95 protein-coding genes and 2 pseudogenes are annotated in these 109962 nt (G+C 70.6%); 47 read left to right on the top strand and 50 right to left on the bottom strand.

Annotated features, from left to right (window positions below):
* From GUY59_RS03650 to GUY59_RS49780, 17 genes are all read right to left on the bottom strand, one after another.
* On the bottom strand, positions 1 to 884 hold an 884-nt coding region (locus GUY59_RS03650; protein ID WP_161714373.1), incomplete at its 3' end, for a serine/threonine-protein kinase.
* A gap of 68 nt (positions 885 to 952) precedes the next feature.
* On the bottom strand, positions 953 to 2116 hold the full coding sequence (locus GUY59_RS03645) for an MFS transporter (RefSeq protein ID WP_132331157.1): 1164 nt from the start codon (positions 2114 to 2116) through the stop codon (positions 953 to 955).
* On the bottom strand, positions 2113 to 3165 hold the full coding sequence (locus GUY59_RS03640) for a 4-oxalomesaconate tautomerase (protein WP_138200286.1): 1053 nt from the start codon (positions 3163 to 3165) through the stop codon (positions 2113 to 2115). The genes GUY59_RS03645 and GUY59_RS03640 overlap by 4 nt, the downstream gene beginning before the upstream one ends.
* Positions 3159 to 3800 (bottom strand): GntR family transcriptional regulator, encoded by a 642-nt coding sequence (locus GUY59_RS03635; protein WP_171055349.1) that lies wholly within the window; start codon positions 3798 to 3800, stop codon positions 3159 to 3161. The genes GUY59_RS03640 and GUY59_RS03635 overlap by 7 nt, the downstream gene beginning before the upstream one ends.
* Before the next feature lie 88 nt (positions 3801 to 3888).
* Complete coding sequence (locus GUY59_RS03630) at positions 3889 to 4986, bottom strand: ABC transporter substrate-binding protein (protein ID WP_138200288.1); 1098 nt, start codon at positions 4984 to 4986, stop codon at positions 3889 to 3891.
* Between the two features lie 23 nt (positions 4987 to 5009).
* A complete protein-coding gene (locus tag GUY59_RS03625) occupies positions 5010 to 6764 on the bottom strand; it encodes an ABC transporter permease (RefSeq protein WP_138200289.1) in 1755 nt (584 codons plus the stop codon).
* Positions 6764 to 7843 carry an ABC transporter ATP-binding protein gene (locus GUY59_RS03620; RefSeq protein ID WP_132331167.1) on the bottom strand — a complete coding sequence of 360 codons (1080 nt, stop codon included), beginning with the start codon at positions 7841 to 7843 and terminating at the stop codon, positions 6764 to 6766. Before GUY59_RS03620 ends, GUY59_RS03625 begins: the two co-directional genes overlap by 1 nt.
* Positions 7840 to 8478: a dimethylmenaquinone methyltransferase gene (locus GUY59_RS03615; RefSeq protein ID WP_138200290.1), complete on the bottom strand. Its 639-nt coding sequence runs from the start codon at positions 8476 to 8478 to the stop codon at positions 7840 to 7842. Before GUY59_RS03615 ends, GUY59_RS03620 begins: the two co-directional genes overlap by 4 nt.
* Positions 8475 to 9191 (bottom strand): PIG-L deacetylase family protein, encoded by a 717-nt coding sequence (locus tag GUY59_RS03610; protein ID WP_138200291.1) that lies wholly within the window; start codon positions 9189 to 9191, stop codon positions 8475 to 8477. The genes GUY59_RS03615 and GUY59_RS03610 overlap by 4 nt, the downstream gene beginning before the upstream one ends.
* A 39-nt stretch (positions 9192 to 9230) precedes the next feature.
* Positions 9231 to 9989, bottom strand: a complete 759-nt coding sequence (locus tag GUY59_RS03605) for an NAD(P)-dependent oxidoreductase (RefSeq protein ID WP_138200292.1) — start codon at positions 9987 to 9989, stop codon at positions 9231 to 9233.
* Between the two features lie 182 nt (positions 9990 to 10171).
* Positions 10172 to 11227, bottom strand: a complete 1056-nt coding sequence (locus GUY59_RS03600; RefSeq protein ID WP_138200293.1) for an ABC transporter substrate-binding protein — start codon at positions 11225 to 11227, stop codon at positions 10172 to 10174.
* Positions 11224 to 12069, bottom strand: a complete 846-nt coding sequence (locus GUY59_RS03595) for an ABC transporter permease (RefSeq protein ID WP_138200294.1) — start codon at positions 12067 to 12069, stop codon at positions 11224 to 11226. Before GUY59_RS03595 ends, GUY59_RS03600 begins: the two co-directional genes overlap by 4 nt.
* The gene (locus GUY59_RS03590) at positions 12066 to 12833 is read right to left on the bottom strand and encodes an ABC transporter ATP-binding protein (protein ID WP_132331179.1); all 768 of its coding nucleotides are present in this window, start codon (positions 12831 to 12833) and stop codon (positions 12066 to 12068) included. Before GUY59_RS03590 ends, GUY59_RS03595 begins: the two co-directional genes overlap by 4 nt.
* Complete coding sequence (locus GUY59_RS03585; protein ID WP_138200295.1) at positions 12830 to 13753, bottom strand: DUF6282 family protein; 924 nt, start codon at positions 13751 to 13753, stop codon at positions 12830 to 12832. The genes GUY59_RS03590 and GUY59_RS03585 overlap by 4 nt, the downstream gene beginning before the upstream one ends.
* An 80-nt stretch (positions 13754 to 13833) precedes the next feature.
* The gene (locus GUY59_RS03580) at positions 13834 to 14580 is read right to left on the bottom strand and encodes a GntR family transcriptional regulator (RefSeq protein WP_236666793.1); all 747 of its coding nucleotides are present in this window, start codon (positions 14578 to 14580) and stop codon (positions 13834 to 13836) included.
* Between the two features lie 143 nt (positions 14581 to 14723).
* A complete protein-coding gene (locus GUY59_RS03575) occupies positions 14724 to 14843 on the bottom strand; it encodes a hypothetical protein (RefSeq protein WP_236666792.1) in 120 nt (39 codons plus the stop codon).
* Between the two features lie 8 nt (positions 14844 to 14851).
* Complete coding sequence (locus tag GUY59_RS49780) at positions 14852 to 15052, bottom strand: response regulator (RefSeq protein ID WP_161714372.1); 201 nt, start codon at positions 15050 to 15052, stop codon at positions 14852 to 14854.
* Positions 15053 to 15422: 370 nt separating this feature from the next.
* Here GUY59_RS49780 and GUY59_RS03565 point away from each other — a divergent pair, with 370 nt between their 5' ends.
* From GUY59_RS03565 to GUY59_RS03545, 5 genes are all read left to right on the top strand, one after another.
* A complete protein-coding gene (locus GUY59_RS03565) occupies positions 15423 to 17546 on the top strand; it encodes a PQQ-dependent sugar dehydrogenase (RefSeq protein ID WP_138200297.1) in 2124 nt (707 codons plus the stop codon).
* A gap of 9 nt (positions 17547 to 17555) precedes the next feature.
* The gene (locus GUY59_RS03560; protein WP_138200298.1) at positions 17556 to 18455 is read left to right on the top strand and encodes a sugar phosphate isomerase/epimerase family protein; all 900 of its coding nucleotides are present in this window, start codon (positions 17556 to 17558) and stop codon (positions 18453 to 18455) included.
* A 171-nt stretch (positions 18456 to 18626) separates the two neighbouring features.
* Positions 18627 to 20123 (top strand): alpha/beta fold hydrolase, encoded by a 1497-nt coding sequence (locus GUY59_RS03555; protein WP_138200299.1) that lies wholly within the window; start codon positions 18627 to 18629, stop codon positions 20121 to 20123.
* A gap of 92 nt (positions 20124 to 20215) precedes the next feature.
* Positions 20216 to 20446 (top strand): hypothetical protein, encoded by a 231-nt coding sequence (locus tag GUY59_RS03550; protein WP_132331190.1) that lies wholly within the window; start codon positions 20216 to 20218, stop codon positions 20444 to 20446.
* Between the two features lie 98 nt (positions 20447 to 20544).
* Complete coding sequence (locus GUY59_RS03545) at positions 20545 to 21228, top strand: C39 family peptidase (protein ID WP_138200300.1); 684 nt, start codon at positions 20545 to 20547, stop codon at positions 21226 to 21228.
* 25 nt (positions 21229 to 21253) lie between these two features.
* On the opposite strand, the gene GUY59_RS03540 is transcribed toward GUY59_RS03545, so the two are convergent.
* From GUY59_RS03540 to GUY59_RS03510, 7 genes are all read right to left on the bottom strand, one after another.
* The gene (locus GUY59_RS03540; RefSeq protein WP_236666791.1) at positions 21254 to 22111 is read right to left on the bottom strand and encodes an SPFH domain-containing protein; all 858 of its coding nucleotides are present in this window, start codon (positions 22109 to 22111) and stop codon (positions 21254 to 21256) included.
* Between the two features lie 102 nt (positions 22112 to 22213).
* Positions 22214 to 23146: a succinylglutamate desuccinylase/aspartoacylase family protein gene (locus tag GUY59_RS03535; RefSeq protein ID WP_138200302.1), complete on the bottom strand. Its 933-nt coding sequence runs from the start codon at positions 23144 to 23146 to the stop codon at positions 22214 to 22216.
* Positions 23143 to 24849 (bottom strand): ABC transporter permease subunit, encoded by a 1707-nt coding sequence (locus GUY59_RS03530; protein WP_138200303.1) that lies wholly within the window; start codon positions 24847 to 24849, stop codon positions 23143 to 23145. Before GUY59_RS03530 ends, GUY59_RS03535 begins: the two co-directional genes overlap by 4 nt.
* A gap of 13 nt (positions 24850 to 24862) precedes the next feature.
* The gene (locus tag GUY59_RS03525) at positions 24863 to 25969 is read right to left on the bottom strand and encodes an ABC transporter substrate-binding protein (protein ID WP_161714371.1); all 1107 of its coding nucleotides are present in this window, start codon (positions 25967 to 25969) and stop codon (positions 24863 to 24865) included.
* 13 nt (positions 25970 to 25982) lie between these two features.
* Positions 25983 to 27038 (bottom strand): ABC transporter ATP-binding protein, encoded by a 1056-nt coding sequence (locus tag GUY59_RS03520; RefSeq protein WP_138200305.1) that lies wholly within the window; start codon positions 27036 to 27038, stop codon positions 25983 to 25985.
* Positions 27035 to 28339, bottom strand: a complete 1305-nt coding sequence (locus GUY59_RS03515) for an aspartate aminotransferase family protein (protein WP_138200306.1) — start codon at positions 28337 to 28339, stop codon at positions 27035 to 27037. Before GUY59_RS03515 ends, GUY59_RS03520 begins: the two co-directional genes overlap by 4 nt.
* On the bottom strand, positions 28336 to 29115 hold the full coding sequence (locus GUY59_RS03510; protein ID WP_138200307.1) for an IclR family transcriptional regulator: 780 nt from the start codon (positions 29113 to 29115) through the stop codon (positions 28336 to 28338). Before GUY59_RS03510 ends, GUY59_RS03515 begins: the two co-directional genes overlap by 4 nt.
* A gap of 454 nt (positions 29116 to 29569) precedes the next feature.
* Between GUY59_RS03510 and GUY59_RS03505 the strand changes: the two genes are divergently transcribed.
* From GUY59_RS03505 to GUY59_RS03490, 4 genes are read left to right on the top strand one after another with little or no spacing between them, the layout of a single operon-like run.
* Positions 29570 to 31993 (top strand): sensor histidine kinase, encoded by a 2424-nt coding sequence (locus tag GUY59_RS03505; protein ID WP_161714370.1) that lies wholly within the window; start codon positions 29570 to 29572, stop codon positions 31991 to 31993.
* Complete coding sequence (locus tag GUY59_RS03500) at positions 31974 to 32399, top strand: roadblock/LC7 domain-containing protein (RefSeq protein ID WP_132633267.1); 426 nt, start codon at positions 31974 to 31976, stop codon at positions 32397 to 32399. Before GUY59_RS03505 ends, GUY59_RS03500 begins: the two co-directional genes overlap by 20 nt.
* Positions 32396 to 32746: a DUF742 domain-containing protein gene (locus tag GUY59_RS03495; RefSeq protein ID WP_201760457.1), complete on the top strand. Its 351-nt coding sequence runs from the start codon at positions 32396 to 32398 to the stop codon at positions 32744 to 32746. Before GUY59_RS03500 ends, GUY59_RS03495 begins: the two co-directional genes overlap by 4 nt.
* Positions 32727 to 33323, top strand: a complete 597-nt coding sequence (locus tag GUY59_RS03490) for a GTP-binding protein (RefSeq protein WP_138200309.1) — start codon at positions 32727 to 32729, stop codon at positions 33321 to 33323. Before GUY59_RS03495 ends, GUY59_RS03490 begins: the two co-directional genes overlap by 20 nt.
* A gap of 16 nt (positions 33324 to 33339) precedes the next feature.
* Here the strand turns inward: GUY59_RS03490 and GUY59_RS03485 are convergent, their stop codons facing one another.
* On the bottom strand, positions 33340 to 34098 hold the full coding sequence (locus GUY59_RS03485) for a DeoR/GlpR family DNA-binding transcription regulator (protein ID WP_138200310.1): 759 nt from the start codon (positions 34096 to 34098) through the stop codon (positions 33340 to 33342).
* Positions 34099 to 34513: 415 nt separating this feature from the next.
* Here GUY59_RS03485 and GUY59_RS03480 point away from each other — a divergent pair, with 415 nt between their 5' ends.
* The 7 genes from GUY59_RS03480 to GUY59_RS03450 are packed head-to-tail and all read left to right on the top strand — an operon-like array spanning position 34514 to position 42433.
* Positions 34514 to 36061 carry a sugar ABC transporter ATP-binding protein gene (locus GUY59_RS03480; protein ID WP_138200311.1) on the top strand — a complete coding sequence of 516 codons (1548 nt, stop codon included), beginning with the start codon at positions 34514 to 34516 and terminating at the stop codon, positions 36059 to 36061.
* Entirely contained in the window at positions 36058 to 37077 is a 1020-nt protein-coding gene (locus GUY59_RS03475) for an ABC transporter permease (protein WP_138200312.1), read from the top strand. Before GUY59_RS03480 ends, GUY59_RS03475 begins: the two co-directional genes overlap by 4 nt.
* A 55-nt stretch (positions 37078 to 37132) precedes the next feature.
* Positions 37133 to 38173, top strand: a complete 1041-nt coding sequence (locus GUY59_RS03470) for a substrate-binding domain-containing protein (protein ID WP_442938951.1) — start codon at positions 37133 to 37135, stop codon at positions 38171 to 38173.
* 28 nt (positions 38174 to 38201) lie between these two features.
* Positions 38202 to 39224 (top strand): NAD(P)-dependent alcohol dehydrogenase, encoded by a 1023-nt coding sequence (locus tag GUY59_RS03465; protein WP_201760456.1) that lies wholly within the window; start codon positions 38202 to 38204, stop codon positions 39222 to 39224.
* Positions 39225 to 39267: 43 nt separating this feature from the next.
* Positions 39268 to 41052 carry a dihydroxyacetone kinase family protein gene (locus GUY59_RS03460; RefSeq protein WP_138200314.1) on the top strand — a complete coding sequence of 595 codons (1785 nt, stop codon included), beginning with the start codon at positions 39268 to 39270 and terminating at the stop codon, positions 41050 to 41052.
* A 29-nt stretch (positions 41053 to 41081) separates the two neighbouring features.
* Positions 41082 to 41666: a ribose-5-phosphate isomerase gene (locus GUY59_RS03455; RefSeq protein WP_138200315.1), complete on the top strand. Its 585-nt coding sequence runs from the start codon at positions 41082 to 41084 to the stop codon at positions 41664 to 41666.
* Positions 41663 to 42433 (top strand): GolD/DthD family dehydrogenase, encoded by a 771-nt coding sequence (locus tag GUY59_RS03450; protein WP_138200316.1) that lies wholly within the window; start codon positions 41663 to 41665, stop codon positions 42431 to 42433. Before GUY59_RS03455 ends, GUY59_RS03450 begins: the two co-directional genes overlap by 4 nt.
* 142 nt (positions 42434 to 42575) lie before the next feature.
* Here the strand turns inward: GUY59_RS03450 and GUY59_RS03445 are convergent, their stop codons facing one another.
* Positions 42576 to 43013, bottom strand: a complete 438-nt coding sequence (locus GUY59_RS03445) for a glutaredoxin domain-containing protein (RefSeq protein ID WP_138200317.1) — start codon at positions 43011 to 43013, stop codon at positions 42576 to 42578.
* 87 nt (positions 43014 to 43100) lie between these two features.
* Here GUY59_RS03445 and GUY59_RS03440 point away from each other — a divergent pair, with 87 nt between their 5' ends.
* Positions 43101 to 43709 carry a TetR/AcrR family transcriptional regulator gene (locus GUY59_RS03440; protein ID WP_161714369.1) on the top strand — a complete coding sequence of 203 codons (609 nt, stop codon included), beginning with the start codon at positions 43101 to 43103 and terminating at the stop codon, positions 43707 to 43709.
* A gap of 390 nt (positions 43710 to 44099) precedes the next feature.
* Here the strand turns inward: GUY59_RS03440 and GUY59_RS03435 are convergent, their stop codons facing one another.
* The 6 genes from GUY59_RS03435 to GUY59_RS03410 form a co-directional block, all read right to left on the bottom strand.
* Positions 44100 to 44369: a GlsB/YeaQ/YmgE family stress response membrane protein gene (locus tag GUY59_RS03435; protein ID WP_138200319.1), complete on the bottom strand. Its 270-nt coding sequence runs from the start codon at positions 44367 to 44369 to the stop codon at positions 44100 to 44102.
* A gap of 36 nt (positions 44370 to 44405) precedes the next feature.
* Complete coding sequence (locus GUY59_RS03430) at positions 44406 to 45101, bottom strand: TetR/AcrR family transcriptional regulator (RefSeq protein WP_201760455.1); 696 nt, start codon at positions 45099 to 45101, stop codon at positions 44406 to 44408.
* A 207-nt stretch (positions 45102 to 45308) separates the two neighbouring features.
* Positions 45309 to 46619 (bottom strand): NAD(P)/FAD-dependent oxidoreductase, encoded by a 1311-nt coding sequence (locus GUY59_RS03425; protein WP_138200320.1) that lies wholly within the window; start codon positions 46617 to 46619, stop codon positions 45309 to 45311.
* Between the two features lie 97 nt (positions 46620 to 46716).
* Positions 46717 to 47358 carry a pyridoxamine 5'-phosphate oxidase family protein gene (locus GUY59_RS03420; protein ID WP_330849129.1) on the bottom strand — a complete coding sequence of 214 codons (642 nt, stop codon included), beginning with the start codon at positions 47356 to 47358 and terminating at the stop codon, positions 46717 to 46719.
* A gap of 166 nt (positions 47359 to 47524) precedes the next feature.
* Positions 47525 to 48193, bottom strand: a complete 669-nt coding sequence (locus tag GUY59_RS03415) for a GntR family transcriptional regulator (protein ID WP_161714368.1) — start codon at positions 48191 to 48193, stop codon at positions 47525 to 47527.
* A gap of 45 nt (positions 48194 to 48238) precedes the next feature.
* Positions 48239 to 49465 carry an MFS transporter gene (locus GUY59_RS03410; protein ID WP_161714367.1) on the bottom strand — a complete coding sequence of 409 codons (1227 nt, stop codon included), beginning with the start codon at positions 49463 to 49465 and terminating at the stop codon, positions 48239 to 48241.
* A 184-nt stretch (positions 49466 to 49649) separates the two neighbouring features.
* Between GUY59_RS03410 and dapB the strand changes: the two genes are divergently transcribed.
* Positions 49650 to 50456, top strand: coding sequence for a 4-hydroxy-tetrahydrodipicolinate reductase (gene dapB, locus GUY59_RS03405; protein ID WP_138200324.1), 807 nt, complete (start codon positions 49650 to 49652; stop codon positions 50454 to 50456).
* A 93-nt stretch (positions 50457 to 50549) separates the two neighbouring features.
* On the opposite strand, the gene GUY59_RS03400 is transcribed toward dapB, so the two are convergent.
* The 5 genes from GUY59_RS03400 to GUY59_RS03380 are packed head-to-tail and all read right to left on the bottom strand — an operon-like array spanning position 50550 to position 56637.
* Positions 50550 to 51386, bottom strand: a complete 837-nt coding sequence (locus tag GUY59_RS03400; RefSeq protein WP_138200325.1) for an MOSC domain-containing protein — start codon at positions 51384 to 51386, stop codon at positions 50550 to 50552.
* Positions 51387 to 51402: 16 nt separating this feature from the next.
* Entirely contained in the window at positions 51403 to 53232 is a 1830-nt protein-coding gene (locus GUY59_RS03395) for a dipeptide ABC transporter ATP-binding protein (RefSeq protein ID WP_161714366.1), read from the bottom strand.
* 14 nt (positions 53233 to 53246) lie between these two features.
* Complete coding sequence (locus tag GUY59_RS03390) at positions 53247 to 54104, bottom strand: ABC transporter permease (RefSeq protein ID WP_138200327.1); 858 nt, start codon at positions 54102 to 54104, stop codon at positions 53247 to 53249.
* Positions 54101 to 55069: an ABC transporter permease gene (locus GUY59_RS03385; RefSeq protein WP_161714365.1), complete on the bottom strand. Its 969-nt coding sequence runs from the start codon at positions 55067 to 55069 to the stop codon at positions 54101 to 54103. Before GUY59_RS03385 ends, GUY59_RS03390 begins: the two co-directional genes overlap by 4 nt.
* Before the next feature lie 5 nt (positions 55070 to 55074).
* On the bottom strand, positions 55075 to 56637 hold the full coding sequence (locus GUY59_RS03380) for an ABC transporter substrate-binding protein (RefSeq protein ID WP_138200329.1): 1563 nt from the start codon (positions 56635 to 56637) through the stop codon (positions 55075 to 55077).
* Positions 56638 to 56825: 188 nt separating this feature from the next.
* Here GUY59_RS03380 and GUY59_RS03375 point away from each other — a divergent pair, with 188 nt between their 5' ends.
* The 10 genes from GUY59_RS03375 (at position 56826) to GUY59_RS03335 (ending at position 71783) form a co-directional block, all read left to right on the top strand.
* The gene (locus GUY59_RS03375; RefSeq protein WP_161714364.1) at positions 56826 to 58793 is read left to right on the top strand and encodes a CocE/NonD family hydrolase; all 1968 of its coding nucleotides are present in this window, start codon (positions 56826 to 56828) and stop codon (positions 58791 to 58793) included.
* A 7-nt stretch (positions 58794 to 58800) separates the two neighbouring features.
* Positions 58801 to 59874 carry a dipeptidase gene (locus GUY59_RS03370; protein ID WP_138200331.1) on the top strand — a complete coding sequence of 358 codons (1074 nt, stop codon included), beginning with the start codon at positions 58801 to 58803 and terminating at the stop codon, positions 59872 to 59874.
* On the top strand, positions 59874 to 61274 hold the full coding sequence (locus GUY59_RS03365) for a serine hydrolase domain-containing protein (protein ID WP_236666802.1): 1401 nt from the start codon (positions 59874 to 59876) through the stop codon (positions 61272 to 61274). The genes GUY59_RS03370 and GUY59_RS03365 overlap by 1 nt, the downstream gene beginning before the upstream one ends.
* Positions 61267 to 62994, top strand: coding sequence for a CocE/NonD family hydrolase (locus GUY59_RS03360; RefSeq protein WP_161714363.1), 1728 nt, complete (start codon positions 61267 to 61269; stop codon positions 62992 to 62994). Before GUY59_RS03365 ends, GUY59_RS03360 begins: the two co-directional genes overlap by 8 nt.
* Before the next feature lie 21 nt (positions 62995 to 63015).
* Positions 63016 to 64977, top strand: coding sequence for a S9 family peptidase (locus GUY59_RS03355; RefSeq protein ID WP_236666801.1), 1962 nt, complete (start codon positions 63016 to 63018; stop codon positions 64975 to 64977).
* 291 nt (positions 64978 to 65268) lie between these two features.
* Entirely contained in the window at positions 65269 to 66762 is a 1494-nt protein-coding gene (locus GUY59_RS03350; RefSeq protein ID WP_161714362.1) for an alpha/beta fold hydrolase, read from the top strand.
* A gap of 151 nt (positions 66763 to 66913) precedes the next feature.
* On the top strand, positions 66914 to 67039 hold the full coding sequence (locus tag GUY59_RS49775) for a hypothetical protein (protein ID WP_269128690.1): 126 nt from the start codon (positions 66914 to 66916) through the stop codon (positions 67037 to 67039).
* Positions 67040 to 67197: 158 nt separating this feature from the next.
* The gene (locus GUY59_RS03345; protein ID WP_161714361.1) at positions 67198 to 68340 is read left to right on the top strand and encodes a HesA/MoeB/ThiF family protein; all 1143 of its coding nucleotides are present in this window, start codon (positions 67198 to 67200) and stop codon (positions 68338 to 68340) included.
* A 1199-nt stretch (positions 68341 to 69539) separates the two neighbouring features.
* Positions 69540 to 70334: an alpha/beta fold hydrolase gene (locus GUY59_RS03340; protein ID WP_252375272.1), complete on the top strand. Its 795-nt coding sequence runs from the start codon at positions 69540 to 69542 to the stop codon at positions 70332 to 70334.
* A 177-nt stretch (positions 70335 to 70511) separates the two neighbouring features.
* On the top strand, positions 70512 to 71783 hold the full coding sequence (locus GUY59_RS03335; RefSeq protein ID WP_161714360.1) for a sensor histidine kinase: 1272 nt from the start codon (positions 70512 to 70514) through the stop codon (positions 71781 to 71783).
* A 12-nt stretch (positions 71784 to 71795) separates the two neighbouring features.
* On the opposite strand, the gene GUY59_RS03330 is transcribed toward GUY59_RS03335, so the two are convergent.
* The 4 genes from GUY59_RS03330 to GUY59_RS03315 all read right to left on the bottom strand — a co-directional run bounded on the left by GUY59_RS03330 (position 71796) and on the right by GUY59_RS03315 (position 75237).
* Complete coding sequence (locus GUY59_RS03330; protein WP_138202285.1) at positions 71796 to 73466, bottom strand: glycosyltransferase family 2 protein; 1671 nt, start codon at positions 73464 to 73466, stop codon at positions 71796 to 71798.
* Positions 73467 to 73633: 167 nt separating this feature from the next.
* Positions 73634 to 74011, bottom strand: coding sequence for an arsenate reductase family protein (locus tag GUY59_RS03325; RefSeq protein ID WP_138202284.1), 378 nt, complete (start codon positions 74009 to 74011; stop codon positions 73634 to 73636).
* Positions 74012 to 74043: 32 nt separating this feature from the next.
* Positions 74044 to 74772, bottom strand: a complete 729-nt coding sequence (locus GUY59_RS03320) for an FHA domain-containing protein (RefSeq protein ID WP_201760454.1) — start codon at positions 74770 to 74772, stop codon at positions 74044 to 74046.
* 39 nt (positions 74773 to 74811) lie between these two features.
* Positions 74812 to 75237: a hypothetical protein gene (locus tag GUY59_RS03315; RefSeq protein WP_138202283.1), complete on the bottom strand. Its 426-nt coding sequence runs from the start codon at positions 75235 to 75237 to the stop codon at positions 74812 to 74814.
* A gap of 122 nt (positions 75238 to 75359) precedes the next feature.
* On the opposite strand from GUY59_RS03315, the gene GUY59_RS03310 reads away from it, so the two are divergent.
* Together GUY59_RS03310 and GUY59_RS03305 are read left to right on the top strand one after the other, a co-directional pair.
* The gene (locus GUY59_RS03310; RefSeq protein WP_161714359.1) at positions 75360 to 76862 is read left to right on the top strand and encodes a serine/threonine-protein kinase; all 1503 of its coding nucleotides are present in this window, start codon (positions 75360 to 75362) and stop codon (positions 76860 to 76862) included.
* Between the two features lie 84 nt (positions 76863 to 76946).
* Positions 76947 to 77213 (top strand): hypothetical protein, encoded by a 267-nt coding sequence (locus GUY59_RS03305; RefSeq protein WP_138202281.1) that lies wholly within the window; start codon positions 76947 to 76949, stop codon positions 77211 to 77213.
* Positions 77214 to 77227: 14 nt separating this feature from the next.
* On the opposite strand, the gene GUY59_RS03300 is transcribed toward GUY59_RS03305, so the two are convergent.
* A complete protein-coding gene (locus tag GUY59_RS03300; protein ID WP_161714358.1) occupies positions 77228 to 77629 on the bottom strand; it encodes a DUF3040 domain-containing protein in 402 nt (133 codons plus the stop codon).
* Between the two features lie 273 nt (positions 77630 to 77902).
* Here GUY59_RS03300 and GUY59_RS03295 point away from each other — a divergent pair, with 273 nt between their 5' ends.
* The 3 genes from GUY59_RS03295 (at position 77903) to GUY59_RS03285 (ending at position 80270) form a co-directional block, all read left to right on the top strand.
* Positions 77903 to 78163 (top strand): hypothetical protein, encoded by a 261-nt coding sequence (locus GUY59_RS03295; protein ID WP_138202279.1) that lies wholly within the window; start codon positions 77903 to 77905, stop codon positions 78161 to 78163.
* A gap of 148 nt (positions 78164 to 78311) precedes the next feature.
* Positions 78312 to 79391, top strand: coding sequence for a trypsin-like serine peptidase (locus GUY59_RS03290; RefSeq protein ID WP_138202278.1), 1080 nt, complete (start codon positions 78312 to 78314; stop codon positions 79389 to 79391).
* Positions 79392 to 79538: 147 nt separating this feature from the next.
* Positions 79539 to 80270: a S1 family peptidase gene (locus tag GUY59_RS03285; protein WP_161714357.1), complete on the top strand. Its 732-nt coding sequence runs from the start codon at positions 79539 to 79541 to the stop codon at positions 80268 to 80270.
* 28 nt (positions 80271 to 80298) lie between these two features.
* Here GUY59_RS03285 and GUY59_RS03280 read toward each other — a convergent pair whose 3' ends face one another.
* Genes GUY59_RS03280 through fxsA form a run of 3 tightly spaced genes read right to left on the bottom strand, consistent with a single transcriptional unit; the run spans position 80299 to position 83420 of the window.
* Positions 80299 to 82287, bottom strand: coding sequence for an nSTAND1 domain-containing NTPase (locus tag GUY59_RS03280; RefSeq protein ID WP_138202276.1), 1989 nt, complete (start codon positions 82285 to 82287; stop codon positions 80299 to 80301).
* Positions 82284 to 83177, bottom strand: coding sequence for an SIR2 family NAD-dependent protein deacylase (locus tag GUY59_RS03275; RefSeq protein WP_138202275.1), 894 nt, complete (start codon positions 83175 to 83177; stop codon positions 82284 to 82286). The genes GUY59_RS03280 and GUY59_RS03275 overlap by 4 nt, the downstream gene beginning before the upstream one ends.
* Before the next feature lie 57 nt (positions 83178 to 83234).
* Complete coding sequence (gene fxsA, locus GUY59_RS03270; RefSeq protein WP_132334917.1) at positions 83235 to 83420, bottom strand: FxSxx-COOH cyclophane-containing RiPP peptide; 186 nt, start codon at positions 83418 to 83420, stop codon at positions 83235 to 83237.
* A 160-nt stretch (positions 83421 to 83580) separates the two neighbouring features.
* Between fxsA and fxsT (GUY59_RS03265) the strand changes: the two genes are divergently transcribed.
* The gene (gene fxsT / locus GUY59_RS03265; protein WP_138202274.1) at positions 83581 to 86106 is read left to right on the top strand and encodes an FxSxx-COOH system tetratricopeptide repeat protein; all 2526 of its coding nucleotides are present in this window, start codon (positions 83581 to 83583) and stop codon (positions 86104 to 86106) included.
* A 363-nt stretch (positions 86107 to 86469) separates the two neighbouring features.
* Positions 86470 to 88962, top strand: a complete 2493-nt coding sequence (gene fxsT / locus GUY59_RS03260; protein ID WP_138202273.1) for an FxSxx-COOH system tetratricopeptide repeat protein — start codon at positions 86470 to 86472, stop codon at positions 88960 to 88962.
* On the opposite strand, the gene GUY59_RS03255 is transcribed toward fxsT (GUY59_RS03260), so the two are convergent.
* On the bottom strand, positions 88922 to 90262 hold the full coding sequence (locus tag GUY59_RS03255) for an HEXXH motif domain-containing protein (protein ID WP_138202272.1): 1341 nt from the start codon (positions 90260 to 90262) through the stop codon (positions 88922 to 88924). The two genes, fxsT (GUY59_RS03260) and GUY59_RS03255, sit on opposite strands and share 41 nt — an antisense overlap.
* The gene (locus GUY59_RS03250; RefSeq protein WP_330849128.1) at positions 90259 to 91470 is read right to left on the bottom strand and encodes an FxsB family cyclophane-forming radical SAM/SPASM peptide maturase; all 1212 of its coding nucleotides are present in this window, start codon (positions 91468 to 91470) and stop codon (positions 90259 to 90261) included. The genes GUY59_RS03255 and GUY59_RS03250 overlap by 4 nt, the downstream gene beginning before the upstream one ends.
* Before the next feature lie 235 nt (positions 91471 to 91705).
* On the opposite strand from GUY59_RS03250, the gene GUY59_RS03245 reads away from it, so the two are divergent.
* The 7 genes and pseudogenes from GUY59_RS03245 to GUY59_RS03220 all read left to right on the top strand — a co-directional run bounded on the left by GUY59_RS03245 (position 91706) and on the right by GUY59_RS03220 (position 100159).
* Positions 91706 to 92509: an SAM-dependent methyltransferase gene (locus GUY59_RS03245; RefSeq protein WP_138202271.1), complete on the top strand. Its 804-nt coding sequence runs from the start codon at positions 91706 to 91708 to the stop codon at positions 92507 to 92509.
* 68 nt (positions 92510 to 92577) lie between these two features.
* Positions 92578 to 92679 (top strand): annotated as a pseudogene (locus GUY59_RS47270) (transcriptional regulator); the annotation flags it as partial.
* Positions 92662 to 92787 carry a hypothetical protein gene (locus tag GUY59_RS49770; RefSeq protein WP_269128694.1) on the top strand — a complete coding sequence of 42 codons (126 nt, stop codon included), beginning with the start codon at positions 92662 to 92664 and terminating at the stop codon, positions 92785 to 92787. The pseudogene GUY59_RS47270 and the gene GUY59_RS49770, both read left to right, overlap by 18 nt.
* 43 nt (positions 92788 to 92830) lie before the next feature.
* Positions 92831 to 94030: a DUF1266 domain-containing protein gene (locus GUY59_RS03235; protein WP_161714356.1), complete on the top strand. Its 1200-nt coding sequence runs from the start codon at positions 92831 to 92833 to the stop codon at positions 94028 to 94030.
* Between the two features lie 100 nt (positions 94031 to 94130).
* Positions 94131 to 94313: pseudogene (locus tag GUY59_RS51210) on the top strand (helix-turn-helix domain-containing protein); the annotation flags it as partial.
* 27 nt (positions 94314 to 94340) lie between these two features.
* Positions 94341 to 97589, top strand: a complete 3249-nt coding sequence (locus GUY59_RS03225; protein WP_138202269.1) for an AfsR/SARP family transcriptional regulator — start codon at positions 94341 to 94343, stop codon at positions 97587 to 97589.
* 239 nt (positions 97590 to 97828) lie between these two features.
* On the top strand, positions 97829 to 100159 hold the full coding sequence (locus tag GUY59_RS03220; RefSeq protein WP_138202268.1) for an XRE family transcriptional regulator: 2331 nt from the start codon (positions 97829 to 97831) through the stop codon (positions 100157 to 100159).
* 34 nt (positions 100160 to 100193) lie between these two features.
* Here GUY59_RS03220 and GUY59_RS03215 read toward each other — a convergent pair whose 3' ends face one another.
* On the bottom strand, positions 100194 to 100565 hold the full coding sequence (locus GUY59_RS03215) for a cupin domain-containing protein (RefSeq protein WP_132631583.1): 372 nt from the start codon (positions 100563 to 100565) through the stop codon (positions 100194 to 100196).
* A 235-nt stretch (positions 100566 to 100800) separates the two neighbouring features.
* Between GUY59_RS03215 and GUY59_RS03210 the strand changes: the two genes are divergently transcribed.
* Positions 100801 to 103884 carry an AfsR/SARP family transcriptional regulator gene (locus tag GUY59_RS03210; RefSeq protein ID WP_138202267.1) on the top strand — a complete coding sequence of 1028 codons (3084 nt, stop codon included), beginning with the start codon at positions 100801 to 100803 and terminating at the stop codon, positions 103882 to 103884.
* 39 nt (positions 103885 to 103923) lie between these two features.
* On the opposite strand, the gene GUY59_RS03205 is transcribed toward GUY59_RS03210, so the two are convergent.
* The gene (locus GUY59_RS03205) at positions 103924 to 104916 is read right to left on the bottom strand and encodes a helix-turn-helix transcriptional regulator (RefSeq protein ID WP_252375027.1); all 993 of its coding nucleotides are present in this window, start codon (positions 104914 to 104916) and stop codon (positions 103924 to 103926) included.
* A 133-nt stretch (positions 104917 to 105049) separates the two neighbouring features.
* Between GUY59_RS03205 and GUY59_RS03200 the strand changes: the two genes are divergently transcribed.
* Complete coding sequence (locus GUY59_RS03200) at positions 105050 to 106153, top strand: WD40/YVTN/BNR-like repeat-containing protein (protein ID WP_138202265.1); 1104 nt, start codon at positions 105050 to 105052, stop codon at positions 106151 to 106153.
* A 21-nt stretch (positions 106154 to 106174) separates the two neighbouring features.
* On the opposite strand, the gene aztA is transcribed toward GUY59_RS03200, so the two are convergent.
* Positions 106175 to 106888, bottom strand: coding sequence for a zinc ABC transporter ATP-binding protein AztA (gene aztA / locus GUY59_RS03195; protein WP_201760459.1), 714 nt, complete (start codon positions 106886 to 106888; stop codon positions 106175 to 106177).
* A gap of 54 nt (positions 106889 to 106942) precedes the next feature.
* Here aztA and aztB point away from each other — a divergent pair, with 54 nt between their 5' ends.
* Genes aztB through aztC form a run of 3 tightly spaced genes read left to right on the top strand, consistent with a single transcriptional unit; the run spans position 106943 to position 109841 of the window.
* Positions 106943 to 107785, top strand: a complete 843-nt coding sequence (gene aztB, locus GUY59_RS03190) for a zinc ABC transporter permease AztB (protein WP_138202263.1) — start codon at positions 106943 to 106945, stop codon at positions 107783 to 107785.
* Positions 107782 to 108939 (top strand): PQQ-binding-like beta-propeller repeat protein, encoded by a 1158-nt coding sequence (locus GUY59_RS03185; RefSeq protein ID WP_138202262.1) that lies wholly within the window; start codon positions 107782 to 107784, stop codon positions 108937 to 108939. Before aztB ends, GUY59_RS03185 begins: the two co-directional genes overlap by 4 nt.
* Positions 108936 to 109841, top strand: coding sequence for a zinc ABC transporter substrate-binding protein AztC (gene aztC, locus GUY59_RS03180; RefSeq protein WP_201760453.1), 906 nt, complete (start codon positions 108936 to 108938; stop codon positions 109839 to 109841). The genes GUY59_RS03185 and aztC overlap by 4 nt, the downstream gene beginning before the upstream one ends.
* Positions 109842 to 109962: the final 121 nt, after the last annotated feature.

Below are 109962 nucleotides of genomic sequence, written 5' to 3'. Positions count from 1 at the left end.
GTGGGCGGGGTGGCGGTCGACGCCACCTGCCCGCCGCCCTCATCGCCGCCCGTTTCTCCGGGCCCGGCGTCCGACCCCGACCTGCGCAGCAGCCGCATCATGACGGTCTTGGCCGTCGGCCGCCGCTGCGGGTCCTTGGCCAGGCACTGCTGGACCACCTCGCGCAGCGGCCCGTCGAGCGCGCCGAGGTCGGGCTGCTCGTGCAGCACGCGCTGCATCACGGTGTGCGTGCCGTCGGCGCCGAACGGCGCCCGCCCGCAGGAGGCGAAGACCATCGTGGCCGCCCAGGAGAACATGTCGGCCGCGGGCCCCACCGGCCGGCCCAGGACCTGCTCCGGACTCATGTACGCCGGCGTGCCGATCTGCGTGCTGCTCGTCATCTGCACCGGGTCCAGCGTGCGCGCGATGCCGAAATCGATCACGCGCGGCCCGTCGCCGGCCATGATGACGTTGCCCGGCTTGAAGTCACGGTGCACGACCTGGCCCTCGTGGATGGCGGCCAGCGCCGTGGCCGTGCTGATGGCCAGGCGGTCGAGCGCCGGGCCGCCCCGCGGGCCCTCGTCGCGGACGACCCGGTCCAGTGAGAGCCCCTCGACGTATTCACTCATGATGTACGGCCGCCCGTGCTCGACGCCGGTGCTCAGCACGTCGGCGGTGCAGAACGACGCCACCCGCTGGGCGACCTGCGCCTCGCGCAGGAACCGTTCGGCGTTCTCCTCGTCGCCCGACTGGTCGGGCCGGAGCCATTTGATGGCCACGTATGCGTTCATGGGCGTCCTGGCGAGGTAGACGATGCCTTGTCCGCCTTCGCCCAACCTGCCGAGCAGCGGAAGGCCGCTCAGACGCTCGGGATCGCCGGGCACCAGGGGCGTGAAGGATGGCATGCGGTCATTGTGTCCCTACGCAGGGGATCAACAGAACCTTACTCACCAGTATGGTTGGGCTGGACTTCTCAGTCGTCGGGAACCGCGGTGGCCGACCACGCCGCGACAGCCAGCGTCGCCCCCGTCAGCAGCAGCACCCCCGAGACCCCGCTCACCGCGGCCGCGGCCCCGGACACCGCCGGGATCAGCGTCTGGGCCAGCCGGTTGCCCGCGATCCGCAGGGACAACACCGTCCCCTGGGTGCCGGACGGTGTCAGCCGGGTGACCCACACCATCGTCATGGGCTGGCCGAGACCGGCGGCGAAGCCGTACACGGCGGTGAGCCCGATGAGGACGGCGACGGGCACGGGAAGGGGCAGGCCGCACAACGCCAGCGCCGACACCGCGCACGCCGCCACCGTGAGCTTCCTGCGGCCGAGCAGCCGCACCAGCGAACCCAGGTTGATGCGCGACGCCATCGTCATGATCGACCGTGCGGCCAGCATCGCGGTCACCCAGCCGGGGGCGATGCCCCTGCTGTGCGCGAGAGCCGGCAAGTACGCGAGCGTCACGTCGATCGACGCCAGGATCAGCCCGCTGACCAGCAACGCCCGGTACATGCCCGGGATGGCGAGCAGCCGCCGCGCCGGCCAGCGGGTCTCGGACGCGGGCGCCCGCGCGGCGCGGTGATGGCTGCCGAACCCGAACGAGGCCGCCAGCGTCACCAGGCTCGCCACCCCGCACGCGGCGGCGATCGGCTCCAGCGGCGGCGAGAGGGTGCCGGGCGCCGGCGGCATCAGCAGCAGCAGCGGTCCCACGCCCTGCCCCAGGGAGGTGATGAACGTGTAGACGCCGAAGACGGTGTCCATGCCCCGCCGCCGCGCCTGACCCGTCACCGCCGACTGCTCGGCCACCATCGAGAAGATGATGCCGATGCCGAGCAGCGCGGTGGCGGCGATGAGCAGCGCGAGGTGCTCGGAGGCGACGAGGGCGACCGCCGAGGCGCCGGTCAGCGCGGCTCCCCCGATGACCATGCTGGGCCGCTCCCCCACCCGGTCGACGAGCCGGCCCGTGGCCACCGCGAGGATCAGCGGGGGAAGCGCGAACATGGCCGCGAGCACAGCCAGCCACACCGACCCGTACCCGAGCTCGATCACCGCGTACGACAACGACGGCCGCAGCCCGTAGCTGATGACCTGGACCAGGATCGCGTGGACCACGAGCAGGGGCCAGAAGACCCGGCCCGCGGTCATCGCGGATAGGCGGTGCCGTCGATGAGCTTGCGCGCGGTGCGTACGACACCGGTCCTGGTGACGTCGTGCCCGTCGAGCTCGACCTCGACGTCGAGGTAGCCCGTCGGGTGCTCCACCCGTACCCGCGGGCCGTCGGAGAGCTCCGCGATGCCGCCGACCGCGCTGCCCGGCAGCCGCAGCGCCGCCGCCACGCTCGCCGCGCCCAGCACGCCGATCGAGGTGTGGCACCGGTGCGGGATGAAGGTCCTGGTGCCACACGCGCCGCCGGACCGCGGCGGGGACACCATGGTCAGCTTCGGCACCGTGGTGTCGCTGACGTCGCCCAGCCCCATGCGGCGGCCCGCCTCCAGGCGCAGCGCCTCCAGGCGGCGGCGCAGCGGCGCGTCGTTCTCCAGCTCCTCGGGACTCTCCGCGCCCGTGACGCCGAGCTGGGCCGCGGGCATCACCACGACCGGCATGCCGTTGTCCACGCAGGTGACGGTGACGCCGTCGATGACCTCGCTGACGTGTCCCGTCGGCAGCAGCGCGCCGCAGGTCGAGCCGGCCGTGCCCTGGAAGTCGAGAACGACGGGCGCGGCCGTGCCCGGCACCCCCGCGATCGCGACGTCGCCGTCATAGCGGACCTCGCCGCCGGGCGTGCGGACCGTCGCGGCCACGACGCCGCCGGTGTTCGCCATGGTGATGCGTACGGACGTGGTGTCCCGACCCGCCGCGACCAGGCCACGCTCGATGGCGAACGGCCCGACTCCCGCGAGGATGTTGCCGCAGTTCTGCTGGTCCGAAACCAGCGCCTGGTCGACGAAGACCTGGAGGAACAGGTAGTCGACCGAGCCGTCGTCCCCCGGCGACACCACGGCCACCTTGCTGGTGAGCGGATGGGCGCCGCCCAGGCCGTCGATCTGCCGGTCGTCCGGCGAGCCCATGATCCGCAGCAGCAGTTCGTCGCGCTCCTCCCGGTCGCCCGGCAGGTCGTCCGCGAGGAAGTACAACCCTTTCGACGTGCCCCCGCGCATGATCATGCAGGGGATGCCGGTACGCCCGGTCACCATGGGTCTCCGTTCGACGTCGCGGGCCGGGTGTTCTCCAGTGCCTCGATGACGCTGCGCAGGTGGGCGCGCATGGCCTTCTCCGCCCTGCCCTCGTCACGGGCGCAGATGGCCTCGATGATCTCCAGGTGCTGCGGCAGCGACACGGCCGCCCGGCCGGACTGGAGGGCCAGCCGCACCTGATAGCGCGTCAGGTTGCCGCGGATGCGCTCGATGATGTCGCCGGCCGCCGACTGGCCGCTGATCGTCCTGATGAACGCGTGCAGTTCCTTGTTGCAGTTGGAGTATTCGATGAGGTCGCCGGAGGCCTCGTACTGCCGCATCCGCTGCCCGATGGAGCGCAGCTGGGCCGCCTGGCCGTCGGTGACCCTGGCGGCCGCCTTGGCCGCGCAGAGCCCCTCGACGACCATGCGGATCTCGGTGAACTCGATGGCCTCCGCGAGGGTGATCGCCCGGACCCGCGCGCCCCGGTTCGGGATTCGCTCCACCAGACCCTCACTCACCAGGTCGGCGAGCGCGTTGCGCACGTGCGACCTGGAGGCGCCGAGTTGGGCGCAGAGATCCGCCTCGATGAGGCGCTGATTCGGTGCCAGATCCCCCGCGAAGATGGCTTCACGAATCCGGTCCACTACTTTCATTGGTCGGACGTCCCCGATCCTGACTCACGTGATCGCTTCGCCCGGCGGGACGGCCCGCCGGGACTGCCAGAGCATGGCCACCGGTTCGTCAGCCGGTGTAGCCGAAGATCTGCCGCCACCGCTTCGCGTCCTCCTCGACGTACTTGAGCGAGGTCTCGGCGTCCGTCCGGTAGAGCCAGCCGGAGTCGGCGGCCGGGAAGGCCTGGTCACCGACCTGCGGGGCGCCGACGTCCGCGCGCACCGGATAGTCGCCCTGCTGTACGGCGATCCTCTGGGCGTCCTTGGACAGCAGCCAGGCGGCGAACACCTTGGCGGCGTTCGGCGACGGAGCCTGCGAGCCCACGCCCGCGTAGAAGGGGTAGCCGGCCGCGCCCTCCTCGGGCACGGCGATCGTCAGCGGCGCCCCGTCGGCGATGGCACCGACCCCGGTCGCCACCGGCATCGTCGCCACGGACACCTCGCCGCGCGTCAGCGCGTCGGTCTGCCCCGCGGACGAGTCGAAGATGCGCGGCTTGTTGGCGGCGTACTTCTTCAGGTAGTTGTCGCCGATCTTGTCGAACTGGAACCTGGTGAGCGCGGCGGTGCTGCCGCCGGCGCCGACCTGGACGATCCCGAGCTTGCCCCGCCACTTCGGGTCCAGCAGGTCCGCCCAGTTCTTCGGCTCCTGCCCCTTGGGCACGACGGCGTTGTTGAACGCGAACGAGTAGACCCGGTCGAAGCTGGAGAAGTAGAGCCCGTCGTCCTGGATCGCGTCGCCCGCAGCGGTCTTCACCGCGTTCTGCAGCGGGGTCTTCTGGAACGTTCCGGCCTTGGCGAGGGAGACGATGATGTCCTCCCCCGAGATGCGGATCACGTCGGCGCCGAGCTTCTTCGCGCCGACCTCCGAGAGCACGCGCTCGGCGAGCTTGTTCGGGGCCAGCCGGATCGTCTCCACCTCGATGCCGGTCGCCTCCGTGAAGGCGTCGGTGACGGCCTTCTCCGAGTGCTCGCTGCCGCCGGTGTAGAAGACCAGGGAGCCTTCCTCCTTGGCGGCCGAGAACAGCTGCTCGTCGGCGATCAGCTCGCCGCCGACCTCCAGCTTCGCGGCCTCGCCGGTGCCGCCGCCGGACCCACCGCATCCGGCCAGCGCCAGGATCGCGGCGACGGCTGTCGCAAGGGCTCTGCGACCCGTACGGCCAGCATTCATGATGTCTCCCTACGAGAGTTGGGCTATCTCTGCTCGCTGGCGCCGAAACGCCTGGACAAGATGGACAGGGCGAGGATCACCAGGCAGTAGAGCAGGCTCGTGGCGGCCGCCCGCTGCAGGATCCCGTTGTCGAAGTCGTCGAAGATCACGATGGACAACAACCGCGTGTCCGACGTGAAGAGGAACAGCGGCACCGTCAGCTCGCGCATCGACAACATCAGCAGCAGCAGGAAGGTCGAGGTGAGACCCACCCGCAGCAGCGGCGCCGTGATGGTGGCGATCGCACGGGTGCGGGAGGCGCCGTGCATCACGGCGGAGTCCTCCAGGTCGCGGTCGACCTGGCCGATCGACGAGGCGACGCCGCGGAACCCCTGCGGCATCTGCGCCGCGACGAACGCGATCACCATGACGGCGAGCGTCCCGTACACCGGGATCGGCATGATCAGCCACGTCCACAGCAGGCCCAGGCCGAGCACGATCGCCGGGATCGCCAGCGGCAGCATGGACACGTACTCCAGCGACTGGCGGCCCGGCAGCTTGGTGCGCTGCACCACGTACGCCACCGCGAACGCCAGCAGGGTGCCGAGCAGCGCCGCCGCGAGCGACACCACCACGCTGTTGACCGTGGCCCGCTGCGCGATGCTCGAGTCCAGCACGTCGGCGAACGCCTCGACGGTGAACGCGTCCGGCTTGCCGAACGCCCCGAGCACCGTGCCGATGTACGGCGAGTCGTGCAGCGCGACGAACAGCAGCGCGAGCACGGGAAGTACGGTCGACAGGACGAAGTAGCCGAGCCCGGCCAGCAGCGCGGGCAGCCGCCAACCGCCGAGGTCGATCCGGCGCGGCTTCATGCCCTTGCCGGAGACGGTGGTGAAGGCGCGCCTGGCCAGCATGCGCCGCTGCAGCGCGGTGACGACCAGCACGACCACCACCAGGGCGATCGCCACCGCGGCCGCCTCGTTGCCGCGCGAAGGCGTCGAGTTCATCAGCCGGTAGATGTAGGTGGGCAGCGTCTCCACACCGGCGGCCCCGCCGATGATCTGCGACACGGGGAAGTTCTCGATGGTCAGCACGAAGATCAACACGGCCGCGCCGAGGAACGCCGGGGTGACCAGCGGCAGGGTGACCCGGCGCAGCACCTGGCCGAAGGGCGCCCCGTGCACGTTGGCGGCCTCCTCCAGGTCGGGGTTCATCAGGCTGAGCGCGCCGTGGACGAGCAGGAACGCGTAGGGCGCGTAGTAGAGCGCGAGCACCACGATCAGGCCGGCGATGTTGTTGATGTCGACGAACGGCGGCAGCCCGAGGTCGCGCAGCGTGATGTTGGCCAGCCCGGCGTTCTCGCTGCCCAGCACCGACCACGCCAGCGCGCCCACGTACGACGGCAGCAACATCGGCAGCAGGCCCACCAGGTAGAGGAACCCGCGCCAGTACACGTTGGTGCGGGCGGTGACGAAGGCCAGGAAACCGCCGATGAGCAGCGCCAGCACGGAAGCGCCCGCGCCCACGGCGAGCGAGTTGAGCGCCGCCTTCACCGAGCCCGCGCTCGTCACGTTGACGAAGTTGTCGAAGGTGAGCCCGGTGAGGCCGAAGTTGCCGGGCCGCGGGGTGTCCGACGCGAACGCCGACAGCACCACCAGGGCAACCGGCGCGAGGATCAGCAGGGCGAGCACGGCGAACAGCACCCCGGGCAGCGTGATCTCACGCAGCAGGCGCCGGGCGCGTCCGCGCAGCGCGGGCGGCCGGTTCCGTACGGGCTTCTCGGCGGTCTGCGACGTCATCACGCGGCAACTTCCGCGGGCAGCACCCGCATCGCGCCGGCCGGCAGAGACACGGTGACCGCGTCGTTCATGCCGAACGGCCGTCCGGCGGACTTGAGCTGTACGGCGTCCAGTTCCAGCCCGTCGCCGACCCGGACGCGGTAGGCGACGGTAGAGCCCTGGAACGCGAAGCTGACGATCGTCCCCGGCAGCGTGTTGACGCCGCCCTGGCCGCCCGCGCCGAGCAGCACGTCCTCGGCCCGGACGCACAGCCGCAGCGTCTCGGCCGGCTCGTACGGCTCGACCTTGAGCTTCTGCCCGGTGGCGGCCAGCTCGACGCAGGTGGCGTCCCGCGGCGTGACGGGGATGACGTTGTCGACGCCGAGGAACTCCGCGATGGCGGCGCTCTTCGGGTTGGCGTAGATCTCGTGCGGCTCGCCGATCTGCACGATGCGGCCCGCCTGCATGAGGGCGATCCGGTCGGCCAGGGCCAACGCCTCGTCCTGGTCGTGGGTGACGTACAGAGAGGTCAGCCGCAGCCGCAACTGCAGCTCGCGCAGCTCCATCCTGAGCCGGTGGCGCAGCCGGGCGTCAAGATTGGACAGCGGCTCGTCGAGCAGCAGCACCGACGGCTGCATGGCGAGGCTGCGGGCCAGGGCGACCCGCTGCATCTGGCCGCCGGACAGCAGGCTGGCCCCGCGGTCGGCGAGGTGGTCGAGGCCGACGAGTTCGAGCGTCTCGTGCACGGCCTGGTTGATCTCCGCCTTCTTCCTGCCTTTCATCCTGAGTGGGAAGGCCACGTTCTCGAAGACGGTCATGTGCGGCCAGATGGCGTACGACTGGAACACCATGCCGACGTTGCGCTTGTTCGGCGCGCGGTTGATGCCCCTGCCGCTGTCGAAGACCGTCTGGTCGCCGATGGTGATGACGGCCGACGCCGGCGTCTCCAGGCCCGCGATGCAGCGCATGGTGCTGGTCTTCCCGCAGCCCGACTGGCCGAGGAGGACCAGAGATTCCCCCTCGTTCACCGTCAGGTCGAGGTCGGACACCGCGACCGCGTCGCCGTATTTCAGGGTGAGCCCGTGGACGTCGACCTTCATGGTGAGCCCTTCTCGTCGGCCGCCCGGAAGCCGTGCAGGTCGTACGAGAGCCCGCCCGCGAGGTACTGCTCGCGCGCCTTGGCCTCCTTCGCCTCACGGGCCCGGCCGGCCGCCACCACCTCGTCGATCCGCTCGGCGGGTACGACGGCCGCGCCGTCCCCGTCCATGAGCACGGCGTCTCCCGGGCGGATCAGCGTGCCCCCGACGACAGCGGGCCGGTCGATCGTGCCCCGGTGCGCCTTGGCCGCGCCGCGCACCCGGATCCACCGGGCCCAGATCGGCAGGCCGAGCTCGCGCAGCGTGTCCGCGTCGCGCACCGAGGCGTTGATCAGCAGGCCCGCCGCGCCCTGGGCCTTGAACTGGGTGGCGAGCAGGTCGCCGACCACTGCCACGGGCACCGGGTTGTCCATCGTCAGCACGACGACGTCGCCGGGGCGGGTGCGGGCGGCGGCCTCGTGCACGGCGCGGTTGTCGGCCGGGCCGCACACAGCGATCCGCGCGGGTCCCGCGACGGCGGTGCCCGGGATCAGCTGGACGAAGTCCTCGTCGATCAGGCCCTGACGGCCGGACGCCTCGTACACGGTGGCCACGCCGAGGCGGGCCAGCTCGTCGAACCTGCCCTCGCGCCCGCTCACAGCGACCCCACCACGTTCGGGACGATCCGCTGGAACGCCTCGGCGTGCCGGATCGCCTTGTCGCCGGTGACCTTGCGGGCGTGGTTGGCCCGGTGCCCGGCGCGTTCGGTGTAGTACTGCTTCAGGTACGATTGCGCGCTCATCGCGTCCATGGCCTTGGCCTTCGCCTCGAACACCTCGGTGATGTCGACGAACACCGTCGGGACGAACCCGCACAGGTCCGGCTGGTGCGGCTCGAAGACCAGGAACTCCGACGGCGGCGCGGTGCGGAACCCGGCCTCGACGACCGCGCCGGAGGTGAGCAGCCGGGCCTGCGAGACGACCTGGTAGGCCACGGGGTGGTCGGGGTTGAACGGGTCCTTCTCCGGGTGGGTGAGGACGACGTGGGGGGCGTGGTCGCGCATCAGCTCGGCGAGCCTGTCGATGGCCTCGTCGCCCGCGCGCAGTGGGTAGTCGCCCAGGTCGAAGCACTCGTAGCTCGCGCCCACGGCCTGCGCGGCCTCGGTGGCCTCGGCGTGCCGGATCCGCTTGACGTTCTCGACCGTCTGGCCGGGTTCCTTCCACAACTCGCCGGACTCGCCGCGCTCCCCGTACGAGAGCGTCACCACGCGGGCTTCGCCGCCGGCCAGGGTGTGCTTGGCGATGGCGCCCGCCGCGCGCCAGACGAAGTCCGCGCTGTGCGCTCCGACGACCAGCATTCTTCGTACGGTCATGTCTTGGGTTGCCCTTTCGTCGTGGTGGGAGGGGGCCGGTCATTCGTCCAGCAGGGAGGCGAGCCAGGCGCGGGAGGCGTCCATGACCCAGGAGGGCGTGCCGAGCTCCGCAAGGTAGCCTGCGGCGTCCTCAACCTCGTGGACCCGCCGGGCGGCGTGCGCCTTGCTGCCCTGGACCAGCCGGTCGATGAGCTGGTCGACGTCGCCGGACAGCTCGGCCACGATCTGGGCCCGCAGCCACTCCCGCTCGCCCGCGGCGCCGGCGCCGGTCTCGCACTCCAGCATCAGCGCGGCCATGCCCTTCATGAAGACGCTGCGCAGCAGTTTCCTGGCGGCGGCGGCGCCCGCTCCGCCGGGGATGCTCTCGACGGGCACCGCGGCGGGCCGCACGAGGGCGGCGAACGTGTCGGCGCCGGTGCCGCTGGCCATCAGCGGGGTGCGGGCGCCCTGGCGGGGCACAGGCGCCAGCACCGCGACGTCGGCGAACCGCACGTCCTGGGCGGCGGCCAGCTCGGCCAGCGTCCGTTTCAGTGCGGGAGACCCGGTGTTGAAGTCCGCATACACTGCATGTTTCGGACAAGAAGGAAGCGCCTCCTGAGCGAGCGATTCGGCGGCCCTGGCGCCCACGAGGCTGATGACGAGATCGGCGCCGTCGACCGCCTGCTCGGCCGAGGGCACCTGCTCCACGTCGTCGCCGGCCTGCACGTACGGGTCGAAGCCCCGTACACGGAGGCCGGCCGCACGCAGGTCACGTGCGTAGATCCGGCCGGCCTCGCCCAGCCCCAAGATCGCGGTCATTGTCACGCCGGCTCCCAACCATCCTGTTGATGAAACAGTAGCCAGAATTGTTGACAATATAATAGCCAATGTCAACCCTATTTCGGTCTCATGACCGGTTGATTTCCGGACCGCCGCGCGGGCATGCCGCCGGCCAGGGCCCTGCTCGGACGGGGCCCTGGCGTCGCGTCGTGGAGCGGCCGTCAGGGCCCGGCGATCCTGAGGTCCTGCGGGACGATCTCCTCGTACGACGGGAACCGGTCGATCAGGCCGGTCTCGCGGTGGAAGGCGACGGCGGTGTCGTAGGAGGTCCGGGCGAAACCGATCTCCTTCGGGATCTCCTCCCTGATGATCTCGGAGAGCGCGGCGAGCGCCTCCGCATCGGTGCCCTTGAGATATTCGGCCAGCAGCGGCTCCACCTGCGCCGGCTGCTCGTGGATCAGGCGCTGCGCCCGTCCGACGGCCCGCTGGAAGGCCGCGACCTCCTCCGCCTTCTCCTCCATGGTCGCCTGGGTGGTGAACACGACGCCGTGGGCCACGCTCGACAACTGCGGCACGTCGCCGCGGGCCGGCGAGATGTAGTTCCTGCCGATCCCCGCCGCCTCCGCCTGCTGGGCGATGGGCTGGAAGAAGGCGAGCGCGTCCACCCGGCCCGACTTCAGCGCGCCGAGCGCGGCCGAGGTGACGCCGCCCAGGTTGACGAGCTCCGCGTCGGTGTCGGTACGCAGGCCGACGCGGGCGAACAGGTACGTGACCAGCGCCTCCGTGCCGCTGCCCGGCCCGGTGATGCCGATCTTCTTGCCGCGCAGCGCGCGGATCCGGTCGTCCAGCGGCTCCGACTCCCCCGGCCAGCCCGGTTTCCCGCTCACCACGATGTCGACGTAGTACTTGTCGACCAGGTTGGCCGCCAGGCGGGTGCTCTGGTCGACGCCCGACAGGTTGAGCGCGTCGGTCATCACGCCCGCGCCCAGGTCGATGCTGCCCGACTTGAGCGCGGCGGCGACCTTCGCGCCCGTGCCCAGCCGCGGCCGCTCGCCGAGGGTGACGCCCTGCTCCTTGAAGTAACCGTTCTTCTCCGCGACGAACAGCGGGAAGAACGCGACGGAGTTGCTGATCTGGCCGACGTTCAGCACGTCCGCCGGGGCGGTGGAACCGCGCTCGGCGCAGCCGGTCACCGCCACCACGAGGGCGACCAGGGCCGCCGCCAGCGATCGCGGCCGGCGCGCCCCGAAAGGGTGTCCTGTCACGAACGGGGTCATGTGCGCGCCTCCAACGGCTTCCATCTGCCGACCCACCGGTCGAACAGCCCCACGACGAGGTTGAGCAGCGCCGCGATCACGCTCAGCACCACCAGGGTGGCGAACACCCCGGCGGTGTCGAACTGCGCGGCCGCGTCGTTGATGAGGTAGCCCAGCCCTCGGTTCGAGGCCACCAGTTCCCCGATCACCGCGCCGATCAGCGCGTACGGCACCGCGACCTTGAGGCCGGTGAGCATGCCGGTCATCGACGACGGCAGGATCACCTTCAGCGCGATGTCGCGCGTGGTGCCGCCCATCAGGCGCACGGCGTCGACCAGCCCGCGATCGACCTCGCGCACGCCCGCCGCCGTGTTGAGGAACACCAGGAAGAACACCGTGGCCGCGGCCAGCAGCACCTTCATGTTCGTGCCGATGCCGAACCAGACGATGAACAACGGGGCCAGCGCCACCTTCGGGATGGAGTACAGCGCCATGACGAAGGGGTCGAGCACCCGGTACACCCGGGGCGCCGAGGCGAGCAGGAACCCGGCGAGCGCTCCGGCGGCCGAGCCCAGCACGTAGCCGAGCACGATCTCCTCCAGGGTCACCCAGGTGTTGGACCACAGGACGCCGTCCTGGTGCCATTCGATGAGCCGGGTCCAGATCGCGCTCGGCTTGCTGGTGAACGTGATGTCGAACCACCGCTCGGCCGACCACTCCCAGACGGCCAGCAGCACCACGACCAGGGCGAAGCGGCTGAGCGCCACGGTGACCGTGCCGCCGCGCCGCTCCCACCAGGTACGTTCGATCGGGACGGTCTCCGCCGCGGGCGCCGCCGCGGTGTCCGGCGGTGCGCTGCTCATGAGCGGGCTCCCTCTGCCAGTGCGGCCGTCATCTCCCTGTGCAGGGCGACGAAGCCGGGATCGACGCGCATCTCGTCGGCGGCGCGCGGCCGGGGGATGTCGATCTTCCGGTCGAGCACCACGCGGCCGAGCCGCCCGAGCACCACGACCCGGTCGCCCAGCAGCAGGGCCTCCTCGATGTCGTGGGTGACGAAGACGACGGTCTGCCCGCTGCCCTCCCACAACCGCAGCAGCTCCGCCTGCAGGTCGGTGCGCAACTGCGCGTCGAGCGCGCCGAACGGCTCGTCGAGCAGCAGCGTCTCCGGATCCCCGACCAGCATCCTGGCCAGGCTGACCCGGCGCCGCATGCCGCCGGACAACTCGCGCGGATAGTGCCGCTCGAAGCCCCACAGCCCGACCCGTTCGATCAGCTCGGCGGCGCGCTCGCGGCGGCGCGGCGCGGGCACCCCCTTGATCTCCATGGGCATCTCGATGTTGCGCCGCACGTCGCGCCACGGCATGAGCGTGTCGCTCTGGGTGAGGTAGCCGATCTCGGGACGTGGACGCACGATCGGCTCGCCCCGGTAGGTGACCGTTCCCGAGGAGGGCGGGATGAGCCCGGCGAGGAGGTTGAGCATCGTCGACTTGCCGCATCCGCTGCGGCCGAGGACGGTGACGAAGCCCGCCTCCTCGATCTCCAGCGTGAAGTCGCGCAGCGCCACGATGCCCAGGTCGTCCTTGACGAACTGCTTGGACAGCGACTCCAGCCGCAGGATGGCGCTCATGTGCCGGCCTTGGCCAGCCATCGGGAGTTGCGTACCGCCATGGTGTGCACGTCCCCTTCGGTGAAGCCCTCGGCGAGCAGCCGGTCGGCCAGCAGCGCCAGACCGTCCTCCACCGGGGGGTTGAACGGCTGGCCGAGGTCACTGGAGAGCACGGAATGGCAGGGGCCCGCCTCGGCGACGGCGCCCAGCCACGCCTCCCAGGTGACCTTGCCGGTGTAGGGGGTGGTGAAGCAGCGTTCGAGCAGCGCGCCCTTGGCGGCCAGCCGGCGCTGCGTGTCGAGGGCCACCCGCTGCGAGGTGAACTCCGGGTGCGTGACCACGATCCTGCGCACGCCCTCCGCGACGGCCGCGTCCACCACCATCTCGATCTCCGCCGCGCTGAGATGGCCGGTCGCCAGGGTGAGGTCGTGCTTGGCGATCACCCGTAACACCTGACGGGCGCGGTCGAGCACGGCGCCGTCCGCGGCCACGACGTCGACCGGGTCGGCCGCCATGCCCTCGGCTCGGAGGTCCTCCTGCAGCCGCGCCCACATCGGGGGCCTGGCGCCCTCGGGGTCGGCAGCGGTGCAGGCCCGCTGGTTGGCGCTGTCCACGGTGGGCAACCAGACGACCTGGGCGCCGCCGCGCGCGGCCACCTCGACCGCGATGGGGTTCAGGCCGCCGACCGATCCGTTCATGGTGATCGCCCCGACCGCGCCGAAGCCGGGCACGGCCGCGCGCACCACCGCGGCGCGCTCTGTCGTGGGGACGTAGTGGGATTTCAGTACGTAACCGGCCAGCCCCACCTCGGCGAACCGTGGGGCGAGGGTCAGGTCGTCGATACGCCGCGGCATGACGTCGGGGGCCACATGGATGTGGATGTCGTACGCGCCGGCGACGATCTCGCGGGCGCGGCGGGATGGTGTCGGGTGGTCGGCCACAACCGCCTCTTACTGTCGACCCGATGCTGCCGTGATTGTTAACAATCTGTACGACAAACGTCAAGGGGTCGGCACGGCCACTACTGCGGCGGCTGGTGACTCGCCGCCTTCAACGCCTCGATCACGCTGCCCAGATGGCGGCGGACCGCCCGTTCGGCCGCTCGGGCGTCACCGGAGCAGATCGCCTCGATGATGGCCAGGTGCTCCGGCAGCGAGACCGCCGGGCGGCCCGGCTGGAGCGCCAGCCGGAACTGGTGGCGTACGCTCTGGGCGCGCAGCCGCTCCAGCACCCGCTCCGCGGTGCCCTGGCCGCTGAGGGCGCGGATGCGCTGGTGCAGCCGTTGGTTCGCCTCGGAGTAGCCGAGCACGTCGCCCATCGCGACGGCCGCCTCCATCCGGGCGCCGATCCCGCGCAGCTCCGCCGCGTCGTCGGCCTTCGCCCGCTCGGCCGCCTTGGCCGCGCACAGGCCCTCGACCGCCATCCGCACCTCGGAGATCTCGATCGCCTCCTCCAGGGAGACGGTCCGCACCCGCGCGCCGCGGTTCTGCACGCGCTCCACGAGCCCCTCGTTGGCGAGCTGGAGCAGCGCCGCGCGCACGGCGCTGCGGCCGGCGCCGAAGCGCGCGCTCAGGTCGGCCTCCACCAGGCGCTGGTCGGGCACGTATTCGCCCCTGACGATGGCGTCGCGGATCTCTCCGAGCACGGCGTCCGCGTCGCTCTCCCCCCGCCGGGCGGGCACGAAGTCCGCGCTCGCCTCCCGCCGGGCGGGTGCGGGCCCCGCCGGGGCATCGGCGCCGGCCCCGGACGCACCCAGGTCAGCCGACAAGTCAGCACCCCTCCGTACATCGCTCATCTGCTGAGATGTCAGCGATATTGTCACCAATCTTGCCAAAGAAGCGTAGCGACCGGTCAGGCAAGGGAAATATCACCTTTCCAGTGGACGAAAGAGGCACCCTGCCGTCGCGGTGATCAGTGCGGGCGGTGGCCCATGTCCCACGCCCACACCGCGATCCCCACCCGGCTGCGTACGCCCGGCTTGCGCTGGATGTTGGCGACGTGTGTCTCGACCTTTCCCGGCGAACCGAACAACTCGGCCGCTATGTCCGCGTTCGTCTTGCCTTCCGAGACCTGCCCGGCGATCTCGCGCTCCGGAAGGCCCGAGCCGGGTGCGGGGTGGTGAGCAGGTGGGTGAGGTCGAGCCCGTCCATGCGCGGCATCCGGATGTCGACCAGCGCCACGTCCGGTCCGAACCGCCGGGCCAGTTCGAGCGCGCTCACGCCGTCCGCGGCCTCGCCCATCTCGCCCCCCGGTCCTGGTCGCGTCGCGGCGTCGGGCGTCCCGGACGGGCAACCGCCTCGATCGCGGGGCCGGGCACGCGCACGGCGGCCTGTACGCCGACGACCCCGGCGGCGCGGACGGCATCGGTGTCGCGCCGCAGATCCGCGACGTCTGTGCGTCACCAAGCATCAGGGGCACACGGCCGAGCCCTCGTCTCTGCCGTCCGGCAGATTCCGGGGAGGAATCCGAGGTCGTGGGGGCACTTAGTGCGATCACGGGCGAAAGGCAGCCGATGATCCGCGATTAGGCCCTCCTTCATCGAAGAAACTCGGGTTACATTCACGGTGCTTTGCCCTCTCTTACCCCCCTGAGCAGACCGAAGGGAGAGGCATGAGACCGAGAACCGTGATCGCGGCCATCGCCGCTGCGGCGATCCTCCTGCCGTCCGCCACCACGAACGCCGCCGCGACCGTCACCGTGCCGGCCTCTGGGACGTCCGGAGGCGCGGCCCCGCCGCCCGACGACCAGTTCCAGAAGGTGACACTGAACGACCATCCGGGCGAACCCATGGACCTGGCCGTGTTACCCGACTCGAGGGTGCTGCACACCACCAGGAAGGGCGAGGTCTGGCTGCACGACCCGAAGACCGGCCTCAACACCCTGGCCGCGCGGCTCGACGTCTACCAGCACGATGAGGAAGGGCTGCAGAGCATCGCCCTCAGCCCCGGCTTCGGCCAGGGTTCGAAGAAGGACGACTGGGTCTACCTCTACTACTCCCCGCCGCTCGGCACCCCGACCGACGACCCGGCCACGCCGGACGTCAACGAGGGCGACGCCCCTCTCACCGGCACGCCGGACGACTTCGCGCCCTTCAAGGGGCTGATCCGGTTGTCGCGCTTCCGCCTCACCGGCGACACGATCGACCTGCGCACCGAGCAGCGCGTCCTCGACGTGCCGGTGGACCGCGGCATCTGCTGCCACGTGGGCGGCGACATCGTGTTCGACGCCCAGGGCAACCTCTACCTGTCGACCGGCGACGACACCAACCCGTTCGCCTCCGACGGCTTCACCCCGATCGACGAACGGCCCGACCGCAACCCTGCCTTCGACGCCCAGCGCAGCTCCGGCAACACCAACGACCTGCGGGGCAAGATCCTGCGCATCAAGGTACGCGCGGACGGGTCCTACTCGATCCCGCGCGGCAACCTCTTCAGGCCCGGCACGCCACGCGCCCGGCCGGAGATCTACGCGATGGGCCTGCGCAACCCCTTCAGGATCGAGCTCGACCGCTCCACCGGCGACCTGTACGTGGGCGACTACTCCCCCGACGAGCAGGAGGCCGACCCCCGGCGCGGCCCGGCCGGCACGGGCAAGTGGACGACGATCCGCAGAGCCGCCAACTACGGCTGGCCGTACTGCGCGACAGCGCGGCTCCCGTACGTCGACTACGACTTCGCGACCGGCGCGTCCGGCGCGGCGTTCGACTGCGCCGCGCCCGTCAACGAGTCGCCGCACAACACCGGCAGGCGCGAGCTGCCACCGGTCACGCAGCCGCAGGTGTGGTACTCGTACGGGCCCTCGGCGGAGTTCCCGCAGCTCGGCACGGGCGGCATCGGCCCGATGGCGGGCCCGGCCTACGACTACGACCCGCGTGACACGCGCGGCCGCACGGCGGTGGGCTGGCCGGAGTACTACGACGGCGTCCCGCTGTTCTACGAGTGGACCCGCGACTACGTGAAGGCGTTCCACCGTGACGGGCGGATCGAGGACGTGCTGTCCTCGCTCGTCTTCGACAACCCGATGGACATGGAGTTCGGCCCCGACGGCGCCCTCTACGTGCTCGAATACGGCGACGGCTACTTCCAGGAGAACGAGGACGCCCAACTGGCGCGCTACGACCACATCGGCAACACCGGCAACCACACGCCCGTCCCCGCGGCCACGGCGTCGGTGACGGCCGGTCACGCGCCGCTCGCGGTCTCCTTCACCGCCGACGGAACCACCGACGCCGACGGCGACCGGCTCAGCTACGCGTGGGACTTCGACGCCGACGGGCGGGTCGATTCCCGCCGCCCCGAAGGGTCGTTCACGTACGAGGAGAACGGCCTGTACCAGGCCACGCTGAAGGTCACCGACCGGCACGGCAGGTCGGCGGCGACGTCGGTGCGGATCGTGGTCGGCAACGCCACGCCGGTCGTGGAGCTGGTCAGGCCGGTGGACGGGGACCCGTTCACGTTCGGCGACGTCGTGGAGTTCGAGGTGCGGGTCACCGACGACCAGGAGGTCGACTGCGCCGACGTGACCGTGGACTACATCCTCGGCCACGACGACCACGGCCATCCGCAGACGACGGCCCGCGGCTGCACCGGCTCCATCCAGACGACCGAGCCGAGCGGGCACGACCCGGAGACCGACGAGCTGACCGGCGTCTTCGTCGCCACCTACACCGACCCCGGCGGCGACCTGCCCCCGCTGACCGGCACCGACAGGGTCGTGCTCCAGCCCACGCGATAGGAGATCCCCATGTGTTACGGCTACGGCCCCAGCAGGCGCTCGCTGCTCGCGGCGGGACTCGGCCTCGGGACGGCGGCCATCGCCGGCGCCGTCTCGCCCGCCGCCGCCACGCCGCCCCACCATCACCACCGCAAGCACCGCATCCCGCCGGGCCAGATCAGCATGCAGCTCTGGACGGTACGCGACGACCTCGCCCAGGACTACGACGCCACCCTCGCCTACCTGGCCGAGATCGGTTATCCCAAGGTCGAGCTGGCGCTCGGCTATTTCGGGCGTACGGCCGCGCAACTGCGCGCGTTCCTCGACGGGCTCGGCATCCGCTCCACCTCCAGCCACGACGACATCAGCCCCGACGACGCCGCGCTCGACACCAAGATCGAGAACGCCCTGACGCTCGGCCAGTCGTTCATGGTCGTGCCCTACCTGAACTCCGACAGCGAGGACCAGTGGAAGGCCTGGGCCGAGCGCATGAACGTGGAGGCGGCCGCCGCGCGCAAGGCGGGACTGCGCTACGGCTACCACAACCACGCCCACGAGTTCACCATCGACCTCGGGGGCGGCAGGACGCCCTGGGACGTGCTCACCTCCGAGCTCGACCCGCGCCTGGTCCATCTGGAGATCGACCTCTACTGGGCGGTCACCGGCGGCGTCGGGCGCGGCGAGCGTGATCCGGTGCGGTTCACGCTCGACGTGATCCGCCGGGCGCCCCAGCGGGTGCTGCAGTTCCACGTCAAGGACCGGCATCTCGACGGCGACATGGCCGACCTCGGCACCGGGACGATCGACTTCCGGCGCATCTTCGACAAGCACCGGGTGATCGAGTACATCGTGGAGAACGACACGCCGGACGTGACGCCCCGGCGTACGGCGGAGGTCGGGTACCGCTACCTGAGGAAACTGCGGTTCTAGGGACGCCTGGCCCTCACCCGGCGCCGGGTGGGGGCCAGGGCGGAAACGCACCGGAAACAGCCGCTGGTGCACAACTGAGGAGCCCGGAAAGTCCGGCACGCCGCGGGCCGTCCCCACGGTGCGTTCCCTTCCGAAGGATTTCGAGTTGTGAATCGTACGACAGCGACCTGTATGACCTTGGGAGTCCTGCTGACGGGCTTCGTCGCCCTCGCCCCACCGACCACGGCGGCGAGCACCTGGACCAAGCCCTCTGCCGTCAACTGGGCGACCTGCCCTGAGATCTCGGACGACGAGCTGGGCAGAAAGTTGTCCGAGGAACAGCTCGCCAAGGCCAGGCAACTGCTCGACCGCATGGAGTGCGGCACCATCAGCGTTCCCCGCGACTACGACGAGCCGCGCGGCGAGCAGATCACCGTTGCCCTGACCAGGCTGAAGGCCACCGACCAGAAGCGCCGGCTCGGCACCATGGTGCTCAACCCCGGGGGACCGGGCGGCAGCGGGTATCTGATGCCCGTGGAGCTCGTCGCCACGGGCGTCCAGATGGACGACCGCTACGACCTGATCGGGTTCGATCCTCGGGGTGTGGGCCGCAGCACCAAGGCCGACTGCTCCGGCGACGGTCAGGGCGGACGGCCGCAGCCGGGCCCGATCACCGAAGAGCAGGCCAGGAAGATCTACGACCGGACGGTCAAGAAGAACAAGGCGTGCGCCCAGTCGAACCCCGAGCTCATCGGGCAGCTCACCACCGGGAACACGGCCCACGACGTCGACAGGATCCGCGCCGCGCTGGGCGAGAAGAAGATCAGCTTCTACGGCGTCTCCTGGGGCGGATGGCTCGGGACGGTCCTGCGCAGCCTCCACGGCGACAAGATCGACCGGATGTGGCTCGATAGCCCGGCACCGCCCTACTCAAGGACCGACATCGCCACGGAGTTGCGCGCCAAGGCCACCGACCGCAACTTCCAGCGCATGGCCGCCTGGATCGCCGAGCGGAACGACGAGTACGGACTCGGCACGACCCGCCGGCAGGTGGCGTCGGCGGTGGAGAAGATGCGGAGGTCGTATGACGAGGAGCCTCTTACCTTCACCGATATCGACCTCACCGTGGACGGTGCCCTGATCTCCCAGGCCGCGGGCAGCCCGAGCTTCAACTGGTCCCAGATGGCCCAGGTGCTGAGCGAACTGCGGGACGCCGAGGGGCCGAGCGCCCCGCCGACGGTCAAGAAGGTGTTCGGCAGCCCGCCGGCCGGCGCGCCCTCCGGCACCGACAAGACGGCGAATCTCGCCTACCACTGCAACGAGGACCTGGGCTCGCGCTCATTCGAGGCGGCCTGGGCCGCCTACCAGAAGCGCCTGAAGCGCTACCCGGTGACCGGCAGGGCCACCCCCGCCACACCGGCGTGCGCGGGATGGCCGCTGCCGGTCGACAAGACCTCGCTCAAGCGCCACGGCGGCTCCTTGGTGCTGTCGGGTCACCGGTACGAGAACCTGTCGCCGTGGGAGGGCGTGCTCGCCACGCACAAGACCATCGGTGGCACCCTGGTCCGGATGAACGACGACGTGCACGGCTCCGCCCTCCGGGTGCCCGGTTGCGTCGCGAAGGTGCTCGCGTACTTCGAGACCGGCCGGACCACCGACTCGTGCCCCACGCGCCCGGAACCTGCCTGACCGGCGGGTTCTCCCGGGTCGCCGACCTGCAAAAACTTCGAGAACGACCCAAAGATTGAGATATATCTGTCGAAACAGCGCATAATGCATTAATGACGTCCCACCGATCCGCACCTCGGCGACGCCTTCCCGGGAGCCCGTTCAACGTCCCCGAAGTCGCCCTCCCTCCGCTCGAGAGCTTCGTCCTCCAGGACAAGGTCAGCCATGACACCTACGGCCTCGGGTCGGTCATCGGGGTCGAGGAAGGCGTCGCCGTCCTGGTCGACTTCGGCGCCGTGACCCGTCGCATCGTCGCGCCGTACCCCAAGCTCTTCAAGCTCTGAGGCCCGGGCCGCGCGCGGCCCGGCTCCATGGTCACGGGCGACCGTCGGACTCGGTATTTTGTCACTCCCGTAACCCCTCTTGCACGGAGAGACACAACGTGGCCCCTGCCAAGCTCGCCCTCGGCACCGTTCTGACCGCCGCGGTCATGTCCACCGGCCTGTCCCCCCACGCCTCCCCCGTTGCCGCGCAGGCCGCGGCCCAGCCGCCGGTCAGCGCCCGGCTCACCGGGCTGTCGCTGTTCGAGGGCTCGGTGAAGATCAAGGGACAGGCGCAGAAGACCGGCTACTACTGCGCGCCCGCGTCCAGCTCGATCGTCCTCCAGGCGTTCGGCGTCAAGCGCAGCCAGGACCGACTCGCCAAGGAGATGAAGACCGACCCGGAGGCGGGCGCCACCAAACGCCGGAACACCCTGTCCGTGCTCAACAAGCACCTCGAACCGAAGGGCTACACGTTCCGCCTGACGTACGCCAAGAACAAGCCCAGCGCGCTGATGCTCAGCGTGTCGCACGCGGTGGGCGTGCTCAAGAAGCCCACGATCCTCGCGGTGCTCGGCAACAAGCTGCCGTGGAGCAAGGCGAGCAGAAACTACGGCCACGCGATCGTGGCCTACGGCTACGACAAGGCGAAGGGCACGATCACCGTCTGGGACCCGAACGCGGCCAAGGGCGCGCTCGGGTCCCACGTGATCTCGGCCAAGGCCCTCGCCGCCGTCGTCAACGATCTGCCCGAGGGCGACCTGGGCGGCGTCTACACCCTGTCCAAGCCGCTCCTCCCCCTGTAGGCGGAGCGTGCGCGGCGGCGGCAGGTCAGTCGCCCTGCCGCCGCTGGTTCGGCGTGACGTTGATCTGGCCGCTGTCGGAGACGATGATCTGGATGCGCCCGTCCTTGACGGCCTGCCACATGACCGCGCCCTGCGGGCCGAGCACGTCCTTCAGGTCCTTGATGGCCTCCAGCTCCGTACGCGCCTTCTCGTTCTTCGCCTTCTGCGCCGTGTTCTCCTCCTGCGCCTGCTGGACGGCGGCCATCGCCTCGCGCACCTTCAGCGGCGGCTGCGGCTGCTGCAGCGTGACCGAGAACTTCTCGAAGAACGCCGTGCCGCCCTGCTCGCGCAGGAACTGCACCATGTACTCGGCGACCTTCGCCTCCCACTGCTGCTTGGCCTGCGGATCGCGGTACGTCAGCTCGCGCCAGGCGAACTCCTTGCTGGCAGCGTCGAGGGCCCGGTCGAGCGGCTGGCCGATGTAGACGCTGAGCAGCTTGTCCCAGCCCTCGTCGGTGTCGGCCTCGTACTTCAGCCCGATCTGCTCGTGGAACTGACGCAACGTCTTGCAGTCGCTGGTGAGCGAGAACGTGACGACGCCGGACACCCGCATCTCCAGCGGGTCCTTCGTCCACATCGTCAGCGGCCCGGCCTCGGCCCCCGGCTTCGTGTTCGCCCCTTCCGGATCGTTGGGGTCGGCGGCGAACTCGAACGTACGCTGGCCGGCCGGATAGACGTAACCCTGGTCACCCGGTCCTGACACGTCGCGCACGCCCGGGTTGACGCAGTTCTGGAACGTGGTGTCGGAGAAGGCGCCGGCGTCGTAGACGATGCCCTTCTGGTCGGGCTCGGGGGTGGTGATCGAGCAGCCGGTGACCAGAAAGGCGGCGATTAAGGCTGTCATGACGGTCGTGTGTCTCATGCACGATCACGGTAGTACGCACCACGACGACACTGTGTGACGCTTCGGCAACCGTCCACGCATCGGCGCCCTCCCCGACGCCGGTCAGCCGGCGTCGGCCGGCTTGGCGGTGGCCCCGTCGGCGACCATGAAGCCGTAGTCACCGGGGGCGACATTGGTGAGGTGCTCACGGCCGAGCACCAGGATGCTCGGCTCGTACGGTGCCCTGATCACTTCGAGCTCCTCCGACGTGTACGGGCTGACGATCGTGGCCAGCGCCGTGCCCTTGGGCACCCGCTCTCCCAGCCGCGCGGCGCCGAAGTCCGACAGCACGGTGCCGCCGACGGTGGGCCTGAGCGTCGTCAGCGTGTCGACGACCACCTGGCCCTCCGGCGGCGCCACCGCGTCGCCCGGCAGCATGCCGATGGCGCGCAGGACGTTCAGCGTGCCGTCGACGCCCCGCTTCAGATAGTGCTCGATGCGCTGGCCGCCGCCCCCGAGCTCGCTGACCATGCAGCGCACGCCCTTCTCCAGCGCCCAGCCGGTGGCCGAGCCGATGTAGGGGTGGCCGCGGTAGAGCACGGTCGTGCCGTACGCCCGCGACATCTCGGCGCCGGCGTCGTGGAGGTAGGCGTACTCGACGGTGGCGAAGTTGCCGCCCGAGTGGAAGTCGATGAAGTAGTCGGCGCCCTCCAGGATCTCCGAGAGCGCGGCGGCCAGTTGCTCGGTGACGCTGCCGCCCCGGTCGCCGGGGAAGATGCGGTTGAGGTTGACGCCGTCGAGCGGCGTGTTGCGGGTCAGCGCCTGGTGCGCGTACGGGTTGGCCACGGGCACCGCGACGACGGTGCCGCTGAGCTGGGCGGGGTCGATGGCGTCCAGGAGGCGGCGGACCGTCTCCGATCCCATCGGCTCGTCGCCGTGGATGCCGCCGAACATCACCATGCGGGGGCCGTCGGAGGCGCCTCGCAGGGTGTGCACGGTCAGCTCCAGGCGGTGGCCACTGGCCAGGGTGGTCACCGGGATCCGTTCGACGGTCATGCGGAGGTTCCTTCCTTCACTTTCTCAACGGGTTCTTCTGGGGAGGGGGTCAGGGAGGAGAAGACGCCGGAGCGGGCCAGCAGCACGGCGACGGTCGCGGCGATGGCGAGGGCGGCGACGATGAGCAGGGTGGAGAGCGCGGCCAGCGTGGGGTCCTGAAATTTCTGCATGTAGATGAACATCCAGACCGGCAGCGTGTTCTGGTCGGGCGAGAGCAGGAAGACCGTCATGTCGACCTCGTCGAAACTCACCACGAACGCGAACAGCGCGGCCGCGATCAGCGCGGGCCTGATCTGCGGCAGCGTGGCCAGCCGGAAGGCCCGCAGCGGCGCCGCGCCCAGGTCCTTGGCCGCCGCGTCGAGGGTGGCGTCGGCCCGCATCAGCGCCGCCGTCACCACGATGACGACGAACGGCAGCACGATCACGGTGTGTGTCACCACCAGGCCGGCGACCCCGCCGAACAGGCCCAGCCGGTGCAGGTAGATGAACCCGGCGAAGCCGAAGGCCACCTTGGGCACCACGGTGGGCGAGAGTACGAACGACTGCAGCGGTCCGCGCCCCGGCATGCGGTGCCGGACCAGCGCCACCGCGACGGCCGTGCCGATGACCATGGCGAGGACGGTGGCCGCGATCGCCACCTCCAGGCTCAGCAGCGTCGCCGCGCCCAGGCCTTCCTGCTCGAAGAGGTTGGCGTACCACTTGGCCGAGAATCCCGGCGGCGGCCACGTGCCGTACGAGACGGACGAGAACGAGTTGATCACGATGATGACCAGCGGCAACAGCACGTACACGTAGACCGCCACCAGCCACCCGCTCCAGCCGCGCGCGCCGGTGGAGGCCGCGCCCGCCGCCGTCACCCCGCCCTGCTCGGCCCGCCCGGTACGCCGTTGCAGCCAGCCGAAGACGCCCAGCGCGACGACGGCCAGCGCCAGCAGCGCGTACGACGAGACCGCCGCGAGCGGCCAGTCGACGTTGTTGACGTTGTCGTAGATCTCGGTGGCCAGCACGTTCACCCGTCCGCCTCCGAGCAGGCTGGGCGTGGCGAACGAGCTGATCGACAACGCGAACACCAGTTGCGCCCCGCCGATCAGGCCGGGCATGGTCAGCGGCAGCGTGACCTTGACGAAGCGCAGGAACGCGCCCGCGCCGAGGTCGCCGGCCGCCTCCCCGAACGCCGGGTCGAGCTGCCCGAGCGACTGGATGATCGGGAACACCATGAACGGCAGCAGGATGTGCACCAGCGCGATCACCACGGAGGAGCGCTCGTAGAGCAGCTCGACCGGCCCGAGCCCGGCCGGTTCGAGCAGGCTGTTGAGCACCCCGCTGTCGCCCAGGATCAGCTCCCAGCCGTAGGTGCGGGACACGACGCTGGTCAGCAGCGGCGCGAAGATGATGAACAGCCCGATGTAACGCCAACGCGGCTGCCGCACCCGGTGCAGGGCGTACGCCGTGGGGTAGCCGACGACGGCGGCGGCGACCGTGGTGATCAGGCCGAGCACCACGGTCTCCCCGACGATCTGCCAGTGGTAGCCGCCCGTCAGGAACGTCTGCCAGGTGACCGCGGTGTGCGCGATGTCGGTGCCGTCGGGAAGGTACTGGTGGAAGCTGTATTCGAGCAGGGTGAGCATGGCCCCTGCGAACACACCGACCAGCAGGACGACGCTGGGCGCCGCCAGCAGGAGGGCCGTGCGATGTCTGCGCATGTCGCCGGGCCTCTCAGATGCGCGAGGCGACGTCGGTTTCCCAGCGTTTCTGCCACTCGGCGTTGTTGCGCCCCACGATGCCGTAGTCGATCTGCTGGAAGCCGTCGCTGGTCGCCTTGCTGAAGGCGGGCAGGCCGGCCAGGTTCCCGGGCAGCTCGGCCTTGGTGTTGGCGGGCACCTCGACGCTGGTCTCGGCCCAGCGGGCGCACCACTTGGGCGAGAGCATCTCGTTGATGATGTCGTGGATGGCTTCGAGCTGGCTCTGCGACTGGCCCGCGACGGCCTGGAGGTTGACCGGCAGCGGGATCGCGCCCTCCTTGGGCACGACGTACGTCAGCGGAGCGCCGGAGTTGATCCACTGCTGTCCGGTGCCGGCGAAGTAGGCGGTCAGCGGCGCGGTGCCGTTGCTGAGCACGTTGAGATACTGCGGGTTGGACTCGACGAGCAGCCGGATCTGCTTGGCCTCGCGCTTCCACAGCTCCCAGCCGGGCTCCATGTTCTCCAGGCCGCCGCCGTTGAGCTTGGCGGCCATGTAGACGGCGTACCAGGGGAAGGAGAAGAACGCGACCTTGCCCTGGTGGGCGTGGTTCCACAGGTCGGCCCACGAGCCGGGGGCCTGCGTGATCTCCTGCTTGTTGTGGAGCAGGCCGAGCTGGTCGATGCCGATGCCGATCCCGATGCCGTCGTCGTAGCGGAACCGCTCGTCGATGTCGGCGGCGTTGCTCATCGCCGAGTAGTCGAGCTTGGTGAACATCTTGTCGTCGGCGCCCTGGACGGAGGTCTGGGCGTTGAAGAAGCCGAAGTTGACCAGCGGCCGGTCGGGGGCGGCCTTCTTCTGGGCCAGCATCTTGGTGTAGCCGACGGAGTTCGACTGTTCGTAGACCTTGATCTCGACGTTCTTGTGGGAGGCCATGTACTCCTTGGCGAACTCCTTGGGCATCTTGCCGAGGTCACCACCGAGGAAGGCGAACATGGTCAGGGTGAGCTTGCCGCCCTTCGACGCGGACGGCGCGGCGGATTGGGGGGACACCTCGCCGCAGGCGGTGGCGAGGGCGAGGCCCGCCGCACCGGCCGCGGTGCCGAGAAACCGGCGTCGCGAAATATCGGACATACCCGTCATCGAGCTAACTCCCTCAGTGGTCGAGGACGACACCGGCATCCACGTCCCAGCCGGTCTCGACCTCGTCGCCGACCGTCAGGGTGGATCCGGCTTCTTCGCGCCGTTCGGAGATCACCAGCACTCCGGAGGCCAGACGTACGTGGTAACGCGTGCTCGCGCCCTGGAAGATCACGTCCTCCAGGCGGCCGTGATAGCGATTGGCGCAGGCCAGGTCCTTGCCGACGGCGACGTGCTCGGGCCGCACGGACACCGCGCGGCCGGGACGCGCGACCTTGACGCCGATGCCCTCCGCCTCCAGCAGGCCGCCGTCGTACGTGCCCTCGTACAGGTTCGTGTCGCCCAGGAAGGTGGCGGTGAACTTCGTGGCCGGCGATCGGTAGAGCTCGGCCGGCGGGCCGATCTGCTCGATGCGGCCCTCGTTCATCACCGCCATCCGGTCCGACATCGTCAGCGCCTCCACCTGATCGTGCGTGACGTAGACGAACGTGGTGCCCGAGTCGTGCTGGATGCGTTTGAGCGCCTGCTGCATCTGGACCCGCAGCCGCAGGTCGAGCGCGCCGAGCGGCTCGTCGAGCAGCAGCACGGCCGGCTCGTTGGCCAGCGCGCGGGCGATGGCCACCCGCTGCTGCTGGCCGCCGGACAACTGGGCGGGGTAGCGGGCGTCGTAGCCGGCCAGGTCCACCAGGTCCAGCATCGAGCCGACGATCTCGCTCACCTGCCTGGCCGGCTTGCGCCGCAGCTTCGGCCCGAAAGCGATGTTGTCGGCCACGGTCAGGTGCGGGAACAGGGCCAGGCGCTGGAAGACCATGTTCGTGGGACGCCGGTGCGCGGGACGGCCCCGCATCGGCTCGCCCCTGATCAGCACCTCGCCCGAGGTGGGCTCCTCCAGCCCCGCCAGGATGCGCAACGTCGTGCTCTTGCCGCAGCCCGAAGGGCCCAGCATGGAGAAGAACTCCCCTGTGGCCACGGTGAAGTCGACCTGCTCGACGCCCCTGGCGCCGTTGTCGTAGACCTTACGGATGCCGCGGAGCTCGGCATCGGGCCCGCCGCCGGTCGCCGCCGCAGTCATGTCGCGCTCCTCATTTCCGCGAACGCCTCCTCGGCCGCCTTCAGCAGGTCCGCCACGTCGGCCTCGGTGTGCGCGGTGGACAGCGCCGCGTGCAACAGCGGCTTGGCCGGGAGCAGGATGCGGTGCTCGCGCGCGATTCGGTGCAGGATCGCGTAACGGGTGGGGTCGCTGACCATCGCCGTGCGGTAGCCGGTGACCGGCTCGGACAGGAAGTACGGCTGGAAGTGGCCGCCCGCGCCCGCGACCACGGCCGGGACGCCGTACGCGCGGGACAGTTCGGCGAAGCCGTCGCGCAGCACGCCGCCGAGCCGGTCGAGCCGGGCCTGGGCCGAGCCGTCGGCCAGCAGCGGCAGCGCCGCCGCCGCCGCGGCCACCGCCGAGCCGTGCCCGTTGTAGGTGCCGACCCAGCCGACCGGGCCGCCGCTCGACGGGTCGGTGCAGGCCATCAGGTCCGCACGGCCCTCGACCGCGGCCAGCGGGTACCCGTTGGACAGGGCCTTGCCGTACGTGGCGAGGTCGGGGGTGATGCCGTAGACCTGGCGGGCGCCCCCGGGCGCCAGGCGGAACCCGGTGAGCAGCTCGTCGAAGATGAGCACGATCCCCAGCTCGGCGGTGAGGTCGCGGAGCAGCCGCAGGTAGTCGCCGGTCGGCGGGATGAAGCCGATGTCGATGAGCACGGGCTCGACGACCACGGCGGCCAGGTCGGAGGCGTGCTCGCGCAGCAGCCGCTCGGTGGCGTCCGCGTCGTTCCACGGCAGCACCACCGTGCCCTGCGCCGAGCGCGACAGGCCCGCGGAGCTGGGGGGCGCGGCCGGCCGGTCGGCGGGCCCGATCTGGTCGGGGGCGGGCCAGGTCGACACCCACAGCGGGTCGAACCAGCCGTGGTAGGCGCCCTCGGCCTTGGCCACCCGCTCCCGGCCGGTGTGGTGGCGGGCGATCGAGAGCGCGTGCATCAGCGCCTCGGTGCCGGTGTTGGCGAACCTGACCCGGCCGAAGTCCGGGATCATGCCGGCGAGCGTCTCCACCGCGGTCACCGCGGCCTCGGTCTCCACGCCGGTGGTCAGCCCGCGGCTCACCGCGTCGGCGACGGCCGCGTCCACGCCGGGATGGGCGTGGCCGAGCATCACCGAGGCGTTGCCCATGGTGCAGTCGAGGTAACGCTCACCCTCCACGTCCCACAGGTACGCGCCCTCGGCACGCTGGAAATAGACGGGGTGCGGCGCCTGGAAGCGGGTGTTGGAATGCACCCCGCCGGGGACGTACCGGCTCGCGCGCTCGTACAGGCTCTGCGACGTGCTCAATGGTTACTCCTGATCTCCAGGGAGAGCCGTTTGACCTCGGCCAGCAGCGCGGGCACGCACGCGTTGGCGTTCTCGCGCGTGAAGCGCGCCGCGGGGCCGGCGACCGAGATGCCGCCCACCGCGTGCCCCGACCGGTCGAGGATCGCGGCGGCGCGACAGCGCAGGCCGACCGCGTAGCTCTCCTCATCGACGGCGAATCCCTCCGTGCGGGCGGTGGCGAGTTCGGCCTCCGCCTCGCGCAACGCCTGCTCGGCCCGGTCGCCGACGGCGGTGCGCAGCACCGCGAGCCGCCGCCGCGCGGGCAACATCGCCAGTACGGCCTTGCCCATCGCGGAGGTGTGCGGGTTGAGCACGTCACCGACGCGCGCCACGGCCCGCAGCGAGTGCTCGGGCTCCTTCCGCGCCACCAGCACGATCTCGTCGCCCACCAGCAGGCCGGCGCTCGCGCTCTCGCCGGTCTGCTCGGCCAGGGCCTCCACGGAGGCCTTCAGCCGGTCGGCGGCGTGCATCTGGTCGAGCGTCCGTACGGACAGGTGCAGCAGCCTCGGCCCGGCGGCGTAGCCGGACCTGTCCAGTTGCACCAGGAAGCCACGCTCGACGAGCAGCGCGACCAGCCGCGACGCGGTGGAGGGAGGAACTCCCGCCGCCGCGGCGATCTCGCCCAGTTGCAGGGGGGCGCGGTCGTGGGTGACCGCGACGTCCAGGACGTCGAGCAACCGGGCGAGATAGCTGGTGCGGGACTCGCTTCCACTCAGTGGAACTGTCTTTGCGTTCATTGGGAGGCCAACCTAGGAACGTCCCTATACGGACGTCAAGAGCAGGCCGAAAACCGTTGCCCGACCGTTTTGCCCCGTTCCTCCCGTATCGTCCCTTGATTCTGGACAGAACGAAAGCCCTGCCGTGGAGACGGACTCGGCGGAGGTGAACCGTGGCGGAGGGGACGAACATGGTGACCGGAAGGCTTTACAGATAAGGCCTGGCAGTAAGGAAAGACAGGGCCGTCATCACCTTCCGTGACGTTTACCCACGGTTACATTCACGACACGTATGCTGACAAAGAGTCAACCCGGCATTCGGGACGAATGTTCACATCTGTTGCTTGAAGTACATCTGCCCCATCGGCATAGTGGACGGACCACAGGCGTACCAGTCGTGACGGGATTCTCGGGGGCCGGTACCAGGTCGCGACTGCCAGCGGCGCATCATCACGCGCGGAATTGGACAAGATGGATGAGCTCGCCCCCACCTCTCCGTACCAAGCTGCTCAGGATTCTGCTGCTCCCGCTCGTATCCATGGTGGCTCTGTGGGGGTTCATCGCCTACTCCAGCGTGGAGGAGATCGTCGAAGTCTCCCAGACGCAGGACCGCTGGGAGGCCATCGGGTCGCCCTTGTTACAACTGATCGTCGAACTGCAACGGGAACGCCAGCTCTCGGCTGAGGCGCCGAAGAGCACGGCCACGTACGCGCCCCTGTCCGAGCAGCGGCACGTCACCGACGAGAAGGTCGAACGCCTGCGCGAGGTCATCGGCGCCGTCGACGTCGAGTCGTCGGGTGCCGAGACCCCCGCCCAGGTGCAGGCGCTCGTGCGGGCGCTCGACGGGCTCCAGTCCCTGCGGGCCTCCGCCGACGGCGGCGTGCTGGCCCCGCCGCTGACGATCATCCAGGCCTACGACAACCTGATCAGCGTCGCCAACGGGCAGTTCAACGACCGCGACGCACTGAGCAGCGTCTCCTCCTACCGGGCGGTGCGCGGCATGGCCGCCTACAACGCCACCGCCGAATACCTCGGCCGCGAGCACGCCGTGCTCACCAGCACCATAGTGCAGCGCAAGATGACCCCCACCGACCGTGCCGCGTTCGTCGCCGCCATGACCAGCCGCCGGCTCGTCTTCGCCAACGCCGAACGCGACGCCGGTCCCGAGCTGCGGACCGACTACGACAAGCTGGTCGACAGCGCCGCGTACAAACGGCTGGTCGAGGTCGAGGACGAACTGTTCAGCTGGGACACCAACGGGGCGCCGCCGGTGGAGCCGGCCCAGTGGAAGAGCGACGCCGACGCCGTGTTCAACACGATCAACCGCGACACGCAGGAGGAACTGGCCCGCGCCGCCGCCGAGGCAGAGGGGCAGAAGACCGGCGCCTACTGGCGGATCGGGCTCGTCCTGCTGCTGGGCCTGGCGGCGGTGCTCGCGTCGCTGGCGCTGTCGTACCGGTTCGGGCAGTCGCTGATCGACGAGCTCAAGCGGCTGCAGGCCTCGGCGGTCGAACTGGCCGAGCAGCGGCTGCCCCGGCTGGTCGCCCGGCTGCGCCGCGGCGAGGACGTCGACCCGGCCACCGAGGCGCCCGGTCTTGCCCCCGCGGAGACGGCCGAGGTCGACCGCGTGGTCAACGCCTTCTCCGCCGTACGCCGCACCGCGGTCGAGGCCGCGGTGGGCCAGGCGACCCTGCGCAAGGGCGTCAGCCAGGTCTTCCTCAACCTGGCCTGGCGCAACCAGGCGCTGCTGCACCGCCAGCTCTCGCTGCTCGACACCATGGAGCGCCGCGTGGAGGAGCCGGAGGTCCTGGAGGACCTGTTCAAGCTCGACCACCTCACCACCCGCATGCGGCGGCACGCCGAGAACCTCATCATCCTGGCCGACTCCGCCCCCGCACGCCGCTGGCGCGACCCCGTGCCGCTGTTCGACGTCGTACGCGCGGCCGTGTTGGAGGTCGAGGACTACACCCGCGTCACCGTCGCGCCCATGCCCGACGCCCCGATGCTCGTCGGGGCGGCCGTCACCGACGTCATCCACCTGGTCGCCGAGCTGGTGGAGAACGCCACCGTCTTCTCACCGCCCGACACGACCGTGCAGATCCGCAGCATGACGGCGGCCAACGGCTTCGCGATCGAGGTGGAGGACCGCGGGCTGGGGCTGAACGCGACCGTGCTCCAGGAGTACAACGCCCGGCTGGCCCAGCCGCCCGAGTTCGACCTCGCCGACAGCGACAGGCTCGGCCTGTTCGTGGTGTCCAGGCTCGCGGCCCGGCACGGGGTCAAGGTCTCGCTGCGCCCCTCACCGTACGACGGGACCACCGCGATCGTGCTGCTGCCCACCATCCTGCTCGCAGGCTCCGCCACACCCTCCGTCACCCCAGGTGACCGGGCGGGCCGGCCCGCGCGGGCGCTCGACACGGCGCCGTCCGGCACGCTCTCCGGTGTCGTCTCCGCCGCCCCCGAACGGCCGGACGCGCTCAACGGCGAGCACGCCGACCCGGTGGAGCCGGCGCCGGCCACCTGGTTCGAGGCCGTGCCCGCGCCGAGGAACGGCGAACCGGGCCGGCCGGGGGCCCGTCCGGCGCCACGGCAGTTGCCCCCCACCGCGTCCCAGCCGCCAGGACCCTCCGCCGAATGGAGCGTCACGGTGCCGGCTCAGGACGCCGACGAAGACCTCGACGGGCTGCCGATGCGGATACCGCAGGCAAGCATGGCTCCCCAGCTGCGTTCCACCGGAGGCCCCGCGCGGCGCCCGGTATCGGCGCGCTCGCCTGAGGAACTCGCACAACTCATGTCGTCCATGCAGCAAGGCTGGCGGCAAGGACGCCGCCAGGCCGGGCACGGAGCCGACACGTGGAACCGAAAGGACGACCATCCCGATGCCCGACCCCAGAAGTGAACTGAGCTGGCTCCTCGACGACCTCACCCAGCGAGTGCCCGGCATCCGGCACGCCATCGTGCTGTCCTCCGACGGGCTGGCCATGGGAGGTTCCCGGGAGCTGACCCGGGAGGACGCCGAGCACCTGTCCGCCATCTCCGCCGGCAGCCACAGCCTCGCCATGGGCGCGGGACGGCACTTCGGCCTGGGCGGCGTACGGCAGACCATCATCGAGATGGAGGGTGGTTTCCTGTTCGTCACCGCCGCCGGTCAGGGCGCGCGGCTGGCCGTGCTCGCCGCGGGCGACGCCGAGCTGGGCATGGTCACGTACGAGATGGCGCTCATGGTCAAAAGGGTCGGCGAGCACCTCTCCGCGCAGCCGAGAGGAGCGGCACCGGCACCCGCCTGGAACGGTTCACGACCGTGACAGGGCAGGATCCCGGGCCGCTGATCCGGCTGTACGGCCTGACCGGGGGAAGGGCACGCCCGCAGGGCGAGACATTCGACCTGGTGGCCATCGTCACGACGGTCGGCGGCCCGCACACCCTCGCGGACCTGATCCCGGAGTATCGCGCCGTGTTGTCGGTGTGCCGCAGGCCCACGCCGGTGGCGGACGTCGCGGCGCACCTCCGGCTGCCGCTCAACGTCACCCGGGTCATCCTGGGTGACCTGCGGCGGGAGGGGTTCGTCACCATCGAGCGCCCGCGCCCGGTCGCGCAGACGATCGACGAACACATCTACAGGGAAGTGCTGGATGGACTACGCAGCCTGTGAGCCGGGGGCGACCGCGGTCACCTCGGCTCTGGCCATCAAGATCCTCATCGCGGGCGGGTTCGGCGTCGGCAAGACGACCATGGTGGGCACGATCAGCGAGATCCGGCCGCTGCACACCGAGGAGCTGCTGAGCGAGCGCGGCGTCGGCGTGGACGACGTCTCGGGCGTGGAGTCCAAGAGCACCACGACCGTGGCGCTCGACTTCGGCCGCATCACCATCCGCGAGGGGTTGTGGCTGTACCTGTTCGGCACCCCCGGGCAGGACCGGTTCTGGTTCATGTGGGACGAGCTGGCGCTCGGCGCCCTCGGCGCGGTCGTGCTCGCCGACACCCGCCGCCTGCAGGACTCGTTCCCCGCCGTGGACTACTTCGAGCAGCGCGGCATCCCGTTCGTGGTCGGCGTGAACTGCTTCGACGGCGCCCGCCGCCACGACCCGGTCAAGGTCAGACGGGCGCTCGGGCTGAACGCGCACGTCCCGATCGTGCTCTGCGACGTGCGCGACCGCGCGTCGGTCAGGGACGTGCTCACCACGCTGGTGACGTACGCGGTTGAGGGCGCCGGGCGCGCGATGCCGTGAACGGCGGAGGGCGGGGTCAGAGCAGCTCGACGTGGTCGCGATAGGGGTCGAGCCGGTCGTCGGAGACGTCGAGCTCGGTGACCATCAGGTCGATCCCGTCCCAGGGCAGGCAGCGGGCGGCGGCTCCGGTGCCGAGCTTCTGCGAGTCGACCGCCATGACGACGTGCTCGGACAGCTCGGCCATGAGCCGCTTGATCTCGCACTCCTCCGCGCTGAACTCGCTGGTGCCGAAGTGCGGGTCGACGGCGGCGGCGGACAGGAACGCCCGCGCGAACGAGAACTGTTTCAGCGTCAGTGAGGCCAGGGGGCCGACGAGGCTGCCCGCGTTGGGGTCCTTCTGGCCTCCGGTCAGGTAGGCGTGCACCCGCGGGTTCCTCGTCAGGGTCAGGAACGTCTCGATCCCGTCGGTGACGACGGAGAGGTTCTCGGCGGGCGGCATCGAGCCGGCCAGCACGGCCAGCGTCGACGAGGCGTCCATGCAGATGCCGACCCCGCCGGAGGGCACCAGGCTGGTCAGCTTGCGCGCGATCTCCTCCTTGGCCCGCCAGGCCCGGCTCTTGCGCGCCTCGAAGGGTTGCGCGGAGCTGACGGCGCCGCCGCGCACGCGGCGGACCAGGCCTTCGTCCTCCAGGGCCTGCAGATCCCGCCGGATGGTCATGGTGCTGACCTCGAAGCGGGCGGCCAGGTCTTCGATGCGCAGACTGCCGCTGGACGAAAGCAGCTCGGCCAGCGCCTGGCGTCTGCTCTCCAGGTCCACGCTGCTCCTGACGCCCATGCCGTCTTTGTTCTCCTTTGCTGTTCAGTCTTGTCAACTGTCACACACGCAGTCTCGCCTGGAGACGCCATGGACCTGCTGGCGAGTGAACGATAGATGATGCGGCCGCCTGGTTCAAGGCTACGTAATGCTGCCTTCTCCTGCTCGTTGGAGCGCAGGTGACGCTCCATGCGAGAGGTATCGAATAGGTAACACACCCTTGACACTGAGATGTCGCCTCGTGTGATGTTCACACAAGGAAACAACAAGGGGTCTCGCTCGGAACCCGTCGGGCGAGCGCCGGCCACCCTGACCTGGATCGGCTTCTCGCACCGGCACCTTCCCGTACGCGTCCGGACCCGTTCCGGACCGCCGCCGCCCTCCGGGCAGGCCCCGACCGAACACCGAGCCGTCAGGCCGGGACTGGAGAGCAGTCGTGGAAGATGTCGCATTGGAGTGCCGGGACCTGGACAAGGCATTCGGCGGCGTGCCCGTGCTGAAGGGCGTCTCACTTGCTCTCGAGGCAGGTTCCGTCACCGCTCTCGCCGGGGAGAACGGGGCGGGCAAGTCGACGCTGATGAAGATCGCGTCCGGCCAGGTCAAGCCGGACGGAGGCCGGGTCCTGATCGGGGGCGAGCCGCTGCCCCACGGCGACCCGCAGGCGGCCCACCGGAACGGGGTGGCGATCATCCCCCAGGAGCTCGCGCCGATCATGGACATGACGGTGTACGAGAACCTGTTCATCGGCAGGGAACTGCGCACGCGGGCGGGGCTGCTCGACCGGCGGGGGATGGCGCGCAGGGCCCGCGAACTGCTCGACGTCTTCGGCGTGGAGATCGACCCGCAGGCGACCATGCGGCGGCTGCCGGTCGGCCTGCGGCAGCTCGTCGAGATCGTCAAGAGCACGAGCGGCGGCGCGCGGATCCTGCTGCTGGACGAGCCCAGCTCGGCCATCTCGGAACGCGAGGTCGAACGGCTCTACGCCGTCATCGGCAGGCTGCGTGAGCAGGGCGTCGCCATGCTCTACACCACCCACAAGATGGAGGAGATCCGCGCCCTGGCGGACAGGGTGGTCGTGCTGCGCGACGGAGGGCTGGTCCTCGACCGGCCGATCGGCGACATCACCGACGACGAGATCGTGCACGCGATGATCGGGCGCGAGCTCCAGGGCTTCTTCCCCGACCTGCACGCCCCGGGTGACGAGATCGCCCTCCAGGTCAGCGGGCTGCACGTCAGCGGCTACCCGCGGCCGGTGGACCTGACCGTGCGCCGCGGGGAGATCCTCGGTCTGGCGGGGCTCGTGGGGGCCGGCCGTACCGAACTCCTGGAAGCGATCTTCGGCGTGCGCAGAAGCACCGCGGGGACCGTCACCGTCGCCGGCAGACCCGTCAGGCGCAACGCCCCCGCCGCCGCCATCACCGGCGGCATGGCCCTCGTCCCCGAGGACCGCAAGGGAGCCGGGGCCGTGCTGACCATGAACGTGCTGGACAACGGCTCCCTCCCCCGCCTTTCCCGCTTCACCGTCGCGGGCTGGTTGCGGCAGCGCAGCCGCGGCCGGCAGGTCGGCGCGGCGATGGAGTCGGTCAAGCTGCGCAGCCGCGGACTGTCGCAGCAGGTCGGCACGCTGTCCGGCGGCAACCAGCAGAAGGTGGTCCTGGCGCGCTGGCTGACCGGCAGCGTCAACGTGCTGCTGCTCGACGAGCCCACCCGCGGCGTCGACGTCGGCGCGCGCAGCGAGATCTACCGCGTCATCACCGAACTCGCGGCGTCGGGCATGGCCGTGGTCATGGCCTCCTCCGACATGCCCGAGATCCTCAGCCTGGCCCACCGGGCGCTCGTCATGCGCGGAGGAGCGGTCGCGGGCGAACTCGCCCGCGAGGATCTGTCCTCGCCCCACGTCCAGGACCTGATCTTCAGGTACGCCGCCGGACTGAACCCGGACAGCGCCCCCGCGCCCCAACACACCGAGAAGGAGGGCCGATGACCACGCAGGAGTCAGCCCAGGAGCCCACGAACCCGGGCGGAGCGGCCGCGCGGCTCCTGCCCTGGCGCTTGTCCGGACCATGGATCCGCGACCAGCTGATCCGCCACTCGATGGTGGTGGTGATGCTCCTGATCATCGCCTATTTCAGCTACCGGAGCGCCCGGTTCGGAACGCTGGACAACCTCCAGACGATCGCCATCGCCGCGGCGCCCTTCGCGCTCATCGCGCTGGGCCAGACGCTGGTCATCCTCACCGGCGGCATCGACCTGTCCGTGGGCAGCGTCATCGCGCTCAGCGCCATGACAGCGGCCTACACGGTGAAGGACCATCCGGAACGGCTCTGGTTGTCCCTGGTGGTCGCCATGCTCGTCGGGCTCGCGGCGGGAGCGGTCAACGGCTTCCTGGTCTCGAAGGTGAACGTGCCGCCGTTCATCGCGACGCTCGGCATGCTGACCACGGCGTCCGGGCTGGCGTACGTCGTGGGCCAGGGAGCGCCGATCAACGGCCTTCCGCAGAACTTCGGCGAGATCGCCAACAACCAGATCTTCGGCCTGCAGATCCCCGTCGTGGTGATGATCGTCGGCATCGTCGCGCTCGCCCTCATCATGAAACGGACCTCGTACGGGATGCGCGTCTACGCGGTGGGCGGCAACCCCGTCGCGGCGCAGATCGCCGGTGTGAAGGCCACCCGGATCCTGTTCAGCGTCTACGCGCTCAGCGGGCTGCTGGCCGGGTTGTCCGGCGTGATGCTCGCATCCAGGGTCATCTCCGGCCCGCCCAACCTCGGCGAGGGCTACGAGCTCGACGCCATCGCCGCCGTCGTCATCGGTGGCGCGAGCCTGCTCGGCGGCCGGGGCAGCATCCTCGGCACGGCGCTCGGCCTGTTCCTGATCCAGACACTGAACAACGGCCTCGACATCCTCGTCGTCCCCGCCTACTGGCAGAGCGTGATCAAGGGAGCGCTCATCGTCGCCGCCGTCACCGTGGACGTCTGGTCCGCCAAACGTAGGGGCTGACGCCCCACCTCGCCCACAGACCTGCACGAAACGCACCAATGGAGTCTCCATGCGCATGAAAAGCTTGCGTGCCGTCGCCCTCGCCGCCGCGGGCGCGACCCTGCTGGCCACCTCCGCCTGCGGCGCGGGCGACCCCAATGCCGGCGCGTCCGGCGAGGGAAAGCTCCGCGTCGGCATCAGCGTCTACGACATGTCGTCCTTCATCACCGCGGGGAAGGCCGGCATCGACGCCTACGCCAAGGCCAACGACATCGAGGTCCTCTGGAACTCGGCAAACCTGGACGTCAGCACCCAGGCCAGCCAGGTCGACCAGTACGTCAACGCCGGCGTGGACGCCATCATGGTCGTCCCCGTCCAGGCCGACTCGCTCGGCCCGCAGGTCGCCGCGGCCAAGGCGAAGGACATCCCGTTCCTCGCCGTGAACGCCGGACTCGACAGCAAGGACCTGGCCGGCACCGTCCTGCCCGACGACGTCAAGGCCGGCGAGCAGGAGATGCAGATGATGGCGGACGAACTCGACGGCAAGGGCAACATTGTCGTCCTCCAGGGCCCGCTGGGCCAGTCGGGCGAGATCGACCGTACCAAGGGCATCCAGAACGTCCTGGCCAAGTACCCCGACATCAAGATCCTCGCCAAGGACACCGCCAACTGGAAGCGCGACGAGGCCGTCAACAAGATGAAGAACTGGCTCTCCAGCTTCGGCGACAAGATAGACGGTGTCGTCGCGGAGAACGACGACATGGGGCTCGGCGCCCTTCAGGCCACCCGCGAGGCCGGCGCCAGAATCCCGATCGTCGGCGTCGACGGCATCGAGGACGGGCTCAACGCCGTCAAGAGCGGCGACTTCATCGGCACCAACCTGCAGCACGGCACCGTCGAGCTGGCCACCGGCCTGGCCGTGGCCGCCAAGATCGCCAAGGGCGAGGAGGTCGACAAGACCCCCGTCTACCTGATGCCCAAGGTCACGAAGGACAACGTGGACACCTACATGGAGCACGTGGTCACCAAGAAGGACCAGTTCCTCCAGCAGTTGCCCGCGTTGATCGAGGCGAATCTCAAGACCGGCGACATCGCCAACGAGGAGACGGCCGAGTAGGCCGGCCCGAGCAACGAGGAGATCCTCCATGACGACGATGCGGGCGGCGGTCCTGCGTGGCATCCGGCACCTGGCGATCGAGGAGCGACCCGTCCCCCAGCCCGGACCCGGAGAGGTGCTGGTGCGGGTCGACGCGGTGGGCGTGTGCGGCTCGGACGTCCACTACTACCAGCACGGCCGCATCGGCGACTTCGTGGTGGAGCGGCCCATGGTGCTCGGGCACGAGTCCGGGGGCGTCGTCACCGGCGTCGGGCCCGGTGTGGACGCCTCCCGGATCGGGCAGCGGGTGTCCGTCGAGCCGGGCGTACCCGACCTGACCTGCCAGGAGTGCCTCTCCGGGCGCTACAACCTCTGCCCCGGGATGCGCTTCTTCGCGACGCCGCCGATCGACGGCTCGCTCGCCGGATACGTCACCGTGCACGCGGCCTTCGCCCATCCGGTGCCCGACTCGATCTCGGACGACGCGGCCGCGCTGCTGGAGCCGCTGTCGGTCGGGGTCTGGGCCTGCCGCAAGGGCCGCGTGGATGCGGGAAGCCGCGTACTGATCACCGGCGCGGGACCGATCGGGCTGGTGGCGACGCAGTGCGCCCGCGCCTTCGGCGCCACCGAGATCGTGGTCGCCGACCTGAACCCGCACCGGCTCAAGCTCGCTCAGGAGCTGGGCGCGACCGCCACCGTCAACGCCGGGGACACACCGCTCGGCGAGACGGGGATCGAGCCCACCGTGCTGCTGGAGTGCTCCGGGCACCAGGGCGCCACGACCGACGCGCTGCGTACCCTGAGCAGGGCGGGCCGCGCGGTGCTGGTCGGGATGGGCGACGACGGGCTGCCGCTGCCGCTCACGTTCGTCCAGAGCCGCGAGATCGAGGTCACGGGCACGTTCCGCTACGCCAACACCTGGGCCGCGGCCATCGCGCTCGCCGCCTCCGGCCGGGTCGACGTCGACAGCCTCGTCACCGGCCACTTCCCCCTCGCGGAGGCGGAGGCGGCGCTGCTCGCCGCCGAACGCGACCCGCTCGCCGTCAAGTCCGTGATCAACCCCCAGCGATGACACGCAGCCGCGCTCGCCCCCCGCGACCGAAGGGACAACCTCAATGACCCGTCTGTACGACGACCCCGCCACCTTCACCGACGACATGCTCGCGGGGTTCCTGGACGTGCACCGCGGCACCGTGACCGGCGTGCCGGGCGGCGTCGTACGCGCCACCGAGACGCCGCCCGGCAAGGTCGCGGTCGTCGTCGGCGGCGGCTCCGGGCACTACCCCGCCTTCTGCGGCGTGGTCGGGCACGGGTTCGCCGACGGCGCCGTCGTCGGCAACATCTTCACCTCGCCGTCGGCGCAGGACGCGTACTCGGTGGGCAGAGCCGCCGCCGGCACCGCCGGTCTGCTCTTCTCCACCGGCAACTACGCCGGCGACGTCATGAACTTCACCCTCGCCCAGCAGCGGCTGAAGGAGCAGGGCATCGACACCCGCGTGGTGTTCGTGACCGACGACATCGCCAGCGCGCCCGCGTCGGAGGCCGGCGAACGCCGCGGGATCGCCGGGGACTTCGTCGTGTTCAAGGTCGCGGGGGCCGCCGCCGAAGAGGGCTACGACCTCGACGCGGTCGAACGGGTCGCCCGCCACGCCAACGACAGGACCCGCACGCTCGGGGTGGCCTTCGCCGGGTGCACCATGCCCGGCGGCACCGAGCCGCTGTTCGCCGTACCTTCCGGGCGCATGGGCGTGGGCCTCGGCATCCACGGCGAGCCCGGCGTCGGCGAGGACGCGCTGCCGCCCGCCGCCGAGTTGGCCCGGCGGCTGGTGTCCGGCGTGCTGGCGGAGAAGCCCGCCGGTTCCGGCGACCGGGTGACCGCGATACTCAACGGCCTCGGCACCACGAAGTACGAGGAGCTCTTCGTCGTCTGGCGCACCGTGGCCGCGCTGCTCGCCGAACAGGGGCTCGAGGTCGTCGCGCCGGAGGTGGGCGAGCTCGTCACCAGCCTCGACATGGCCGGGTGCTCCCTGACTCTGGTCTTCCTCGACGAAGAGCTGGAACGGTTGTGGTGCGCGCCCGCCGACACCCCGGCCTTCCGCAGGGGCCGTGTGGAACCGCGCACGGAGGTCCTTCGCGGGGTGGCGGCGCCCGGTGACGCCGGGTCACGCGATCGGCTCGGCGGACGCCCCGACCACCTGGCCGGGACCGCGCACCCGGACCAGCCGTCCGTGGCCGCGCCCGGCTCGCCCGCCTCCCGCGCCTGCGCCCAGGTCGCCGTCTCGGCGCTCGAGGCGATGGCCGCCGCCATGGCCGGGGCCGAGGCCAGGCTGGGCCGCATCGACGCCGTGGCCGGCGACGGCGATCACGGGCGCGGGATGGTCAAGGGCTCGTCCGCCGCGTTCGCCGCCGCCCGTGAGGCGGCCGGAGCGGGAGCCGGAGCGCGGTCGGTCCTGGTCGCGGCGGGCGAGGCGTGGGCCGCGAAGGCCGGCGGCACGTCGGGCGTGCTCTGGGGCGCCGTGTTGTGCGCCGTCGGCCGGAGCCTGGGAGACGACCGGGAGAAGATCACCGGCTCCGACGTCGCGGACGCCGTCGCGGCAGGGCTGAAGGCGCTGCTCGAACTCGGCAGGGCACAGCCCGGTGACAAGACGATGGTCGACGCTTTCGTGCCGTTCTGCGAGGCGCTGACCGAACGCGTCGGATCCGGGGCGGAGCTGACCGCCGCCTGGAGGGAATCCGCGCTGGTGTGCGAGTCCGCGGCCGGGGCGACCGCCGGCCTGCGTCCCCGGGTGGGCCGGGCGCGTCCCCTCGCCGAACGCAGCGTGGGGACCCCGGACGCGGGCGCGACGTCGCTCGCCCTGTGCGCCCTCGCCGTCGCGGACGTGCTGGAACGCGCCCGCTGAGTCGTACGAAGAGGAAGGGATGGGGGGCCATGCCTCACCAATGGCGCATCATCGTCGGTTCCGACGATGCCGGCCTGGAGTACAAGAACGTCCTGAAGGCCGACCTGGAGGAGGACGCCAGGGTGGCCGAGGTCGTCGACATCGGGGTCGGGGCCGACGACACGACACCGTACCCGCACATCGCCGTCACGGCGGCCCGGATGGTCGCCGCCGGGGAGGCCGACCGCGCGCTGCTGGTGTGCGGCACCGGGCTGGGGGTCGCGATCAGCGCCAACAAGGTGCCCGGCATCCGCGCGGTGACGGCGCACGACAGCTTCTCCGTCGAACGGTCCGTGCTGAGCAACAACGCCCAGATCCTCTGCTTCGGGCAGCGGGTCGTCGGCCTCGAACTGGCCCGCCGCCTGGCGAGCGACTGGCTCGGCTACCGCTTCGACGCCAACTCCAGCTCGGCCGCCAAGGTCCGGACCCTGCTGAACTATGAGTCGGGACACGACCTGGCCGACCAGGCCGAGACGTTGCGGCTGGGCGAGGAACTGGTGCACTCGTCCCTCGTCACCGGCGACGAACAGGACAAGCAGGCCGTACAGATCAACAGCGAGGAGCAGTGCTCATGACGGCAGCGGAGAATACCCTCGACCTCACGTTCGGGCTGGAGGGCAGGGTGGCGCTGGTGACCGGCGGCGCGTCGGGCATCGGCGCGGCCATCGCCGCCACGTACGCTGCCAAGGGGGCCCGGGTCGCCGTCGTCGACATCGACCACGAGGCCGCCGGGTCGAGGGCGAAGGAACTCGGGGCGGGTCACGCCGGGTTCGCGTGCGACGTGGCCGATCCGGACGCGGTCAGGGCGGCGACCGGCGCGGTCGTGGACGCCTACGGCCGCATCGACATCCTGGTGAACTGCGCCGGTGTCGCGATCCTGGCTCCGGCCGAGGAACTCGACGTCAGCGCGTTCGACCGGACGATCGACATCAACCTCAAGGGCACCTTTCTGATGTGCCAGGAGGTCGGCAGGCACATGCTGGCCGCCGGCCGCGGCAAGATCATCAACCTGGCGTCGCAGGCCGCGACCGTGGCCCTCGACCAGCATGCCGCGTACTGCGCCAGCAAGTTCGGCGTGGTGGGCCTGTCGAAGGTGCTCGCCTCCGAGTGGGCGGGGCGCGGAGTGACGGTCAACACCGTCTCCCCCACCGTGGTGCTCACCGACCTGGGGCGCAAGGCGTGGGAGGGGCCGAAGGGCGAGGCGTTGAAGGCGCAGATCCCCACGGGCCGCTTCGCCCTTCCCGAGGAGATCGCCGCCACGGCGCTGTTCCTCGCCTCGGACGGCTCCGACATGATCAACGGCGCGGACATCCTCGTGGACGGCGGCTACACGATCCGCTGACCGCGCTTCTCCGGAACGAGACCGGCGTCACCGCACCCGCCGTGCCACACCACCCCGAGGGGTACGGCCCTGCGCTCCACCGCGCCATGACTTCGTGGTGGCGCATGGGGTCGCGCGGCCGTTCTGACGGCCTCACCGGCGATCAGGCAGGTGGGGAGAGTTGCCCGCGCACCCAGGCGACATCGGGGTTGACGTGTGCCTGGCCCGTCACCACGACGGTCGGCACCGTCTCGTTGCCGTTGTTGGCCGCCCTCACCGCCGCCGCACCGTCCGGGTCACGCCAGATGTCGACCCAGTGCATCCGGTGGGCGTTGCGGCCCAATCGGATCCGCAGGCGCAGGCAGTATCTGCACCCCGGCCTCCAGTAGACGATCGGCCGGCCGTCGACCGCGCTGCGGCGCTGCGCCTCCACCGCGGCGATCGACCGCGGGAAGACCAGCGACGAGTGCATGACGGCGAGGAGCCCGAACACCAGCAGCAGAGCGACGGCCGCGCCGGGAGCACCGCTGGACACTTGGGTGATCGCCGCCAGCAGGCCGCAGACCGCGAACACCGTCGGCATGGCCCAAGCGCGCCTCATGGGACGCAGGCTACCGCCATCGTGCGGGTGGACGGGTCGCCGAGTAAAGTGCACATGATGCGCAGTTGTCAGCTACGAGAGGCGGCCATGGCACCGGCGATCGATGATCCGCACAACGCGCGCAGCCGGCGCACCCGCGACGCCCTGCTGGCGGCGACCAGGGAGATCCTGGAGCGTGACGGGTTCGACGCCCTGACGATGGCCGAGGTCGCCGCCCGCGCGGGTGTCTCCCGGCGCGCGGTCTATCTGCACTTCCGCTCTCGTACCGACCTGGTGACCGCGTTGTTCGGGCATGTGGCCGGGCGGGAAGGGCTGGCGGAGTCGCTGGCCGAGGTGTGGAAGGCTCCCGACGCGGCGGAGGGGCTGCGGGCGTGGGTACGCCACCTGGTCCGCTACCACCCGCGCCTGACCGCGATGAACCACGCGCTGAGCCGGGTCGACCCCCACGACGCCGACGCCGCCCGGCACAAGGAGACGGTCGCGATCGCCCAGATGGACAACTGCCGCCGCATCGCCGCCCGCCTCGCCGACGAGGACCGGTTGGCGCCCCCGTGGACCGTCGACACGGCGGCCGACATGCTCTGGAGCCTGATCTCGACCGACCTGTTCGACCGCATGATGGTCGGTCGGGGCTGGCCGGAGGAGCGGGTTCTGGAGCATCTGCTCGTGCTCTACGAGTCGACGTTCGTGCGCTGAGCAGTTCATCGACATCACCGGGCCGGTATGGCAGCAGGGGCTGCTGGCCGACAAGGTCTATGGCGCCTTCGGCTCGGCCGGCACACGACACGGCGGGCACGAAAGCACACTGCTCTCGCTGCACACGATCTTCTACCACTGGGGCGGCATCATCGTCCCGCCCGGATACACCCACTCCATCCAGTTCCAGGTCGGCACGCCGTACGGCACCACCCACCTCGACAGTGACGGCGAGCCCGGCGAACTGGCCCTGGAAAGTGGCCGCTACCAGGCGCGGCGCGCGGTGGAGACGGCGGCGAAGCTCAAAGCGGCCCGCGTCCCGTCGTGATCACGGGAACGCCGGACTGCGGGCGACGGGCGGCCGTGGGTGCGCCGCCCGCCGCCCGTACGTCACTCGCGGCGTCTGCCGTACATGCCGACCGACAGCGAGACGCCCAGGGCGGCCAGGGCGACCTGGATGCCCAGCTCGATCCAGTCGATGCCGCCGGTGTCGGCGACCCCGAGGGCCGCCGCGACGGCCGTGCCGATCAGCGCGGCGACGACGCCGATCACGATGGTCAGCCAGATGGGGATGCGTTGCCGCCCTGGGATGACCAGCCGCCCCAGAGCGCCGATCACGATGCCGATGATGAGACCGGAAATGATGCCGGTGATCTCCACGCTGAACTCCCGAAACTCGGTGGTCCGCCTGCCTGCTCAACGATCCTGCGGCGACGGCGGTTCCTCCGGCCGCGCAGGTTGTGCGCGCGTGGCCAGATCGAACAGGGTCGTCAGCTCTCTGGCGTAGCCGGGCAGGTCGAGGTCAGGCGCGCTCTGCAGCAGGAAGGGCAGGCCGTCGATGCTCCGCTGGATGGTCGCGGCCATGACGAAGGTGTCGAAGTCGCGGAACTCGCCGTTGTCCTGGCCCTTGCGCAGGATGGCCTCGACGTGGCCGACGACGTTGCGGTCGTTGGCGGCGTCGTAGGAGCGGCTGCCGCCCTCGACGTCTCGGAAATTCAGGAAGATCGCCATCAGGGCCTGCATCTGGACGCGGTGTTCGGCGATGAACTCGATCGCACCGGTGATGTACGCGCGCAGTTCGCCGCGTGCGTCAGGGTGGCCGGTCATGCGTTCGGCGATGAACGGGCCGAGCCGCCCGTAGACCTCGGCCACAACGGCGCTCATGAGTTCGGCCTTGCCCGCGAAGTGGTAGGAGATCAGCCGGGTGCTGCTCAGGCCGGCGCGTTCGGCGATCCGGGCGAACGTGGCCTGGCCGTAACCGAGTTCGGCGATCGTGTCGATGGTGGCAGTGATGATCTGCGCGCGGCGGGCGGTCGCCGTGAAGGTGTGAGGGGCATCGGTTCCTGCTGGCACAGGTAATTGTATCCGGATTGATCGGCCGCCGACAATCACGCTCCGCGCGGCCCAGTGACGCTGCGTGTCCCCAGCTTCTCGTGCGCCTGCCGCGCCTATCGTGACGCCTCTCCCTGCTCGCAGCCGCAAACAGTGAGCACCGATCCCCGGCGTTCGCCCCCGACGCACGCGTCAACGGTCTGGAGGAAGCAGGTCACCAGGTGGAAAGTGGGGACGGCCAAGCCGGCGATCGTTCCGGGGGCAGCACTACCCGATCACGGTCCCGGTGGAGTCCGCGTTGACCGTTCGCCGACGGGAGAACGCCCCGAGATCGACGGTGAGACCGGTGTGCTCACCGCGGTACTGCACCGGGTGGCTGTCGTGGTCGTGCCCGTTCTCCACGGCAGCGACGATCGCCGCCATGAAACGCCCGGCGACGGGTGCGTTCTTGAACTGGTTGCCGCTGGTGCCGATCGCGACGTAGAAACCGTCGAGCGAGGTGCGGTCGTAAAGGGGAGTCCAGTCCGTCGAGACGTCGTACACACCGGCGATGCCGCTTGGCCGCGCCGGCACACTCAGGTTGGGAAAGCGCCGTGCGGCGCGGGTCACCTGCGCGTCGAAAAGCGCCACTGTCGGGCGGAGGTTCGCCTCGTCCGGATCGTCCAGCCACTGCATCGGGTCGCATTCCGGCTCGGTGCCACCGACATAGAGCCCGTTGCCGGGTGCGCCGCGCAGATAGGTGCCCAGGTCCAGGTCCGCGATCACCGGTCCAGGGCGGTCGCCGTGATTGAAGTTGGGGGGTGCGGTCACGAAGTGCACCTCTTGCCGCATCGGACGGGTCGTGATGGCGAAGTCGTCACCGACGCCTGCCATCTGGTTGAAGGCCGACGACCACGGTCCCGCCGCATTGACCACGATGGGCGCGTCCACCTGTTCGCCGTTCGCCAGGGCGACGCCGGCGACCCGGCCGCCGGTTCGTCGTACGGCGGTGACCTGACTGTCGTACACGAACCGCGCACCCGCATGGCCGGCGGCGTCAGCGAGGTTGACCGCAGCCAGCGTGGGATCGTCCACCCAGCCTGCGTCCGGGGTCCACAGGGCGCCGAGTTGCTCCGTGGGATCTGCCCAGAACCCGTCGTCGTCGAGCCTCTTGGGTGGCCAGAACCGGCCCACGTCGAGTCCCGGGATCCGCTCTGCCAGCAGGGACGCATCCCACGTCTCGTAAGGGATGCCGGCCCGATCGAACAGCGGCACCACCCTCTCCTTCGGCGCCACGTCGACGTCGAGGAACACCATGCCCGTCCGCCAGAACCGGGCCATTCCCGCCTGGTCCACGAACCCGAGGTGGTCCGGCCAGCTCTCCCAGCAGTGTCGGGCCTCCCACGCCGCGGCGACGCCGGGAAAGGTCGAGTAGTTGAACCGGACGACCGCGCTCGATGCGCTCGTCGAGCCCTGTCCCGGCCCTCCGAGACGATCGACGACGACGACCCGGAAGCCGGCGCGAGCAAGTTCGAGAGCCGTCGACGAGCCGATCACGCCGGCGCCGACGACGACGACGTCCGCGGTGATAGTCACCATGCCATCCTTGCCCGATGCGGCGCCCGGCCGTCACCGTCACCTGTCGAGGAAGGGAACCCATGGCCGCGCCACCGGATCAGCGCGCCGCACCCAGCCGTCACCGCAGTGGCCGGCCGGCCATATTGGCGACGTGGTCGGGGATGGCAGTCGCGGTGCGGAGCTTGGGGTCGGACAACGGCTCGCCCCAGGTCTGCGTGAGGGGTAGCACCCCGGCCCAGATAGGACGGTCGTAGTCGCCGGCCTCGCCGTTCGGCGGACCTTGCCGTACCTTCACCGAGGCCTCCTCCAGTGGAAGGGCGATCACTATCGTTGCGGCCAGTTGCTTGCGGGTGGGGGCGTCCAGCGTCGCGCTGCGCCCCGGCACGAGCTGGTCGGCCGCGGCGCGCAGCCCCGCAACCTGCTCGCGCTGGTCGGTCACGAGCCGTCCCCGGCCGTAGATCATCGCGGAGCGGAAGTTGACGGAGTGGTGGAACAACGAGTTCGCCAGGACGAGCTCGTCGACGTCCGTCACCGACACGCAGAGCTCAGCGCCGTCCCTCGCGGCGGTGAGCACCTGGTTGGCGACGGATCCGTGCAGGTAGAGGGTGTCGTCGATCCGACCGTAGACCATCGGTACCACCCGCGGGCACCCCTCCACGACTGCGCCGACGAAGCACATCAGGCCGTCGTCCAGGATCGCCTCAAGGTCGGCGCGGTCTGTCCGACCGCGCTCGGGGAACCGGCGCAACCGTGTACGCACAGTTGCGGACAATGAGCGCGCTGCCTCATCCATAGCAACCTCACACACTAGGTTTTAAATGTAGCATTGCACATGAATGACCACCGGGAAAGGGCCTGTTCTCCATCGCTTCAAGCAGTACGCAGCGGACCGTGAGGCCGAGGCCCCGCTGGTGGGGGCCGGCTCGTCAGGACCCGGCGGCCTTCTCGGCGGGCCAGGCACGTCGGGAGCGCAGGATGTGGTGCTCGACGAGTTCCTCGGTGCGCTGGCGGTCTCGGTCTTTGATCGCTTCCATGATCTCGAGGTGCTCGTGGGCCGAGCCGGCGAGGCCACCGCTGGCGGCGAGCTTGCTCACGTCGAAGATCCGGGTCTGGTTCCTGAGCTTCTCCACGATGCTCACGAGTCGAGGGTTGCCGGAAAGAGCGAGCAGGCCGAGATGGAACTCCTGGTCGTTCTCCAAGTAGGTCTCGTAGTCGCCGCTGCCGGCCAGGTCCGGCAACCGGGCGGCGAGCTCGAGCAGTCGAGGCAGGTCGTCGTCGTTGCGCGACTCGGCGATCTCTCCGCTCGTCGGCACCTCAAGGAGCACTCGAAGCCTGAGAATGTGGTCGAGATCCTGAGGGGTGAGGTCGGCGACGCGATAGCCGCGGCTGCGGACCGCGACGACCAGTCCCTCGCTCACGAGATCCAACATGGCTTCCCGCACCGGTGTCGCGGACACGCCCAGCTGGCCGGAAAGAGCGGAGACCGAATACAGCACTCCCGGCGCGATCCTGCCTGTGAAGATCGCCCTTCGAATCGCGCGCGCCGCCTGTTCGCGGAAGCTCGTCGACGAGATATTGCCGAGTTCGTTGGCCACCGTCAATCCCGCTCCATGTGTGCGTTATATGTTGTACAGCATACTTCACATAGTGGTTCCGGCCGGTCGGTCAACAGGTGGCTGGCGAGGGCAGTGACGGTAACGCCACACCTGGATGCCGCCGAGCAGCCATACCGGATACTGCAGGCACATCGCCCATCGGTATGTCTCGGCGGGCGGGGATGCAGAGCCGGCGTCGAGGACGATGCCTATGGCGAGGACGACGAGTACGGACGCGCCGAAGCCGCCGAAGTTGACGATCCCCGTCGCCCGGCCGAGCTGTGATCCAGAGACGGACGTACGGACCATGTCAAAACCGATCATCGACGCCGGGGCGCAGATCCCGACGGCCACAGCAAGCACACCGAGCAGCGCGAGCGGCGCGTCTCCGGGCCAGAGCAGCGCGGCAGTCCACGTCAGGGCGGCACCGGCCAGAACGGCCATGACGATCGTCGGCCTCAGCCGGCTGTGCCGGGCGACATAAGCGCCGATCAGTGGCCCGCCGGCGACGACCACGGCGGTTGGCAGACCGACCATGACGGCAGCGGTCTCCCGCGCGACGTGCTCTGACTGGATGAGGTACGGATAGCCCCAGAGCAGGCAGAACACGTTGAAGGGAAACAGAAGCGCGAAATGCGACCAGAATCCCAGCTTCGTGCCCGGGTTGCGCCACGTCACATGTACGTCGCGGATGATCGTAGGCAAGCTGTCCGGAGCGCATTTCCCTGACCGGCGGGGTGTGTCCCTGACGACCACGAGGGCGAGTACTCCCACGACGACCCCGAACGATGCGCTGACCAGGAGCGTCGCCGTCCAGCCGAACGCGAGCAGCGACCGGGAGAGTGGTGCCGCGGCGGCGAGCGCGCCGAGTCCGCCGACAGCCGCCGTGGTCGTGACCATCACCATCGAGCGTCTCTGTGGGAACCAGGCGGTGACGAGACGGAGCACGCTGATGAGGATCATGGCGTCACCGGTTCCGACGAGCATTCGTGCGACGAGAGCACCGATGTACTCACCCGTGACGGCGAACCCCAGTTGGGCGCAGGTCATCACGGTGGCTCCGGCGACGAGCAGGCACCGGGGGCCGAATCGGTCGACCAGCATGCCGACGGGAATCTGCATCGCCGCATAGACGAGCAACTGACCTACGACCAGGCCGCCGAGCTGTGTCGCGGTGATGTCGAAACGATCCACGGCGGCGGGGCCGGCCGCGGAAAGCGCCGACCGATAGAAGGCGGCGACCACATAGACGAAAACCGCCGCAATCCACACGGCATACCCCGTGCGGGGCGGTGGAGGTGGCGATCGAAGCCCGGCCGCCGCGCCGGCCTTGCCCCTGGGCGCCGCACGATGGCCGCACTGATCGCTCAAAGTCGGTTCCGCTCATTCACATATAATACTTTACCTACTACATGTGCTATTTTAAATAGAAGATGGCCACAGCATGGAGGATGAGATGAGCGTTCGTGTGTGCGTCGCCGGCGCCACCGGCTGGACCGGCCGCGCCGTCGCCGCAGCGGTCATCGAAGCTCCTGACCTGGAGCTGGTATCCGCCGTGAGCCGCTCCGCAGCCGGCAGCGACCTCGGCACGGCGTGGGGGCAGGACACGATCGGCGTCCCCGTGCACGGCCGGCTGGCCGAGGCGCTCGACGACGTCGACGTGGTCGTCGACTACACCTCGCACGAGACGATCCGCGCCCACACCATCCAGGCCATAGAGCACGGCGTGCACGTGGTCGTCGGATCGTCAGGACTGAGCGCGCGCGACCTCGAGGAAATCGACGAGGTCGCGCGCATGGCCCGCGTCGGGGTGTTCGCCGGGGGCAACTTCTCGCTCGGCGCCACGGTTCTGACCCAGGCGGCGCTGCTGGCCGCACAGTATCTGCGGACCTGGGAGATCGTCGACTACGCGTCGCAGAACAAGCCGGACGCGCCGAGCGGGACGGCCAGGGAGCTCGCCGAGCGGCTCGCCGAGCACGGCCCGCCCACGGTCGACCGTCCTGTCGCTGACACCGGAGGCCATGTCGAAGCACGTGGCGCGACCGTGGCCGGCACACAGATCCACTCCCTGCGGTTGCCGAGTTACGAGCTGGCCACCGAGGTGATCTTCGGCGGGGCCGATGAGCGTCTGGTGATCCGGCACGAGAGCGGGCACAGCGCGGAGAAGTTCGTCGCGGGCACGCTGCATGCGATCAGGAGCGTGCCGGGTGTCATCGGCGTCGTTCGCGGCCTGGACCCTGATGCCCTGGCCCAGCAGACGTGACGCATAGCCGGCGCCGCGGCGCAGCCGGGACTGCCGGACTGTCGACAGCGTGGTCCGCTCAGGCGCGCGATGTCTCGATCCCCGCGCCGGACATCACACCGTTCGATCCGCGTCGCTGACCTCCCGTGACCGGGGTTCGACCGTCCCCGCGAGCAGCATGACCGGGTCGCCGACACTGACCGGACCGGGCCGGACGACCTGGGCGTGCACGCCGAACGGCAAGGGCTCCGTCGTCGCCAGGTCGCCTCGGTAAGCTGCCAGGTGACGGAGCGTCTTGAGGTCCATGACACCCGTGTCGGCGTGCCGGGTCGTCGCGGCGCAACGGCCCACATGCCCGGCGATCCGCAGGACCGCCTCGCCCACCTGAAGGTCACGGCCGACCCATTGGTCCTCCTCGTGCGCGTCGAGGCCGGAGAACCCGAAGGTCATGCGGAAACGTCGGTGATCGATCGGCTCGGCCAGCCCGGCCACCTCACGCAGCCGCTCGAGCGAGGCGAGTGACAGCACGGAGACGACGCCCTGCCTGCGGTCGAACGACAGCCACCCGGGTGGCGTGGCCATCAGGCGCAAGGAGACGCCGCAGTGCTCGGACAGCGCCGCCGAGAACTCGCCTTCGACCGGACGGGCGCGCAGTTCCGTGTCGAAGAAGCGCACTCGCGTCGCAGCACCCAGCCGCACCGTATCCGCCACCGAACGGCCGTCGGGGAATCGCAGGGCGAGCCGGCCGGCCACTGGGTCATGATCGGGCACGACCGCCGCAAGGGGGCCGACACGCTTCATGCTGATCATCACGTTCCGGTCGTCGACGACGAAGAACGCCCTGTCGCCGGGCACGCCGTCGGCCGTCAGCCGCACCTCGCTGCGCGGGAGCAGACGGAGGCCCTTGACCGGCGCCACCGAGATCCAGTCGACCGCCATTCGCCGGCCCATGCCACCTCCACAATCGTCACGTGAGCCAGGTCCCCGTCGGCCGGGGTATGGACTCGATGAGCTTCTTCGTGTACTGGTCCGCCGGGCGTGCCAGCACCTCGTCGACGGGACCCGACTCGACGATGTCGCCCCGGTACAACACGTAGACGCGATCGACGATCTGACGGACCATCGCCAGGTCGTGGGTGATGAAGAGGTAACCGATGCCGCGGTCGCGGTGCAGCCTGGTGAGCAGGTTGAGGACCTGTGCCTGTGCTGACATGTCGAGCGCGGAAAGAGGTTCGTCGAAGACGAGGAGCTTCGGGCGGACCGCCAGCGCACGTGCGATGGCGACTCGCTGCCGCTGGCCACCGGACAGGATAACCGGTTTGCGTTGTGCCAGCTCCGCGGGCAGACCGACGGACTCGAGCAGCTCGGCGACCCGGGCCGAGGGGTCGGTCGCCGACGGGTCGTGCAGCCTGACCACCTCCTTCAGGGCCGACCCGATGCTGCGCATGGGATTGAGCGACGAGTAAGGATCCTGGAACACCATCTGAACGGTGTGGCTCAGTCTGCGTCGGTCGCGGGCATCGAGGCGAGACCCGGCGTTCACGGCGACTCCGTCGACGACGAGCTCGCCGGACGTGATGCGCTCCAAGCCGACCAGCGATCGAGCGAGGGTCGTCTTGCCGGATCCCGACTCGCCGACCAGCCCGACGCTCTCGCCGTACCCGATCTCGAACGAGACGCCGGCAAGGGCCGGCGCCTGGTCACGGCGGCCGTCGAACACTTTGCGCACGTCACGACCGCGAACAAGAGGTCCGCCCGATGGCGGCCGGGCCGGCGGGAGTGGCTCGGCGAGCCTCATGCGGGAGCGCGGGTGCGCCATCTCGCCGTGGATCTCGCGTACGCGGGTGCACGCGGACAGGTGGCGCGGCGCCACCTCGGTCAGGGGCGGCGTGCCGTTCCGGCAGGTCGGCGTCGACCAGGCGCAGCGCGGCTCGAACGCGCATCGGCCGGCGACGTCGTCGGGCACCGGCACCGCGCCCGGTATGCCGGTCAGCTCCGCCACGCGGCGGTCCACCGGTGGTTCGGAAATCAGCAGGCCGTGGGTGTAGGGATGCATCGGTGTGCTCTCGAGCTCGGCGGCCGCCGCGGCCTCGACCAGGTGACCCGCGTAAAGGACGTAGACCCGGTCGCACATGGCGAAGGCGACGCGCAGGTCGTGGGTGATCAGGACAAGCCCCATGCCTCGAGCGGCCTGGAGCTTCTTCAGCAGCAGGAGGATGTCTTTCTGCGTCGTGACGTCCAGAGCCGTCGACGGCTCGTCCGCGATGAGCACCTGTGGCTCGGACGCGATCGCCGCGGCGATGGCAACGCGCTGACGCATGCCGCCGGAAAGCTGGAAGGGATAGCGATCCGCCACGGCTTCGTCCGTAATGCCCACCTCGGCCAGCCGCTCGATCGACTCGGCGCGACGCTGCCGCCTGGATGTGCCCCGGCCGGCGTCGGGCAGCGACTCCTCGATGACGAGACCGCACTTCCTGACGGGATTGAGCATCGTGAACGGGTCCTGCATGACGAAACCCAGCTCCGAGCCGCGGATCCGGCGCCATTGTCGTTCGGTCAGTTCGAGCAGGCTGCGTCCGCCGTAACGGATCTCGCCACGTGACACGAACACGGAAGGCGGGAGCAGCCCGACGACGGCTCGGGCGGTCATCGACTTCCCGCTGCCCGATTCGCCGACGATGCCCACCGTCTCGCCGGCCGCCAGGGAGAGATCCAGCGAGGACACGATGGTCGTCGCAGTGCCCCGTCCGGCTGCCTCGATGCGCAGCCGCCGTATTTCCAGCGCGGGCTCGTCCACGGATTCCACCTCGTTCATCGGCTGAGGCCTCGCTCGGACAGGCGTTGGTACACCCAGTCACCCAGCAGGTTCACGCACGTCGCGGTGAGGATGAGCAGGCACCCTGGCGCCACGACCGAAGCCGGGTTCTCGAACAGGTTCGTGCGGTTCTCCGCGATCATGAGGCCCCAGTCAGGTTGGCCGGCATCCGCGCCGAAGCCGAGGAAGGACAGGCCCGACAGTGAGACGAGCGCCATCGCGAACACGAGGAAGGAGTTCGCCACGGTCACCGCGGACACATTCGGCCAGACATGGAAGAGAGTGAGACGCCACCACGGGACACCGAGTGTCCTGGCCGCCTCGACGTACGGGCGGGGCATCTGCTCGAGCGCGGCGCCGCGGATGACGCGCGCGTCGAACGGGACGAGCAGGACTCCGAGCACGGCGACGGCCACCCAGTAGCCTCCGCCGAGCGCTCCGATCACGACCACCGCGACGAGCAGGCCGGGGAGCGCGAGCATCAGGTCGACCCAGCGCATGACGACACTGTCGACCCACCCTCCACGGCATCCGGCGATCAAGCCGAGGGCGTTGCCGAAGACCATCGACACCAGCGTGACGATCAGTGGTCCGAGGAGGGCGGCCCGCGCGCCGACGATGACCCGCGACAGGATGTCGCGCCCAAGCGCGTCCGTCCCGAGCCAGTGGCTCTCGGTGGGCGGACCGAGCCCGATGGTGAGATTCGCGCCCATCGCATCGTACGGCGCCATGGACGGCCCGAGGGCGAGCGCGCATATGACCGCGAGAAACGCGAAGCAGAGGCCGGCCGTCACGTCCGACCGGTTGGCGGTGCCATGCCGGCCGGATGCCGCCCTCTCGCTGACTCCGTTCATGCCGCCCGCCCTCCAAGTCGCACGCGGGGATCCACGGCCATGGAGAAGAGATCGGCGACCAGGTTCGCGGCGATGACGATGACGGCGACCAGCATCACCACTCCCTGGACCATCGGCACGTCCTTGGCGGCGACGGCCTGCACGAGCAGGCTTCCGATCCCTTGCAGCGAGAACGCGACCTCGACGAGGACGGCGCCGACGACGAACTGGATGAAGGTGAGCGCGCTGATCGTCGTGATGGGGATCAGCGCGTTCCGCCCCACGTAGCGGAAGAGCACGGTGGTGATCGACAGGCCACGTGCGCGCGCGAACACGACGTGATCCTGGTCGAGCACCCCGAGCATCGCGGCGCGGGTGTGCTTGACCAGGAAGGCCGTGCTGGAGGTGGCGAGTGCGAGCGCCGGCAGCGTGAGGTGCCACAACGTGTCGAGGAAATCGGTGCCCTGCCCGAAGGCGGGGAACACCGGCACGAGGATGGCGAAGGCGTACAGCAGCAGGAGCGCGGTCGCGAACGCCGGAGCACTGAGCCCGACGAGCGTCGACGCCACGATGGCGCGGTCGAGGATGCTGTTCCTTCGCAACGCGGCGAACAGGCCGAGCAGGACGCCGGCCACGGTCGTCAGGACGAAGGCGTAGCCGCCGAGGATAAGAGAGACGCGCAGCCGTGCGCCTAGTTCATCGGTCACGGGCAGCGCCGTCTGGATGGACTGGCCGAAGTCGAGCGTGACGGCGTCCTCCACCCAGATCCAGTACTGGGTCAGGAGCGGCTCGTCGAGGTGGTGCTCGGCCCTGAGGCGCTGCAGTTGCTCGGGCGAGATCGATCCCTTGCCGCCGGCGAGGATCTGCTCGGCGCTTCCCGGCGAGAGGTACACCAGCGAGAACACCGCAAGAGAGATGACAGCCAGCAGCAGGCATGCCGCCACGAGACGCTTGAACAGAAGGAAGGCCGTGCTCCGCACACTCATCGTCGCTACGCCTTCGCCTTGATGGACAGCGCCCATGGCTGGACCGAGTACATCTCGTCGAACCCCGGCCAGACGAACTGCTCGGAAAGGGCGACGTACCCCTCGAGCGAGTAGAGCGGCACGTAGGGGACGTCCTCCGACACCTGGTGCAGCAGGTCGCGGTAGATAGACAGGCGCTTCGCCGGGGTGTCGGTACGCAGGCCCACCCGGACCAAGCGGTCGACCTCTGGCTTCGTGTAGTCGGCGACGTTGGTGCCGCCCTCGGTGGCGGCGGCCGAGTCCAGCAGGATGCCGGGATAGAAGCTCGGGTCGGGCACCGTGCCGCAACCGATCGGCATGGTGAAGACGGGGATGTCCGCACGGGGTCCGTAGAGCTGCTTGAGCCACTGACTGTTCGGCACCCTCTTGACAGCGATCCTGATCCCGATCTTGGCGAGGCTCGCTGCGAGCGCCTGGTTGGCGATGCTGGTCTCGGTCAGGTTGGACGACGTGTTGATGGTCGCGCTGAAACCGCCGGGGTACGCCGAGCGGGCGAGCTCCGAGCGCGCCTTGTCCAGGTCGTACTCGTAGGTGGGGAGCGACTCGTAGATCTTGTCCGCTTCCGCGGCGGGCACGGCGCCGTCCCACATGGGCCGGGGGATGAGTCGGGAGGTGGGAGTGACGTCGTCGCCGAGGGCTTTCACGATGCCTTCCCTGTCGACTGCGTGCGCGACCGCCCGCCGGACGTGGATGTCGCTCCACGGCTCCAGCTTCGTGTTCATGCTCATGACCATGGACGAACAGGTCGGTCCGCTGCTGACCAGCTTCGTCCCCGATATCGACTCGTACGAGCGCGCGTCGGCGGGGAACGCGACGTCGATCTCGCCGGCGCGGAACGCGAAGGCGGCGCTCGTGTCGTCGGCCAGGAATTCGATCTTGATCTGGTCGAATGCCGGTCGGCCGTTCCAGTAGTTGTCGTTACGGACCAGCTCGACGCCACGGGTGGCGGCGAGGTCCGCGAACTTCCAGGGGCCTGTGCCCATGACCAGCACACCGGGCTTCCCGTGGGAGTCCCCGTGCTTCTCTGCGAACGCCTTCTGGAACACGGGAGCCAACGTCGGCGTGTATTTCCAGCTGGCGTCGGGATGCTTCAGCGTCACGCGCACGGTGTCGCCATCGTCGGCGGTGATGTCCCGCACGCTCGCGAAGAACGACGCCAGCTGCGACTTCGCCCGGCGCGCGTGGTTCATCGAGAACGCGACGTCGTCCGCGGTGAGTGCGGAGCCGTCCCAGAACGTGATCCCTGGCCGCAGTGTGTAGAGGTAGGTCGTCGCATCGGGATGCGCCACCGATTTCGCGAGGTGTGGTTCGAGCTTGCCGTCGGGGGCGACCCGCATGAGGCGCTCCACGCCGAGCGACGTCACGGTGAAGCCCACCGAGCTCGTGCTCGCGGTGTCGTCGAGGGTGCTCACCGTACCGGTGAGTCCCACGGTCAGCACGTTGGTGTCTGCTTGGGACGCGCTGTTCGTGCAGCTCACCGAGCATGCTGACGTCAGCGCCAGGCATGCCGTGATCATCCTGAGGCTCATGCTGCTCTCGACCTCTCTCCTTGCGCTCGGCGCGACAGAGACATGAATGGAGGACGTGGGGGGTGCCGACGGGCGGCGGCCGCGGTCGGGTGGATGCAGGGCCACGCTCCGCACCGTTGACCCGAGGCTGAGCCATGGGGGCGCGTCGCGACATAGTAATATCTTACATTGAAGGTACTACATATGGTATGACCGAGGCTAGCGTGGAGTCAACCAGGTCGCCGGTGAGGCGTTCGCCGACCGGCAAGGAAGAGGTGTGCACCTTGGTCAAGAAGGCACAGGCCCGGCTCGTCGACGTCGCACCGGAGCTCTACGAGTTCCTTCTGAACGGAACACTTCCGCCGCCGGAGTTCCCCGCGTCCGCCATCACGTGCGAGACGGTCCAGGTCACGATGCGGGACGGGGTGCGACTCGCGACCGACGTCTACCTTCCGCCGGTCCACCGAGCGCCGGTCCTGGTCAGCCGCGGCCCGATCCCCCGAGATGTCGAGGCGTTCGGCGTGACAGCGGCGTTGACGGCATTCGCGCGGCGCGGCTACGCCGTGGTGTCACAGGACTGCCGAGGAACCGGCGAGAGCGAGCCGGCCGACTGGGACTACCTGGTGCACGAGCGGGAAGACGGCCCGGACCTCATTGACTGGATCTGCGAGCAGGAGTGGTACGGCGGGTTCATCGCGTCGTGCGGCGGGTCCTACACCGGTCTCACGCAGTGGTGCATGTCGGCGAACCCAGCGATGTCGGCGATCGCGCCGGCGGTCAGCGGACTCGGGATCGCCGTCAACACCGTACATCTGTACATGTTCGTCAACTCTTATGCGCGGGTCGTCGGCAACGGCGCGGACAAGGTGCCCGTTTCCCTCTTCGACATGGAGCGGGTGTTCGAGCAAGAGACACTGGCAGGCGGCTACTTCAACGAGCCGTTGCAACTGCCGCTGCCGGAGTGGCTGGTGCAGGAGTACCCCGTCGTCACGGGCATGCACCCGGCCGAGGCACGACAGTGGTTGTGGGAGCGCTACTGCGGTCTTTCGAGCGCGCGACGCGCTGAGTTCGTTCGTCGAGCGAGGGGCGTCGACCACGTGACGATGACGGACATGGAGGCCATGTCGGACATCTTCGGCCACCGCATCTCTCATGCCAGGCACATCATGCCGCACGCCGACCCCGCGGAGATGTGCCGGCTCGTCACCGCTCCGCCGCTGATGCTCACCGCGTGGTACGACTGGGGCGTCAACGACGCCCTCGCCACGTTCCGGATGCTGCGCCGCGAAGGACGCCCCGAGGTCGCCGACGGCGCGCGCATCATCATCACCCCGAGAGCGCACAACCGGCCTGGATACCGGCTGGGCACCGACGAGCATCCCGAGCTGGTGCGTGCGTCGAACATGCTGGACCAGGTCGGCTTCCTCGACCACTGGTTCACCTCCGTACGCAACGGCACGACGGAGTCCTGGCCGAGGGTGACCTACTACCTGATGGGCGCCAACGAGTGGCGGACGGCGTCCGACTGGCCGGTGCCGGAGGCGACGGAACGTGCCTTCTATCTCGGCGGTGAAGGGGTGCTCTCGACGAGCCCGCCGGCTGCGGACGCCGAGCCGGACGTCTACGCCTACGATCCCGAGGATCCGACGCCTACCGTCGCGGGGAGTTTCGTCTCGTTCCACTACACCCCGGGCAGTGGAGACGTGAGCGAGGTCCAGCGACGCGGTGACGTGCTGGTGTACACGACGCCGCCGCTCGATGAGGATCTCGACGTCGTCGGCCCGCTCCTCATGGTCCTCTACGCCGGCTCCAGCGCGGTGGACACCGACTTCAACGTCCGCCTCAGCGACGTCTGGCCGGACGGCCGCGCGTTCCACGTCCAGAGCGGGATGCTTCGCGCCCGCTACCGCACCGATGACGGCGCACCTGAGCTGCTCGAGCCCGGGAAGATCTATCGACTCGAGGTGGACATGTGGGCGACGGCGATGAGGTTCAGGGCCGGGCACCGCCTCCGCGTCGACATCTCCTCCGCCGACTTCCCCCGCTTCGACAGGAACACCAACCTGGGCGGCGAGCCCGGCGCTCCGGTCGTCGCCACCCAGACGATCTACCGTGACCGGGACCATCCGTCCCACCTTGTCGTCCCCGTCGTCGACACCTCGGCGACGGAGGAATGAGCCGCAGATGGACACCGCACGCCTGCACGCCGACGCCCAGGTCGTCGACGCGCACAACGACCTGATCCTCCTCGTGGACCACATGGACAAGCGGGGCAGGACCGACCACTTCGCTGAGTTCTGGCTACCCGAGCTGCGGGCCGGCGGAGTCGACGTCCAGGTGCTGCCCATCTGGATCGACGAGGACCACCAGTCCGAGGGAGCCCTGCGCCGTACGTTGCTCCTCGCCGAGCGGATCCACGAGCTGGCCGTCCAGTACCCGGATGACGTGGCGATCTGTTCGACGGCGGCGGACATCGACGCGGCGAACCAGAGCGGAAGGATCGCGCTCGTCATGGCGATCGAGGGGGCACATGGCATCGGCCAGGACCCGAAGCTGATCAGGACCATGTTCAGGGCCGGCGTGCGCGTCGCGTCGATCGCGCACTACGGCCGCACCTTCCTCGCCGACGGCAGCGGCCTGGACGACACGGCTCGGGGCGGACTCACCCCGCAGGGCATCGAGGTGTTCACCGAGATGGAGCGCCTCGGCATGGTCTTCGACGTCAGCCATCTCGGCGTCAACGGCGTGGAGGACGTGCTGAACCTCGCCAGCCGGCCGCTTCTCGCCACCCACTCGACGTGCCTCGTCATCACCGACAACCATCGCAGCCTCGGCGACGACCAGATCAGACGGATCGCCGCACTGGGCGGCGTCGTCGGCGTCGCGGCCGCGATCCCCTGGTTCATCGACCCGCACAACCCTACGGCCGACCGCGTCGTCGACCACATCGAGCACGTCGTGGACATCGCCGGCATCGACCACGTCGGGCTCGGGCCCGACATCATCGACGACTACTTCCAGGAGGTCTGGGGCGGCTGGCCGGCGCACGCCGGAGATCCGAGCGGCAACGCCGGGGCCATCGGCCCGTACGAACCCGCGGAGATCAAACGGCCGTCGGACCTCGTGAAGGTCACGGACGCGATGGTACGGAGAGGTTTCGGCGAGCAGGACGTCAAGAAGGTCCTCGGCGACAATGTGATGCGCGTCTTCCGCCAGGTCATGGGCGTCCCGTCGCAGCGGGAACGGTCGTCGTCGTGATGGCCGGGACCGACCTGCGGCGCCGGCTCGAGACGCTGCGACGCGGGCACGGCGTGCCCGGCTTCGTCGTCGGTGCTCACCATGCCGGTCGCACTTCGGTCGCCGCCTGCGGCGTCGCGAACCTCGACACGCAGGCCGAGATGACTCCCGACACCGCGTTCCTGACCGGATCCGTCACGAAAGTGTGGACGACCGCCCTGGTCATGACATTTGTCGAAGAGGGCAAGATCGACCTTGACCAGCGGATCGTGGACTACGCGCCGGACGTCCAGTTCGGCGCGGACACAATGGCGGCCGGGGCGATGACCGTCCGGCAACTGCTCAACCATTCCAGCGGTACTGACGCGGGCGACTATCTCGTCGACACCGGCCCGTACCCGGACGGGGTGGACCGTTACGTCGACCTGCTGCGTCACGTCGGAAAGCTGCACGAACCAGGCGCCACCGCCTCCTACAACAACGCCGGCTGGTTCGTCGTCGAGGTGATTCTCAAGCGACTGACCGGCAAGAACTTTCTCCAACTGCTCCAGGAGCGGGTGATCGACCGACTCGAGCTCGAACGAACCAGCGCAGACCCCAGGAACGCCGGCATGCATCACACCGCCATCGGCCACTTCCCTGCGGCGCAGGGGCACGTGCCGACCACGCGGTTCATGTTGCCGGAGACGCTGGCCGCGGCGGGATCGACTCTGATCACGACGGTCGGCGACACGCTCCGTTTTCTGCGCGCATTCCTCGACCCTCCGGACCTCGTGAATCAGTTCCTCGCGCCGGCGTCCGTCACGGCCATGCGCACACCGACGGTCGCAGAACCGCCCGGGCCCGAGACCGGTTACTGCCTGGGCTGGCGCTATACCGCACGCGAGGGCGGACTGGTGTACTCCCACGGCGGCGGCTCCAACGGAGGCACGGCGTTCGCCGTGCTCTCCCCACGCGACGACCTGGCATACATCGCCTTCGCCAACTCGAACGCGTCAGCCGCTCTCCACGCGGATGCGCTCGAACTGTTCCTCCCTCCCGAACGATCTCCGCTGCGCCTCCCGCACCAGGACCACGACGCAGAAGCCCTTGGGCTCAGCCGGTGCGCCGGAACCTACCTGCGTAAGAGCAGAAGGCTCACCGTCACGCCGCACGGCGAGAGGCTGCGCGTGAGGGTCGAACCCGTCCTCGAGGACCTCCAAGGAGCCGAGATCTACGAGACGGGAGCCGCCACGGAGTTCGACGCCGTCCCGGACGGCCCGCGCTCGGCCGTCGCCGACATGGCCGGCCTCTTCGACGGCCGGACCCGCCTGCACTTCTCCCAGGCGGATCACACCGGTCGCTACCAGCTCGTCTACCTGGACGGCCGCCTCGCGCGCCGGGGAGAGCCCGCACTTTCTGGAAGGGATGAGGATGACTGAACACGTGCGACAGGGTGAGCCGCCTCGAGGCGAGGTCTCGCCGCAGCTGACGTCCGTCACACGCCTGCACCGTGGGCTCCGGGTGCCCATGCGCGACGGCGTCGAACTGGCGTTGGACCTCCGGCGGCCCGACCTGCCAGGTCCATTGCCCGTCATCTTGATGCGTACGCCCTACGACAAGGTCGGCGGTCACCGGGCCGAGCTGTACGAGCGGTTCGCACAGGCGGGCTACATCATCGCGTTCAACGACTGTCGCGGCCGGTTCAACTCCGACGGGGTGTTCCAGCCGTACGCCGACGAGGCCGACGACGGCTACGACACGGTGGAATGGATCGCCGCGCAGGAGTGGTGCGACGGCAACATCGGGATGATCGGCGGTTCGTACGCGGGGCAGACGCAGTGGTTCGCGGCCTCCCGACGCCCGCCGCACCTGAAGGCGATCGTGCCGATGTGCTCGCCACCAGGCTCGCCGTGGCAGAACGAGCCGATCCTCGGCGGCTGCTTCATGTTGGGCATCGCCGAGTGGGCCGTCGCCATGGGCGCACGCTCCTGGCAGACAGCCGATCCGGGAAGCGTGCTCACGGGGCCGCAACCGTACTTCGACACCCTGCCGCTGGCCGCTGTGCCCGACAGCACCGGGGAGAGCCCGGACTGGTGGCGCGAGATGACCGAGCATCCCACCTTTGATGACTATTGGCGCCGGCGTTCGTACGACAACCATGCCGAGATGGACGTCGCGTCCTTGAACGTCACGGGATGGTGGGACCTGAACTTCCCGGGTGCACCGTCCAACTACCAGGCCATGCGAAACAGCCGGGCGAAGTCCCGGCAGAAGCTGGTCATCGGCCCGTGGCCGCACTGGATCAACACCCACCGGGAGCTCAACGGCGTCGACTTCGGCGAGAGCGCGATCATCGAGCTCAACGACTACGTCCTGCGCTTCTTCGACCGTTGGCTGAAAGGCGTGCCCAACGGGATCGAGGAAGACAAGCCGGTTCACGTCTTCGTCGTCGGCGCGAACGAGTGGTGGGCGGAAGACGACTGGCCGCTGCCTGACGCGGAGGACATGCCGCTCTACCTCCACTCCGGCGGGCAGGCGAACAGCCTCGACGGCGACGGCATCCTGACCCTGGAACCCCCGAGCATGGAGGAACCTCCCGACAGTTACCGGTATGACCCGGCCGACTGCGGTGCCCGCCCGTGGAGCTTGCACGACGGTCCGATCGACGACCGTCCCGGCTCCAAGCGTAACGACTGCCTGTGTTACACGAGCGAGCCGCTGACCGAGCCGCTGGACGTCGTCGGCTGGATCACCTGCCAGCTCTACGCCTCCTCGTCAGCCCTCGACACCGACTGGCACCTGCGGCTCACCGACGTACACCCGGACGGAACCGCGCGCTTCCTGTGCCGCGGTGCGCTGCGCGCCCGGTTCCGTCGCTCATTCGAGCATCCCGAGCAGCTCGAACCCGGCATCCCCACGCTCTTCGAGATCGGCATGGACGCCTGCGGCGTCCGCTTCCTCCCCGGTCACCGCATCCGGGTCGAGGTCAGCAGCTCGGGCTTCAGCCGGTACGACCGCAACACCAACTCGGGCGCGAGCAACTTCTTCACCGATGACACCGTCGTCGTCGCGGAGCAGCGCGTGTACCACGGCCCGGACCAGGCCAGCCGCATTCTGCTGCCCGTCGTGCGGCGCCACGCCGGCCCGGCGAACGATTGATCCCAAGGAGCGAAGGTGAGCATGACCCCTGCCAACGAGACCGCGGGTAAGCGCCCCGTTGTCGCTGACGACCTGTTGAAGCTGCGCTTCCTGATGGGCGCCGACCTCGCGCCGGACGGCCGGACCGTCGTGTACGCGCTCTCCAGGGCCGACACCGAGTCGAACACCGACCACGCCGACCTCTTCCTCCTGGACCGCCGGAGCAAGGCGTGCCGACGCCTCACGTACGCGGACACCGTGCATGTCGCGCCGGTGTTCTCCCCGGACGGACGGTGGATCGCCTTTCTCTCCGCCCGTGGCGGGGCCCCGCAGATCTTCGTGATGCCGGCGGACGGTGGCGAGGCGCGACAGCTCACCTCGCTCCCGCGCGGCGTCAGCGGCGGACCTGCCTGGTCCCCTGACGGCACGCACATCGCGTTCGCCGCGGGACCGCAGGGCGAGCCGCGCGACCCGGCCAAGCCGTACCGGGTCACACGTGCCGTGTGGCGGGCGGACGGCATCGGCGTTCTCGACGACGCCGGAACCGACATCTATGTGGTCGAGGTCGGCGTCGGTGAGCCACAGCGGCTCACCGACGACGCGGCGCTGAACTTCGAACCGGTGTGGACGTCCGACGGCACGAGCATCGCCTACCTCGCCTCCCACGACCCCGGCGCCGCCCCGATGACGATGCACTTGCGCATGGTCGGCCTGGACGGCGGCGTCAGCGAACTCGCACACGCCGGCCTGATCTCCAGCCATGCCGCGTGTCCCGACGGACGGATCGCGTACCTCATCGGCTACGAGCCGGGACGGCTCCCGGGCACCAAGGCGGAGCTGCGTGCGGTCGATCCCCGCACCGGCGCGCATGACCCGCGAACGACCGGGCTCGACGCCGGTGTCGGCGGCATCCTCCAGCCCGACATGCCGGCCGTGCAGATGTCGCTGGGACGACTGGTCGTGTCCGACGACGGCGCCCACGCCTACACGATGGTGCAGCGTGGCGGGGAGGGAGAGATCGTCAAGGTCGCGTTGTCCGGTCCGGAGTCGTACGAGCCGGTGGTGGCGGGCGAACGCGTCTGCGCGCCCGCATGCCTGCGCGGCGACACGTTGTTGTTCGCCGGTTTCGGCATGACGGAACCCGGCGACCTGTACACGTTCGACGTCGCGGCTCGACGTGAGGAACGGCTGACCGAGCTCAACGCCGCACTGCTGGCGGAACTCGATCTGCCGTCCGCCCGGCGGCTGGAGTTCGTGAGCGGCGACGGCGCCACCGTGGAGGGATGGTTCCTGCCGCCTCCCGACGGCGGCGACGCGCCGTACCCCACGTTGCTCGGCATCCACGGCGGTCCGCACACCGGCTGGGGTCACACCTTCAACTTCGACTTTCTGATGCTCGCGGGCGCCGGCTTCGGGGTTCTGTTCGTCAACCAGCGCGGCTCGACCGGGTACGGCGACGACTTCGCGACGACGGTCAACAACGACTACGGCAACCTCGACTACACGGATCTGATGAAGGGTGTCGACCACGCCGTCGAGCTGGGACTCGCCGACCCCGACCGGCTTGGAGTGTTCGGCATCTCGTGCGGCGGTTTCCTCACCGGATGGATCATCGGGCACACCGACAGGTTCAAGGCGGCCTGTCCCGAGAACCCGTTCTTCAACTGGTTCAGCATGTACGGCACGAGCGATACCGGCCTCTGGCAAGGGCCGACCGTGATGGGCGGCGCACCGCACGAACGCCGCGACGACTACGAACGGTGTTCACCGATCACCTACGCCCACCGCTGCACGACACCCACCCTGTTCCTGCAACACGAGGCCGACCACCGGTGTCCACCGGAACAGACCGAGCAGTACTACGCCATCCTCAAGGCGAACGGGGTGCCGGCCGAGATGCTGCGATTCCCCGGCACCTCCCATCACGGCTCCCTCGTCGGGCCCCCATCCCACCGTCTGGCTCAGAACGAGGCCCTGCTGGATTGGATGATCCGCTACGTCTAGTCCACCGTAGTCCGGACTTACTTGGACAAGGTAATGTTAACTCGGCCAAGTAATAGAGGATTCGTGGCAGAGCTCCGGGTTGGTCGGTGCGCCAGGGAGACAGGTCGGCGCGAGCGGCTCCATCGCCCGGCTGATCCTCCAGTGAACGGAACCGGACCGTCGATCAGATCTGCGCGGCCTTCTCCGAGATCCCGGCGGCGTCGATGCGGCAAGCGTCGACGCCGTCATCGACGAGCTGATCGCCGGCGACGGCCCGAGCATCCGGGCCGGCTGATCAACGACAGGAGCAATGTGCCGAAAAGAACGAGCCTGCTCGCCACCACCCTCGTGGCGATGGCGACGTTGTCGACCGCGCCGATGGCCGGGGTGGGCAACGCGGCCGTAGCCGGAGAGGGCGTCACGGATGCCGTCGGCAAACGCGGCATCACGTGGAAGCCGTGCGAGGAGGAGCCCACCGTCGAGTGCGGCAAGCTGACCGTGCCGATCGACTGGTCGAAGCCGGACGGACCCACCGTCGACCTGGCCCTGGCCCGGCGCAGAACCACCGACCCCTCCGCGCGGATCGGGTCGTTGCTGACCAACCCAGGCGGCCCCGGCAACTCCGGCGTGAACGACATCCTTCGCCCTTCGGGGTTCAGTGAGGATGTGCAGCGGCGCTTCGACATCGTCAGCTACGACCCCCGGGGCGTCGCCCGCAGCGGAGCGGTGACCTGCTCGGCGTCGGTGTACAACAAGATCCCGTACGAGGTCATGACGAGCCAGGCCGACTACGACAAGTGGATCGCCTTCAACGAGGAGTTGCGCGCGGACTGCCGCAAGCTCACCGGCCCCCTGTACGACCACATCGACTCGGCCAACGTGGCCCGTGACATGGACGCCATCCGCGCCGCGCTCGGCGATGACAAGCTGACCTCGTACGGCGTCTCCTACGGCACGCTCGCCCAGCAGATGTACGCCGAGCTGTTCCCGAACCGGGTCCGGGCCATGGTGCTGGACAGCAACATGGACCACAGCCTGGACGCCAAGGCGTTCCAGGTCAGCGAGGCGGCCGCGGTCCAGGACGGCTTCGACGAGTTCGTCGCCTGGTGCAAGCGTGACACCGAATGCGTCCTGCACGGGCGCGACGTCCGGGCCCTGTGGAAGGGACTGCTGGCGAAGGCGGACCGCGGCGAGCTGTACTGGCCGGGCCACACCGACAAGCCGGTGAGCGCCCACAACCTCCTCTGGCTGGGCGTGGTGATGAACGAGGGGCCGGACTGGCCGATGGAGGCCAAGGTGTTGCTCGCCCTGGCCGGCGGGCCGGTGCCCGACGACATGCCGGGGCCTCCCGGCAACGGACCTGCCAGCGGTGAGCACGCCGAGTTCCCCACCGCGATCCTCTGCGAGGACTACAACCTCAAGCTGCGCAACTACAAGGCGTACGCCGACGTGATGCGCGGCGCGAACGCGGTGGCCCCGGACATGCGGTACAACCCGATGCCGATGGGCGACATGCCGCGATGCCAGGGTCACCCGGTCAACAACCCGCAGCACCGCCTGCGGTACAAGGGGAATGCTCCGTTGCTGGTCGGCGCCTCCAGGCACGACCCCTCCACGCCGTACGCGTGGTCGGCCAACGTGGCCCGCCAGCTCGGTCCCAAGGCCACGCTGCTCAGCTACGAGGGCTGGGGTCACGGCATCTACGGCAGGACCGACTGCACCACGGCGGCGATGGACAAGTACCTGATCTCCCTGAAAGTGCCCGCGAAGGGCACCCGCTGCCCGGGGGAAGAGCCCCAGGGCTGAGGCCGACCGAGGCGGGAGGCGTGCAACGGGGCAGACCATTGATCCTCTTACTTAGCAAAGGTAGAGTTAACTTGGACAAGTAAATTGGGCCACGGCGATCTCGGGCGCGAATCGGAGAGTCGCAAGAGGCCATGGAAAGAAGGAGTCTGCCTTGAACAACCACCCGCACGCTGAAGAGGTCGAGCAGGGTTCGGTGGGCGAGAAGAAGAAGATCTCCCTCCAGATCCGGCGCCTGGAGAAGATCGAAACCACCAGCGACCGCTCGCTCGACAGCTGATTCTTTGATTTCCGGCCGGCCAGGCCACGCCTGGCCGGCCTCTTCTCATAACGACGCCAAGCTGGAAGGTACGGATGCGACTCCCCCGAATCAAGCGTGTTCATCGGCCTCTGTCGTTGCCGGGGAACCGCATCGTCATCGGCTTGACGCAACAGGGAGTGTCATCCGAGATTCAGGACGGCGAGGACGGCGCCATCGCCCGGCTGATCGTCCTGATGAACGGAACCAGGACCGTCGACCAGATCTGCGCCGCCTTCGCCGAGACCCACGGCGACGTCGATGAGGAGAGCGTTCGCGCCGTCATCGACGACCTGATCGTCGGCGGCTTCGTCGAGGACGCCGGCGCCCCGGCCCCGGGCAACCTCACCCCGCGTGAGATCGAGCGCTACGAGCCGTCCCGCAACTTCTTCGCCTGGATTGACACCGTCCCGCGCAGTTCACCCTATGAGGCGCAGTCCAGAATCAAGGATGCCAAGGTGGGTCTGCTCGGCATCGGCGGCACCGGTTCGGCCGTGGCGGCGGGGCTGGTGTCCGGCGGGATCGGGGCGCTTCATGTCGCCGACTTCGACATCGTGGAGGAGCCCAACCTCACCCGGCAACTCCTCTACACCGAGGCCGACGTCGGCCGTCCCAAGGTCGAATCGGCCGTGGAGCGGTTGCGCCTGATGAACAGCTTCGTCGAGGTGACCGGCAGCACGTTCAAGGCGGGCGGCGCCGACGACATCGCCTCCCTCATGGACGACTGCGACGTGTTCGTCCTCTGCGCGGACGAGCCTCAGCCGGACATCGTGTTCTGGACGAACGAGGCGGCGCTGCGCACCCGGACGCCGTGGTTCGCCAGTTTCTACACAGGGCCGATGGCAGTGGTCGCCTCCATGATCCCTGGTGAGACCGGCTGCTGGGCGTGCCTGCGCCGGCAGGAGGACCAGCACGAGATCAAGGCGCACGGAAGCCCGCTCACCGAAGGGCGACCCAATGCCGTGAACGCAGCCAGCGCCAACATCAGCGGCCATCTCTGCGCACTGGACGTCCTCTACCATCTCGGTGGCATGGCCCCCAGGTCCGCGGGCGGATGTACCACTGGAACGTCGCCCTGTGGGACCACTTCTACTTCATCGACATCCCGCGTGACGACGACTGTCCCACCTGCGGCTCCACGGTTTCGTGAGCGTCGTCACCGCCGAGAGCCACGTCCGGTTCCATCGGCTGCTCATCCGGCCGCACGACGACGACCCGCTCATCACCGTCGTCGGCAGACCGGAGATCGGGGAGTTCGTCGAGCTCCCGGCCGCGTACGGTGAGGCGATCTCGCTCATGGCCGACGGCATGTCCGTCGGCACCACCCGGCGGCGGATAACCGACGTCCACGACGCGGAGGTCGACCTCGCCGAGCTCGTGGAGGCCCTCTCCGAGCTCGGATTCGTCGCCTCCATCGACGGGACCCCGCTCCCGGACGCCGCCGCGAGCACGCCGCGCGGCCATTTCCGCCGGCTGTCGGAGCGTCACGTGGCCTGGCTCTTCAGCATGCCGATGAAGGCGCTGTGGCTCGTCGTCGTGGCCGCGGCCCTGCTCACCCTCACCGTGCGCAACGATCTGATCCCGACATACTCGGACTTCTTCTGGTCCGACTATGTCGGCCTCACGGTACTGGTCAACACGGCCATGATGTCGGCCTCCATCAGCGTGCACGAGTTGATGCACCTCACCGCGGCCCGGTCACTCGGAGCCCCGGGCCGCATCGGCTTCGGCACCCGCCTGCACAATCTCGTCGTGCAGACGGACGTCACGGGAGTGTGGGGGCTGCCCCGGCGCTCCCGCTACCGCGTCTACCTGGCCGGGCTCGCCTGGGACGTCATGGTGATGGCGTCCCTGATCCTGGTGATCGCCCACGTCCCGCTGGCCGACCGCGCGCAGGCGATCCTTCAGGCGCTCGTTCTCTCCGTCCTCATGGCGATCCCGTTCCAGTTCCAGGTCTACATGCGCACGGACCTCTACTACGTCCTGCGCGAGGTGCTGCGGGCACGCAATCTTTTCGAGGACGGGATCGCCTACGCGAAGTACCTCAGAACGCGGTGCCTGGACGCCCTGCTGCGCCGGCCTTCGGCGATCACCGACCCGACGGCCGGGCTGGCTCCTCATGCGCGACGGGCCACGCGCATCTACTCCGTCTTCCTGGTGATCGGGGCGACCATCGCCCTGGCCGCGTTCGCGCTGTTCACCGCCCCCATCGTGATCGGCGCCCTGGTGCGGGCCGTGCAGGGCATCGGCGGCGGATCCGCCCTCATGGCCCTGGACTCCGGTCTCTTCATCCTCGTCGAGGGCGGCATTCAGGTCCTCTTCATCGTGACCTTCGTCCGTACGCACCCCCACTGGTTCCGCCGGAGGAGCAGGGCGACGACGGGGCGGCGGGAAAAGCCGTTGCCGCCCGCCGAACGGCGCTGACAGGATCCGGGCCATGCCCTCCTTGTCCGCGCTTGACGGTGCCACACTCACTTATCACGTGCACGGTGCCGGATCGCCGCTGGTCTGCCTGCCCGGAGGGCCCATGTTGCCCTCGTCCTGCCTCGGTGAGCTCGGCGGCCTGTCCTCGCGCACGCGCCTCGTCATGCTGGACCTACGCGGCACCGGCGGGTCGGCGACGCCCGCGGACACCTCCGCCTACCGGTGCGACCGCCTCGTCGACGACGTGGAGGCCCTCCGCCTGCACCTCGGGCTCGACCGGATCGACGTGCTCGGCCACTCCGCCGGCGCCAACCTCGCCGTCCAGTACGCGGCCCGGCACCCCGAGCTCACCGGCCGGCTCGTTCTGGTCGCGCCCAGCACGCGGGCGGTCGGCATCGAGATCGCCGGCGAGTGGCGGCTCGAGACCGCGCGGCTCCGGGCCGGCGAGCCCTGGTTCTCCCGGGCGTACGCGGGGCTGCGGGCGGCCACGGCGGGCACGGCCACGCCGGACGACTGGGAGGCCGTCACGCCGCTGACCTACGGCCGGTGGGACGTCGCCGCCCAGGCCCACCACGCCTCCGACGAGGAGCAGCGCAACGAGGAGGCGGCGGCCGCGTTCGGCGCCGAGGGGGCGTTCGACCCCGCCGCCACCCGTACGGCGCTGGCCGCCTTCGGCGGTCCCGTCCTGCTGCTCGCGGGGGAGGTCGACGTGGCCGCTCCGCTGCCCGCCATGACGGAGTACGCCGCCCTGTTCCGCGACGCCACGCTCACCGTCCAGCCCGGCGCGGGCCACTTCCCGTGGCTCGACGACGCGTCCCGCTTCGTGACCACCGTCGCCACCTTCCTCACCTGACGCCCACCCCACGACCGCCCCGGCACCCGCCGCGCATTCCCTCCGATGGAGCATGATGGAGGGAGGGACAGGTACGTAACGGCGGTCATGTCCTGACTGAGCCCCCAACAACGCGATAAGCGCGGGTGTAGCCTGCAGTGGTCCCTCTAGGGCCGCCGTCTGGTTGAGGAGTTGCGGATGCCGACCCGTGTCGCCGGGAACCGCCGCAAATCAACCCGTCGATGGGACATGTTCGCCCGTGGCCGGACCACCCTGGACGCTCTCGAACGCCTCATCGGCGGCATGGGCACGGGGGTCCTGGCAATGCTCTCGCTCATGTTGCTGGGCGCCACCGCGCTCATGTCCCTGGTCGGCGTGGGGCTGCTGATGGCGCCCGCCGCGCTGCGCGCCCTGCGCGCGGTCGCGAACCGGGAGCGCTCCCGCCTGGGCGACTGGGGCCAGGGGTTCATCAGCCCCGAGCCGGTGCCCGACGGGCTGCGCGCCGCGCTCGCCGACCGTACCGTGCGCAGGGAGCTCGCGTGGGTGGTCACGCATGCCTCCTTCGGGGTGTTCCTCGGCATACTCAGCACGACCCTGCCCGTCAAGGCGGTGCAGGACGTCACGTTCTGGGCGTGGTGGCGGCTGGTGCCGCCGGAGGAGGCGTCCGACGCCGGGCTGGGGCTCTGGACCGTGGACGACGGGCCGAGCGCCCTCGCCATCGCGCTGGTGGCCCCGGTGTGGATCGCGCTCACCATGATCTTTTCGCCGCTGATGGCGTGGTTGCAGGCCTGGCCGGGACGCCGCCTGCTGGCCCTCGACGCCGACGCCGACCTCAGCGTACGCGTGGCGCACCTGACCGCGACCCGCTCGGCCGCGCTGGACGCGCACGCCACCGAGCTGCGGCGGATCGAACGGTCGCTGCACGACGGCACACAGAACCGGCTCGTCGCCGTCAACGTGCTGGTGGGCGCTGCCCGCCGGGCCGTGGCGCGCAATCCTGCCGCCGCCGAGGACATCCTCGGCCAGGCCCAGGACGCGGCCGAGCAGGCGCTCACCGAGTTGCGCGGGGTGGTGCGCAGCATCCTGCCGCCGGTGCTGGCGGAGCGGTCGCTGGCCGATGCCCTCGACGGCCTGGTCGCGACCTTCCCGCTGCCGTGCACGATCGAGGCCGACATCCCCGTCAGGTGCGCCATGTCCGTCGAGGCCACGGCCTACTTCGTGGTGGCCGAGGCGCTCACCAACATCGCCAAGCACAGCGGGGCGCGGCGGGCGTGCGTCCGGGTGCGCCGCCACGACGACCGGCTGCAGGTCGAGGTGATCGACGACGGGAAGGGCGGGGCGGGCGAGAACAGCGGGTCGGGGATCGGCGGCATCAGGCGCCGTACGGAGGCGCACGGCGGCACGTTCGCGCTCGACAGCCCACCGGGCGGGCCCACCACCCTCAGGGTCGGCCTGCCCTGCGGGACCTGAGCCGCTGGCAGGTCAGCCGCGCAGCCGCTTGCCGATGGCGCGTCTGACGGTGCCGGCCAGGGTGGTACGCATCTCGCGCTGGGCCTTCTGGGCCGTGTAGAGCTCGCGGCGCAACGTACCGACCTCGCGGCGCAGCTCCACGGTGCTCTTGCGCCAGCGCGCCGCCTCGTCCCGCCACTTGGAGACCTGCGCACGCAGCCGTTCGGACTCCTTCGCCAGGCGGGCCACCTCGTCCTTCGCCTGGATCCTGGCCTTGTACGCGCTGCGCCGCCCGACCGGCTGGGCCGGCTCGCGGGTGAAGGCGTGCTGGTCGCCGTCGACCCGCTGAACGCCCGCGACGGCCGCCACGGCGTCGTCGAGCGGCTCCCCGGGCCGGGCGACGAGCCGGGCACGGGCGAACGAGGACACGCGCTCCAGCCTGGCCACCTCGCCGGCCGGCTCGTCGAGCACCACCTCGACCAGGCCGAGCCCCTCGGTCCTGGCCAGGTCGAGCAGCACGGCCAGGCTGTCCTCGCCGGGCGTCCAGCCCGCGGGCAGGCGCAACACGAACGGGACCCGCGGGTCGACCTCTTCCGCGGTCGCCAGGCGCACCCGGCTCTCGTGCTCGTAGTGGCCGTGGACCAGGACCAGATCGAGGTCGGGGTCCTTGAGCGGGGCGCGGCGGTCGGGGTCGAGCGTGTCCCACGGGCCGACCACGACGACGGTCAGGTCCACCACCGTCGAGGCGAGCAGGGCGTCCACGCCGGCGCGCACGACTTCGTACCCGGCCGTGCCGTCGATGACGGCGGTCACGTACGGCACCTGCCAGCCGCGTGTCGGGTGCGTGCGCAGCCACTGGTAGGCCGGGATGCGGTCGGCGACGAACGCGTGGCTGACCCGGTCGATGCTCTTCTGCTGCCGCATCCGCATGGTCGGGCCGAGGTGGTAGGCGCGGGCCCGCGGCTCGGGGATGAACACCGCTCCGGCCTGGTAGAGGCGGAAGCCCATCTCGGTGTCCTGGCCGACGATGAGGTCGTCGTCCATGGGCCCCGCCACCCGGACGAGGCCGGCGTTGACGGAGGTGGCGCCACCGACGTGCAGGCTGAACGGGCGCGGCGAGTGGGTGGTGAGGCCCTCGGTGCGCTCCACCAGGTCGACGAGCCAGGCGTGCGGCGCGGCCGGCTCGAACGCCGCCTCCAGGTCGTCGGGCAGTTCCTCGGGCAGCGGCGCCTCGGTGAACCTGATGTAGCTCGTCACCGAGAGGTAGGGGGCGGTGTGGTGCCAGCGCATGTGCGCCTCGATCGCGCCGGGCGTGAGCACCACGTCGGAGTCGAGCCAGAAGATCACCTCGCCGGTGGCCTCGGCGAGCCCGGTGTTGCGGGCGCAGGCCCGGCCGGGCTTGTCACAGACGACCAGCCGGGCGGCCGTGCCTCCTGGCAGGCGCAGCGGGGGCGAGGTGCCGTTGTCGACGACGATGATCTCGGTCAGCGCGGACGGGTACGTCTGCCGCGCCAACCCCTGTAACGCCAGGTCGAGTTTGTCCTGGGCGCCGTAGGCGGGGATGACCACGCTGACCCGCAGCTCGGGGGTGAACTGCTCGGGCGGCTGCAGAACGCGGTAGTCGTTGCCGCGTACGCGCCGTACACCACCGTCCGGCGACAGATCATCCGGGCGGTGCGGAAGACCGGGACGATTGTCGGACATGCGCCTGGTGCTCCTCTGACAGTCGGCTCGGGGTGGGCGAACGGCGCTTTACATTACGCCACCTTCCTGGCGAAACCCATGGGTCAGAATGCCATTGCGCCACATTGGCCCAGTTCATCCCTGCCAGCAAGCTCACAGGAATTCCGCTCCGACATTGATGAGCCACGTCACGCTCCGCCCGGGGCAGAGCCTCCCGTCACGGACCTCACGGCCTCTTCGGTACGCCCGATCACGGCGCTCCCGTCGTCGGCCGTGATGATCGGCCGCTGGATCAGCACGGGGTTCGCGGCCAGCGCGCCGATCCAGCGGTCACGGTCGCCCGGCTCGCGCGACCAGGTGTCCATGCCGAGCCGGGCGGCGACGGGCTCGCCCGTACGGGTGATGTCCCACGGTTCGAGGCCGAGTCTGGCCAGGACGTCGCGGAGTTCGTCCTCCGTCGGGGGATCGTCGAGATAGCGGCGCACGGTGTAGTCGGCGGCCTCGGCGTCCAGGATCGACAGCGCCGAGCGGCACTTGGAACAGCCGGGATTGATCCAGATCTCCATGGCCTGATGATCCCTCACAGGCCGTCGGGTCGTCAGCGGCGGGGCACCGGGAGCAGCGCGAGGTGCTCACTGGTCACGAGGTCGAACCTCAGCGCCAGCGACACCAGCGCGTGGCGCTGCCAGTCGGCCTTTCCGTCGCTGCCCTGCGGGCTCTTGACGTGCAGTTTCTTCTCCGCGAGATAGCCGATGTGAAAGCCGACGGCGGTGCGGCTCAGGCCCAGGTCGGGGAGCCGCTCGGCGATCTCGGGGATGGTCGGGATGCGCGAGGTGGACGGGTCGCGCAGGCGCGGCTCGCACAGCGCCACGAGGATGCGGAAGTATTTGGCGTTCTGGTCGAGGGGGTAGGCGACCTGGGTGGCCGCGCCGCCGTCGGCGCCTCCCGGCGGCACGTGCACGTGCTGCGGCGCGAACACGAGGAACGACACCGTGCCGTCGACCGCGGGCAGGCTCACCCGGGAGAACTCGAACGAGATCGGCGCCCCGACGCGCCCCGGCTGCACCTTCACGAACTCCCCGCCGCCCTCGGGGTTCTCCACGACGTACGTCTTCGACGTGCTGAGGTTGGACAGCAGCCAGTAGTCCCCCACCGCGACGATCTTGCCGGCGCGGCGGGAGACCGCGGGGTCGCCCAGCACGATGTCCACCGGCGAGCCGGGGGTGCCGCGGCCGAAGAACGCCTGCTCACCTGGTGCGAGCTCCAGGGAGTAGGGGCGGTCGTCAGTCGGCGTGGCCGCCATCTGGATCAGGATCGTGCTGTGCATCGGGGGGACCTTACTCGCGTTCGGAGTGGGGTGTCGAGGTCACTGAGGGAGCTGCTTGCCGCCCGGCCCGCTGCAGGTGTGCAGGCCGGCGTCGGGTTCGTTGTTCCCGCCCCCGCGGAAGTAGACCTCGTTCACGTAGCCCCACTTGTTGTTGTCGGCCATGGTGGCCGCCCACCAGAAGTTCTGGTAGCGGCCCAGGGTGTGGCGGGCGCCGACCTTCTCGCACAGGTACCAGTCGTTGCCCGAGGGGTTGATGTACCCGACGATCGTGCCCTTCCTCGGCGACTTGTAGACCGGGATGCTCCCGCTCGGCGACCAGTCAGGGCAGTTGTGCACCTTGTAGGTGCCGTGCCTGTACGCCTTGCCGCAAGGCTGTCCGTCTCCGGCAGCCTGCGCGGCGGGTGCGACGGCGGCCAGGAGGCCCAGGGCGAAGGCCCCCGCGATCGCGGCGCGTCGAATCATCACGGTGGTTTCCTCCCCGTTTCGGTGTTGCAACCCGATCCTGGGCTCCACCTGGCGAGCGAGTAAACCTGGTAGCTGCGAGGGAACGTGGACGAACCCCGTACTCATCGGCCATGATGAGCCGAATGACGGCTCCATCCCACGCAGGCCGCTACCGGATCGAGCAGATCATCGGCGTCGGGGGCTTCGCCTCCGTGCATCTGGCCCACGACGACGAGTTGCGCTCGCCGGTGGCCGTCAAGATCCTGGCGGACAACTGGGCCCGCAAGACCGACGTGCGCGAGCGCTTCCTCCAGGAGGCCCGCCTGCTGCGCAGGGCCGACTCCCACCTGCTGGTGCAGGTCTTCGACATCGGCGAACTCGACGACGGCCGGCCCTACTTCGTGATGACGTACGCCGACCGCGGCACCCTGGCCGAGCGCCTGGCCAGCCGCCCGCTCCCCGTGGAGGAAGCGCTCGGCCTGATGCGCGACATCTGCCAGGGTGTGGCCGTGCTCCACAGCATCGGGGTCGTCCACCGCGATCTGAAGCCGTCGAACGTGTTGTTCTGCTCCCGTCCCGAGGGCGGCGAGCGGGTGATGGTGGCCGACCTCGGCATCGCGCGCTCGACCGACCATTTGAGCGGGCTGACGCTGCCCGCGGGCTCACCCGGCTACCAGGCGCCCGAGCAGCTCTACTTCGACGGGGCGCCGGACGCCCGCGCCGACGTGCACGGGCTCGGCGCGCTGGCGTACCACATGTTCACCGGGAAGGTGCCCGGCAAGCCCGAGCACCGCGTGCCGCCGAGCGCGCTGAACCCCGAGGTGCCGGAGGTGGTCGACGTCGCGGTGATGCGGGCGATCGAGCCCGGCAGGGAGGCCCGCTGGCCCGACGCCGCCGCGTTCGCCGCGGCCCTGACGTCGTCCATCGTCCCGGAGGCCGCTCCCCCGCCCGCTCCGCATGACGACGCGCGCGTTCCGCCGCCCGAGGAGCCGGACGAGGACGGAACCTCGCCGTCCGAGCCGCGCCGTCGCCCAGGGCTACGTACGGTGATCGTCGCCGGCAGCGGAGTCGTCGTCGTGGCCGCCGCGGCAGCGACGGCCATGGCGCTGACCTCGTCACCGCCCGTGGATCGGCCGCCCGGGACCGGCACGACGACACCCCCGCCGCCCACGAACGTCTGGACCGCCGCTTACCTGCGCGCCGACTCCGACATCCCCGACGAATACCGCGAGCTGATCGTGCAAGCCGGCACGTACTGCGAGCTGCCGGGCCTGAGCCCGGCCCTGATCGCCGCGATGCTGAAGGCTGAGTCCGGCTACGACCCCGACCTCTCCGACAAGGCCAACGACGAGTACGGCATCGCCAGGTGGACCCCCGAAGTGTTGTGGCACTGGCAGCCGGGCGGCCTCCAGCGTCCCAAGCCCTCGCCGCCGTTCAGCCCCGAGCTGTCGATCGTCTCCATAGGGCGGTTCATGTGCCGTCTGGGCCCCCAGGTCACGAAACTTCCCGGCGATCCCGCGCTGAAGCTGGCCGCCCTCTACCGCAGCGGCGTCAACCCGCTGAAGGAGGCGAAGGGCGTGCCGCCGCAGTGGCGTGACTACACCGCCAAGGTGGCCCGCTACATGCGCGACTACCAGCCCGCCTGAGGCTCCGGCCGGAGCCGACGATCTTAGGCCGACGTTACGCGCTGCTTTCTAGGGTGACGCCCGAAAGAGTTCTCGGGAGTGCACATGTCACAGCGGAAGGCGAAGCGCAGGCGTGCCGCCATGCGGCGCGAGGAGGCCAGGCGACGGGAGCGCGCCAGGCGGCTGAGACGCAGGATCGCGTACGCGACGGCCGCCGTCGTGGCGGTGGCGTCCGTCACGACCGGGGTGCTGGCGTACGTCACCATGGACCGGCCGGCCAAGAGCCCTCCGGCGGCGGGACCCTCGGCGTCCTCCTCCGCCGGAGCCCCCATGCCCACCACGTCGGCCACTCCTTCCCCTGAGCCGTCCTGAGCCGCGCACGGCGTTCAGGGGGTGGCGGCGGGCAGCGGCGCCCCGCTCTGCCCGCTTGGGGGCCCGCTTGGGGGCCCGCTTGGGGGCCCGCTTGGGGGCCCGCTTGGGGGCACGCTCGGCGGCGCCGCGGGCGGGCCGGTGGCCGTGCTCGGCGCCCGCACGACCTGGGACGGCGGCGGCGCCTGCCGTTGGCCGGCGGTGAGGATGACCAGCACGCACAACCCGGTCAGCACGACCACGGTGAGGAACACGCACACGACCTCGTACGGGGACACCTGGCAGGCGAAGCGCTGGGGGCCCTGGCCGCAGGGGGCCGCGTTGAGTTCGTCGATACGGTGCGCGAACGGAGGGTCCTCCCGGCGGAGCTCCTGCTCCAACTCGGCCAGGGCCCTGCGCTCCCAGTCCGACAGGCTCATGGCCGGCTACCGGGCCGGCCGCTGGTCGCCGGGCGTGAACCTCATCACATCGCTCTCCCTCGTCCTGCCGGGGGGAACGTTCCTGCGCATCGTCCTGGGCGGCGCGATGCTGGTCAGCCGCCCGTGCTCCTACCCCGGACATTCATCACGAATCACCCGTTACCGAGGCAAGCCAATTCCCTTGCCATGTTTACGCCCTAAGGCCCAGGGCATGCCCGTTCTCGCCCGGCCCTGAGAGCGCTCGCCGGCCCCGTACCGGCAGAAAGGAGTGGCGTGACCGTCCCGCATCGTCCACGCGAGGAATTCCGCGGGCACACCGCCTGCACGCCTCCGGCCACCGGACAACTCTTCGAGATCGTCGTCCTGGACACCACAGGAGACGACGGCCGCACGCGCTGGAGCACGGTCGGCTGGGGCGTGAACCGGGCCGACGCAGACGCGATCGCCAGGACGTACCTGACGCGGCAGCTCTGCCCGTACGAGGCGGTCCAGATCCGGCACAACGGACGGTTGCTGGCCGAGCACCGGCGCTAGCCTCACGAGCACGCCCCAGCGGTGACGCTGGGTCTTCCGGTCATGCCTCGGTGTATTGCCGTCATATCAATCTTCGTATGCCTTGAGCGACATTGATGTCGCCATGCGTACCTCCAATCGGCAGATTCCGGTTATCGGGAGGTACGTAATGCACCGCAGAGTCGCCCTGCTCTCCGCCGCCGCGCTCGTGGCCGGCGTCCTGGCGCCCGCGGGGGCCGCGCAGGCCGGCGCCAGGAGCGGCCCTGACCGCGACGGGCCCGTCAGATGGTCGGCCACGGACTCGTGGTCGGAACGCAGGACCGTCTCGCAGTACTGGACCCGGAAGCGCATGCTGGCGGCGCAGCCGCTGTCGTCGCCCGCGCCCCGGCGCACCGCCCGGTCGGAACAGCCTTCCCTGGGCAACCCGTGGTCGGCGCGCGGCACCACCACCCGCACCCGCGGCTCGTGGACCACGCGTGGTTCCTCCACCACCCCGTCCCGCGGCGCCCCGTGGTCGGTCACCGCCACCTCGGCCGTCGAACGGCAGGCCGCGGTGCCCAACAGCCCCGGCCTGCAGTGGACCGACGGCGGCGCCGTGGTGCGCACCACGGGCCGGGTCTTCTTCACCACCGCCGACGGCCAGAACTCCTCCTGCTCAGGCACGGCGGTGACCAGCACGAACGAGAGCGTGGTGATGACCGCGGGGCACTGCGTGAAGCTGAACGGCCAGTTCCACCGCAACTGGGCGTTCGTGCCGGCGTTCGACGACGGGCAGCGGCCGTTCGGCACCTGGGTGGCCAGCAGGTTGCTGACGACCCAGCAGTGGAACGCCCGCGAGGACATCAACTTCGACGTCGGCGCCGCCGTGGTGGCGCCGCTGCAGAACCGGACGCTGACCGACGTCGTCGGCGGGCAAGGGGTGGCGTTCAACCAGCCGAGGATCCGGCAGATGTTCTCCTTCGGCTACCCGGCCGCGGAGCCGTTCGACGGCTCGGAGCTGATCTACTGCAGCGGACGTTCGTTCGACGACACCGTGCAGACGCGGGACCTCGGGCTGCGCTGCAACATGACCGGCGGGGCCAGCGGCGGCCCGTGGTTCCAGGGGTTCGACGAGTCCACGGGGGAGGGCTGGCTGAATTCCGTCAACAGCTTCAAGTACAACTTCGCGCCGGACTTCATGTTCGGCCCGTTCTTCGGGAACGAGGCGATGGCCGTCTACCGCGCCGCCCAGAACACCAACGCGCTTTGACGGCCTTCCCGGCCTGGATCCGCTCCGGATCCGGGCCGGAAACGGCGTGCGTAGATCTTTTCCGCTCATCTTCATGTACCGGACAGGGGCGTTTATACTTTTTTAATGCGTTTCGTCCTGTTTGTCATGATTTTCGCTGCATTGATCATGAGCCCCTCAGCGCCGGCAGCGGCCATCACCAACGGCGTCGCCGACGGAAACGCACACCCCGAGGTGGGCGCGCTCATCGCGAAGAAGGCGCACCCCGACGGTTCATGGGCCTACTGCACCGGCACGCTCATCTCGCCCACCGTCTTCCTCACCGCCGCCCACTGCGCGGAGCCCGGCCAGAAGACCGTCCGGGTCACCTTCGCCGACCGCTACCGTCCGGGGAGCACGTACTACACCGGGCGTTACGTGCCGGACCCCCGGTTCAAGGACGAGTCGGCGCTGCACGACATGGCCGTGGTGCTGTTCGACGAACGCATCCCGGGCATCAAGCCCGCCCGGCTCCCCAGCGAGGGAATGCTCGATCGGCTGGAAGCCGAGGGCGACCTGCAGAAGGCGTCCTTCACCCCGGTCGGCTACGGCTCACTGAACCCCACCAGGAAGAAGCGCGAAACCCGTTTCAACTACCCGGACACCCGCCACCAGGCCGCCATCTCCTTCAAGGACCTCTCACGCCGGTGGCTCGATCTGTCGCTGCAGTCGGAGAGCGACGGCAGCACGTGCTTCGGCGACTCCGGCGGCCCCAACTTCCTGGGCGGCTCCGAGTCGCACCTGCTCGTCGCCACCTCGATCAGCGGGGCCGACGACGCATGCACGGGCACCAACTACGACTACCGCCTGGACACCCCCTCGGCCCGCGACTTCCTCGACGACTACGTCACGCTCCCCTGACCTGCGGGCCCCTGACTTGCCCGACCGCCTACCACAGGTCCGCCAGCACCTGCCGCTGGTATGCCGTGAGCGGCGGCCTGCCCGCGTCCCGGGCCGCCCGCGCGGCACGTTCCCTGTCCCCCATCCGCCTCAGCGCCCGCGCGCACAGGTAGGCCACCAGCCCCTGGTCACGCCCCGCGACCAGCGCCACCTCCAGCTCGGCGGCGGCCTCCTCGGCCCGGTCCAGCTCGGCCAGCGCCAGGGCCCTGGCCGCGATGGTGGCCGGCTCCTCCGGCTGCCGCACCCGGTCGAGATCGCGCAGCGCCTGAACGGGCCTGCCGAGGTCGGCCAGGATCTCACCCCTCGCCTGCAACGCCACGGGCGTGTCACCGTCGGCGGCGAGCACGCCGTGGAGGATGGGCAGCGCGGCCCTCGGGTCGCCCGCGTGCCACACGGTCATCGCCAGCTCCACGCGCACCGTCAGGTCGTTCGGCACCCGCCCCACCGCCGACTGCAGCTCGTCGACGGCCTCGTACGCGCGGCCCTGGTAGAGGATCACCCGGCCCGCCGCCGCGAGCAGCCGGCCCACCGCCGCCGTGTCACCCAGCCGCTCGTACACCTGGCTGGCCTGCTTGTAACAGGACTCGGCGGCGGCCCAGTCGCCTCGCTCGTAGGCCAGGTTGCCGAGGAAGGACTCGATCTCCGCCCGTGTGCGCGGCTCGTCCTGCCCGCACGTCAACTTGGCCTTCGTGGCGTGCGTCTCCGCCAGGGTGAGGTCGCCGTCCGCCAGTACCTGCTCCGCCACGCGCAGGTACTCGGCGGCGCTGACGGCCGCCTGGCCCTCCCCCGGTCCGGCCGTCGAGCCGCCGCGCGCCCGCTGGACCGGCTGGACCAGCCCGTCGTGCTGCAGCTCGCACCAGCGCGAGCCCGAGCGCACCTCCACCCTGAGCACGTGCCGGTCGACCAGGGCCTTCACCACCGTGTTCGGCATGCCCGCGGTCTGGGTCTCGCCCTCGTACGCGGTCCCGCGGGTGCCGAGCTCCGTGATGAACGTCTCCCGCAACCACGTGGTCAGCTCGTCGACGGAGATGTCGTGGTCGTGCGCGGTCTCGGCGAGAGCCCGGTCGAGGAAGTCGCCCAGCGAACGGTCGACGTCGGCGTGCCGCTCCACGTACTCGGGGGTGATGATGCGCAGGTCCTCAGGGCACGAGCGCCACAACGAGGAGCAGACGATCTGCAGCGTGACCGGCTCCACGGTGTCGACCTCGTACGACGTCGTGCCGTTCACGCCCTGCAATCTGACCGTGCGCAACTCCCTGACCAGCACCTCGGCGGCCCGCGGCGCGTAGGAGCGCCCCGTTCGCACGAGCGGCCGGCGGACCGCGACGAGCGCCTCCTCCTCGGTCAGCGGCGCCAGGGCGAACTCCGCGGCGTTGCCCCCGCCGCTCAGCCGCTCCCTGTGGGCCATGAGCCTGGCGAGGTAGTCCTCCTTGATCGACAGGAGCAGGCGCAGGTCCTGGTTGTCGTCGAGGGCGTCGGCCAGCTGGGCGATGAACGGGTCGCGGAAGGCCTGGCGGTGCGGGAAGTCGAAGAACAGCTCCTCCGCCTGGTCGATGGCCGCGAGGATGGGGACGGGGTCACCGTACTTGTCGGTGCGGGGACCGCGGCGCCGCAGGAACTGACGGACGGTGAGCCCCGACAGCCGCGTCAGCGACTCGCCGGGCGACCACGACGACAGCAGCGCCACGGTGAACGGGTTACGTTCGGAGAGCGCTGCCATCGGGAAGGCGGATCCGTGCGACAGCCGGCCGATCGGCAGCACGTCCACGCGCTGGGCCGTCAGCTCGTGCAGCACCCCTGCCTCCAGCACGGACGTCTTGCCGACGCCCGAGGGGCCGTGCAACATCGTCAGCCGGTGCGACTGCCACAACACGGAGATCGCGTAGGCCGTCTGGTCGCGGCCGAAGAACCGTTCGTGGTCCTCGCTCGTGTAGGAGCGCAGCCCGACGTACGGCTCGCTCTCGTGGCCGCCGGTCACGAGAGCGGCCCCATCCGCTGCTCCAGTTCCTGGCAGAACTGGCGGGGGGTGCCCCAGAAGACGGAGACCTCCCAGCCGTCGAAATATCGGTCGAGATAGGACTTGGCGCGTAACTCCGCTCCCGGCTTCACGTCCTCGCCCAGCGGCGCGAGCTGGACGCTGACGTGGCGCCGGCGGCCGATGGCCGGGTAGCGCCGGATGAGGCCGTGGAACAGCACCCGGAAGGTCCATTCGTGAAGGGAGTAGCCGAGAAGGAGCAGGGGCCTGTTCGCCAGCGCGTCGAGGATGATCGGGGGGATGACGTGCCGGTTGTTCTGTGCCCGCGCGGTCGTCATGTGCACCAGGAACTCGATGTGGTCGTCCTCGGTCAGCACGATGGACGACGGGACGCGCGTGCTGCCGTGGAGATGGTAGACGACCGGCCGGCTGGGGTCCGGGCGCATTCCCGCGCCGCGCTCGAACAAATCCCGGTCGTACGGCACGCCCTCGTGCCATGGGCATATCGCCGCGCTGGGCTTCTTTCCCGAGCCACGCAGCGCCCGGGAAAGAAAGTCGTCGTAATTGGTGGTCAGGAACACCGGAATGGGAAACCGGGCGATGCCGGCGTGAATTTCACCTGGGGCCGTGAAGTCGGGTGGGCCCATCGCGGCGAGCTCGCGGCCGAGCCGCTGCTTCAGCGTGGCGGCGTCGCCGAGCAGGTTGCGGGCGTACTGCATCACCCGGGCCAGGTCTGCGTCGTCGGCGAACGGATAGTCGTAGCGGGCCGCCCACGTGCGGCTCAGCTCGGCGTTCGTCAGGAGGGTGCCCTCGCCGGCTCCCGAGCCGATGAACGGCGTGCAGTCACCGGTGCGGAGCTGGTCGATCAGCCGGGCCCAGTCGGAGTCCTTCATCGGATCGCCTTCTCCTGGCACGTCGGTGGCGGCGTGGAGTGAGGTGCGACCCTATTGTCAACTACCGCTTGCGACCCCGTCGATGCTCTGGCTGAACCCGGCGATCGGGCCCATCGCGTCTTCGCCCGCCTGCAGCAACGCGCGCAGCGCGTGGCTCAGGGCCGACTCGTTCAGGCCGTCGAGGTCGGCGAGTGTCAGGCCGCCCACGTCGACCAGCCCAGTTTCGGCCGATTCGTCACTCATTCGAACCCCTACGACGCTTTCCCGGTACACAGAGCAGCACGCTTGAGTTTACGGCAAGTACCGACCGGTCGGTGCAATGAGATGCCCTTGACGTTATGTTTCGGCGGCTGGAAAAGCTTTAAGCTAATGTCGCCGGATATCGGGCAACGGAGGCGATGACGTGACAGGTTCGCAGTCGGAGCCGGTCAGACCGGGGCGAGCACCAGAAGTCTGGGGCAAGGTTCCCTCCCGCAACGTCAACTTCACCGGCCGGTCGGTTCTGCTCGAACGACTGCACGCGGGCCTGTCCACCGAGGTGACCGCCGTGGTGCCGCACGCCCTGCACGGCCTCGGCGGCGTGGGAAAGACCCAGTTGGCGGTGGAATACGCACATAGGTACAAATCGGACTATGACGTCGTCTGGTGGATTCCCGCCGACCAGCCGGTCCTCGTCAAGTCCTCGCTCGCCGGCCTGGCCCCGTACCTCGGACTGCAGGCCGCCACCAGGAGCGGCGCGGAAGACGCGGCCGAGGCCGTGCTCGACGCGCTGCGGCGCGGCGAGCCGTTCGATCGCTGGCTGCTCGTCTTCGACAACGCCGACCAGCCCGAAGAAATCAGCGACCTCATCCCGCAGGGCCCCGGGCAGGTCATCATCACCTCCCGCAACCATCGCTGGCAGGGCATCGTCGACACCGTCGCCGTCGACGTCTTCACGCGGGACGAGAGCGTGGAGTTCCTGTCCAGGCGCGCGTCGCTGTCCGGCTCCGACGCCGACCTGCTCGCCGAGGAGCTCGGCGACCTTCCGCTCGCGCTGGAGCAGGCGGGCGCCCTGCACGTCGAAACCGGCATCTCGGTCGAGGACTACCTGCGGCTGCTGAAGGAACAGACGAGCGCACTGCTGTCGGAGAGCAAACCGTCCGAATATCCGATGCCGATGACCGCCGCATGGGCGCTGTCGGTCGCGCAACTGCGCAGCAAGCTGCCCGAGGCCGTCGACGTGCTGCGCATCTGCGCCTTCTTCGGTCCCGAGCCGATCCCGCGCGACGTGTTCCGCCTGGCCGGGCACCAGACGTCCGACGCCAGGCTGAGCGGCATCTTCAGCGACACGATCCTGCTCACCCGGGCGATCAGGGAGCTCGGCAGGTTCGCCCTGGCGACCATCGACTCCCAGGCCCGCACCATCCAGGTGCACCGGCTGGTCCAGGCCCTGCTGCGCGACGAACTCGACGAGGACGACCGGCACCGCTACCGGCACGAGGTGCACCTCCTGCTGGCCGGGGCCGCGCCCGACAACCCCGACGACCGGGCCAACTGGCCGCGTTACAACGAGCTCATCGCGCACATCCTGCCCTCTCAGGTCGCCGACTGCCTCGACGCGAGCGTGCGGGCCCTGGTGCGCGGCGTGGTCTACTACCTCTACCGGTCCGGCAACTACCAGTCGGCCCGCACCTTCGCCGAGCAGTTCGTCGAGAGGTGGACCGCCGTGTCGGGGCCCGACCACCCCGACGTGCTGATCGCCCAGCGCCATCTCGGCGCCATCATCCGCGAGCTCGGCGAATACCGCGCGGCGTACGACCTCGACAGCGCCACGCTGGCGAAGATGACCGCGACGCTCGGCCAGGAGAATCCCGAGACACTCGTGCTCAGCAGCGGTTTCGCGGCCGACCTGCGGGCGGTCGGCGACTGGTCGTCGGCGCGGGAGCTCGACGAACGCCTGCGCGCCCAGCACGCGCACGTGTTCGGCGAGGACGCCGTGGCGACCCTGCAGATCATGAACAACCTCGCCGTCGACTACGGCCTCAACAGCGACTACGCCGGGGCCAGGGCGCTGTACGACCACGTGCACAGGAAGCAGAGCCGGAGCAAGGAGAAGATCGGCGAGGCCGACGTGCTCAACGCCTGGAACGGCCTGGCACGAGCGGTCCGGCTCGACGGCAACGCCCTGGAGGCGGTGGCCCTCGGCGAGGAGGCCTACGCGTACGGCGTGAACGAGCTCGACGCCGAGCACCTGTGGACCCTGCGCACCGCCCGTGACCTGTCGATCGCCAAGCGCCGCGCGGGAGACCTGGACGCCTCGCTCGAACTGGCCAAGGACGTGCACGCCCGCCTGCAGCGCATCATGGGCGACCACCACCCCGACACCGTCGCCGCCGCCAGCAACCTGTCCAACGCACTGCGCACGGTGGGCGACGTCGACGCCGCCTACGACATCGCGCTGCAGGCGGTGACGAGGTACGAGTCCCTCTACGGCCACGACCACCCCTACGTCTACGGCTGCGCCACCAACCTGGGCATCCTCCAGCGGCTGCGCGGCGACGCCGGGGCGGCCAGGGCCACCAACGAGGCGGCGCTGGCGGGGCTCGACCGCAGGCTCGGCCGCGACCACCACTACACCCTCACGTGCGCGCTCAACCTCGCCAGCGACCTTTCGGCGGCGGGCGACCTCGAGGACGCCAGGCGACTCGGCCACGACACGCTCGAACGGCTGCGCAGGCTCTTCGCCGACGGTTATCCGCTGCTGCTCGCGTGCATGACCAACCACGCCCTCGACATCCTGGGGTCCGGCTACGTGGAGGAGGCCGAGTCACTGCTGGAGGAGGCCAGGCAGGGTTACGCCGCCACGATGGGCCTCGATCACCCCGACGCCCGCCTCGCGCTGGTCGAGCGTTCGAGAATGGACGGGGATTTCGATCCGCCGCCCATCTGACCCGGCTCCGTTCTCATCGCCGAGACGAAGTCGTGATAGAGCCGTGGCCGATCCGCCCGGCGCGCTCTGCGGAGCGTCAGCCGCAGCCCCATGAACAGGATGCAGAACCGCAGTGCGCCCAGCAGAAAAGGGGCCGCGAAGATGACCAGGACGATCTCGTACCGCATCGTGCCTCCTTGTGTGGCGTCCTGTGACCAGGACAGGCGAGCGGCACGATGTCCCGCAACGGACCGGGTCGATGCCGGAAAGGTCTGGACGACCTGGCACACCGGATCGGCCGAATAGCGTGAAAAAGCGGATGACCACGGACGCGCCCCGGACAATTCGGGACCTCACGTCCGCGCAGCGGAAAGGCAGCCGCCGATGAGCGCCGACGGCGACGACCCACTCCAGGCGTTCATCGCCGCCCTGAGCGAGTTGCGCGCCGACGTCGGCACCCCGCCCTATCGCGAACTGCAACGGCTGAACCCCGCGAAGCTGCCGTCCAGCACCGTACACGGCCTTCTGGAGGGCGAGCGCCGCCGCCCGCCGGCGTGGCCGCTGGTCGACGCGTACGTCCGCGCCTGCCTCACGTACGGCCGCCGGCACGGGGTGGAGCTCGCCCCCGACGAGGCGGAGTTCCTCGACACCTGGCTCAGGCGCCACAAGGCCCTGTCGGCGGCCGTCAGCCAGACGCCCGAGCCGTCTCAGGACGACGCGGAGGACTCCCGGCCGCGGATCATGGGCGGCAGGCCGCCGGCCAGGGGCCACTTCTCCGGCCGCCATGAGCTGATGGCGGAGCTGGAGTCCAAGATGGCGGCTCAGACCGCCTGGCCGGTGTGCCTGCTGGGGCCGAGCGGCCACGGCAAGACCCAGCTGGCCTCGGAGTACATCCACCGGCACGCGTCGCGATATTCGATCGTCTTCTGGATCAGGGCCGAGCCGCCGACGCAGATCAGGACCGACCTGGCCACGCTGGGCAAACAGCTCGTCCACGGCGTCGGCGAGGCGGAGATCGTGGCAGAGACGCTGAAGCTGCTGCGGGAGGATCCCGGCTGCGCGCCGTGGCTGCTCGTCTTCGACAACGCCGGGCATCCCGACACCCTCGGCGCGTTCCTGCCGCACGACGGGCCGGGGCACGTGCTCATCACCTCGCATGACCCCGCCTGGGACGAAGTGGCCGTGCCCATCGAGGTCGGGGTGTTCAAGCGCGAGGACAGCGTCGAACTGCTCACCTGGCGCGTCCCCGGAATTTCCGCCGAGGAGGCGGCCCGGGTGGCCGAGGAACTCGGCGACCTGCCGCTCGGCATCGTACAGGCGGGCAGCTACATGAAGAGCTCCGGCCTGACTCCCGACGCCTACATCGCGCGGTTGCGCGAGCAGCCCGGACGGGTGCTCGACGAGCTCCCGCCGGTCGACTACGGGCGCGGGCTCGCCTCGGCGTGGGCCCTCGGCTTCGAGACGCTCGGGCAGACCCACCCGGAGGCGCTCCACCTGCTCCAGCGCTGCGCCTTCCTGCGGCCGGAGTCGATCTCGCGCCACCTGCTGCTTCAGGGGAGCCTGCCGCTGGCGGGCGACACGGTCGGCGTGTTCCAGGACCCGGTGCTGGCCGACACCGCGATCAGGATGCTCACCCAGTACGGGTTCATGCGGCTGGCGAGCCAGGGCACCGTCCAGGTGCACCGCCTGCTCCAGACGACGATCAGGAAGCGGTTGTCCGACGCGGAGAGCGAGCGCGTCCGGCACGACGTGCACCTGCTGCTGGCCGGGTCCGACTGCGGGGATCCGGAGAACCGCGCGGGACTTGCCCGCTACGCCGAACTGGCCGGCCATGCGGAGGCGTCGTCCCTGGCCGGCTGCGCCGACCGCGACGTGCGGGCGTTCGTGGCCAAGCTCGTCCGGTACTTCCAGGTGATCGGCGACGTCGAGAGCGCGGAACGGTACGCCGGCGCCGAGCTCGCGGCCTCACCCCCGGCGGCGGGCGAGGTCGCCCCCGAACCCGCGCCCGTCCCGCCCGTGCGGCGCAGCCTGCTCATGGCCAGGACCATGGAGGGCGACGACTGGACCCGGCTGATCTACCAGGTGACCACGGGCGACTGCACCCCGGTCGTCGGGGCCGGCATCTCGCGGCGCACGGCCGCCAGGGTGCGGGCACTGAGCTGGGAGTGGGCCGGCCGGCTCGGCTATCCGTTCCCGGACGCCTGGGACTTCGAGTCCGTGCTCGACTACGCGGTGACGCTGCCGGACCGGGCGGCCATGGCCGAGGAACTGCTGGCCGCCCTGCGCGACGAATGGGAGCAGCCCGACGACGAGGAGGACCCCTACGCGTTCCTGGCGGAGATCCCGGCCACCTCCTACCTGACCACCGCCTACCACGGCCGGCTCACGAAGGCGCTGCTCCGGGCGGGCAGGGAACCCGTGGTGAAGGTGCCGCCGTGGCGGCCGGAGCTCTCCGTCGCCGAGCCGGTGGTCGCCCCCACTCCCGAACGACCGCTGGTGTGCCATCTGGCGGGGGCGTACGACGTGCCGGGCTCGCTGGTGTTGTCGGAGCACGACCGTGTCAGGTGCCTGCGCGTGGAGTACGGGAAGTGGTCGGCCGACATCCTGGGGGCGCTGGTCACGTACCCGTTCCTGATGCTGGGCCACAACCCGCGGTCGGCGTCGTACGGGATGCTGATGTCCCTCCTGGCGGGCGTCTCGCCTTCCAGGAGGAACATCGTCGTCCTGCACGACCCCGATCCCGGCGGGATGGACGAGGCCGCCAGGGAATATCACCTCGCCAGGATCGCCCGGCTCAACATGCGCGCCTCCGTCTGGTGGGGCGACGCCCGCGCGTTCATCCAGGAACTGTCACACCGTCTGGAGTCGGCGGCGTGAGACCGTTGCGGCGCCGCCACTCCTCCCGGTGGGCGGACGCGTCCCTGCGGGCCTTCTCGATGGCCGCGTCGGAGACCTCCTCGTCGCGCCACGCCGCCAGGGTCGCGGCCATCCCGGCGACGAAGCGCTCCCCGCGCGGGGTGAGGTAACCGCTCGCGGCGATCTCACGGGTGGCGCCCTCCGCGGCCTCGCGCCAGCGGTAGAACTCGGCGTTCGCGGCCAGCGCCGCCTCGCCGTGCTCAAGCAGCCGCTGCCTGCGCCAGAAGCCGCTGACGCCGACATAGGCGTAGGCCCCCTGGAACAGCCCGCCCAGCGGGCGCGGATCGTCACGCCACGGCGCGTAGTAGCGGTTGTCGCCTGACGGGCGCAGCAACGGGACGACGTCGAGCAGCGCCGACAACTTCCCGTGCTGGACCTCGTGGGCGAACGTGAGCGCGAGCGTCGTCGCGTCGGGCGGCGTGGACAGCGCGACGCAGCCGAACGCCTCGCGGGAGCTGCCGCTGATCTGGTCGCCGGGTACGTCGGTCAGGGGCGTCAGCACGCGCGTGACGGCGCAGACCTCGGCGGCGACGGTCCAGTGGTGGTCGACCAGCAGTTCCCAGGCGCCGCGCAGGGCGGCACGCCAGACGTCGAGCTCCTCACCGGACAACCGCTGCGCGGCCAGGCGGGCTCCCGGCATCCGGTAGGGGTCGAGGTCGTCCACGCAGAGGGTGACGGGCCGCCCGCCCGACATCGTCGACAGGGTGCGCAGCGCCTCCCAGCCGGGCCCGTCGTCGTGCGGGTCACCGGGGATCCTGACCGTCTCGCCGGCCGAGACCACCTCCACAGGGCCGCCCGCCCGCCGGACCAGCGCGGTCGGGCCGGCGCACAGGGCGCGACCGAGCGAGGGCAGCATGGCGCCGCCGTCCTCGACAGGCACCTCGATCGAGAAGTCCATGCCCGCCCGTACGGCAGCGGCGGCCGCGACCGCCGCGAGCCGGGCAGGGGAATGGCCGTCCACCGACCTGGAGATAGCGTGGTAGGTGCGCCAGGCCCATGCGCCCACGGCAGGGTGGCGGAGGACGGCGTCCGCCGCGTCCTTGTGGCGCTGCTGCGCCCGACTGAGCAGCGCGTACGCCCGCGCGGCCGGGCCGGCCTCGGGGTGTCCCGCGGTGCGCGCGGCGGTGGCCACTCCGTGCACGAGCAGCACATGTTTGCTGTACTGGGCGCGCGCCAGCAGATGAGCCGCCTCGGCGCCGCCCGCGCCCGCTGCCAGCGCCAGGAAGTGCTCCTCCGGGATGACGTGATGCTTGAGACTCATCGGCGGCCTTCCAGAAGTGCGGCGACGTCGCGCTCCAGCACGCCGCGGATGTGAGTGATGAGGCGGAACAGGTCCCGGCAGTAAACCGACGGGTTGACGAACCCGCTCCCGGGGTCGTAGCGGTGCGCGTAGAGGCCGCCGCCGCAGACCGGCACGATGGGGCAGTCCTGGCAGGCGGTCGCGAGGGAGTCGCGGCCGAGCTGGCGGGCCATGACGGCCGGATGCCGCAGGACGGCGTCGAAGGTGTCGCGGGCGACGTGGAAGCCGGTGGCGGGCGCGCCCGGGTAGGCCGACTTCAGCGTGTCGGACTGCTGGATGGCGCCGTCGGCCTCGATGACCACCATCCTCGCGGGGCTCAGGCCGACGGCCTCGCTCGACGACGAGCCGCCCATGAGCAGCCGCAGGATGTCGTCGAAGATCCGGACCTCCGTCTCGCGTCGCGGCGCGGCGTACCAGCGGTCGAAGATCGGGATGAGCCAGTCGGCGTACGGCGTGCCGCCGTCACCCAGTCCGGGCGGCGGCTCCGCCCAGTTGCCGTGCGGCAGCAGGAAGTCGATCCTGGGCGGCCGGGACTCCAGCAGCGCCTCGTAGGTCGCGATGGGGTCGTTGCGCGCGTCGACGGTGCAGAGCAGGCCGCCGAACAGGTGACGGTAGCGGCCGCCGAGCAGGCCGAGCGCGGCGGTGACCGTGGCGTGGCTGCCGCGGCCGTCGGCGCGCCGCCGGTGCCGGTCGTGGCCCGCGGCGTCGCCGTCGAGGCTGACGCCCACGCGGACGCCGAGCTCGTCGAACAGCCGCAGGAACTCCTCGTCCAGGCGCATGGCGTTGGTCTGCAGGCTGACATCGAGGCGGACATCGGGGCCCAGCGCCTGCCTGACGGTCCGGACGGTGTGGGCGATGTGGCCGGGGCCGGCGAGGAGTGGCTCCCCGCCGTGCAGGATCAGGTGGACGGAGGGCATCCGGTGCGCGTGAGCGTGCTCGGCGATCCGGGAGGCCGTGTGCGCGATGACGCTCCTGGACGCCCGTCGCGGCTGGGATTTCCAGCTCTGGTCGGCCATTTCATAGACATAACAGTAATCGCAGCTTAGATCGCATCTGCTGTGTAGTTTCAGGATGAACTGGCACAAAGGCCACGGCTGCCACCCCTCAGGGAGTGGAGCCGCGACCGGGGGCTTCAGGTTGCCCAGCCAGAATCCGTTCGGGCGTGACACACGAGCGAAACTATCGCCCGCGGGCGGCGCTGCGCATGAGGTCGCGGATGCGCCCAGCCGGGAGCCGGGACATCGTGGTAGCGGCGCCTGCGTGCGGCGCGTGTGTCCGCCGGTGAACGATCGCACCGTCCGGGGTGTTTGGCGGTTTCGGTGTCGATTGCGGCTTTCTTTACTCCCCGCACTACCCGACTGCGCTAACTTGAGTAATAAATGATCTATCGTGGAGGTCGGGGAAATGGTGGAGCGGAAGCCTAACGGCGCGTCGGGCATCGACGTCACCAGGCCGAGCGTCGCCCGCATGTACGACTACTACCTCGGAGGGAAGGACAACTTCGAGGTCGACCGGGAGGCCGTGCGCCAGGTCGAGAAGGCCATGCCGGAGATCCGCCAGCTTGCCCAGGAGAACCGCGCGTTCCTGCGCCGCGCCGTGCGCTACATGGCCCGCCAGGGCGTCCGGCAGTTCATCGACATCGGCTCGGGCCTGCCGACCGTGGGCAACACTCACCAGATCGCCCAGGAGATCACCCCCGACGCGCGCGTGGTCTACGTCGACAACGACCCGGTGGTGCTGCAGCACGGCCGCGCGCTCCTGGCGACCGACGACAACACCAGCGTGGCCGCGGCGGACATGCGGCGGCCCGCCGACGTGCTCGGGCATCCCGAAACGGTCAAGCAGATCGACTTCAGCGAGCCGGTCGGCGTACTCATGATCGCCATGGTGCACTTCCTCACACTGGACGAACGCGGCCCGATCATGCGCCAGCTGCTTGACGCCCTGCCGTCGGGCAGCCACCTCACGGCCACCCACGTCACCACCGAGAACCACCCGCCGGAGGCGGTCGCGCAGATCGAGGCCGTCTACGCCACGACGCCGACGCCGATCTTCTTCCGCGGGCGCGAGGAGATCGCCCGCTTCTTCGACGGCTTCGACCTGGTCGAGCCGGGCCTGGTGACCATCGACGGCTGGCATCCCGACCCCTCCGACCCGGCCCCGCGGGCCACGAAGTGGCTCTACGGCGGTGTCGGCCGCAAGCCCTGACACCCCGGCGCTCCAGGCCCCTCCCGCACGACCTTCAGCCCGCATGCGCACCATGCGGGCTTACACAACGTACGCTCGGGCACCCCGTACGCATCCGGGTGCTGGAGCTCCTTCAGGAGGGGCCCCGGTCGGTTCGCGACATGCTCGGCGCCTTGGACGTCGATCCGTCGCTCTTCGACTGGCCGGCGCTGCCGCTCGCGCTCAAGGGGGCGATCGTGCCGGACTTTCCGCTGGTCAACAAGAGCTTCACCCTGTCGTACGCGGGCAACGACCTGTGATTTCCACCGTTTGGGTGGCTTTCATTCACTAATGTTTGCCCGCATGGGAATGCCGATCAATAACCCGGCGGGCCAGGGGGCGACCTGGGTGGCGCCGACCGATGTCGAACGGGCCTTGTTCGAGGCCAAGTCGCGCGGCGACTGGGACGCCTACGTCAGCGTCCTGCTCGGCGTCGACACGTTCTCCTACAAGCCCAAGGACCGGGTCGACAACCGCAAGCTGGTGATCAACTGGCTGCCCGAGCAGGGCCCCGAGGGCAAGGAGTGCCTGGTCGTCTACACCCGGGGCGAGCTGCCCCCAAGGCGGCACGACGCCGTCGCCTGCGAGGTCACGCTGCCCTTCCCGCCCGAGGAATGGTGGGGCGGCGAGCTGCAGGGGATGCTGGTCAACCCGGGAAGCCCGTCAGGGACGTACTTCCCCGACGCCAAGCGCAAGCGCCGGCACTGGAAGTCGCTCAGGAAGAGTGTCCCGAAGCGCGGGCACGACGCCGACCAGCTGCTCACCAGGTACACCGGTCCCCTGCACGGGCCGCTCGCCCACGGGCTGGCCTGCGGCGGGCACCTCTCCGTGCACAACGGGGTGATCTGGAACGAGGTCGGCGACGTCTACAGCCACTACGAGGGCGACGTTGAGACTCTGCGCGAGTCCTGGGGCGTCACCGGCAGGGCCGGCTGGCAGACGCAGGTCACCGCCCTCCTGGAGGGCCGCAACAGCCCGATCGAGCCGGAGTTCCTGCTCCAGGTGAGAGACGACCTGGCCCGCCAGTACCCCGGCTCGCAGCGCGACCCGTCGATGTGGCAGCAGGCGGCGGCGAGCGTGCTGGCCCAGAAGGGCATGGGCCCTCCCGGCATCGACGCCATGATGCAGCTGATCGGCCGGATCGCACGCTACGAGGACCGCTTCCGCGCCGACGGCATCCTGCCGCCCGACGGGTACGTGACCTCGGCCCTCGGCTACGACTTCGGCCGCGCGGTCAACTTCGCCCGCTGGGGACTCAGCGCCAGGTTCGCGGAGCCGTACGAAGTGGAGCAGGTGGTGATCAAGGCCGGCGAGCTGACCCGGCAGGTGTACGGGACGTGGGAGTCGTTCTCCGCCGGTTACATCCTGGGGCGGGTGCTGCGCTTCGACGAGGAGGCGTTCGGCCACATGTACGAGTCCGCGCTCACCCCGCACCGCATCCTCACCCAGGATTCCGGCAGCCCGTGGCGGAACATCCCGTTCGCTCTCGACGCTCCCCGTTAGCTCCCCGGAAATGTCCGGTGTACGTCCGGTCGTGAGCCTGGCCTTGTCCCCGTTCCATGCATGAAGCTGGAGGAAAACCGAGGCTGAAGGAGATCCTCTCCTGGAAGCGGCGACCATCGCGACGTTCGGGGCGGTACTGCGCGACGCCAGGACACGAGCCGGGCTGACGCAGGCGGAGCTCGCCCGGCGGGCCGGCGTCAGCGTCCGCGCGATCCGCGACATCGAGCTGGGCCGGGCCAGCCCGCAACCGGCGTCCGCCCGGCGGCTGGCCGGCGCGGTGGGGCTGGAGCCGCCGAGGGCCGGAGAGCCCGTGGAGCTGGAGGTGCTGAGCCGGTTCCGGATCCGGGTCGGCGGCAGGTGGCTGGCGCCGGGGTCGGCGAAACAACGTTCCCTGCTGGGGCTTCTGGCGTTGCAGCCGGGCACGACGGTGGGCTACGACGAGATCGCCGAGGTGTTGTGGGGGCCCGACCCGCCGGCGTCCGGCCGGCGGCTCATCCACACGCACGTCGCCCGCCTGCGCAGGCTCATGGAGCCGGGCCTGCCCCGGCCGTCGGCGGCGAAGGTCCTCATCGGCGTGCGCGACGGCTACCGGCTGTCGGCCGACAACGTCCGGCTCGACCTGGTCCGCTTCGACGACCTGGTACGACAGGCGGGCCAGGCCGACGGCGCCGACGCGCTCGACCTGCTCGACGAGGCCCTGTCGTGCTGGGGCGGGCGGCCGCTGGCCGACCTGCCGACCGCGCTGCACCACCATCCCGCCGCGGTCGCCGCCAAGGGGAGGTGGCTGCAGACGGTCATCTCCCACGCCGAGCTGGCCATGAGCACGGGCGCGTACGCACGCGCGGCGGACTCGCTGCGCGCGGGAACGGCCGCCGAGCCCCTGCACGAGGGCCTGCACGCCCAGTTGATGCTCGCGCTGTCCGGCGGCGGGCAGCAGGCGGCCGCGCTGGCCGTCTTCGACGAGATCCGCGCCCGGCTGGTGGACGAGCTCGGCATCGAGCCGGGCTACCTGCTGCGGGAGGCGCAGGCCCGGGTCCTGCACGGCACCGTTCCGCGCCGGGAACACGGCGCCCCCTCGTGGTGGCAGCCCGCGCAGCTCCCGCCCGACGCCGCCAGGTTCGCCGGCCGCGCCAAGGAGCTGGCCTGCCTCGACGGGCTGCTGCGAGCCGGCGAGCCCGTCGTGGTCGTCACGGGAATGCCGGGGGTGGGCAAGACGGCGTTGGCCCTGCACTGGGCCCACCGGATCGCCGGCCGCTTCCCCGACGGGCACCTGCACGTGAACCTGCGCGGCTACGACCAGGCGTCGCCGCTGGAGCCCGGCCAGGCGCTCGCGGGCGTGCTCGGCGCGCTCGGGGTGCCCCCCGAACAGGTGCCGATCGAGGTGGACGAGGCCGCCGCGCTCTACCGTACGCTGCTGCACGACCGGCGCCTGCTGGTGTTGCTCGACAACGCCCGCGACGCCGAGCAGGTGCGCCCGCTGCTGCCCGGACATACCGGCAGCCTGGTGCTGGTGACCAGCCGTGACCACCTGACCGGCCTGATCGTCACGCACGGCGCGCGCCGGCTCGACGTGGAGCCGCTCACCCAGGAGGACGGCCTCGCGCTGCTGACGCGCGTGCTCGACCGCGACGGTGACGACGTCGAGAGCGCGGCCGCCGCCCGGCTCGTGCAGGCGTGCGGGCGGCTGCCGCTCGCCCTGCGGATCGCCGCGGCCACCCTGGCCGAGCACCCCGAGCAGTCGATCGGCGGCTACCTCGACGGGCTCTCCTCCGCCGGCCTGCTCACCGGCCTGGCCGTGGCAGGCGATCCGCAGGCGTGCGTCAGGATCGCCTTCGACCACTCCTACCGCGACCTGCCCGCCGCCGCGCGCCGGTTGTTCCGGCTGCTGGGCCACGTGCCCGGCACCGGCGTACGCGCCGACGCCGCCGCCGCGCTCGCGGACCTCCCGTCCGACCAGGCCGAGAGCCTGCTCCATCTCCTCGTCAGCGCGCACCTGGTGGAGAAGCGCGGATCAGGCTGGTACGGCCTGCACGACCTGCTGCGCCTGTACGCCCGCGAGCAGCCCCTCGACGAGGACGCCGGCGCGGCCCTCGCCAGGCTCATGGACTGGTACGTGCACACCGCCGACGCCGCCGCGGGCCTGCTCTACCCCGGCAAGGTACGCCTGCCGACCGGCCCGCGTCCGGCCACGGCCGCGACGTTCGCCGACGAGGCCGAGGCGGTGGCCTGGATGGAACGGGAACAGGACAACCTGGTGGCCGCCGTCCGGTACGCCGCCGCGCACGGGCCACGGTCGGCGGCGTGGCTGCTCGCCGACACCCTGCGGGGATATTTCTGGATCCGGTGGCCGGCACCCGGCTGGGGCACGACCGTACGCAGCGGGCTGGCGGCGGCCGCGGGCGCGGGCGACCTGCGCGCCCAGGCGGCCTGCCATCTCGGCCTCGGCACCGCGCACCAGGCCGGCGAGCAGTACGCGCAGGCCGTCCGGCACTACACGACGGCCCTCGAACTGGCCCGCCGGTCGGGATGGTCCGACGGGACCGCGGAGATCCTCTACGAGCTGGGCCTGGCGCGCTGGTGGCTGGGCGCCCCGCAGGACAGCGCCGACCTGCTCACCGACGCGCTGGCGTTGTTCCAGCGGACCGGCAGGCCCGCCGGGCAGGCGGCGGCCCTGCTGCACCTCGGCGTCGTGCAGCGGCACCTCGGCCGGCTCAGGTCCGCGGCCACCTACCAGTCGCGTGCGCTGGCCGCGTACCGCAGGCTGGGCTCGCGGCTCGGGCAGGCCCAGGCGCTCGGCAACCTCGGCATCACCTACCACGAGCTGAGCCGGTCGAACCCGGCCTCGCAGCGCCTCGACACCGCGCTCGGCCTGCTCGAACGCGGCCAGAACCGGTTCGACCAGGCGTACTTCCTGTGCACCATTGCCGCCGTGCACCGCGACGCGGGCCGCCTCGACGCGGCCGTGGACGCCGCCGTGGCCGCCTACGGCCTGGCCTGCGCCATCGGGCACCGCCCCCTGGAGGCCGACACGTGCATCACCCTGGCCGGTGTGCGGCTGGCGATGGGAGACCACCGGCAGGCGCTCGACCTGTGCGGGCATGCGCTGGAGCTGACCGCCGACAGTGCCTTCCGGGCTCCGCGGGTGAGCGCGTGGCTCGGCCTCGCGGCGGCTTACCAGGACGCGGGGCGGCCCGCCGACGCGCTGAAAGCGGCCCGCCCCGCGCTCGCCGCCGCGTCGGCGGACGGGTTCCGGCTGCTGGAGGGGCGGTCGTGGGCCGCGATGGCAGTCGCCGGGCACGCGCTCGGCGACGCGCGGCAGGCTCTCGACGACGCGGGCAAGGCGCTGGCGGTGTACCGGCTGACCGGGCACGCCCTGGGCGAGGCGCACATGCTGTCGCTCATCGGCTCGCTCGTCCGCGACAGGGACGGGGCCGACGAGGCGCTGCCGTACTGGAGGGGTGCGTTCGGCTTGTACCGCGGGATGGGCAGGCCGGAGGCGGAGGGTCTCAAGTCGTTGCTGCGCCGCCCGGAGCGGCACCGGAGCGGCAGAACCGGATGATCGCGAACCGACCGCCTGCTAGTTCACCGGAGCTCGCGCATCCGCCCTGAGCTGCGGCGACGGTGCGGCGCGAACCCGGGCGCCGGCCTCCCCCGCGGGTCAACATCTCGTCAAGCCGGGCTGGGTAGCGTCACGACCTGTCGTACCTCACGTGCCTGTACGCATCGCAAAAGGACACTTGCCATGAAGCTGCGAGACTCGATGTCGCGCCTTGGTCGTGACCGGCCGGAGACGGGGTGATGCCGACGGGACTGCGCGAGGCCTCCATGACCTTCGGGACGCTGCTGCGCGCCTGGCGCGAGCGCGCGCTGCTGACCCAGGAGCAACTGGCCGAGCGCACGGGCCTGAACGTGCGTACCATCCGCCGCCTGGAGCTGGACGCGCCGCAGCGTCCGCGCGGCACGTCCGTGCACCTGCTCGCCGAGGCGCTGGGCCTCGGCGAGGGCGAGCAGGCGCGGTTGTGCGAGGCGGCCCGCCGGAGCCGGCCCGCCGCCTCCACCGGGGACGCGCCGCCTCCCGCGGTGACCGTGCCGCGGCAACTGCCGCCCAAAGCCGCGCACTTCGTCGGCCGGCGCAGGGAACTGGACACCCTGGACGACGTCCTCGCCGGCGACGGATCACCGGCGGAGTCCGATCCCAAAGTGCTGCTCATCGTCGGCAGCGCGGGCATCGGCAAGACCACGCTGGCCGTCCACTGGTGCACGACGGTCGCGGACACGTTCCCCGACGGGCAGCTCTACCTCAACCTCAGAGGCTTCGGGACACTCGACCCGCTGGAACCGCTCAGCGCGCTCAACCTGCTGCTGCGCGGGCTGGGCGTGCCCGCCGAGGAGATCCCGGGAGAGCCGGCCGCCGCCTCGGCGCTGTTCCGCACCCGTACGGCCGACCGCCGGCTGCTCGTCCTGCTGGACAACGCTCTGAGCAGCGAACAGGTGCGCCCGCTGCTGCCCGCCGCCGGCTGCGTCGTCGTGGTCACCAGCCGCGACCAGCTGCGCAGCCTGGCCGCCAGGGACGCCACCGTCCGCGTCTGCCTGCCCCCGCTCGACCTGAGGGAGTCGGTGGCGCTGCTCGGCGGCGTCTCGGGCCGGGCCACGATCACCGGAGAGGACTCCGTCGTGCGGGAGCTGGCCAGGTTGTGCGACCACTCGCCGCTCGCGCTGCGCATCATCGCCGAGCGCATCGCCAGGCAGCCGGAGATCCCGCTGTCGGAGATCGCCGACGAGATCGCCGTCGACCACGAACGACTCGAATCCTTCCACGGCGGCGACGACGCCTACTCCGACCTGCGTACGGTGCTGTCCTGGTCCTGCCGGCACCTCGACCAGGACACCCACTGGGTGCTGCGCGCGGTGGCCGGGCTCTACCCCGGCGTCGACTTCGGCCTGGCGGCGGCGAGCGCCCTGTCGGGGCTGCCCGCGCGGCTGACGCGCCGCCACCTCGACCGGCTGGTGTCGACCCACCTCGTCGAGCAGCAGGGCCGCGACCGCTACCACGTGCACGACCTGGTGCGCGCCTACGCCGAGAGCGAAAGCCGCCGCCTCGACCCGCCCCCGGCCCGCCAGGCGGCGGTCGCGCGGCTGCTCACGTGGTTCATCCACTGCCTGTACGCCGCCGACACCGCCTTCGCGCCCGACCGCATGCGCGCCCCGATGGTGCGACCGGCCGAGCTGGAGGCCCCCCTGGAACCCGTCGGCTTCCCCGACGTGCCGACCGCCCTGCACTGGTGCGAGCTGGAACATCAGACGCTCACCGCGCTGCCCGCGTGGGCGTGCGCCAACGACGCCCCGCTCGAAGCGTGCCAGATCGCCTACCTGATGGAGAGTTTCCTGGCCCACTACAAGCGTTACCACGAGCTGCTCGACAGCCACAGAGCCGCCATGAGGGCCGTACCGCTGATCGGCGATCCCCGGCTGGCGGGCCACCTGCTCAGCGCCATGGGGAACACCTGCGTCGAGCTCCTGCTGTACGAGGAGGGAAGCCGCTGCTACCGCCGGGCGACACGCGCGTTCCGCGAGTGCGGCGACCGGCGCGGCGAGGCGAAGGTGATGGGCAACCTGGCCATGGTGTCCATCGACCGGCAGGACTACCGCACCGCCAAGAAGCGGTGCGAGGAGGCCCTCGCCCTGGGCGCGGAGGCCGGATACGAGCGCGGACGGGCCCACGTCCTCGACACGCTCGGCGAGGCCCATTTCGGCCTGGGCGACTACGCCGCCGCGATCGAGTGCTGGCGCCAGGCGCTCGACATCAACCGCGACAGCGGAGCGCTCTTCGTCCAGGCCACCAACCTGACCAACCTGGGCCGCGCCCACGCCGCCTCCGGCGACCACGCCGGCGCCATCAGGCACCACCTGGACGCCATCGCGATCGCCCGCTCGATCAGGAGCGCGCGAGGGGAGGCGGCGGCCCAGCTCAACCTCGGCTTCGCCTACCGCGCCGGCGACGACGCGGCGGCGGCCGAGGTCGCCTGGCGGCAGGCGTTCGACATGTTCACCGAACTCGGCGACGCCAAGGCCGCGGACGCCTGGGCCGAGCTGCGGGAACTGCGTGAACTCCGGCGGAGCTCGGGGTGACCGCCCCACCACCTCGCCCGGTCAGGGGCGCGGGTCAGGCGGAGTGCTCGGCCCGGTCGGCCTCCTCCTTGGTCCTGTGCACGGCCCCGTCAGCGTGCTCCGGCGGGCCGTACACCGTGTAGAGGACCAGCGGGTTCACACCGGTGTTGACGAAGTTGTGCCGGGTCCCGGCGGGGACGGCCACCAGGTCGCCCTGCCGTACCTCCCTCGTCTCGCCGCCCACCCGAGCCTCGCCCACGCCTGAGACGAACGTCAGGATCTGGTCGATGCCCTCGTGGACCTCGTCACCGATCTCACCGCCCGGCGGGATCGTCATGATCACCAGCTGGCTCTTCTCCCCCGTCCACAACACGCGGCGGAAGTCGGCACTCTCCTCGGCGACGGTCGCGATCGTGAAATGGTGCACGGTCAGCTCCTGCTCTAGGGGTTCGTACGGGCCCTTCTCCTGCCTGATCGCGGGGCCCGCTAAACCTCACCGCCGGTCCTGCGCTTCGCTGCCTCCCTGTTACGTAACGGGTACGGCGGACGGGGCCGAGGTGCAAGGCTAAGGGCACGGGCTTTACACGCACTATCGGAGCGATTCAGACAAGGGGCCCGATCGCTAGGGGGAGCAGGCAATCGAACGGTAAGACGGGGATGACATGACAACACCGATGGAGTTCCGGATCCTCGGGCCGCTGGAGGCGAGCTGCCTGGGGCGTCCGGTCAGGCTGGGCGGCCCGCGGCCTCGCTCACTGCTCGCCGCCCTGCTGCTCGACGCCGGGCGCATCGTGCCGCTCGACCGGCTGGTGTCGGCGGTCTGGGGAGAACAACTGCCGGGATCGGCACGCAACCAGATCGCGATCCACATCCACGCGCTGCGCAAGGCCGTCAAGGCCGCCGGCCGCGACACGGAGCTGATCGTCACCGAGCGGGTCGGCTACCGCCTGCTCACCGACGGCGTGTGGCTGGACGCGCACGAGGCACGGCAGCAGGCCACCGCCGCCCGGCGCGCGGAACGGCCCGAGGAGGCGTCGGCCGCGCTGGCGCGGGCGCTCGACCTGTGGCGGGGGCCGGTGTTGTCCGAGATCGACACCACCGAGATCGCCGCCGCCGCGCGCGGCCTGGAGAACGCCCGGCTCGACATCGCCGAGGAGTGGGCCGACGCGGAGCTGGCCTGCAGCCGTACCCGCGAGGCCGTGGCCCGGCTGTCCGTGCTGGTGCAGGAGCACCCGCTGCGCGAAGGGCTGCGCGAACGGCTGATGCTGGCGCTGTGGCGCTCGGGGAGGCAGGCCGACGCGCTGGAGACGTACCGGCAGGGGCGCAGGCTCCTGCTGGACGAGCTCGGCCTGGAGCCCGGACAGGCGCTGCGCGACCTCCTGCAGGCGATCCTGGCCGGCCCGCCCGTCGCCGAGACCCCGCCCCGGCACGCACCCACCACTCCGCCCAGCCCGTCTACTGCGCCACCTGGCCCGGCCACCACACCGCCCGTTCCGGCCACCGTGCCGTCCAGCGCGGTCACCACCGCACACGCCGGCACGCCCGTTCGCGCCTCCTCCGCCGCACCTCCGGGCACGAACGGTACAAAGCCGGCCGGGCGGCCCGCTCCGCTGCTGATGGTGCGGCCGGCGCAGTTGCCACCCGCCGTGTCCGCGTTCGTGGGCCGTACGTCGCAACTCCGGATGCTCGACCGGTTGACGCGGACGGGCGGGGAAGGCCTGCCGGTGGCCGTGATCAGCGGAGCCGCCGGCGTGGGCAAGACCTCGCTCGTCCTGCGGTGGGCCCATGAGGTGGCCGGCCGGTTCCCCGACGGTCAGCTGTACACGAACCTGCACGGCTACGACCGCGACCGGAGGTCGGCGGAACCGTCGGCCGTACTGGAGCGGTTCCTGCGCGCGCTCGGGGTGCCGGGGCGGGATGTCCCGTCCGCGCTGGAGGAGCGGACCGCGATGTTCCGCAGCGCCGTGAGCGGCAAGCGGGTGCTGGTCGTGCTGGACAACGCGGCGTCGGCCGCGCAGGTACGCCCGCTGCTGCCCGGTACGCCCGGCTGCTGCGTGGTGGTCACCTCGCGGCGCCGGTTGGAGGGGCTGACCGTGAGTCACGGCGCGCTGCAGGTGCCGTTGGACGTCCTCACCGAGGAGGAGTCGGTCGAACTGCTCGAACGGGTGGTGGGGACCGAGCGGGTGTCGGCCGAGCAGAGCGCGGCGACCCGGCTGGCGGAGTTGTGCGACAGGTCGCCGCTGCCGCTGCGCATCGCGGCGGCGAAGCTGACGGCGCGGCCGCAGTGGTCGCTGGCCGAGATGGGTGAGCGGCTGGCCTGCGAGCACAACCGACTGGACCATCTCAGCCGCGGCGACTTCGAGGTCAGGGCGAGCATCGAGCTGTCCTGCCGGGAGTTGTCGGCGCGCGCCGCTCTGGCCTTCCGCTGGCTCGCGATGGTGGACGCCCCGTCCGGGTTCGCGCCCTGGCTGGCGGCGGCGCTGCTGGACACGTCGGTCCAGGAGTCGGAGCAGTTGCTCGAACAGCTGGTGGACGCGCAGTTGTTGCAACCGCTCGGGAGCGACGGGGCCGGCCAGCCGCGTTACCGGTTCCATGATCTGATCCGGCTGTTCGCCCGCGAGCAGGCCGAGGCCGAGGGACCGCGCGACGCCGTGTCGGCCGCGCTGTGCCGCGCGTTCAGCGGGCTGCTCGGCCTGGCGGAGCGGGCGCGCGAGATCCGCTACGGCACCCGGTACCCCTGGGTCCCGACCGGTGACGCGCCACGCTGGCTGCCCGACGAGGCGACCTGGGCGGCGTTGCTGAGCGACCCGCCGGCGTGGCTGGAGAGCGAGCGGCTCACGCTCGTCGCCGCGGTGTCACAGTGCGCGGATCTGGGGCTCGCCGATCTGAGCCGCGACCTCGTGGCCAGCTACGTGCACCTCTTCGAGTCCCGCGCCTATTTCGCGGACTGGCAGGCGTGCGCGACCAGGGCCCTCGAAGCCTGCCGGGCCGCCTCCCACCTGCCCGGCCAGGCCGCCATGTTGTACTCCGTCGGCTCGCTCAGTCTCGTCCTGCGGCGGCTCCCGCAGGCCGCCGGGTTCCTGTGCGAGGCGCTCGACCTCTTCGAGCAGCTCGACGACGGGCCCAGTCGGGCCATCGTGCTCCGTCACCTCGGCAGCGTGCATCTCATGCAGGGGGATCTCGACAAGGGCAGGGCGGAGATCGAACGTGCCATCGAGATGTTCGAGCAGTTCGGCGACAACGCCGCCCTGGCGCACGCCCTGGGCTTTCTGTCGCACGTGCACATGCTGGAGGACCGGCTGGAGGAGGCCGCACGGTTGCTGGATCGGGCGCTGGCCATCGGCGAGATCCCCAGCGTGAACGAGGCCCAGTTGCTCAAGCGCAGGGCGGAGGTCCGCCGCCGCCAGGGCCTGTACGCCGAGGCCGTCAGGGACGGCGAGCAGGCGCTGGCCATCGCGATCGGCCTGCACGACGTCGTGGGCCAGGCGTACTCGCTGCACGCGCTGGGCGAGGCGCGGCACGACTGCGGGGATCCGGCCGCCGCCGATGACCTGCACCGGGCGTTGCGGATCGCCCGGCAGGTGGGTGACAGGATGATCGAGGGCCGCGTCCTGCTCTCGCTCGGGCACATCGGGGGCGAGGAGAGCATGGGCTGCTTCCGGCAGGCCGCCGACGTCTTCGCCGGCATCGGCGCCACGGGCTGGCACGAAGAGGCGGTCAAGGCGGCGCTCACCGTCATGGTCTGAGCACGGTCTGAGCGCCGCGATCCGGAGCCGGCCGCGCCCCTACGTGTCCTCGCCCCACCAGCCGCGCCGGGCGGCGAGCAGCCCCGCCTGGAACCGGGTGCGCGCGCCGAGCCGCTCCATCATCTCGCTGACCCGCCGGTGCACCGTACGCAGGCTCACCCCGAGCTGGCGGGCCACGGCCTCGTCCTTGAGCCCCGCGGCCAGCAGCGTGAACAGTTCGGGGTCAGGAAGGTCCGCCGTTTCCCCGGCGTCGTGCGGACGGGCCGGCAGGGGCAGCGCCGACCTCCACAGCACCTCGAACAGGGCGACCAGCGCGTCGAGCAGTGTCGAGGAGTGCACGATGACCGCGCTGTCGGCGTGGGAGGACTCGTCGGTGCTCAGCGGCAGGATCGCGGTCCGGCGATCGGCGACGGCCAGCTTCATCGGCACCTCGGGGCTGACCCTGGCCTGCTCGCCGGCGGCCACCGACTCCTGGGCGAGGCGCAGCTTGCCGGGGATCTCCAGGGCGGAGGCGTCGTAGATGCCGCGGACCACCACGCCGTGCGCGAGGCGCTCCAACTCGGCGACGTTCTGCTCGCCGGGGTCCTGCGCGTACGGCGGCCGGTCCAGCACCAGGACCTCCTCGGTCGCCGCCTGCTGCAGCTGCGTGAACCGCTGGACCACGGCCGCCCGGCCCTGGACGACCTCGACGAGCTCCTCGGGTGAGTTGTTCTCCGTACGCGGGGTCTCGGCGAGCATGGCCAGGGCCGCCAGCCGCGCCTGCGCCAGCCCTTCCTCCCTGCGCGAGATGAGGGCGGACACCGCCACGTCCGGCCGCGTCGCGAGGAACCGCACCGGGCGTCCCGCCATGCGGCTGACCAGACCCAGCGCCTCGAGCCGGGCGAACGCGCGGCGCAGCGCCACTGTGGTGCGCCCGGTGTGCGCGGCCAGCTCGTGCAGGGTCGCGCGGGGCCGGCGCAGCAGGTCGCGGTATATTTGCTCGTCCGCGGCGTCGACACCGACGGCCGACAGCGCGTTGTCATGCGGGTCCACGATCCTTAAGCATGTCATATTCATGAAATGTCGCAAAGCTGCCAATCGTTGAGCTGGCCTCGACGATCCGCGCCCGGTAGGACGGACATGCACCTTTCGCCGTTCCGCACCCATGCCTGCCAGGGAGGCAGCTTTGAAGAAGGCTCTCGCCATCGGGTTGACGGCCGCGCTCGCGGTCATGTCGTCCGCGGCGCCCGCGTCGGCCGACGGTTTCGGCCGCTGGCACCAGCCCTCCTGCGAGACGGTCACCGGCGACGGGACGGTGACGTACACGCGGGACGAGGGCAGGACCCTCACCCCGACCAGCAACAAGCTGGAACCGGTCGTCTACACCCGCGGCCTGGTCACCCTCGACCGCCCTGACACCCTGCTCTCCCTGGCCGGCAACCGGCTGTCGCGATCGTCGGACGCCGGCTGCACGTGGGAGCCGGTGGGCGAGGTGCCCGGCTCGAACGTCGAGCTGAGCGCGGCCCGCGGCGACCGGGCGTACGCGTGGGACCGCGCGGGCCACCTCTCGCTGGCCACGCCCGACGGGGTCACGCCGCTCACCTCGCCGGCCGCCAGGCTGGCCGGGCTCGGCGCCGACCGCCGCCACGGCGACCGCCTGCGGGTGGCCGACACCGGCGGGCAGTTGCACGAATCGCGCGACGGCGGGCGCACGTGGCGGTCCGTCGGCGTGCCCGCCTGGGAGAAGGACGACCTGCGCAGCGTCTACACGGCGGTGTTCGACCCGCACAACCTCAACCACGTGGTGCTGGGCGCGTCGGGCTCCGCCCGCGTCACCTTCAACGGCGGGCGCACCTGGACGACGTCGAGGGGGCTGAGCGCGACCGGTACGAAGGTCAACGTGTTCAGCGCCGCGATCTCGCCCGCCTCGCCGAACGTCGTGTACGTGATGGGGCTCGACCTCGCCGAGTTGGAGGCGGGAGCGCCGTCCGGCGGCCGGCACATCTACCGCTCGTGGGACGGCGGCCGCCGCTTCATCCCCGTCGTGGACCAGGGCGACGGCATCACGATCCCCAACGGGCCGCTGCTCGCCGCCCACCCGAGGGACCCGGGCGTGCTCTATTTCGTGTGGGGAACCGGGTGGTCCTCGCTCGGCACCGACATCTACCGGTACGACTCGTGGCGCGACCGCGTCGCCACCCGGCACAACGCCTACGACCGGGTCACCGCGATCGCCTTCAACCCCGCAAACCCCGGCGTGATGTATCTCGGTCTGGCCGAGGAGGTCTGACCGTCCCGCGAGGAGCCTCCGTCAGCGGTCCCGCAGGTTCACCGGCTGTGGACGGCCGCCGAACACCCCGCGCAGCGCCTGCGGCGTCAGGACCTCACCGGGCGGGCCCTGCGCGACCAGCCGGCCACCGTCGAGCAGGAGACAGTGGCCGGCCGCCATGGCTGCGGCCAGGTCGTGGGTGACGTGAACCACCGTGACGCCGGCCGCGCTCTCCTCGTCGATCACGGCGCCGATGAGCCGGGCGGCCTCCACGTCGAGCCCCGTCGCGGGCTCGTCGAGCAGGAGCAGCCCCGGCTCCTGGGCGAGCCCCTGGGCGACGAGCGCACGTTGGCGCTGCCCGCCCGACAGCGCGCCGAGTTGCCGCCCGGCCAGGTCGAGGATGCCCAGGCGGGACATGCAGGCGTCGACCACCGCCCGGTCGGCCGCCGTCAGCCGCCGCCACGGCCCGCGTAGCGCCCAGCGGCCCATCGCCACCGTGTCGCGGACCGTGAGTGGCAGGGCGTCGGGCGCCGCGCTGCGCTGAAAGACGTATCCAGGGCGGCGCCCCTCGCGTTCGACCCGGCCGCCGGCGGGTTCGACGACGCCGGCCAGCACGCCGAGCAGCGTGGATTTGCCCGAGCCGTTCGGGCCGACGACGGCCGTCACCGCCGACTCGGGCAGTCCGGCCGAAATTCCCTTCAGCACGACCCTGCGGCCGTATCCGGCCACGACGTCATGGATAGCGACGCCATGCATCATGGTGACCTCCACTTGAGAACGACAACGGTTTTCATTGTAGAGTGGTTGCCCATGGAATGGTTGTTTGATCCCTTCCAGGTGTCATTTGTCCGGCAGGCGCTCTGGGCGGGCATCCTGGTCTCCCTCATCTGCGCGGTCGCCGGGACATGGGTCGTGCTACGTGGCATGGCCTTCCTCGGCGACGCGATGTCCCACGGGATGCTCCTCGGCGTGGCGCTCGCCTCGCTGGCCGGGGTGAACGTGCTCGTCGGCGCCCTGCTCAGCGCCGCCGGGATGGCGCTGGGCGTGAGCGTGCTCGGCAGGTCGCCGCGGCTGTCCCAGGACACCGCCATCGGCCTGCTGTTCGCCGGCATGCTGGCGCTCGGCGTGATCGTCGTCTCCCACTCCCGGTCGTTCGCCGTCGACCTGACCGCGTTCCTGTTCGGTGACGTGCTGGCCGTCGGCGGGGACGACCTGGCGGGCCTGGGCGCCGCGCTGGCGCTCACCGTCGCGGTGGCGGCGCTCGGCCACCGGGCGTTCGTCGCGCTCGCGTTCGATCCGCGCAAAGCCCACACGCTGGGCCTGCGGCCGCGTGCGGCTCAGGTGCTGCTGACCGGGCTGGTCACGGTCGCCATCGTCGCCTCGTTCCACATCGTGGGCACGCTGCTGGTCTTCGGGCTGCTCATCGCGCCGGCCGCCGCCGCGGCGCTGTGGGCGCGGTCCATTGTCACGATCATGCTCGGTGCGGCGCTGCTCGGGATCGTCTCGACCGTGACCGGGCTCGTCGTCTCGTGGCACGCGGCCACGGCGGCGGGCGCCACCATCGCCGCCGTCGCCGTGGGGCTGTTCTTCGTCTCGGCCGTGGTCGGCCTGCTCAGACAGCGGCTCGCGGCCCGTACGGAGGCCGCGTCGTGAGGGCCCCGCTCGCCGCGGCCCTCGCCGGGCTGGTCCTGTTGACCGGATGCGCGCGGCAACCGCGGCCGCACGAGCCCACTCCCACCCCGCACGGCTACGTCGCGGGCGCGGAGGAGATGCCGGAGCCGCAGTCCCGGCTGCTGCTCGCCGGCGACCGGGCGGGGGCCGTACACGTGCTCGACCTGCTCACCGGCAAGGTGTCGCCGGTCGCCGACATCGAGCAGGTCGAGAACGTCACCGGCGACGGCCGCTTCGCCTACCTCACCACCGCCACGGGGGCGCTCCGCGTGGTCGACACCGGCGCGTGGACCGTCGACCACGGCGACCACGTGCACTACTACCGTGCGGCGGCCCGCGGCCTCGGCGCCCTGCGCGGGCGGCCCCCGTACACCATCCACGGCGACGCCACGGTGACCGCCGTGCGCTCATCGGACGGCACGGTCAGGCTGCTCGACCGCGCCCGCATGGAGAAGGGCGAGCCGGCCGAGACGGCCAGGTTCACGGCCGCGGTGGCGGTGCCGTACGCGGAGCACGTGGTCGCGGCCGCGGGCGGCGAGGTGCGGATCATGACGCGGGACGGCGAGCCCGGCCGGGTCGTCGGCGAGTGCGAGGACGCGGCGGGCGCGGCCGTGACCCGGCGCGGCGCCGTCCTCGGCTGCGCCCATGGCGCCCTGCTCGTCACCGAGGAGGACGGCAGGTTCGACAGCGTACGGATCCCCTACCCCCGCGTGCCGTCCGCGGACCGGCGGGCCAGGGAGTTCCGGCACCGGCCCGGCAGCACGATCCTCGCGGCGAAGGCCGGCGACGCGGGCGTCTGGGTGCTCGACGTCACCGCCAGGACGTGGCGGCGGCTGACGACCGGGCCCGCCGTGGCGGTCAACGCCGCTGGGGACGGGATGCCGGTGCTGGTCCTGACCAGGGAGGGGGTGCTGCACGCGTACGAACCCGGCTCCGGCGAGGAGCGGGCCAGGACCGAACTGCTCCGCACGCCGCTGACCGGGGCGCCGACCATCGAGGTCGACACCGCACGCGCGTACGTCAACGACCCCGCGGGCGGCACCGTGCACGAGATCGACTACAACGACGGCCTCAGGCGTGCCCGCACGTTCGAACCCGGCTTCGCGCCCGCGCACATGACGGAGACCGGACGATGAGGGCGATGAGGGCGTGCTGCGCGATGGTGGCCGTCGTGCTGGCGGCGTTGACCGGATGCTCCGGCCAGGACGCGCGCGGGCCCCGGATCGTCGTCACCACCAACATCCTGGGCGACGTCACCCGCGCCGTCGCGGGCGGGCAGGCCGAGGTGACCGTGCTGATGAAGCCCGACTCCGACCCGCACTCGTTCGGCGTCTCCGCCCAGGAGGCCGCGCTGATCGAACGCGCCGACCTGGTGGTCCACAACGGGCTCGGCCTGGAGGAGGGTGTCCTGCGCAACGTACGGGCCGCCGCGGACGCCGGCGTGCCCACGCTGGCCGTGGCCGAGGGTCTCGATCCGCTGCGCCTCGCCGGCGACGGCCAGCTCGACCCCCACTTCTGGACCGATCCGCGGCGCATGGCCGACGCCGTCGACCTGATCGCCGAGCAGGTGGTCACGCACGTGGACGGCGCCGACCCGGCCGCCGTGCGGGCCGCCGCCGGCGCCTACCGCGAGCGGGTCGAACAACTCGACGACTGGGTGGCGGAGCAGGTCGCGACCGTCCCGCCCGCCGCCCGCAAGCTCGTCACCAACCACCACGTCTTCGGCTATTTCGCGCAGCGCTACGGCTTCGAGGTCGTCGGCGCGGTGATTCCCAGCGGTACGACCCTGGCCTCCCCGAGCGCCTCCGACCTGCACGCGCTGAAGCGGACCGTCCAGCGCACGAAGGTGAAAGCGATCTTCGCCGACTCCTCCCAGCCCGACCGGCTCGCGCGGGCGCTCGCCTCCGAGGCCGGCGTACGGGTCGAGGTCGTGCCCCTGTTCTCGGAGTCGCTGAGCAGGACGCCCGGCGCCGCCACCTACCTCGACATGGTCCGCAGCAACACGAAAGCCATCGTCGACGGCCTCAACGGCCGCTGATCCCCCGAAACAGAAAGGCACATCGTGACCCTCAGGACATCCGTTCCCGTGCTGATCGCCACCGCGGCCCTGCTGGCCGCCTGCGGGACGGCGCCGCCCGCCCCCGCGCCCGGCGCCGCCG

The sequence above is a fragment of the Nonomuraea sp. K271 genome (genome assembly GCF_009908215.1).
Classification (GTDB): domain Bacteria; phylum Actinomycetota; class Actinomycetes; order Streptosporangiales; family Streptosporangiaceae; genus Nonomuraea; species Nonomuraea longispora.
This window is presented reverse-complemented; position numbering and strand designations above follow the sequence as displayed.

Coding starts and splice junctions, on each gene's coding strand:
- GUY59_RS03645 (WP_132331157.1), bottom strand. CDS start 2,116: ATGACCGCGGGCCGGGTCTTCTGGCCCCTGCTCGTGGTCCACGCGATC.
- GUY59_RS03640 (WP_138200286.1), bottom strand. CDS start 3,165: ATGGTGACCGGGCGTACCGGCATCCCCTGCATGATCATGCGCGGGGGC.
- GUY59_RS03635 (WP_171055349.1), bottom strand. CDS start 3,800: ATGAAAGTAGTGGACCGGATTCGTGAAGCCATCTTCGCGGGGGATCTG.
- GUY59_RS03630 (WP_138200288.1), bottom strand. CDS start 4,986: ATGAATGCTGGCCGTACGGGTCGCAGAGCCCTTGCGACAGCCGTCGCC.
- GUY59_RS03625 (WP_138200289.1), bottom strand. CDS start 6,764: ATGACGTCGCAGACCGCCGAGAAGCCCGTACGGAACCGGCCGCCCGCG.
- GUY59_RS03620 (WP_132331167.1), bottom strand. CDS start 7,843: ATGAAGGTCGACGTCCACGGGCTCACCCTGAAATACGGCGACGCGGTC.
- GUY59_RS03610 (WP_138200291.1), bottom strand. CDS start 9,191: ATGACCGTACGAAGAATGCTGGTCGTCGGAGCGCACAGCGCGGACTTC.
- GUY59_RS03605 (WP_138200292.1), bottom strand. CDS start 9,989: ATGACCGCGATCTTGGGGCTGGGCGAGGCCGGCCGGATCTACGCACGT.
- GUY59_RS03600 (WP_138200293.1), bottom strand. CDS start 11,227: ATGACCCCGTTCGTGACAGGACACCCTTTCGGGGCGCGCCGGCCGCGA.
- GUY59_RS03595 (WP_138200294.1), bottom strand. CDS start 12,069: ATGAGCAGCGCACCGCCGGACACCGCGGCGGCGCCCGCGGCGGAGACC.
- GUY59_RS03590 (WP_132331179.1), bottom strand. CDS start 12,833: ATGAGCGCCATCCTGCGGCTGGAGTCGCTGTCCAAGCAGTTCGTCAAG.
- GUY59_RS49780 (WP_161714372.1), bottom strand. CDS start 15,052: ATGGGCGAGGCCGCGGACGGCGTGAGCGCGCTCGAACTGGCCCGGCGG.
- GUY59_RS03565 (WP_138200297.1), top strand. CDS start 15,423: ATGAGACCGAGAACCGTGATCGCGGCCATCGCCGCTGCGGCGATCCTC.
- GUY59_RS03560 (WP_138200298.1), top strand. CDS start 17,556: ATGTGTTACGGCTACGGCCCCAGCAGGCGCTCGCTGCTCGCGGCGGGA.
- GUY59_RS03555 (WP_138200299.1), top strand. CDS start 18,627: ATGACCTTGGGAGTCCTGCTGACGGGCTTCGTCGCCCTCGCCCCACCG.
- GUY59_RS03550 (WP_132331190.1), top strand. CDS start 20,216: ATGACGTCCCACCGATCCGCACCTCGGCGACGCCTTCCCGGGAGCCCG.
- GUY59_RS03540 (WP_236666791.1), bottom strand. CDS start 22,111: ATGACAGCCTTAATCGCCGCCTTTCTGGTCACCGGCTGCTCGATCACC.
- GUY59_RS03535 (WP_138200302.1), bottom strand. CDS start 23,146: ATGACCGTCGAACGGATCCCGGTGACCACCCTGGCCAGTGGCCACCGC.
- GUY59_RS03530 (WP_138200303.1), bottom strand. CDS start 24,849: ATGCGCAGACATCGCACGGCCCTCCTGCTGGCGGCGCCCAGCGTCGTC.
- GUY59_RS03525 (WP_161714371.1), bottom strand. CDS start 25,969: ATGACGGGTATGTCCGATATTTCGCGACGCCGGTTTCTCGGCACCGCG.
- GUY59_RS03520 (WP_138200305.1), bottom strand. CDS start 27,038: ATGACTGCGGCGGCGACCGGCGGCGGGCCCGATGCCGAGCTCCGCGGC.
- GUY59_RS03510 (WP_138200307.1), bottom strand. CDS start 29,115: ATGAACGCAAAGACAGTTCCACTGAGTGGAAGCGAGTCCCGCACCAGC.
- GUY59_RS03505 (WP_161714370.1), top strand. CDS start 29,570: ATGAGCTCGCCCCCACCTCTCCGTACCAAGCTGCTCAGGATTCTGCTG.
- GUY59_RS03500 (WP_132633267.1), top strand. CDS start 31,974: ATGCCCGACCCCAGAAGTGAACTGAGCTGGCTCCTCGACGACCTCACC.
- GUY59_RS03490 (WP_138200309.1), top strand. CDS start 32,727: ATGGACTACGCAGCCTGTGAGCCGGGGGCGACCGCGGTCACCTCGGCT.
- GUY59_RS03485 (WP_138200310.1), bottom strand. CDS start 34,098: ATGGGCGTCAGGAGCAGCGTGGACCTGGAGAGCAGACGCCAGGCGCTG.
- GUY59_RS03475 (WP_138200312.1), top strand. CDS start 36,058: ATGACCACGCAGGAGTCAGCCCAGGAGCCCACGAACCCGGGCGGAGCG.
- GUY59_RS03470 (WP_442938951.1), top strand. CDS start 37,133: ATGAAAAGCTTGCGTGCCGTCGCCCTCGCCGCCGCGGGCGCGACCCTG.
- GUY59_RS03465 (WP_201760456.1), top strand. CDS start 38,202: ATGACGACGATGCGGGCGGCGGTCCTGCGTGGCATCCGGCACCTGGCG.
- GUY59_RS03460 (WP_138200314.1), top strand. CDS start 39,268: ATGACCCGTCTGTACGACGACCCCGCCACCTTCACCGACGACATGCTC.
- GUY59_RS03455 (WP_138200315.1), top strand. CDS start 41,082: ATGCCTCACCAATGGCGCATCATCGTCGGTTCCGACGATGCCGGCCTG.
- GUY59_RS03450 (WP_138200316.1), top strand. CDS start 41,663: ATGACGGCAGCGGAGAATACCCTCGACCTCACGTTCGGGCTGGAGGGC.
- GUY59_RS03445 (WP_138200317.1), bottom strand. CDS start 43,013: ATGAGGCGCGCTTGGGCCATGCCGACGGTGTTCGCGGTCTGCGGCCTG.
- GUY59_RS03440 (WP_161714369.1), top strand. CDS start 43,101: ATGGCACCGGCGATCGATGATCCGCACAACGCGCGCAGCCGGCGCACC.
- GUY59_RS03425 (WP_138200320.1), bottom strand. CDS start 46,619: ATGGTGACTATCACCGCGGACGTCGTCGTCGTCGGCGCCGGCGTGATC.
- dapB (WP_138200324.1), top strand. CDS start 49,650: ATGAGCGTTCGTGTGTGCGTCGCCGGCGCCACCGGCTGGACCGGCCGC.
- GUY59_RS03400 (WP_138200325.1), bottom strand. CDS start 51,386: ATGGGCCGGCGAATGGCGGTCGACTGGATCTCGGTGGCGCCGGTCAAG.
- GUY59_RS03390 (WP_138200327.1), bottom strand. CDS start 54,104: ATGAACGGAGTCAGCGAGAGGGCGGCATCCGGCCGGCATGGCACCGCC.
- GUY59_RS03385 (WP_161714365.1), bottom strand. CDS start 55,069: ATGAGTGTGCGGAGCACGGCCTTCCTTCTGTTCAAGCGTCTCGTGGCG.
- GUY59_RS03380 (WP_138200329.1), bottom strand. CDS start 56,637: ATGAGCCTCAGGATGATCACGGCATGCCTGGCGCTGACGTCAGCATGC.
- GUY59_RS03375 (WP_161714364.1), top strand. CDS start 56,826: ATGACCGAGGCTAGCGTGGAGTCAACCAGGTCGCCGGTGAGGCGTTCG.
- GUY59_RS03370 (WP_138200331.1), top strand. CDS start 58,801: ATGGACACCGCACGCCTGCACGCCGACGCCCAGGTCGTCGACGCGCAC.
- GUY59_RS03365 (WP_236666802.1), top strand. CDS start 59,874: ATGGCCGGGACCGACCTGCGGCGCCGGCTCGAGACGCTGCGACGCGGG.
- GUY59_RS03360 (WP_161714363.1), top strand. CDS start 61,267: ATGACTGAACACGTGCGACAGGGTGAGCCGCCTCGAGGCGAGGTCTCG.
- GUY59_RS03355 (WP_236666801.1), top strand. CDS start 63,016: ATGACCCCTGCCAACGAGACCGCGGGTAAGCGCCCCGTTGTCGCTGAC.
- GUY59_RS03335 (WP_161714360.1), top strand. CDS start 70,512: ATGCCGACCCGTGTCGCCGGGAACCGCCGCAAATCAACCCGTCGATGG.
- GUY59_RS03330 (WP_138202285.1), bottom strand. CDS start 73,466: ATGTCCGACAATCGTCCCGGTCTTCCGCACCGCCCGGATGATCTGTCG.
- GUY59_RS03325 (WP_138202284.1), bottom strand. CDS start 74,011: ATGGAGATCTGGATCAATCCCGGCTGTTCCAAGTGCCGCTCGGCGCTG.
- GUY59_RS03320 (WP_201760454.1), bottom strand. CDS start 74,772: ATGCACAGCACGATCCTGATCCAGATGGCGGCCACGCCGACTGACGAC.
- GUY59_RS03310 (WP_161714359.1), top strand. CDS start 75,360: ATGACGGCTCCATCCCACGCAGGCCGCTACCGGATCGAGCAGATCATC.
- GUY59_RS03305 (WP_138202281.1), top strand. CDS start 76,947: ATGTCACAGCGGAAGGCGAAGCGCAGGCGTGCCGCCATGCGGCGCGAG.
- GUY59_RS03300 (WP_161714358.1), bottom strand. CDS start 77,629: ATGAGCCTGTCGGACTGGGAGCGCAGGGCCCTGGCCGAGTTGGAGCAG.
- GUY59_RS03290 (WP_138202278.1), top strand. CDS start 78,312: ATGCACCGCAGAGTCGCCCTGCTCTCCGCCGCCGCGCTCGTGGCCGGC.
- GUY59_RS03285 (WP_161714357.1), top strand. CDS start 79,539: ATGAGCCCCTCAGCGCCGGCAGCGGCCATCACCAACGGCGTCGCCGAC.
- GUY59_RS03275 (WP_138202275.1), bottom strand. CDS start 83,177: ATGAAGGACTCCGACTGGGCCCGGCTGATCGACCAGCTCCGCACCGGT.
- fxsA (WP_132334917.1), bottom strand. CDS start 83,420: ATGAGTGACGAATCGGCCGAAACTGGGCTGGTCGACGTGGGCGGCCTG.
- fxsT (WP_138202273.1), top strand. CDS start 86,470: ATGAGCGCCGACGGCGACGACCCACTCCAGGCGTTCATCGCCGCCCTG.
- GUY59_RS03255 (WP_138202272.1), bottom strand. CDS start 90,262: ATGAGTCTCAAGCATCACGTCATCCCGGAGGAGCACTTCCTGGCGCTG.
- GUY59_RS03245 (WP_138202271.1), top strand. CDS start 91,706: ATGGTGGAGCGGAAGCCTAACGGCGCGTCGGGCATCGACGTCACCAGG.
- GUY59_RS03235 (WP_161714356.1), top strand. CDS start 92,831: ATGGGAATGCCGATCAATAACCCGGCGGGCCAGGGGGCGACCTGGGTG.
- GUY59_RS03220 (WP_138202268.1), top strand. CDS start 97,829: ATGCCGACGGGACTGCGCGAGGCCTCCATGACCTTCGGGACGCTGCTG.
- GUY59_RS03210 (WP_138202267.1), top strand. CDS start 100,801: ATGACAACACCGATGGAGTTCCGGATCCTCGGGCCGCTGGAGGCGAGC.
- aztA (WP_201760459.1), bottom strand. CDS start 106,888: ATGCATGGCGTCGCTATCCATGACGTCGTGGCCGGATACGGCCGCAGG.
- aztB (WP_138202263.1), top strand. CDS start 106,943: ATGGAATGGTTGTTTGATCCCTTCCAGGTGTCATTTGTCCGGCAGGCG.
- aztC (WP_201760453.1), top strand. CDS start 108,936: ATGAGGGCGATGAGGGCGTGCTGCGCGATGGTGGCCGTCGTGCTGGCG.